Source organism: Gillisia xinjiangensis (assembly GCF_046298265.1).
In the GTDB taxonomy this organism is placed as follows: Bacteria; Bacteroidota; Bacteroidia; order Flavobacteriales; family Flavobacteriaceae; genus Gillisia; species Gillisia xinjiangensis.
Map to the genome: position 1 here is coordinate 1 of NZ_JBKAHK010000009.1, position 115,343 is coordinate 115,343.

At 37.5% G+C, this 115,343-nt stretch carries 103 protein-coding genes (1 of these 103 running past the window's edge); 70 read left to right on the top strand and 33 right to left on the bottom strand.

Annotated elements, in window-relative coordinates; genetic code table 11:
* The first annotated feature begins 398 nt into the window (after positions 1 to 398).
* From ACKGJN_RS14100 to ACKGJN_RS14165, 14 genes are all read left to right on the top strand, one after another.
* Positions 399 to 1,532 carry a PQQ-dependent sugar dehydrogenase gene (locus ACKGJN_RS14100; RefSeq protein ID WP_409540193.1) on the top strand — a complete coding sequence of 378 codons (1,134 nt, stop codon included), beginning with the start codon at positions 399 to 401 and terminating at the stop codon, positions 1,530 to 1,532.
* On the top strand, positions 1,529 to 1,984 hold the full coding sequence (locus ACKGJN_RS14105) for a c-type cytochrome (protein ID WP_409540194.1): 456 nt from the start codon (positions 1,529 to 1,531) through the stop codon (positions 1,982 to 1,984). Before ACKGJN_RS14100 ends, ACKGJN_RS14105 begins: the two co-directional genes overlap by 4 nt.
* A gap of 231 nt (positions 1,985 to 2,215) precedes the next feature.
* Positions 2,216 to 2,824: a uridine kinase gene (udk, locus tag ACKGJN_RS14110; RefSeq protein ID WP_409540195.1), complete on the top strand. Its 609-nt coding sequence runs from the start codon at positions 2,216 to 2,218 to the stop codon at positions 2,822 to 2,824.
* An 80-nt stretch (positions 2,825 to 2,904) separates the two neighbouring features.
* Positions 2,905 to 3,219 carry an FtsB family cell division protein gene (locus ACKGJN_RS14115; RefSeq protein WP_409540196.1) on the top strand — a complete coding sequence of 105 codons (315 nt, stop codon included), beginning with the start codon at positions 2,905 to 2,907 and terminating at the stop codon, positions 3,217 to 3,219.
* A gap of 52 nt (positions 3,220 to 3,271) precedes the next feature.
* Positions 3,272 to 4,648, top strand: a complete 1,377-nt coding sequence (locus tag ACKGJN_RS14120; protein WP_409540197.1) for a methylmalonyl-CoA mutase subunit beta — start codon at positions 3,272 to 3,274, stop codon at positions 4,646 to 4,648.
* An 80-nt stretch (positions 4,649 to 4,728) separates the two neighbouring features.
* A complete protein-coding gene (scpA, locus tag ACKGJN_RS14125) occupies positions 4,729 to 6,861 on the top strand; it encodes a methylmalonyl-CoA mutase (RefSeq protein WP_409540198.1) in 2,133 nt (710 codons plus the stop codon).
* Positions 6,862 to 6,973: 112 nt separating this feature from the next.
* Positions 6,974 to 7,849 carry an SDR family oxidoreductase gene (locus ACKGJN_RS14130; protein ID WP_409540199.1) on the top strand — a complete coding sequence of 292 codons (876 nt, stop codon included), beginning with the start codon at positions 6,974 to 6,976 and terminating at the stop codon, positions 7,847 to 7,849.
* A gap of 234 nt (positions 7,850 to 8,083) precedes the next feature.
* Positions 8,084 to 10,921 (top strand): M16 family metallopeptidase, encoded by a 2,838-nt coding sequence (locus tag ACKGJN_RS14135; RefSeq protein ID WP_409540200.1) that lies wholly within the window; start codon positions 8,084 to 8,086, stop codon positions 10,919 to 10,921.
* Between the two features lie 243 nt (positions 10,922 to 11,164).
* Positions 11,165 to 11,929 (top strand): ParA family protein, encoded by a 765-nt coding sequence (locus ACKGJN_RS14140; protein ID WP_409540201.1) that lies wholly within the window; start codon positions 11,165 to 11,167, stop codon positions 11,927 to 11,929.
* A gap of 3 nt (positions 11,930 to 11,932) precedes the next feature.
* Positions 11,933 to 12,835 carry a ParB/RepB/Spo0J family partition protein gene (locus tag ACKGJN_RS14145; RefSeq protein ID WP_409540202.1) on the top strand — a complete coding sequence of 301 codons (903 nt, stop codon included), beginning with the start codon at positions 11,933 to 11,935 and terminating at the stop codon, positions 12,833 to 12,835.
* Positions 12,825 to 13,427 carry a DUF5683 domain-containing protein gene (locus ACKGJN_RS14150; RefSeq protein WP_409540203.1) on the top strand — a complete coding sequence of 201 codons (603 nt, stop codon included), beginning with the start codon at positions 12,825 to 12,827 and terminating at the stop codon, positions 13,425 to 13,427. Before ACKGJN_RS14145 ends, ACKGJN_RS14150 begins: the two co-directional genes overlap by 11 nt.
* Before the next feature lie 73 nt (positions 13,428 to 13,500).
* Positions 13,501 to 14,205 (top strand): 4-hydroxy-tetrahydrodipicolinate reductase, encoded by a 705-nt coding sequence (dapB, locus tag ACKGJN_RS14155; protein WP_409540204.1) that lies wholly within the window; start codon positions 13,501 to 13,503, stop codon positions 14,203 to 14,205.
* A gap of 54 nt (positions 14,206 to 14,259) precedes the next feature.
* Positions 14,260 to 15,819 (top strand): signal peptidase I, encoded by a 1,560-nt coding sequence (gene lepB / locus ACKGJN_RS14160; protein WP_409540205.1) that lies wholly within the window; start codon positions 14,260 to 14,262, stop codon positions 15,817 to 15,819.
* Between the two features lie 18 nt (positions 15,820 to 15,837).
* On the top strand, positions 15,838 to 16,458 hold the full coding sequence (locus ACKGJN_RS14165) for a WbqC family protein (protein WP_409540206.1): 621 nt from the start codon (positions 15,838 to 15,840) through the stop codon (positions 16,456 to 16,458).
* A gap of 3 nt (positions 16,459 to 16,461) precedes the next feature.
* Here ACKGJN_RS14165 and ACKGJN_RS14170 read toward each other — a convergent pair whose 3' ends face one another.
* The 7 genes from ACKGJN_RS14170 to ACKGJN_RS14200 form a co-directional block, all read right to left on the bottom strand.
* A complete protein-coding gene (locus ACKGJN_RS14170; RefSeq protein WP_409540207.1) occupies positions 16,462 to 17,487 on the bottom strand; it encodes an endonuclease/exonuclease/phosphatase family protein in 1,026 nt (341 codons plus the stop codon).
* Positions 17,488 to 18,387 carry a rhomboid family intramembrane serine protease gene (locus ACKGJN_RS14175; RefSeq protein WP_409540208.1) on the bottom strand — a complete coding sequence of 300 codons (900 nt, stop codon included), beginning with the start codon at positions 18,385 to 18,387 and terminating at the stop codon, positions 17,488 to 17,490.
* Positions 18,387 to 19,130 (bottom strand): rhomboid family intramembrane serine protease, encoded by a 744-nt coding sequence (locus tag ACKGJN_RS14180; RefSeq protein WP_409540209.1) that lies wholly within the window; start codon positions 19,128 to 19,130, stop codon positions 18,387 to 18,389. Before ACKGJN_RS14180 ends, ACKGJN_RS14175 begins: the two co-directional genes overlap by 1 nt.
* The gene (gene mutL / locus ACKGJN_RS14185) at positions 19,131 to 20,975 is read right to left on the bottom strand and encodes a DNA mismatch repair endonuclease MutL (RefSeq protein WP_409540210.1); all 1,845 of its coding nucleotides are present in this window, start codon (positions 20,973 to 20,975) and stop codon (positions 19,131 to 19,133) included. It lies immediately after the preceding gene.
* A 7-nt stretch (positions 20,976 to 20,982) separates the two neighbouring features.
* Positions 20,983 to 21,270: a hypothetical protein gene (locus tag ACKGJN_RS14190; RefSeq protein WP_409540211.1), complete on the bottom strand. Its 288-nt coding sequence runs from the start codon at positions 21,268 to 21,270 to the stop codon at positions 20,983 to 20,985.
* A gap of 103 nt (positions 21,271 to 21,373) precedes the next feature.
* On the bottom strand, positions 21,374 to 21,871 hold the full coding sequence (gene ribH, locus ACKGJN_RS14195; protein ID WP_409540212.1) for a 6,7-dimethyl-8-ribityllumazine synthase: 498 nt from the start codon (positions 21,869 to 21,871) through the stop codon (positions 21,374 to 21,376).
* Positions 21,872 to 21,880: 9 nt separating this feature from the next.
* A complete protein-coding gene (locus ACKGJN_RS14200; RefSeq protein ID WP_409540213.1) occupies positions 21,881 to 22,651 on the bottom strand; it encodes a tetratricopeptide repeat protein in 771 nt (256 codons plus the stop codon).
* Between the two features lie 145 nt (positions 22,652 to 22,796).
* Here ACKGJN_RS14200 and recF point away from each other — a divergent pair, with 145 nt between their 5' ends.
* The 4 genes from recF (at position 22,797) to ACKGJN_RS14220 (ending at position 25,793) form a co-directional block, all read left to right on the top strand.
* On the top strand, positions 22,797 to 23,876 hold the full coding sequence (gene recF, locus ACKGJN_RS14205) for a DNA replication/repair protein RecF (protein WP_409540214.1): 1,080 nt from the start codon (positions 22,797 to 22,799) through the stop codon (positions 23,874 to 23,876).
* Between the two features lie 56 nt (positions 23,877 to 23,932).
* On the top strand, positions 23,933 to 24,370 hold the full coding sequence (locus tag ACKGJN_RS14210) for a hypothetical protein (RefSeq protein WP_409540215.1): 438 nt from the start codon (positions 23,933 to 23,935) through the stop codon (positions 24,368 to 24,370).
* Positions 24,354 to 24,650, top strand: a complete 297-nt coding sequence (locus ACKGJN_RS14215) for a DUF721 domain-containing protein (protein ID WP_409540216.1) — start codon at positions 24,354 to 24,356, stop codon at positions 24,648 to 24,650. The genes ACKGJN_RS14210 and ACKGJN_RS14215 overlap by 17 nt, the downstream gene beginning before the upstream one ends.
* Positions 24,651 to 25,163: 513 nt before the next feature.
* A complete protein-coding gene (locus ACKGJN_RS14220) occupies positions 25,164 to 25,793 on the top strand; it encodes a protein-L-isoaspartate(D-aspartate) O-methyltransferase (protein WP_409540217.1) in 630 nt (209 codons plus the stop codon).
* Between the two features lie 109 nt (positions 25,794 to 25,902).
* Here ACKGJN_RS14220 and ACKGJN_RS14225 read toward each other — a convergent pair whose 3' ends face one another.
* Both ACKGJN_RS14225 and ACKGJN_RS14230 read right to left on the bottom strand, forming a co-directional pair.
* Positions 25,903 to 26,322 carry a nucleoside-diphosphate kinase gene (locus ACKGJN_RS14225; protein ID WP_006987297.1) on the bottom strand — a complete coding sequence of 140 codons (420 nt, stop codon included), beginning with the start codon at positions 26,320 to 26,322 and terminating at the stop codon, positions 25,903 to 25,905.
* Between the two features lie 170 nt (positions 26,323 to 26,492).
* On the bottom strand, positions 26,493 to 27,554 hold the full coding sequence (locus ACKGJN_RS14230) for an alkaline phosphatase D family protein (RefSeq protein WP_409540218.1): 1,062 nt from the start codon (positions 27,552 to 27,554) through the stop codon (positions 26,493 to 26,495).
* A 79-nt stretch (positions 27,555 to 27,633) separates the two neighbouring features.
* Here ACKGJN_RS14230 and ACKGJN_RS14235 point away from each other — a divergent pair, with 79 nt between their 5' ends.
* The 3 genes from ACKGJN_RS14235 (at position 27,634) to ACKGJN_RS14245 (ending at position 30,452) form a co-directional block, all read left to right on the top strand.
* A complete protein-coding gene (locus ACKGJN_RS14235; protein ID WP_409540219.1) occupies positions 27,634 to 28,650 on the top strand; it encodes a DHH family phosphoesterase in 1,017 nt (338 codons plus the stop codon).
* Entirely contained in the window at positions 28,647 to 29,213 is a 567-nt protein-coding gene (gene gldI, locus ACKGJN_RS14240; protein ID WP_409540220.1) for a gliding motility-associated peptidyl-prolyl isomerase GldI, read from the top strand. The genes ACKGJN_RS14235 and gldI overlap by 4 nt, the downstream gene beginning before the upstream one ends.
* Positions 29,214 to 29,327: 114 nt before the next feature.
* Positions 29,328 to 30,452 carry a peptidylprolyl isomerase gene (locus tag ACKGJN_RS14245; protein WP_409540221.1) on the top strand — a complete coding sequence of 375 codons (1,125 nt, stop codon included), beginning with the start codon at positions 29,328 to 29,330 and terminating at the stop codon, positions 30,450 to 30,452.
* Positions 30,453 to 30,527: 75 nt separating this feature from the next.
* On the opposite strand, the gene ACKGJN_RS14250 is transcribed toward ACKGJN_RS14245, so the two are convergent.
* Positions 30,528 to 31,988 carry an aminoacyl-histidine dipeptidase gene (locus tag ACKGJN_RS14250; RefSeq protein WP_409540222.1) on the bottom strand — a complete coding sequence of 487 codons (1,461 nt, stop codon included), beginning with the start codon at positions 31,986 to 31,988 and terminating at the stop codon, positions 30,528 to 30,530.
* Positions 31,989 to 32,154: 166 nt separating this feature from the next.
* Here ACKGJN_RS14250 and ACKGJN_RS14255 point away from each other — a divergent pair, with 166 nt between their 5' ends.
* The 17 genes from ACKGJN_RS14255 to ACKGJN_RS14335 all read left to right on the top strand — a co-directional run bounded on the left by ACKGJN_RS14255 (position 32,155) and on the right by ACKGJN_RS14335 (position 55,744).
* Positions 32,155 to 33,228 (top strand): DUF3810 domain-containing protein, encoded by a 1,074-nt coding sequence (locus tag ACKGJN_RS14255; protein WP_409540223.1) that lies wholly within the window; start codon positions 32,155 to 32,157, stop codon positions 33,226 to 33,228.
* A gap of 83 nt (positions 33,229 to 33,311) precedes the next feature.
* On the top strand, positions 33,312 to 36,281 hold the full coding sequence (locus ACKGJN_RS14260) for an amidohydrolase family protein (RefSeq protein ID WP_409540224.1): 2,970 nt from the start codon (positions 33,312 to 33,314) through the stop codon (positions 36,279 to 36,281).
* A gap of 10 nt (positions 36,282 to 36,291) precedes the next feature.
* A complete protein-coding gene (locus ACKGJN_RS14265) occupies positions 36,292 to 37,617 on the top strand; it encodes an amidohydrolase family protein (RefSeq protein WP_409540225.1) in 1,326 nt (441 codons plus the stop codon).
* Between the two features lie 118 nt (positions 37,618 to 37,735).
* Positions 37,736 to 38,539 (top strand): TrmH family RNA methyltransferase, encoded by an 804-nt coding sequence (locus ACKGJN_RS14270; RefSeq protein WP_409540226.1) that lies wholly within the window; start codon positions 37,736 to 37,738, stop codon positions 38,537 to 38,539.
* 139 nt (positions 38,540 to 38,678) lie between these two features.
* Positions 38,679 to 39,821: a DEAD/DEAH box helicase gene (locus tag ACKGJN_RS14275; RefSeq protein WP_409540227.1), complete on the top strand. Its 1,143-nt coding sequence runs from the start codon at positions 38,679 to 38,681 to the stop codon at positions 39,819 to 39,821.
* A 31-nt stretch (positions 39,822 to 39,852) separates the two neighbouring features.
* Complete coding sequence (locus ACKGJN_RS14280) at positions 39,853 to 41,085, top strand: M48 family metallopeptidase (RefSeq protein WP_409540228.1); 1,233 nt, start codon at positions 39,853 to 39,855, stop codon at positions 41,083 to 41,085.
* 42 nt (positions 41,086 to 41,127) lie between these two features.
* The gene (locus tag ACKGJN_RS14285) at positions 41,128 to 43,335 is read left to right on the top strand and encodes a RelA/SpoT family protein (protein ID WP_409540229.1); all 2,208 of its coding nucleotides are present in this window, start codon (positions 41,128 to 41,130) and stop codon (positions 43,333 to 43,335) included.
* Positions 43,336 to 43,363: 28 nt separating this feature from the next.
* Positions 43,364 to 43,822 carry a Fur family transcriptional regulator gene (locus ACKGJN_RS14290; protein WP_409540230.1) on the top strand — a complete coding sequence of 153 codons (459 nt, stop codon included), beginning with the start codon at positions 43,364 to 43,366 and terminating at the stop codon, positions 43,820 to 43,822.
* Between the two features lie 6 nt (positions 43,823 to 43,828).
* Positions 43,829 to 45,100, top strand: a complete 1,272-nt coding sequence (locus ACKGJN_RS14295) for an adenylosuccinate synthase (RefSeq protein WP_409540231.1) — start codon at positions 43,829 to 43,831, stop codon at positions 45,098 to 45,100.
* A gap of 337 nt (positions 45,101 to 45,437) precedes the next feature.
* On the top strand, positions 45,438 to 47,216 hold the full coding sequence (locus tag ACKGJN_RS14300) for an OstA-like protein (protein WP_409540232.1): 1,779 nt from the start codon (positions 45,438 to 45,440) through the stop codon (positions 47,214 to 47,216).
* Positions 47,213 to 48,391, top strand: coding sequence for an aspartate aminotransferase family protein (locus ACKGJN_RS14305; protein WP_409540233.1), 1,179 nt, complete (start codon positions 47,213 to 47,215; stop codon positions 48,389 to 48,391). Before ACKGJN_RS14300 ends, ACKGJN_RS14305 begins: the two co-directional genes overlap by 4 nt.
* Before the next feature lie 110 nt (positions 48,392 to 48,501).
* Positions 48,502 to 49,899 carry a tetratricopeptide repeat protein gene (locus ACKGJN_RS14310; RefSeq protein WP_409540234.1) on the top strand — a complete coding sequence of 466 codons (1,398 nt, stop codon included), beginning with the start codon at positions 48,502 to 48,504 and terminating at the stop codon, positions 49,897 to 49,899.
* A gap of 37 nt (positions 49,900 to 49,936) precedes the next feature.
* Positions 49,937 to 50,884, top strand: coding sequence for a polyprenyl-phosphate transporter (locus tag ACKGJN_RS14315; RefSeq protein WP_409540333.1), 948 nt, complete (start codon positions 49,937 to 49,939; stop codon positions 50,882 to 50,884).
* Positions 50,862 to 51,878 (top strand): DUF368 domain-containing protein, encoded by a 1,017-nt coding sequence (locus ACKGJN_RS14320; RefSeq protein WP_409540235.1) that lies wholly within the window; start codon positions 50,862 to 50,864, stop codon positions 51,876 to 51,878. The genes ACKGJN_RS14315 and ACKGJN_RS14320 overlap by 23 nt, the downstream gene beginning before the upstream one ends.
* An 84-nt stretch (positions 51,879 to 51,962) precedes the next feature.
* A complete protein-coding gene (locus ACKGJN_RS14325; RefSeq protein ID WP_409540334.1) occupies positions 51,963 to 52,694 on the top strand; it encodes a shikimate dehydrogenase family protein in 732 nt (243 codons plus the stop codon).
* A gap of 115 nt (positions 52,695 to 52,809) precedes the next feature.
* Entirely contained in the window at positions 52,810 to 55,083 is a 2,274-nt protein-coding gene (locus tag ACKGJN_RS14330; RefSeq protein WP_409540236.1) for a DUF349 domain-containing protein, read from the top strand.
* A 34-nt stretch (positions 55,084 to 55,117) separates the two neighbouring features.
* A complete protein-coding gene (locus ACKGJN_RS14335) occupies positions 55,118 to 55,744 on the top strand; it encodes a class I SAM-dependent methyltransferase (protein WP_409540237.1) in 627 nt (208 codons plus the stop codon).
* A gap of 31 nt (positions 55,745 to 55,775) precedes the next feature.
* On the opposite strand, the gene mazG is transcribed toward ACKGJN_RS14335, so the two are convergent.
* The 4 genes from mazG to ruvX form a co-directional block, all read right to left on the bottom strand.
* Positions 55,776 to 56,549, bottom strand: a complete 774-nt coding sequence (gene mazG, locus ACKGJN_RS14340; RefSeq protein WP_409540238.1) for a nucleoside triphosphate pyrophosphohydrolase — start codon at positions 56,547 to 56,549, stop codon at positions 55,776 to 55,778.
* A 209-nt stretch (positions 56,550 to 56,758) separates the two neighbouring features.
* Positions 56,759 to 57,178: a DUF5606 family protein gene (locus tag ACKGJN_RS14345; protein ID WP_409540239.1), complete on the bottom strand. Its 420-nt coding sequence runs from the start codon at positions 57,176 to 57,178 to the stop codon at positions 56,759 to 56,761.
* Between the two features lie 57 nt (positions 57,179 to 57,235).
* Positions 57,236 to 57,826, bottom strand: coding sequence for a peptide deformylase (def, locus tag ACKGJN_RS14350; RefSeq protein ID WP_409540240.1), 591 nt, complete (start codon positions 57,824 to 57,826; stop codon positions 57,236 to 57,238).
* 219 nt (positions 57,827 to 58,045) lie between these two features.
* Positions 58,046 to 58,453, bottom strand: a complete 408-nt coding sequence (gene ruvX / locus ACKGJN_RS14355; RefSeq protein ID WP_409540241.1) for a Holliday junction resolvase RuvX — start codon at positions 58,451 to 58,453, stop codon at positions 58,046 to 58,048.
* Between the two features lie 87 nt (positions 58,454 to 58,540).
* Between ruvX and ACKGJN_RS14360 the strand changes: the two genes are divergently transcribed.
* The 3 genes from ACKGJN_RS14360 (at position 58,541) to ACKGJN_RS14370 (ending at position 61,571) form a co-directional block, all read left to right on the top strand.
* Positions 58,541 to 59,356, top strand: coding sequence for a 2,3,4,5-tetrahydropyridine-2,6-dicarboxylate N-succinyltransferase (locus ACKGJN_RS14360; RefSeq protein ID WP_409540242.1), 816 nt, complete (start codon positions 58,541 to 58,543; stop codon positions 59,354 to 59,356).
* A 110-nt stretch (positions 59,357 to 59,466) separates the two neighbouring features.
* A complete protein-coding gene (locus ACKGJN_RS14365) occupies positions 59,467 to 60,501 on the top strand; it encodes a glycosyltransferase family 9 protein (protein ID WP_409540243.1) in 1,035 nt (344 codons plus the stop codon).
* Positions 60,498 to 61,571 (top strand): CDP-glycerol glycerophosphotransferase family protein, encoded by a 1,074-nt coding sequence (locus tag ACKGJN_RS14370; protein ID WP_409540244.1) that lies wholly within the window; start codon positions 60,498 to 60,500, stop codon positions 61,569 to 61,571. Before ACKGJN_RS14365 ends, ACKGJN_RS14370 begins: the two co-directional genes overlap by 4 nt.
* Before the next feature lies 1 nt (position 61,572).
* Here the strand turns inward: ACKGJN_RS14370 and ACKGJN_RS14375 are convergent, their stop codons facing one another.
* Both ACKGJN_RS14375 and ACKGJN_RS14380 read right to left on the bottom strand, forming a co-directional pair.
* Complete coding sequence (locus ACKGJN_RS14375) at positions 61,573 to 62,334, bottom strand: lipopolysaccharide kinase InaA family protein (protein WP_409540245.1); 762 nt, start codon at positions 62,332 to 62,334, stop codon at positions 61,573 to 61,575.
* Positions 62,335 to 62,358: 24 nt separating this feature from the next.
* Positions 62,359 to 63,003, bottom strand: a complete 645-nt coding sequence (locus ACKGJN_RS14380) for a class I SAM-dependent methyltransferase (protein WP_409540246.1) — start codon at positions 63,001 to 63,003, stop codon at positions 62,359 to 62,361.
* Between the two features lie 169 nt (positions 63,004 to 63,172).
* Between ACKGJN_RS14380 and ACKGJN_RS14385 the strand changes: the two genes are divergently transcribed.
* From ACKGJN_RS14385 to ACKGJN_RS14420, 8 genes are all read left to right on the top strand, one after another.
* Entirely contained in the window at positions 63,173 to 63,949 is a 777-nt protein-coding gene (locus tag ACKGJN_RS14385) for a DUF5672 family protein (RefSeq protein ID WP_409540247.1), read from the top strand.
* Positions 63,950 to 64,048: 99 nt separating this feature from the next.
* Entirely contained in the window at positions 64,049 to 65,161 is a 1,113-nt protein-coding gene (locus tag ACKGJN_RS14390; RefSeq protein WP_409540248.1) for a glycosyltransferase family 4 protein, read from the top strand.
* On the top strand, positions 65,148 to 65,717 hold the full coding sequence (locus ACKGJN_RS14395; RefSeq protein ID WP_409540249.1) for an L-threonylcarbamoyladenylate synthase: 570 nt from the start codon (positions 65,148 to 65,150) through the stop codon (positions 65,715 to 65,717). The genes ACKGJN_RS14390 and ACKGJN_RS14395 overlap by 14 nt, the downstream gene beginning before the upstream one ends.
* Before the next feature lie 3 nt (positions 65,718 to 65,720).
* Positions 65,721 to 67,160 (top strand): CCA tRNA nucleotidyltransferase, encoded by a 1,440-nt coding sequence (locus ACKGJN_RS14400; RefSeq protein ID WP_409540250.1) that lies wholly within the window; start codon positions 65,721 to 65,723, stop codon positions 67,158 to 67,160.
* Between the two features lie 99 nt (positions 67,161 to 67,259).
* Complete coding sequence (locus ACKGJN_RS14405) at positions 67,260 to 68,282, top strand: COX15/CtaA family protein (protein WP_409540251.1); 1,023 nt, start codon at positions 67,260 to 67,262, stop codon at positions 68,280 to 68,282.
* Between the two features lie 100 nt (positions 68,283 to 68,382).
* Complete coding sequence (locus ACKGJN_RS14410; protein ID WP_409540252.1) at positions 68,383 to 68,895, top strand: IS1096 element passenger TnpR family protein; 513 nt, start codon at positions 68,383 to 68,385, stop codon at positions 68,893 to 68,895.
* Between the two features lie 107 nt (positions 68,896 to 69,002).
* Entirely contained in the window at positions 69,003 to 70,061 is a 1,059-nt protein-coding gene (locus ACKGJN_RS14415) for a nucleoid-associated protein (protein WP_409540253.1), read from the top strand.
* A gap of 388 nt (positions 70,062 to 70,449) precedes the next feature.
* Entirely contained in the window at positions 70,450 to 70,671 is a 222-nt protein-coding gene (locus ACKGJN_RS14420) for a type II toxin-antitoxin system HicB family antitoxin (protein ID WP_409540254.1), read from the top strand.
* An 84-nt stretch (positions 70,672 to 70,755) separates the two neighbouring features.
* On the opposite strand, the gene ACKGJN_RS14425 is transcribed toward ACKGJN_RS14420, so the two are convergent.
* Complete coding sequence (locus ACKGJN_RS14425) at positions 70,756 to 71,811, bottom strand: hypothetical protein (RefSeq protein ID WP_409540255.1); 1,056 nt, start codon at positions 71,809 to 71,811, stop codon at positions 70,756 to 70,758.
* A 93-nt stretch (positions 71,812 to 71,904) separates the two neighbouring features.
* Between ACKGJN_RS14425 and ACKGJN_RS14430 the strand changes: the two genes are divergently transcribed.
* The 5 genes from ACKGJN_RS14430 (at position 71,905) to ACKGJN_RS14450 (ending at position 78,630) form a co-directional block, all read left to right on the top strand.
* Entirely contained in the window at positions 71,905 to 72,807 is a 903-nt protein-coding gene (locus ACKGJN_RS14430) for an ABC transporter ATP-binding protein (RefSeq protein WP_409540256.1), read from the top strand.
* A complete protein-coding gene (locus tag ACKGJN_RS14435) occupies positions 72,808 to 73,644 on the top strand; it encodes an ABC transporter permease (protein ID WP_409540257.1) in 837 nt (278 codons plus the stop codon).
* A gap of 109 nt (positions 73,645 to 73,753) precedes the next feature.
* Positions 73,754 to 75,757 (top strand): excinuclease ABC subunit UvrB, encoded by a 2,004-nt coding sequence (uvrB, locus tag ACKGJN_RS14440; RefSeq protein WP_409540258.1) that lies wholly within the window; start codon positions 73,754 to 73,756, stop codon positions 75,755 to 75,757.
* Positions 75,758 to 75,893: 136 nt separating this feature from the next.
* A complete protein-coding gene (locus tag ACKGJN_RS14445; RefSeq protein ID WP_409540259.1) occupies positions 75,894 to 77,108 on the top strand; it encodes a hypothetical protein in 1,215 nt (404 codons plus the stop codon).
* 229 nt (positions 77,109 to 77,337) lie between these two features.
* Entirely contained in the window at positions 77,338 to 78,630 is a 1,293-nt protein-coding gene (locus ACKGJN_RS14450; protein ID WP_409540260.1) for a DUF2254 domain-containing protein, read from the top strand.
* A 61-nt stretch (positions 78,631 to 78,691) separates the two neighbouring features.
* Here the strand turns inward: ACKGJN_RS14450 and ACKGJN_RS14455 are convergent, their stop codons facing one another.
* From ACKGJN_RS14455 to ACKGJN_RS14480, 6 genes are all read right to left on the bottom strand, one after another.
* Positions 78,692 to 80,521, bottom strand: a complete 1,830-nt coding sequence (locus ACKGJN_RS14455; RefSeq protein WP_409540261.1) for a DUF885 domain-containing protein — start codon at positions 80,519 to 80,521, stop codon at positions 78,692 to 78,694.
* 128 nt (positions 80,522 to 80,649) lie between these two features.
* On the bottom strand, positions 80,650 to 82,503 hold the full coding sequence (locus ACKGJN_RS14460; RefSeq protein ID WP_409540262.1) for a CocE/NonD family hydrolase: 1,854 nt from the start codon (positions 82,501 to 82,503) through the stop codon (positions 80,650 to 80,652).
* A 128-nt stretch (positions 82,504 to 82,631) separates the two neighbouring features.
* Entirely contained in the window at positions 82,632 to 84,638 is a 2,007-nt protein-coding gene (locus ACKGJN_RS14465) for a protein-disulfide reductase DsbD family protein (RefSeq protein ID WP_409540263.1), read from the bottom strand.
* Positions 84,635 to 85,948: a tRNA lysidine(34) synthetase TilS gene (gene tilS / locus ACKGJN_RS14470; protein ID WP_409540264.1), complete on the bottom strand. Its 1,314-nt coding sequence runs from the start codon at positions 85,946 to 85,948 to the stop codon at positions 84,635 to 84,637. Before tilS ends, ACKGJN_RS14465 begins: the two co-directional genes overlap by 4 nt.
* Positions 85,949 to 86,010: 62 nt before the next feature.
* Positions 86,011 to 87,345, bottom strand: coding sequence for an aminodeoxychorismate synthase component I (gene pabB / locus ACKGJN_RS14475; protein ID WP_409540265.1), 1,335 nt, complete (start codon positions 87,343 to 87,345; stop codon positions 86,011 to 86,013).
* Positions 87,346 to 87,882, bottom strand: coding sequence for an NADPH-dependent FMN reductase (locus tag ACKGJN_RS14480; RefSeq protein ID WP_409540266.1), 537 nt, complete (start codon positions 87,880 to 87,882; stop codon positions 87,346 to 87,348).
* Between the two features lie 305 nt (positions 87,883 to 88,187).
* Between ACKGJN_RS14480 and ACKGJN_RS14485 the strand changes: the two genes are divergently transcribed.
* A complete protein-coding gene (locus ACKGJN_RS14485) occupies positions 88,188 to 89,537 on the top strand; it encodes a DEAD/DEAH box helicase (protein WP_409540267.1) in 1,350 nt (449 codons plus the stop codon).
* Positions 89,538 to 89,542: 5 nt separating this feature from the next.
* Positions 89,543 to 90,415: an aldose 1-epimerase family protein gene (locus ACKGJN_RS14490; RefSeq protein WP_409540268.1), complete on the top strand. Its 873-nt coding sequence runs from the start codon at positions 89,543 to 89,545 to the stop codon at positions 90,413 to 90,415.
* A gap of 331 nt (positions 90,416 to 90,746) precedes the next feature.
* On the opposite strand, the gene lpdA is transcribed toward ACKGJN_RS14490, so the two are convergent.
* The 9 genes from lpdA to ACKGJN_RS14535 form a co-directional block, all read right to left on the bottom strand.
* Positions 90,747 to 92,153 (bottom strand): dihydrolipoyl dehydrogenase, encoded by a 1,407-nt coding sequence (lpdA, locus tag ACKGJN_RS14495; protein WP_409540269.1) that lies wholly within the window; start codon positions 92,151 to 92,153, stop codon positions 90,747 to 90,749.
* A gap of 137 nt (positions 92,154 to 92,290) precedes the next feature.
* Complete coding sequence (locus ACKGJN_RS14500) at positions 92,291 to 93,649, bottom strand: NAD-dependent succinate-semialdehyde dehydrogenase (protein WP_409540270.1); 1,359 nt, start codon at positions 93,647 to 93,649, stop codon at positions 92,291 to 92,293.
* A gap of 75 nt (positions 93,650 to 93,724) precedes the next feature.
* Complete coding sequence (locus ACKGJN_RS14505; RefSeq protein WP_409540271.1) at positions 93,725 to 94,984, bottom strand: C45 family autoproteolytic acyltransferase/hydolase; 1,260 nt, start codon at positions 94,982 to 94,984, stop codon at positions 93,725 to 93,727.
* Between the two features lie 104 nt (positions 94,985 to 95,088).
* Positions 95,089 to 96,834, bottom strand: a complete 1,746-nt coding sequence (locus ACKGJN_RS14510; RefSeq protein ID WP_409540272.1) for a biotin carboxylase — start codon at positions 96,832 to 96,834, stop codon at positions 95,089 to 95,091.
* Positions 96,835 to 96,845: 11 nt separating this feature from the next.
* A complete protein-coding gene (locus ACKGJN_RS14515) occupies positions 96,846 to 99,593 on the bottom strand; it encodes an aminotransferase class I/II-fold pyridoxal phosphate-dependent enzyme (protein ID WP_409540273.1) in 2,748 nt (915 codons plus the stop codon).
* Between the two features lie 6 nt (positions 99,594 to 99,599).
* Positions 99,600 to 99,998 (bottom strand): VOC family protein, encoded by a 399-nt coding sequence (locus ACKGJN_RS14520; protein WP_409540274.1) that lies wholly within the window; start codon positions 99,996 to 99,998, stop codon positions 99,600 to 99,602.
* A gap of 15 nt (positions 99,999 to 100,013) precedes the next feature.
* On the bottom strand, positions 100,014 to 100,949 hold the full coding sequence (locus ACKGJN_RS14525) for a carbon-nitrogen hydrolase family protein (protein WP_409540275.1): 936 nt from the start codon (positions 100,947 to 100,949) through the stop codon (positions 100,014 to 100,016).
* A gap of 118 nt (positions 100,950 to 101,067) precedes the next feature.
* Entirely contained in the window at positions 101,068 to 102,375 is a 1,308-nt protein-coding gene (locus tag ACKGJN_RS14530) for an aspartate aminotransferase family protein (RefSeq protein ID WP_409540276.1), read from the bottom strand.
* Between the two features lie 274 nt (positions 102,376 to 102,649).
* Positions 102,650 to 103,108, bottom strand: coding sequence for an Lrp/AsnC family transcriptional regulator (locus tag ACKGJN_RS14535; protein ID WP_409540277.1), 459 nt, complete (start codon positions 103,106 to 103,108; stop codon positions 102,650 to 102,652).
* 249 nt (positions 103,109 to 103,357) lie between these two features.
* On the opposite strand from ACKGJN_RS14535, the gene ACKGJN_RS14540 reads away from it, so the two are divergent.
* The 10 genes from ACKGJN_RS14540 to ACKGJN_RS14585 all read left to right on the top strand — a co-directional run bounded on the left by ACKGJN_RS14540 (position 103,358) and on the right by ACKGJN_RS14585 (position 110,982).
* Positions 103,358 to 104,572, top strand: a complete 1,215-nt coding sequence (locus ACKGJN_RS14540; RefSeq protein WP_409540278.1) for an aminotransferase class I/II-fold pyridoxal phosphate-dependent enzyme — start codon at positions 103,358 to 103,360, stop codon at positions 104,570 to 104,572.
* Between the two features lie 201 nt (positions 104,573 to 104,773).
* On the top strand, positions 104,774 to 106,252 hold the full coding sequence (gene nhaC / locus ACKGJN_RS14545; protein ID WP_409540279.1) for a Na+/H+ antiporter NhaC: 1,479 nt from the start codon (positions 104,774 to 104,776) through the stop codon (positions 106,250 to 106,252).
* A 160-nt stretch (positions 106,253 to 106,412) separates the two neighbouring features.
* Entirely contained in the window at positions 106,413 to 107,051 is a 639-nt protein-coding gene (locus ACKGJN_RS14550) for a peroxiredoxin (RefSeq protein ID WP_409540280.1), read from the top strand.
* An 11-nt stretch (positions 107,052 to 107,062) separates the two neighbouring features.
* Complete coding sequence (locus ACKGJN_RS14555) at positions 107,063 to 107,377, top strand: thioredoxin family protein (protein ID WP_409540281.1); 315 nt, start codon at positions 107,063 to 107,065, stop codon at positions 107,375 to 107,377.
* The gene (locus ACKGJN_RS14560; RefSeq protein ID WP_409540282.1) at positions 107,358 to 107,606 is read left to right on the top strand and encodes a DUF6952 family protein; all 249 of its coding nucleotides are present in this window, start codon (positions 107,358 to 107,360) and stop codon (positions 107,604 to 107,606) included. The genes ACKGJN_RS14555 and ACKGJN_RS14560 overlap by 20 nt, the downstream gene beginning before the upstream one ends.
* A 136-nt stretch (positions 107,607 to 107,742) precedes the next feature.
* The gene (gene tpx / locus ACKGJN_RS14565) at positions 107,743 to 108,243 is read left to right on the top strand and encodes a thiol peroxidase (protein WP_409540283.1); all 501 of its coding nucleotides are present in this window, start codon (positions 107,743 to 107,745) and stop codon (positions 108,241 to 108,243) included.
* Positions 108,243 to 108,623 (top strand): diacylglycerol kinase family protein, encoded by a 381-nt coding sequence (locus ACKGJN_RS14570; RefSeq protein WP_409540284.1) that lies wholly within the window; start codon positions 108,243 to 108,245, stop codon positions 108,621 to 108,623. Before tpx ends, ACKGJN_RS14570 begins: the two co-directional genes overlap by 1 nt.
* A gap of 370 nt (positions 108,624 to 108,993) precedes the next feature.
* On the top strand, positions 108,994 to 109,251 hold the full coding sequence (locus ACKGJN_RS14575) for a hypothetical protein (protein WP_409540285.1): 258 nt from the start codon (positions 108,994 to 108,996) through the stop codon (positions 109,249 to 109,251).
* Positions 109,252 to 109,738: 487 nt separating this feature from the next.
* Complete coding sequence (locus ACKGJN_RS14580; RefSeq protein WP_409540286.1) at positions 109,739 to 110,236, top strand: nicotinate-nucleotide adenylyltransferase; 498 nt, start codon at positions 109,739 to 109,741, stop codon at positions 110,234 to 110,236.
* Between the two features lie 260 nt (positions 110,237 to 110,496).
* Positions 110,497 to 110,982: an Hsp20/alpha crystallin family protein gene (locus tag ACKGJN_RS14585; protein WP_409540287.1), complete on the top strand. Its 486-nt coding sequence runs from the start codon at positions 110,497 to 110,499 to the stop codon at positions 110,980 to 110,982.
* A gap of 58 nt (positions 110,983 to 111,040) precedes the next feature.
* On the opposite strand, the gene ACKGJN_RS14590 is transcribed toward ACKGJN_RS14585, so the two are convergent.
* Entirely contained in the window at positions 111,041 to 111,670 is a 630-nt protein-coding gene (locus ACKGJN_RS14590) for a WG repeat-containing protein (RefSeq protein ID WP_409540288.1), read from the bottom strand.
* A gap of 196 nt (positions 111,671 to 111,866) precedes the next feature.
* Here ACKGJN_RS14590 and ACKGJN_RS14595 point away from each other — a divergent pair, with 196 nt between their 5' ends.
* The 4 genes from ACKGJN_RS14595 to ACKGJN_RS14610 form a co-directional block, all read left to right on the top strand.
* Complete coding sequence (locus ACKGJN_RS14595) at positions 111,867 to 112,721, top strand: universal stress protein (RefSeq protein ID WP_409540289.1); 855 nt, start codon at positions 111,867 to 111,869, stop codon at positions 112,719 to 112,721.
* Between the two features lie 52 nt (positions 112,722 to 112,773).
* On the top strand, positions 112,774 to 113,625 hold the full coding sequence (locus tag ACKGJN_RS14600) for a universal stress protein (RefSeq protein ID WP_409540290.1): 852 nt from the start codon (positions 112,774 to 112,776) through the stop codon (positions 113,623 to 113,625).
* A gap of 2 nt (positions 113,626 to 113,627) precedes the next feature.
* Positions 113,628 to 114,476: a universal stress protein gene (locus ACKGJN_RS14605; RefSeq protein WP_409540291.1), complete on the top strand. Its 849-nt coding sequence runs from the start codon at positions 113,628 to 113,630 to the stop codon at positions 114,474 to 114,476.
* A gap of 84 nt (positions 114,477 to 114,560) precedes the next feature.
* Positions 114,561 to 115,343, top strand: partial view of a universal stress protein gene (locus ACKGJN_RS14610; RefSeq protein WP_409540292.1) — the 5' portion only. Its footprint extends 66 nt past the window's final position; 783 of the gene's 849 nt are visible here — the first part of the coding sequence; its start codon is at positions 114,561 to 114,563; its stop codon lies beyond the right edge, outside the window.

Here is a 115,343-nt window from a genome sequence, read left to right on the forward strand (position 1 = left end):
TTCGAACCTGCGGCCTCCTGCTCCCAAAGCAGGCGCGATAACCGGGCTACGCTACACCCCGAGGTGTATGTTTTTTAGTTTTTCAACTATTTATTCAGTAATATAAGAACTTAATCCGAGGCCTTACCGCCTCAGCAGGACGCGATAACCAGTCGGGGTTTATCCCAACTTTCAGGCGGGACTACACCCTGATGTGTATATTTTTTCTGAAAATTTTAAAATTTCCAAATTTGAGTAAGGAAAAGATCGCTTAACTTAATGCCTAAGCGGCTGCAAATATAATTGAATTCATCGAATACCAACTACGAAATAAAGAAAAAATTTGAAATTAGCTGTTAACATATATTTTAGAGCTTTTTGCTCATTTTTATTTATCTTTTCAGCAAAATAAAAATCAAATGAAATTAAATTTATTACTACTCTTTAGCACGGCTATAATGACATTTTCTGCCTGCGGTCAAAAAGACACAAGTATTGAAACTCCAGACACCTCCATAGATTATGAAATGGTTGTAGACGGCTTGGAAATTGCCTGGGGAATGACCTTTCTTCCGGATGGAAGCATGATCATTACCGAAAAAAGCGGAGAGATGATCCATTTTAAAGATGGAGAAAAACAGCTACTTACCGGAGGTCCGGAAGTATATCAGCGTGGTCAGGGTGGATTATTAGATATTATTTTGCATCCCAATTATGAGGAGAATGGATGGATCTATATGACCTATTCATCTTCTGAAGGTGATGATGAAGGTGGAAATACAGCCGTGATGCGTGCAAAACTTGAAGGAACAAAATTCACAAACCAGGAAGTATTATTTAAAGCAACCCCAAACACTACCAAAGGACAACATTTTGGTTCCCGGATGGTTTTTGACAAGGATGGATATTTATATTTTTCTATTGGAGACCGCGGAGCAAGAGATGAAAATCCACAGGATATTACCCGGGATGGCGGTAAAATTTACAGGATTAATGATGACGGCAGTATTCCACAGGATAACCCTTTTGTAGGCGAACCAAATGCAAAGGAAGCTATTTACAGTTACGGTCACAGGAATCCTCAGGGAATGATTCTTCACCCGGATACCGGAGAAGTTTGGGTTCACGAACATGGACCACAAGGAGGTGATGAGATCAATGTTATTAAAAAAGGTGCGAATTATGGTTGGCCCTTAGTTACCTATGGTGAAAATTATGGAGGAGGCGCAATTACTGATGAAACCAGCAAACCGGGAATGGAAGACCCAATCCACTATTGGGTGCCATCGATAGCCCCAAGTGGAATGGCATATGTAAGTACTAATAAATATCCTTCCCTTCAGGGAAACCTTTTGGTTGGTTCTTTAAAATTTCAATATCTGGAACACGATGTAATGAATGGCAAGGAAGTTACAAGAAGAGAAAAATTACTGGAAGGACTTGGTAGAATAAGAGATGTAAAAGAAGGCCCTGATGGAACTATTTATGTTTCGGTTGAAGGTAAAGGCATAGTAAAACTGGTAGAAAAAGAAATCGCAAAAACTCAGGAATGAAATTAGTCTATAGTTTTCTATTATTTACATTTCTTTTTGGTTGTAAATCAGAAAAATCGAATAACACTATTGCGTATGCTTCTTTGGAAGAAAACAGCATTACGCAGATTTCCGAATTTCAGGATAGCGAAAGTTATAAACGCGGGAAAGATGTTTACTCCGATTTTTGTATTACCTGTCATCTTTCCGATGGAAAGGGAATAACGGGCACTTTCCCACCCCTTGACGGATCCAACTGGCTAACCGAAAAACGCAAAGAAAGTATTCATGCAGTTAAATATGGCTTGCAGGGACCTATCGAGGTCAATGGAGAGAATTACAACATGGCTATGGCACCTCTGGGACTTACCGATCAGGAAGTTGCAGATGTACTTACTTACGTTATGAACTCCTGGAGCAATTCAAGCAAAAAACCTGTAACCCTGGAAGAGGTAAAGGCAATAGAGAAATAAAAATTTTTGATTTTTTTTCTCAGGGAAAATTCAAAATTATAAGTTCGCAAATGCTTAATAAGAGATTGAAATATTAGCTCTTATTAAGCATTTGCATTTTGAACTATTATATAGATGGGCTTGTATTTTTATGGAACCCCATTTTAATTCCTGGAAATAATCAATCAAATAAAAAATCAATCCCCCAGCATTCCAAAGGAATAATTAACTTTGCCTAAAATTTTTAAAAATATGTTGATTATTGGAATTGCAGGTGGAACCGGAAGTGGAAAAACTACCGTGGTAAGGCAAATAATGGATGAATTGAAAAATGAAGAAGTAGATGTAATATCCCAGGATTCCTATTATCAGGATACCAGTCATCTAAGTATGGAGGAACGTAAAAAGATCAATTTTGACCACCCTAAATCAATAGATTTCGACCTGCTTGCTGCACATTTAAAAGAATTAAAATCAGGGAATTCTATCGAGGAACCCGTATACTCCTTTCAAAAACATAATCGCACCAAGGAAACCAGAACTATCCATCCCAGGAAAGTCATCATCGTAGAGGGGATTTTAATTCTCACGCATACCGATATGCGCGATATGTTCGATATTAAAATATTTGTCCACGCCGATAGTGATGAGCGGATGATCCGGAGACTAAAAAGAGATATAAACGAACGGGGCCGGGATCTGGATGAGGTTTTATGGCGTTACCAAACCACGCTCAAACCCATGCATCTGCAATTTATTGAGCCTACAAAGGAATTTGCCGATATCATAATCCCTACTAACCGCCCTAACACTGTAGCGGTAGATATTGTCCAAACAATTATAAAGGACAGATTATCTTAATTTTGTATCTTTAAAAAATGTTGGGTATAGATCAATTCAGCTTTTTCAAAAATCCATAAAAGACTTTAAATTTTTTTCCAATGAAGCTAAAAGAGCTCCGACAAAAAAGATGGTTTAAAATTATTAGCAATCGCTATGTTTTACTGCTCTTAATTTTTGCATTCTGGATGTTTTTTTTAGACAGTAATTCCTGGCTAACCCATCACGAATTGGATCAGGAGATAAACGAACTGAGGGAAAATAAAGAATATTACCAAAAAGAAATTGCCAAAGACGGCGCCACTATCGATAAACTAAACGATTCATTTGAATTGGAAAGTTACGCCAGGCAACATTATTATATGAAGAGAGCAAATGAGGATATTTTTATTATTCAATATGACACCATTGATTAAGCAGTAAATATTTTGTCCCTTTTCCGTTTTTTTCAATCAAAATTATAAGAAAATGAGTCAAAGCCTATTTCAGGAATTTGAAGAAGTTACCGCCAAAGAGTGGAAACAAAAAATACAATTTGAATTAAAAGGAGCAGATTATAATGAAAAGTTGATTTATAAAAGTCGGGATGGCATTAATGTAAAACCCTTTTATAATTCTGAAGATATTTCTGAAACCCCAAAAACTATTTCCCCAAAAAACTGGGAGATCTGCGAAAAGATCTATGTGGCTTTTGAAGAAAAAAGCAATCAAAAAGCTAAGGAAGTACTTAATAAAGGTGCCGAAAGCCTTTGGTTCATTCTTCCATCAGAAAAAGTTGATCTTCAAACATTATTTCAGGATTTGGATCTTGAAAAAGTTCCGGTGTATCTTGGTCTGGAATTCCTTTCTGAAAGGTTCTTTACGAATCTCAATAAATTTCTTTCCGGAAAAAATCACCAAATAGTACCTCAGGTGGATATCATTGGAAATCTGGCCCGATCAGGAAACTGGTATTTCAATCTGCCTAAGGATCATGAGATTATGACTGAAATCCTTGCGGCTGGCGACAAATTTAGATCTATTTTAAGTATAGATGCTACATTGTATCAAAATGCAGGAGCAACTATTCCACAGGAACTGGCGTATTCTCTGGCTCATGCAAATGAATATTTGAATCATTTTTCCACCTCTGAAAAGATCGAAAAAGGTCAAGAAATTCAATTCCTGATCGCTGAAGGAAACAATTATTTCTTCGAAATTGCCAAAATCAGAGCATTAAGAATTCTATATGCAAGCCTGGCTTCAGAATATAATTTTCAGGAAAACTGCCAAATTCTGGCGCAGCCAACAAAACGCGATAAAACGTTGTACGATTACAATGTCAACCTTCTGCGAACCACAACACAAAGTATGAGTGCTATACTGGGCGGCGCAAATGCCGTTTACAATTCGCCATACGATGCCATTTTTCATAAAAACAATGAGTTTGGCGACAGGATTGCACGGAACCAACTTTTGATTTTAAAGACCGAAAGTTACCTCGATAAAGTTTCCAATGCCGCTGAAGGCTCCTATTATATTGAAAGCCTTACCATTCAGTTTGCAGAAAAAGCACTGGAAATTTTTAAGGAGATCGAAACTGGCGGAGGATTTTTAAAACAATTAAAGGAAGGGATTATTCAGAAAAAAATATTGGAAAGTGCCCAAAAGGAACAGGAACAATTCAACAATGGAGAACTGGTACTCGTTGGGACAAATAAATTTAAAAATCCTGAAGACAGGATGAAAAATGACCTGGAACTGTATCCTTTCCTGAAAATGAATCCGAGAAAAACCCTGATCCAGCCAATATTGGAAAGGCGTTTGGCGGAAGGAATGGAACAGGAACGTTTGAAAAATGAGTAAAGTTATTTTTTAAAATATTTCCTGGAAAAAATATGAGAGTAAATAATGCTGAATACGTTCAGCTGAAGAATTAAGCAGAAATGTCACGAAAGAACCTACAACATATCACCTTAAAGAAATCCGTTTCAAAAAAATCTGAAGAACAAAATTCAGGTAAAATTTTTGAAACTGCTGAAGAAATAGATCTTAAAAAGGTTTATTCCGAAGAAAATGTAAAAGATGCAGGACATTTGAATTTTGCTGCGGGAATCGCACCTTATCTGCGTGGACCTTACAGCACTATGTATGTGATCCGCCCCTGGACAATTCGCCAATATGCCGGGTTCTCCACCGCCGAAGAAAGCAATGCATTTTACAGAAGAAATCTTGCTGCAGGCCAAAAGGGATTATCGGTAGCATTTGATCTTCCAACACACCGCGGGTATGACAGCGACCACGAACGGGTTGTGGGGGATGTTGGAAAAGCGGGAGTTGCCATAGATACGGTGGAAGATATGAAGATTCTCTTTGACAAAATTCCACTGGATAAAATGTCGGTTTCTATGACCATGAACGGAGCCGTTTTGCCAATTATGGCTTTTTACATCGTCGCTGCAGAAGAACAGGGTGTAAAGCCTGAACTGCTTTCAGGAACGATTCAAAACGATATTTTAAAGGAGTTTATGGTACGCAATACCTACATCTACCCTCCTACTCCTTCTATGAAAATCATATCGGATATTTTTGAGTACAGCTCTAAGAATATGCCCAAATTCAACAGCATCAGTATTTCAGGATATCACATGCAGGAAGCAGGTGCTACGGCAGATATTGAGCTTGCCTATACCCTTGCAGACGGATTGGAATATATACGAAAAGGACTTGGAGCAGGAATGGATATAGATTCTTTCGCTCCCCGCCTATCATTTTTCTGGGGCATTGGAATGAACCATTTTATGGAAATTGCAAAAATGCGTGCTGCCAGAATGTTATGGGCGAAACTGGTAAAACAGTTCGATCCAAAAAGCGAAAAATCCCTTGCTCTAAGAACACATTCTCAAACCAGCGGCTGGAGCCTTACCGAGCAGGATCCTTTTAATAATGTTGCCAGGACCTGTATTGAAGCGGCAGCAGCTGCTTTTGGAGGGACTCAAAGTTTACATACCAATGCTTTAGATGAAGCCATTGCCCTTCCAACAGATTTTTCTGCCAGGATCGCGAGAAACACACAGATATTCCTTCAGCAGGAAACAAAAATAACCAAAACCGTAGACCCCTGGGCCGGTAGCTATTATGTAGAAAGTCTTACTCACCAAATCGCTGAAAAAGCCTGGAAACTAATAGAGGAAGTGGAAGAATTAGGTGGGATGACAAAAGCCATTGAATCCGGAGTTCCAAAAATGCGGATAGAAGAAGCCGCTGCAAAAAAGCAAGCCAGGATAGATAGTGAAACCGATATCATTGTAGGCAATAATAAGTATCGTCTTGAAAAAGAGGATCCATTGGTAACCCTGGAGGTAGACAACCAGACAGTACGCCTTCAGCAGCTGGAAAGACTGGAACGGGTAAAGAAAGAGCGCGATGCCAAAAAGGTTAAAAATGCCCTTGAAGCTTTAACGGAAGCCGCTAAAAATAAAGATGGGAATTTACTGGAATTGGCGGTAGATGCTGCAAGGGAAAGAGCTACCTTAGGAGAGATTAGCGATGCTTTGGAAGAAGTTTATGGAAGATATAAGGCGAGAATTCAATCCTTCAGCGGAGTTTATTCAAAAGAGATGAAAGACAATACTTCCTTTAAAAAAGCCAGGGAACTGGCTAATAAATTTGCGGAACAGGACGGGCGTCGTCCACGTATCATGATCGCGAAAATGGGACAAGATGGGCACGATCGCGGAGCGAAAGTGGTGGCTACCGGGTATGCCGATTTGGGATTTGATGTGGATATAGGCCCACTATTCCAGACCCCGGCAGAAGCCGCAAAACAGGCGGTGGAAAATGATGTACATATTCTAGGGGTTTCCTCCCTGGCTGCAGGACATAAAACTCTAGTTCCTCAAGTGATTGAAGAATTAAAAAAGCATGGCCGGGAGGATATTATGGTAATTGTGGGGGGAGTTATTCCATCACAGGATTATCAGTTTTTATTTGATGCCGGAGCAGTAGCCGTTTTTGGTCCCGGAACAAAAATAAGCGAAGCAGCTATTGAATTGCTGGAAATCTTGATAGACGAATAGTGTGAAGTGGAGAATTTAAAATTAAAGATTCAAAATTCAAAATTCAAAATTTCTCAATACTCAATACTCAATACTTAATACTTAATACTCAATACTAATATCTAATATCTATATGGACTACACACAAAAAATGCTTAGAGACGATGCCTTAAAAGGCAAAACAATTGTTGTTACCGGCGGGGGAAGCGGACTCGGAAAAGCGATGAGCACGTACTTTTTAGAATTGGGCGCCAATGTTGTGATCACTTCCAGAAATATGGAAAAACTGGAAAACACAGCCAGGGAACTTGAAGAAAAAACCGGAGGCCAGGTTCTACCTGTACAATGTGATGTCAGGCATTATGACCAGGTGGAAGCCATGGTGAAGGCATCGGTGGAAAAATTTGGACAAGTGGATGTATTGCTTAATAATGCTGCAGGTAATTTTATCTCTCCTACCGAAAGACTTTCAGCTAATGCATTTGATACTATTATCGATATTGTTTTAAAAGGCAGCAAGAACTGTACGCTGGCTTTCGGAAAACACTGGATCGACCAAAAAGAAAAAAACAAGACCATTCTAAATATCGTAACTACCTATGCCTGGACAGGATCTGCCTATGTGGTGCCTAGTGCCACCGCAAAAGCCGGCGTACTTGCCATGACCAGGTCATTGGCCGTGGAATGGGCTAAGTACGGAATACGATCCAATGCGATTGCTCCTGGTCCATTTCCAACAAAAGGTGCCTGGGACAGGTTGCTTCCCGGAGATTTGAAGGAAAAATTTGATCTGTCGAAAAAAGTACCTTTAAAACGAGTTGGAGAACATCAGGAACTGGCAAATTTAGCCGCCTACCTGGTATCTGATTTTTCCGCGTATGTCAATGGTGAAGTGATTACCATTGATGGCGGAGAATGGCTAAAAGGTGCCGGACAGTTTAACCTCCTGGAAGCAATTCCGGAAGAAATGTGGGATCAGCTTGAAGCCATGATAAAATCTAAGAAATAACCAGGAATTTTTCACGATATAATAGCAGAAGCAGTTTCGGAATTAATCTGAAACTGCTTTTTTATTGGAAAAATTTTATAGTTAACAATTCTCTTACATAGGTAAATAACTTAAATCCAATTCTTTATATTTAAAGCAAAAGAAATAAAAATAATGTAACTTCCTTCCCTCAATTTCTTACTTAACTACCCTACTGGTTAAATTTATATTTATAAACAAACAAGTAAAACAAGTATGAAAAAAATTGTAATGAATTCTATTGCTTCACTCCTGTTCATTTGCACAGGAAGTTTTGCACAGGTCGACCGAAAAAACGAAGTAAAAAAAAATCCTTCGGTAAACATTCCTACAGATCCTAATGTAAAAATAGGCAAGCTTGAAAATGGCCTCACTTACTACATCCGTAACAACGGCAAACCTGAGGATAAGTTAGAATTACGCCTTGCCATCAATGCAGGGTCTATTTTGGAAAATGAAGATCAGCAAGGTCTTGCTCACTTTGTTGAGCATATGAACTTCAACGGAACTAAAAACTTTGAGAAAAATGAACTTGTAGATTACCTGCAAAGTATAGGTGTGAAATTTGGTGCCGATCTAAATGCGTACACAGGTTTTGATGAAACAGTTTATATTCTACCAATTCCAAGTGATAATCCCGAGACCCTGGAAAAAGGGTTTCAGATCCTTGAAGACTGGGCGCACAATGCGTTAATGACAGACAAGGACATCGACGAGGAACGAGGCGTAGTTATGGAAGAATACCGGCTTGGCCTTGGCCCGGATAAGCGAATGATGACAGAATATTTACCTAAACTTATGTACGGGTCTCAATATGCTGAAAGACTTCCTATTGGGAAACAAGAAGTTATAGAAAATGCAGATTATGAAACCGTAAGAAATTATTATAAAGATTGGTACAGGCCAGATTTAATGGCTGTGGTAGCGGTTGGAGATCTGGATCCCGAAGTGATGGAACAAAAGATCAAAGATCATTTTTCTAAACTGAAACCGGTTGCGAACCCCAGGGATCGAAAAGTATTTGATCTTCCCAATCATGACGAAACTTTTGTAGCAATAGCTTCAGATAAAGAAGCTCCTTTCAGCCAGGTTCGAGTTTATTACAAAGACCTTGAAAATGCTAAAGATATTGTTACTACCAAGGATTACAGAGATAAGTTAGTTAAAAATCTTTTCTCTACCATGATAAATAACCGTCTGGACGAACTTCGTAATAGTGCAAATCCACCCTTTACCTATGGATTTTCAAGCTATGGGGGAACCTATGCAAGATCCAAGAATGCGTACCAGTCATTTGCGATGAGCGGGGCCGGCGAGCAGTTAAAATCTCTTCGCGCATTGCTTGAAGAAAACGAACGTGTAAAACGTTTTGGATTTAATTCCGGGGAACTGGAAAGGGCTAAAAAAGAATATCTTGCCCAGCTGGACCGTCAATACAAAGACCGCGACAAGCAGGAAAGCAGCAGGATCGTTGGTTCCTATGTGAGTCATTACCTATCTAATGACCCAATTCCGGGAATTGAATGGGTTTCGCAATTTGCCAGTGCTTCCTTACCTACAATAAAGCTTGAAGAGGTGAACAATCTTATCAATGATTTTCTTCATGACCAAAACCGGGTGATCATACTTACCGGACCGGAAAAAGATGATATCACTCAGGTAAAAGAAGAGGAAGTTCTTGGCTTGCTTAAAGAGATTGAGAACTCTGAAATTGCAGCTTATCAGGAAACAGACATTCGCGAGAATTTAATTACCAATGCGCCAAAGGCAGGAACGATTACAAAAGTTGAAAGCAATGATAAAGTTGGATTCAAGAAACTTGTGCTTAGCAATGGTGCAACCGTAGTGTATAAAAATACTGATTTTAAAAACGATGAAATTTTATTTTCTGCATACAGCCCTGGAGGAACTTCGCTGTATTCAGATGAAGATTATCTCAATACCGGATTTGCCAATAGCGGCCTAGCTGAAGCTGGTATTGCAGACCTCTCTCTAAACGATATGAGTAAAATGATGAGTGGAAAGTTGGTTTCTGTTAGCCCAAATATCGGTAGTATTTCTGAAGGTTTTAATGGATCCTCGACGCCTCAGGACTTTGAAACATTGTTCCAGATGGTACATTTATATTTTACTGATCTCAATAAGGATAAAGAAGCTTATAATTCATTTGTGACCAAGCAGAAAAATTTTCTTGGCAACCTATTATCCAATCCTAATTTCTATTTTCAAAATGAACTGGGAAAATTCAGAAATGAAGGAAATTCGCGTTACCTGGGATTTCCAACTCCTGAAGCTTTTGATAGCCAGGATTACGATCTTGCCTATGAGAAATATCAGGAACGTTTCTCCAATGCAGGGGATTTTACTTTTTATTTTGTAGGTAACATCGATGAAGCAAAACTAAAAGAATTTGCTTCAACATACCTTGCCAGCCTCCCTTCCAATGGTGAAAAAGAGGAATATAAGGTTCCGGAATTCAGGGAAGTTAATGAATATCGTAAAAAGGTGATCAATAAAGGAGCCGATCCTAAAAGCCAGGTAACCATCCTTTGGAATGGGGAAACAGGTTATGAGGAAGAAGAAGATTTTGCTCTTGGAGCATTAGGCGAGGTCCTCACAATAAAACTGGTAGAAAAACTCAGGGAAGAAGAAGGTGGAGTTTATGGTGTTGGAGCCAGAGGTTCTATGTCTAAAATTCCTTATGGATCCTATAACTTCAGCATTTCTTTTCCATGTGGGCCGGAGAATGTAGATAATTTGACTGCAGCCGCTTTAACAGAGGTAGAAAAAATTAAAAAGGAAGGCCCTTCAGAAAAAGATTTGGCCAAAGTGAAAGAATCCCTTTTATTAAACCGAAAAGAAAGTCTTAAGCAGAACCGTTTCTGGCTAAACCAACTATCTGCTGCAGAAAGGGAAGAAAAAGATATCAATGAAATGCTGCAATTTGAAGAAAAAGTTGCAGCACTTACGGTTAAAGATTTAAAAGATGTGGCCAATACTTTTTTAAATGACAAGTACCTTTTAGGTATCCTGATGCCGGAAGAAATAGAATAGAAGAATAAAACCTAATTTAAAACCTGACAGGATTATACCTTGTCAGGTTTTTTTTGTTCAAGACTGAATGTAAATCTTTTATCATAATTTAATTCTGTTGAAATCCAGGAGATGCGAAGGAAATCTGACCCAAATTCTAAAGAAAATCACTTTTCATATATATTAATGTATAAGCTGTTAACAAAATCATTTTCTAAACCTGTAATAAATTGTATTTTTACTTTTTAAAACTGAAGATAATTAATGGGTAAAATCATTGCTATTGCAAACCAAAAAGGCGGGGTAGGTAAAACTACCACCTCTATAAATCTGGCAGCTTCCCTGGGAGTTCTTGAGAAAAAAGTTCTATTGATTGATGCAGACCCGCAGGCAAATGCCACTTCAGGGTTAGGAATTGATGTTGAAGGCGTTGAGTTTGGGACGTATCAATTGTTGGAACATTCCATAAAAGCAGAAGAAGCCATCATAAAAACCAGTTCTCCAAATCTTGATATCATCCCTTCTCATATAGATTTGGTGGCTATTGAAATTGAACTTGTAGACCAGGATGAAAGGGAATACATGCTTAAAAAGGCCATTACACACCTAAAGGAAAAGTACGATTATATCCTAATTGACTGTGCCCCTTCCTTAGGACTTTTAACTTTAAATGCCTTAACTGCAGCAGATTCTGTAATAATCCCGATTCAATGTGAATATTTTGCACTTGAGGGTTTAGGAAAATTGCTGAATACCATAAAAAGTGTTCAGAAGATCCACAATAAGAACCTGGATATTGAAGGGCTGTTATTAACCATGTATGATTCCAGACTAAGACTATCAAACCAAGTGGTAGACGAAGTTCAGAAGCACTTTAACGAGATGGTTTTTACCACAATCATTCAGCGAAATGTGCGTTTAAGTGAAGCACCCAGTTACGGGGAAAGCATTATTAATTATGATGCCAGCAGCAAAGGAGCTAATAATTATTTGAGCCTGGCGCACGAAATTATAAAGAAAAATTCCTAAGAAATGGCGAAAGCTACCAAAAAACAAGCATTAGGACGTGGACTTTCGGCATTGCTGAAAGATCCCGACCACGATATAAAATCTGTTGAAGACAAAAATGCCGATAAGTTAGTTGGTCATATTGTAGAACTGGATTTAACTTCTATTGAAATGAATCCCTTTCAACCAAGAACCAGCTTTAACGAAGAATCACTTCGGGAACTTGCTTCTTCCATCAAGGAACTTGGAGTTATTCAGCCTATTACGGTTCGAAAACTTGAGTTCAACAAATACCAGTTGGTTTCAGGAGAGCGAAGGTACCGGGCCTCGGGTTTAATCGGTTTGGAAACCATTCCCGCCTATATTCGAATAGCTAATGATCAGGAATCTCTGGAGATGGCACTGGTGGAAAATATTCAGCGGCAGGATCTGGATCCTATTGAGATCGCAATTTCTTATCAGCGATTGCTGGACGAGATAAATCTTACCCAGGAACAATTGAGCGACAGGATAGGTAAAAACCGGTCTACCATTGCAAACTATTTAAGGTTGCTAAAACTGGATCCTATTATTCAAACCGGGATGCGCGATGGTTTTGTAACTATGGGCCACGGCCGGGCATTGATAAACGTTGAGAACCCTCAAATTCAACTCGATATCTATGAGAAAATTCTTGAGAAATCCCTTTCTGTAAGGGAAACCGAAAAACTGGTGAGAGAATTGAACGGTGAACCAAAAGGAAAAACCACTTCAAAAGAAAAACCCCTGCCACAAAATCTCAAAAAGGGTGTAAAAGAATTTTCAGATTATCTGGGAGCCAAAGTGGATATTAAAGTGGCACAAAAGGGCAAAGGAAAACTTATAATCCCATTTACTTCCGAAGAAGATTTTAACCGAATTAAAAAACTCATCCAGGGTGAGAATTAAATTCATTTTTTCGGGTTTATTTTTCTTATTGCTCACCAATTTCACGGTGGCTCAGGAAGAGGATACTCTTGTGGTAGCATCTGCTGCTGATGTTATTGTTAAAAAAGATCAGGATTACAAACCATACAACGCACTTGCGCCTGCAAAAGCTGCTTTTTATTCAGCTATATTGCCGGGTTTGGGTCAGGCTTACAATGGAAAATACTGGAAAATTCCAATAGCCTATGCCGGATTGGGAGTTGGCATTTATTTTGTCATTGACAATGACAAACAATTGGACAGATACCGAAGTGCTTATAAGAGAAGACTTGCGGGTTTCAATGATGATGAATTCTCAAACCCAAATCCTGGTGGTCCTCCCCGCGTTTCAACCGATGGATTGATTCGGGCTCAAAAATTTTACAGGCGCAACAAAGAACTTGCTCTTTTGGTTACAGCCGGCATTTATGCCCTTAATATTATTGATGCAAACGTAGATGCACATTTACAGCAGTTCAATGTAAGCGAGGATTTATCGCTAAGGCCTGCAGTAAATTTCGATCAATTTACCGGCAAGACAGGTTATGGACTCGGACTCAATTTTAATTTTTAAAACAGCGATTCTTATTCAGAGGATCCAAAACAAAACTTCTGATGCTTCAGGAGCATATTTAATAAACATACAGATGAAAATTGCACTCTCGGGTTACGGGAAAATGGGAAAAACCATTGAAAAAATCGCTCTGGAAAGAGGGCATGAGATCGTACTCAAAATTTCAGAAAATATTGAAGAGTATGATTTAAGCGAAGCTGAAATAGTTATTGATTTCAGCCTTCCAACCGTTGCCTTAAAAAATATTACTACCTGTTTTCAGAATGGATTACCCGTTGTTAGTGGGACTACAGGATGGCTAAAGGATTATGAAAAAGCTGTAAAAGTTTGTACCGAAGAAAATTCAGGTTTTATTTCTGCTTCAAATTTTAGTATTGGAGTTAATCTGTTTTTTGAATTAAACGAGAAACTGGCCAAAATGATGGATGGTTTTAAGGATTATTCAGTAGAAATTGAAGAGGTTCATCACACTCAAAAGCTGGATGCTCCAAGCGGAACAGCTATAAGCCTTGCCCAGCAAATCATAGATAATTCTTCTAAGGAAGGATGGGAACTTGATAAGGCAAAAGAGAATGAGATCCCGATTTACGCAAAACGAATTGAAAATGTTCCCGGAACACATACGGTTTCATATAATTCTAAAGTGGATTCCATAGAGATCAAACATACGGCACATTCCAGGGAAGGTTTTGCTTTGGGTGCTGTAATTGCCGCGGAATGGCTTTTTGGTAAAAAAGGGGTTTTTACCATGAAGGATGTACTTTCCGGTTTAAGCTAATTTTTTGTAACAGATATACCTGAATACACACTAATTCAGTAAATAATATATACTATGACGTTTACCCAATGGTTTTTGTTTATCATTCTGGTCCAGGTAGTTCATTTTTTAGGAACCTGGAAACTCTACATTAAGGCAGGCAGAAAAGGCTGGGAAGCCGCAATTCCCATTTATAATGCGGTAATCCTGATGAAAATTATAAACAGGCCATGGTGGTGGACCCTGCTTTTATTTATTCCAATTGTAAACCTGATCATGTTCCCGGTAATTTGGGTGGAGACCATTCGCAGTTTTGGAAGGCACAGCACCTGGGAAACGGTTCTGGTAGTACTCACCGGCGGACTTTATATTTTTTACCTGAATTATGTTGCAGATGTTACTTATATTCAGGAAAGAAGTCTTAAACCAAGAACGGGTGCGGGAGAATGGATAAGTTCTGTGCTTTTTGCCGTAATTGCAGCCACACTAGTTCACACCTACCTTATTCAGCCTTTTACAATACCTACATCTTCCCTTGAAAAATCACTCCTGGTAGGAGATTTTCTTTTTGTAAGCAAGTTTCATTACGGGGCAAGAACACCTTTAACCGCCGTTGCTTTTCCTATGGTTCATGATACCATCCCGGTTGCGAATGTAAAATCATACCTGGAAAAACCACAGATACCATATTTCAGACTTCCCGGTTTTCAGGATATTGAAAGAAACGACATTGTTGTTTTTAACTGGCCGGTAGATACCATGAAAAACATGTATTATACAGATAAGTATTATTACAAACCAATAGATAAGAAAACCAACTATGTGAAGCGTGCAGTTGCGGTTCCCGGGGATTCTCTTCAAATAATCGACGGAAAGATCCATATAAATTCCCAACCACTGGAACTTCCGGAAAGAGCCAGACCACAGTTTTCTTATGAGGGAACAACCAAAGGCCAGGCATTTGATTATAATTATTTATATGAACGCTACGACATAACCGATCCTTATGGTTATAATCCCAACAACAATACCTTCCGAATAAACCTTACTGAAGAAGCCTTTGCGAAATTCAAGAACCATCCCAATGTAGCTTCTATTCAAAGAGTGATCGATACTGTAGGAAGAGAAGCCGATATTTTCCCGGCAAGTCAGGATATATCCTGGAATCGTGATAATTTTGGTCCCATTTATATTCCGAAAAAAGGGGAAACAATTTCAATCACGCAGAAATCTCTTCCTTTTTACAAGAGAATCCTTGAAGTTTATGAAGGCTCTGAAATGGGAATTGAAAATAAAATTAGTCAAAATGGCACGCAAATCCTGTTAAACGGATCACCGATGGAATCCTACACCTTTAAACAGGATTATTACTGGATGATGGGTGACAACAGGCATAATAGCTTAGACAGCCGTTATTTTGGCTATGTGCCGGAAAATCATGTGGTAGGAAAACCTGTTTTTATATGGATGAGTTGGGATGCCAATGGAAAAGGCTTTTTTGATAAAATTAGATGGGAACGCATGTTCACCACCGTAAGCGGAGGAGGTACTCCAATCTCCTATTTACCCTATTTTCTTATAGTGGTGGTTATTCTAATAGGATTTAATTATTTCAAAAAAAGCAGGGATTCTTAATTTTCAAAAAGCTCCAAGATGCAGGAAATTTTGCTACACCTCCCCTACTTCGGACCGGTTTCCCATTTTGCGGAGCTGGTAAAACCTGCTGGAATTTGGTTTGAAAATGAAGATAATTATCAAAAGCAAACCTACAGGAACCGCATGTATATTTATGCTGCAAATGGAAAATTATTACTGAATATTCCTGTCAAACACCTTCCTAAATCCAATCCAAGACAACATCAAAAATATAAAGATATAAAGATAGAAAAAAATCTTAAGTGGCAGAAACAACATTGGAAGTCATTAAAATCTGCCTATCAAACATCTCCGTTCTTCGAGTTCTATGAAGATGAACTGGTTCCGCTTTATCTTAAAGAGTATGATTTTCTGATGGATTTTAATTATGATTGTTTGGAGGTGATTTGCACTTGCCTTCAGTTGAAGGTCGATTATAAAAAGACTACAGAATATTTACACGAAGCTAAAGATTTTATCGATAAGAGGTATCTTATCAATGCTAAATCAAACATCCAAATTCCGGAATATGTCCAGGTTTTTCAGGAGAAAAAAGGTTTTTTGCACAATCTTTCCATATTGGATTTACTTTTTAGTGAAGGTCCAAATACGCCCAATTATTTGAAAAATCTTAGATAACAGTTACCATTTTATATGACTCATAATTGGAAAGTGATCGGATAATTTTTGATCGTTAAACGTCTCGAAAGAATTTATTTCCAGCTCTTTATCGACTAACAGAAAATCGATGCGTAGAGGAAAATAACTAAGATCAAAGGATTTTCCAAATCCGGATCCTGCCTCGAGAAAGGCATCTTTGAAACGATCTCTTTTGATGTATTTATAGATATAGGAAAACGCGGTATTGTTGAAATCCCCTAAAATAATCGTTTTATATGGAGATTTGTTTACTTCCTCCATCATCAATTCGGCCTGTTCCTGCTGAAGTTTAAATCCGTACCCAATTCGACCTATTAACTTTTTCGAATCTCCTTCCTGAAGGTCTTTAATTTCCGGTTTTATATTCAGCGACTGAAAATGCACATTAAATATCCGTAGGGTATCCCGGTTTTTAACTATATCCACAAAAATCGCATTGTTGTTGCCATTATGTGGAAAATCTACAGAATGCTCTTTAATGATAGGATATTTTGAAAATATTGCAGAACCAAACTCTGAATTTTCATCCTTAAGTTTAATAAAGCTATAAGGATACGTTTTTGTCAATCCGGACACACCTACGTAATGTTCCTGGGTAACCAGGATATCAGGATCTTTTTCTTTTACAAAGGCAGCGATCTTTTGCGGGATTGATTTATCATTGGTCCATTCGTATGCATTGAACATCCGCACATTGTAACTCATTATGGAAAGATCTTGGGGAGTGGAGCTATTCACACTTCCAAACTGAATCCAGGAAATTACGTTGGAATAGCCAAGGATTAGAATAATAAAGGACAATAAAAACTGACGTTTAATTCTAATGGCCCAAAACAGCATGAACAGGATGTTTGTCAGTATTAAAACCGGAACACCCAAACTTAATACAGACAATAAAGGAAATGCAGCGGGTGGTACGAACGGCAATAAATAAGAAAGCAAAAGAGCAAATGCTACCAAAGAATTTAAAAAAAACAGGAATTTATCAAATAACCCGAGTTTTCTCATCTAAGTATCTTTCCCGGCATTAAACAAAAAATCCTTTTCCTGTTTAGTAAGGCTTTCATATCCGCTTTTGCTGATTTTATCTAAAATAGAATCGATTTTTTCCTGTTTTTCAGTCTTGCTTATTTTTGAGGAAGAAGCTTTTGAGGCGGTGTGTCCGGTTTTTTTATAAACAGTACGCATAATTGGTTTTGACTTTTTTGAGCCTTCGAAAAGGGCAAGAAACCAGATGACTGCTTTTTCAAATCCGCTGGCGATATCATTTCCTTTTGCCAATTGGGATGAGTAAAAATATCCAAATAACGCCCCTCCCAGGTGAGCAAAATGTCCACCCGCATTTCCGAAGGGAATTTGAACAACATCCAATATCACCAAAAAAGCAGCAATATACCAGAATTTCACACTTCCCAGGATGAGCAGGCGAATGCCCATGTGGGGAATTCTGGTAGCTATTCCAACCAATACAGCCATCACCCCGGCCGAAGCTCCTAACAAATAAGAACGACCGGTAGCCTGGAAGGCAGGAAATAAATTATAACTCAACATATACACCATCGCACCAACTATTACTCCCAGAAAATAAAAGGTGAGTAATTTTTTTGCCGAAAAATAGCTTAGAAAATAACTTCCGGCATAGAAAAGAATAAGCATGTTGGATAAAATGTGCCAAATACCGGAGTGCATAAAAGAATAGGTGATAATAGACCAGGGTTTAAAAATAAATTCCCCGGGTTCTTTCGGAAAGACGAGCCATTCTAATAAAAAATCAGAAGGCAATTGAAACAAAAAAGCGATGGTCCTAAAAACATAAAACAAAATAAAAACCAGCACGTTTATGCCTATTAGTTTTTCAACCACCGAAGCTGTTTGAAATTTATGTCTTATTTTATCTGCTGCGCTCATCAATCCCAACGGTTTTGGTTAAACTGATTCTTTTTCCAGTACCACATCATAATAAATCCGAATAACGCACCTCCCACATGGGCAAAGTGTGCTATCCCACCTCCAAATAACGAATATCCTGTGAATCCTGAAAATAAATCTATCCCAATTAATACCGGAATAAATATTTTGGCTTTAATTGGAATTGGAACAAAAAGCAAAAAGAGTTCCACATTGGGAAATAACATTCCAAAAGCTACCAGAATTCCATAAATAGCACCGGAAGCTCCCACTGCAGGAGTATTAAAAGCGGTAAACATACTTTCCAGGGTCTCCCGCGGCACCGAATCTAAAATAGCAGTAGAATATTGGCCGGTTTCCAATAATTGCTGGATAGTTGCCGGATTCATTCCTGCTTCAATTAAAGTGCTGTACGCACTTTCTACATGAAAATAATTCACCAGGGAATGTATGATAGCTGCTCCAATTCCACAGGAAAAATAAAAGAACAAAAATTTATTCTTTCCCAGCATTTGTTCTATTGGACTACCAAAGGCCCATAGTGCATACATGTTAAACAGGATATGCATAAAACTCCCGTGCATGAACATATGGGTAATTACCTGCCAAACTCCAAAATTATCATTCTGAAAAAACCATAAAGAGAAAATTTTATAGGTGAAATCCCCGATAAACATTGTTCCTGCAAAAAATATTGCATTTATAATTATAAGTACTTTTACAGTATCTGTAATTCTTCCCATTTACATGAATTTTTTTTCCAGTTCTTCAACCGGCAAGGTAATAAAAACAGGTTTGTTAAAAGGGGTAATTGAAGCCTCTTTACAGGCAAATAACCCGTTGACTATATGCTGTTGTTCTGTAGAATTCAATAAATTTCCAGATTTCACTGCCATACTCTTTGCCAGGGATTTAGCAAGAAGATCTGTTTGTGAAAAGTTATTTTCGGGAATCTCATTTTCAAAATCAGATAAAAGTTGTTCCAGTAACATTTCCACTTCACTCTCGAGAATAAGCGTGGGAATTCCTGTTATTTCTACGGAATCTGATTTTATTTCAGAAAAAATAAATCCGGTTTGCTCCAGGGAATCCTTTATTCCTTTGAGTAATTCTATTTCCGGCTGGTTAAACTGAAGGATCAACGGAAATAACAATTGCTGACTTACCGCTGCAGAAACCGTTATGCTTTTTAAAAGTTCTTCATAAAGGATCCTTGTGTGAGCCCGGTGCTGGTCTATCACCAACATCCCATTTTTAAGCGTGGTAATGATGAATTTTTTATTAAGCTGAAAGGTGGTATTCTGAACCTGCTCAGATTTATATGCTCCAAAAAGATTCCCGGTAACCTCTTCGCTTTCAAACTCTATTTGCCCCACATCCGGATCTATCCCAGAAGATTCACTTTTTAGTCCGGAATAAAGACTTTCCCAGCCAGCAGATTCCTGTTTATAATCGTTTCTGAAACTGCCCCGTTGCTCATTCTTAAAAGGATTAAAATCCCTGTCTACCTCCACATGTGGAGCCGAAGCATGCTTTTTCTCATAATCGTAGGGTGTATCGAGGGTAGGGTCTCTTTCAAAATCCAAAACCGGAGCTACATTAAATTGCCCAAGACTATGTTTAATGGCACTTCTTAAAATTGCATACAAAGCATGCTCATCATCAAATTTAATTTCAGTTTTTGTAGGATGAATGTTTATATCGATACTTTTAGGATCAACTTGTAGGTATAAAAAATAACTTGGATAGCATTTATCCTTCAGCAAACCTTCAAAAGCTGCGGTAACGGCATGATTTAAATAAGGACTTTTAATGAACCTGTCATTTACAAAAAAGAACTGTTCGCCACGGGTGCGTTTGGCATATTCAGGTTTTCCAACAAATCCTGAAATTTTCAAAATTTCGGTATTTTCATTAACGGGCACCAGTTTCTCATTGGTCTTTCCTCCAAGAATATTCGTGATCCTTTGCCTGTAATTGGTATCCGGGAGTTGAAATAACTCGCTTGAATTATGCACCAACGAAAATGCAATATGCGGATGAGCCAGGGAAACACGTTGGAATTCATCTATAATATGCCGGGTTTCCACCGTATCCGATTTCAGGAAATTTCTTCTTGCAGGGATATTATAAAAAAGGTTTTTCACACTTATGGATGTTCCCGGGGAAGTTACGCAGGCATCCTGAGAAATAATTTCACTTCCTTCAATCCTGATGCAGGTTCCTACTTCATCTTCCTCCCTCCGGGTTTTGAGTTCCACATGCGCAATCGCCGCTATGGAAGCCAGTGCCTCTCCCCTGAAGCCCTTTGTTTGAAGGCTAAAAAGATCTTCTGCCGCCTTTATTTTGGATGTCGCATGACGTTCAAAGCTTAGCCTGGCATCTGTGAGGCTCATCCCAACCCCATTATCAACAATGGTAATAAGTATTTTACCTGCTTCTTTTATATAAACCTGGATATTGCTGGCCTTCGCATCAATGGAGTTTTCGAGTAATTCCTTTATAACAGACGCAGGGCGTTGTACTACTTCTCCCGCAGCGATTTGATTGGCTACGTGGTCCGGCAGCAGATGGATAACATCTTTCATGTATAATTTAATTCGAAAAGATGGATAAATCGAAGTCGATGATCCACAGGAAAAGAAGGATCAAAATGATGATGATATAGATTACTCTTTTATTGATCTCCCGGTTTCCCCTGGTCCTGCTCGAGGTACGGGCATCGGCCCATTGGGAACCAAAATCTATGGAGTTGGTAGTGTTCTTGTATTTGTTGAATTTTGATTCAAAGGAGTAAATATTGCCCTCTTCTTTCCCTTTATAATAACGTGGAGTGTAATTATAGCGGGAATTCTTTCGGAGTTTGCCTAAATTGAGTTTCAAAATTTTCGGATTTATATAAGTTCAAATTTACTTAAAAAGCTGCAGAAAATAAAGCTTGTTTAGGTAATTTTAAGGGAACAAGAATAATGCCGAATATAGGAAATTAGAAACGGGCATCTTTCCGGAGTTGTGCCATTTTAATAGCAGCCACTCCGGCTTCAGATCCTTTATTTCCATGTTTTCCCCCAGAGCGGTCAATGGCCTGTTGCATATTTTGATCGGTTAGCACACAAAAAATCACAGGAATATCGTGAAGTACGTTAAGATCTTTGATTCCCTGGGAAACTCCCTGGCAAACAAAATCAAAATGTTTGGTCTCCCCTTCTATCACACTCCCAACAGCGATAATGGCATCCAGCATATCATAACTTTCCTGCATTTTTTTACAGGCATAAATAAGCTCAAAACTCCCGGGAACATTCCAGCGCACAATATTTTCATTGAGGACCCCGTTTTCTTTCAGGGCATTAAAAGCACCCTGGAATAAACCTTCGGTTATCTCCTCGTTCCATTCTGCTACCACAATTCCAAAACGGAATTCCTTTGCATCCGGAACCCGGCTTTTATCGTATTCTGAAAGATTTTTACCTTCGGTAGCCATAAGATTTTATTATTTCATTGCCTGAGCTCTCCCCAGGTAAGCAGGTACCTGACTGGCTTCAGGAGCATCAGAGAATTCATCTTTGATCCTGTTTAAATACTTGACAGCTTGTTCTCCTTTTCCCAATTCTATCGCAGTAAGAGCAGCCTTCAGCAAAAACCTTGGGGCTGTAAACCCATTGGAACGCATAGAAGCAGCCTCATCATAATAACTTAAGGCTTCTTCCGGTTGATCCAATTGCATAAATGCATCTCCAATTCCTCCTTTGGCCAAAGGCGCAAGGATCTCATCATCACTTTTAAAATCCTCAAGATATTCGATAGCTTCCTGATACCTGTTAGAATTTAAATATGCAAATCCCGCATAGTAATTGGCAAGATTAGCTGCATTGGTACTGCTATATTCGTCGATGATGTCAAGAAAACCATATTTCCCTTCGCCACCGTTTAATGCCATATTATATAAAGAGTCACTTTGCGCGCCAGATCCGGCTAATGCAGCATCAAAATACTGCTGTGACTGGAACATTTCATTTGCTGCTTCAAGTTCCTTTGGCTCCTGAACAAAACGTTGCCATCCCAGGTAACCCAGGATTACCACAGCCGCCAAACCAACGATAACATAAATGTATTTTTGATTTTCAGCTACAAAGGCTTCTGTTTTATTTGCGCCTTCATCCAAAGTATTAAATACCTCTGCAGTTGTAGATTCGTCCTCTACTTTTTTTGCCTGTTCTTCCTTATTGCTTGGTTTATGTCCTTTTTTCTTGTAAGTCGCCATAGAATTGGTTTAATGTGTGGCAAAAATAAAATTTTTATTCAGATAAAAAAGGGAAAAATTTTGTTATTTTTTAATAATTTTAACGCTATTCCTGTACCTTTACATCTCAAACTATTTTAATCATTAAGCTGAATTACAGCACTTTATGTTTTTAAAAACCCTTTCATTAGTCAATTATAAGAATTTTACTACCGCTGCCTTTGATTTTGATTCAAAAATAAATTGTTTGGTAGGTCATAATGGGGTTGGAAAAACCAATGTGCTGGATAGTATTTACCATCTCTCCTTCGGAAAAAGCTATTTCAACCCAATTACCAGTCAGAATATTAATCATGAGGCTGAATTTTTCGTAATCGACGGTACTTTACAGAAGAATGACCGGGAAGAGCATATTTTGGTAAGTGCGAAACGCGGACAAAAAAAAGTAATTAAACGCAATAATAAAGCCTACGAAAAATTTAGCGAGCACATTGGCTTCATTCCTGCCGTTATCATTTCCCCGGGAGACCGGGATCTTATTATAGAAGGCAGTGAAACCCGCCGGAAATTCATGGATGGTGTGATTTCCCAAAGCGATCAGGAATACCTGAATGTATTGATACAGTATGGAAAAGTGGTTGCACAAAGAAATGCCCTTTTGAAATTTTTTGCTGCAAATTCCAAATTTGACAGGGACACCCTGGATATCTACAACGCTCAAATGAGCGAGCTGGGAAATTTACTTTTTGAAAAAAGAAAGACCTTTCTGGAAGAATTCATTCCCATTTTCGATAAACGCTATGCTGAAATCACCAACCAAAAAGAAAAGGTTGCCATAACATATAAGAGCCAGTTATTTGAAAAACCGATTTCTGACTTGCTGGAGCAGAATCTACAAAGGGATATGATGCTTCAATATAGTAGTGTTGGACTTCATAAAGATGATCTCAGTTTTGAGATCGAAGGGCATCCAATTAAAAAATTTGGATCTCAGGGTCAGCAAAAATCTTTTCTCATCGCTTTAAAACTCGCTCAATTCGATTTCATAAAAAAACTGAGTAAATCCAGCCCGTTATTGCTTTTGGATGATATTTTTGATAAGTTGGACGAACAACGCGTAGCGCACATTGTTGCCCTGGTTGCCGAGAATGAGTTGGGACAAATATTTATTAGTGACACCCACCCGGAAAGGACAGAAAAAGTGGTAAAAGAAAGCAATCAGTCCTATAAAATGTTTAGATTGTGATTTGTTCCGAAGGATCTATTTTTCAAAAAAATAATTATAAAATCCAAATCTTTTAAATGAAAAACCTCCTATTAATAATCCTGTTTTCAGTTGTAATTACAAGTTGTAAAAAACAAACTCCCGAGGAAAAACTCGTCTATCTCAAAGGATACTGGGAGATCGAAAAAGTAGAATTTTCCAGGGATTCCATCAAAGAATTCCGGATGAGTGAAAATGTAGATTATTTTGAAATTGAAGATGGTATTGGTTTCCGAAAGAAAGTCCGCCCTCAATATGACGGCACCTACATCGTGACAGAAGATGAAGAAAAGATCGAAGCAAAAATCGAAAATGACAGCCTGAATTTATATTACTCTACCCCGTTCGATTCCTGGAAAGAAACTGTCTTAAAAGCGGGAGAAGATAAAATGAGTATCAGGAACAACCGGGGAATTATTTATCATTATAAAAGATTTAAATCATTATTAAGCGAGCTAGATGAAGAAGAGATATAACGAAAACATGAAACTTAGCGATGCTTTACAGGACTTTGTGGCAAGCAACAAACTTCAATCAGGCTTGGACAAAGTAAATGCAAAGGATGTGTGGAATGCACAAATGGGGCCGGCAATAGAAAAATATACCACTTCCATAAAACTTGATGGCAGTACACTTTATGTGCAATTGAGTTCATCAGTCCTGAGGGAAGAACTGAGTTATGGGAAAGAAAAGATCGTCAAACTCCTTAATGAAGAATTAGGTAAGAATCTCATCACCAAGTTGGTTTTAAGGTAAAAGTACCGAACCTTTAAAACCAGTCTTCTAAATTTTCTTTAAAAAAATTAGAACCCACCCAAGTAACCTTATTATTATTTTAAACAAACTTAAATTTAAAAAAGCACCCCTCCTTCCCAAGGAGAGGTGGCCAAAGGCCGGGGTGGTTGCAGTTATAATTTAATTCCATTACCCTTCCGTCTTAATCGCCAGATAAATTCGGGTAATTAGAAACATCCCAGTTCCGATTAATCCACACCGCCCGTACCGTTCGGGCGGGTTTCCTTTTATCCTGACGTTTCGGGAGGAAGGAGCCCTTTTGTTTATTCTATTATTTAAACGAACTTAAATTTTAAAATCAAAAACCTAGTGGAGCCCCTAAGGTATGTACCTGTAATATCGGGAGGAAAATACTTTTAAAAAAAATTCGGGTTAAACCCGCAATAAGGATTTAAAAAAAACTTAAACCTTTCATTTATTTTTTATTTCCTGTCTTAAATAATTAACTTTAAGAAGATATAAAGCCGGGGAGTTATGAAGGTGAACAGGAAAGAAATGATTGATAGTCAGTTAATTAAAAAAGGCATAAGCGACCCCTGGGTTTTACAAGCAATGCGGAAGGTAGATCGTGCACTTTTTATTCCGAATGAAATGAGGGAGTTCGCTTATGAAGACAGGCCTTTAAATATTGGAAAGGGACAAACAATAAGCCAACCTTTTATGGTTGCCTATATGGCTCAGGAATTAAAACTAAAACCAAAAGATATAATCCTTGAAATTGGAACCGGTTGTGGTTATCACGCGGCCATTTTGGCCAACATCGTAAGACACGTTTATAGTATTGAAGTGATAGAATGGCTGGAAGAATATGCCTGTGCAAACCTGGAAAAAGCAGGAATTAAAAATGTAACAACCCGTTGTGGAGATGGTTTCCAGGGTTGGCCAGATAGAGCCCCTTTTGACGCTGTTTCCCTCACTGCTGCACCACCCACCATACCTGAACCTCTTAAAAAACAAATTAAAATTGGAGGGCGTTTGCTTGCCCCGGTAGATACTTTAAGGCAGCAACTAAAACTTCTGGAAAGAACCGGAGATGATGCCTTTATTGAAAACAGGCTCCTGATGGTAAGTTTTGTTCCCATGACGGGAGAAGCACAGAAATAGAGGACGATTTCTATTGCTTTTTCGGGCGGAAAATGAAATTTATAAGAAAGAATAAGACAAAAAAACCACCCAAAAGAGGGTGGTCATTACTTATTTGCAAAAAAAATGCTTAAAACATTTCTCTTCCGGCGAAATGAAAAGCAGATTCTATAGCTGCATTTTCATCGCTATCGCTTCCGTGGATCGCATTTTCAGCGATTGAAGCAGCATATTTTTTTCTGATAGTTCCTTCAGCAGCATCCTCAGGATTGGTAGCACCAATCAAGGTTCTGAAATCTTCTACCGCGTTATCTTTTTCTAAAACAGCAGCTACAATGGGTCCCTGCGTCATATAATCCACCAATTCCCCATAAAATGGACGTTCTTTATGCACTTCATAAAATGTTTGTGCATCGCTTTTTGTCATTTGGGTCATTTTCAGTGCAACAATCCTGAAACCTGAAGCATTGATCTGTTCAAGGATCGCACCGATGTATCCTTTTTCAATTGCATCGGGCTTAAGCATTGTAAATGTTCTATTATTTGCCATCTTGTGGTTTTTAAATTTTCGGCAAAAATAAACAAATCAACCAAGTCTACAAGTCTATTTATGCTTTTAATCAAAAACCTCGGGGAAAGCCCCGAGGTATGTCCCGATAATTATCGGGAGGAAAAAACTTATAAAAATTCAGGTTAAACCCTCAATGAGGGATTAAGTGATTATTTATAGACCTGTATCAATTCCTGTTGCAACGTATTTCCCACTCCCCTCATTTGCATCGTTATTTTTTTTTTGCTGAAATCAAAAAACAGCAAACCAAAGCTCAAATCACTTATTACTTCTCCCACTCTGTATTGATTTGGTTCTCCCGAAAAACTGGTGTAAGTATGCGTTAGTCCGCTGGAAGTAAAATCGATCAACGGATATTTTAAAGATGGGATTTCTACTTTAGAAAATTCTGAAATATGTCTGTCCCCGCTTAAAAGGACAATATTTTCGGCATTAGAGGAACTAATAAGCGCTTTTAATTTTTCCATTTCCTTCGGAAAATTGCCCCAGGTTTCAAACCCATGTTCCGCTGAAAGAAGCTGTATACTGCTCACTATTAAATTAAAGTCGGCTTTGCTATTTTTCAATTCACGCTCCAGCCATTTCCATTGTTCTTCTCCCAAAACAGTACCTTCCATATTAGGATCATATCGCTTATCGGGGTCTTCGCTTTTTATCAAATTAGATCTAAAATATCGTGTATCCAGCAGGATTACCTTTATACTGCCATTTTCGAGCTTGAAAAGCTGGCTGTGATAGACACCTTCCCGCCGCCGTCGTTCATCGTTTTGAGGGACCTCCAGAAAATTCAAAAATTTCTCCTGACTTTCCTTTTTATATTTCCATTCGGTTCCGGCATCGTTCTTTCCATAGTCATGATCATCCCAGGTCGCTAAAACAGGAGTGGAAGAGATCAGTTTTTGATAACCCGGGTTGGCCTTTTGAATTGTATAATCCTGTTCCATTTTATTCATATTCCGGGTATCGGCGTAAATGTTATCGCCACCCCATATAAACACATCCGGTTTGTTTGCAATTATTGGGTCCCATAGGGGTTGCGGGAGATTCTGTTTATTACAACTTCCAAAGGCGATGGTAAAATCGGCACTTTCGATACTATTTAATTCAATAGGTTTATCCGGCTCCAAAGCCTGGTTTTCTTCAGGATTTTTTCCAGTTGCACAAGAATTCAGAAGCAATAATAGTAGGGATACCCATAAATTTTGTTTCATTTGTGGTAAATTTCAGAATTCAAAAATAAGAAATCAATTTTATTGAAAATGTTATTAAATTGTATCTTTACGCCTTATTATGATAGAACAAAGTATTTTAGAGATCACTTCCGCACTTTCTGTAGCCAAGAATATAATTATTGTACCACATAAAGGCCCCGATGGCGATGCCATGGGATCCTGCCTGGGACTGTATCATTTTTTGAAGGAAAAAAAGCACGAAGTAAAAGTAATTGCCCCAAATGATTTTCCAAAATTTCTTAAATGGCTTCCTGGTAGTGAGGACGTTATAATTTATGAAAATGAGGCAGAACACTGCAATAGGTTAATCGATGCAGCCGAAATAGTTTTCACCCTGGATTTCAATGTTTTGGCCCGTACTGGAGAGATGGAGGAGCCCCTGAGAGCATCGGAAGCGATTTTTATCATGATAGATCATCATCCGGAACCATCAGATTATGCAAACCATACCTATAGCGATGCAACGATGAGTTCCACCTGCCAGATGGTATTTAAATTCCTTCAGAAATTAAGAGCCGTAAAGCACATTAGCCCGGAAATAGCCACTTGCCTGTATACCGGAATTATGACAGATACGGGCTCCTTTAAATACAGTTCTACTTCCAGTGAAACTCACCGCGTAATAGCTGAACTAATTGATAAAGGAGCAGACAATACCCGAATTCACCAACAGATTTATGACACCTTTTCTCAAAGTCGGATGCAACTTTTAGGAGTAGCCTTGCAAAATTTGCGAGTAAACAATGAATTAAGAACAGCATATATCACACTTTCTCAGGAAGAATTAGACAAGAACAACTTCAAAAAGGGAGATACCGAAGGTTTTGTCAATTATGGATTATCTCTGGAAGGAATTATATTTGCAGCCATTTTTATAGAACATAAAAAAGATGGTATTATAAAAATCAGTTTCAGATCTAAAGGGGATTTTTCAGTAAATGCTTTTTCCAGAGCCCATTTTAGCGGGGGTGGCCATTTAAATGCCGCAGGAGGTAAGAGTGAGCTTTCTATGGAATATACGGTAACAAAATTTAATACTGTTTTACCGGAGTATAAAGAAGAATTAAGCTTATGATGTACTTAAAGTATACGATGATCCTTTTGGGATTTCTTGTTTTTGGATGTAAAACTCCGGAAGCCAGAAGGCCTGTAACCCAAAATTCGGGATCATTCATCAATGAATCCATTCAAAGAAACAAGAAACTTGTTGCTAAAGAAGAAGCACAGATTTTAGAAATTGTTGAACGCGATTCCGTAACCGAATATATCCCCTCAGAAAATGGTTTCTGGTATTACTATAATAAAAGATCTACGGATTCCCTAAACATCAATACTCCCGAATTTGGGGATGTGGTTGAATTCGATTATTCAATCAAAGCTATAGACGGTCAGGATATTTATGCTGAAGGAGAATTGCCAAGAAAAAACTATGCAATAGACAAAGAAGAACTTTTTGGCGGATTGCGGGAAGGAATAAAATTGATGAAAGAAGGGGAGGTTGTTACTTTTATATTCCCTTCACATAAAGCTTTTGGATATTATGGTGACAAAAATAAGATTGGCACCAATGTCCCCATAATAACCAAAGTAACTTTACATTCAATAACTGAACAAACCAATAAAAATAACAATGATTAGTATGAAATAAGCATAACGAAAATACGATACAAAAACCAATAAAAATATGCGAATTGCATATAACCATTAAAAAACGCTTGTATTGAGCGAAATCGAAATAATAAATATCTACATATGAAAAAATTAAGTTTTCTGTTTGTTTGTGCAATTTTAGTAGGCCTGGTAGGCTGTAAAGAAGATTATCCCGATTTAGAGGATGGTCTTTATGCAGAATTTAATACAAGCCATGGCAACTTTGTAGCCGAATTATACTTTAAAGAAACTCCTATTACCGTAGCCAATTTTGTTTCTCTTGCAGAGGGCAAACCCCATAAAATGGTGGATAGCGCTTATAAAGGAAAGAAATTTTATGACGGACTTACCTTTCATAGGGTAATAAAAGATTTTATGATTCAGGGTGGAGATCCTACCGGAACCGGATCCGGTGGACCTGGGTACAAGTTTCCAGATGAAATCGTTGATTCTTTATCCCACGATTCGAAAGGATACTTATCTATGGCCAATGCAGGCCCCGGAACCAACGGAAGTCAGTTTTTTGTAACACTTGCTCCAACCCAATGGCTGGATGGAAAACATACCATTTTTGGAAAAGTGCAGGAAGGTATGGCCGTTGTAGACAGTATAGGTAAAGTTGAGACAGTTGGCCAGGACAAACCTGTAAAGGATATTGTGATAAAAGAGGTTAAAATTATTCGAAAAGGAAAAGATGCCAAAGATTTCAATGCTGCCGAAGTTTTTGAAAATAAATTGGCAGATTTGAAAGCCGAAGAAGAAAAAATGCTGCAAAAACAGAATGCTGCAAAAACAGCGAATGCTGAGAAGTTTGCCGCGATGAAAGAAGATGCGGAAGAACTTGAAAGCGGGTTAATGATCCATTTCCTTGAAAAGGGAGAAGGCGATAAACCTGCCGACGGTACAATGGTAAAAATTGATTACGCCGGATATTTCGCAGATGGAACTTTATTTGATACCAGTATAGAAGAAACTGCCGTTCAGGGTGGAGTATTCAACCAACAAAGAAAAGACCAGGTTGGATATAACCCGATGCTTATTCCTTATGGACCGGATGCACAAGTGATTGCCGGATTTAAAGAAGGATTACAGCAAATGAAGGTTGGAGATAAAGCTATTATCTACATCCCATCACACCTTGCATATGGAGAAAGAGGAGCCGGAAATGTTATCCCTCCTAATACCGATTTGATCTTTGAATTGAATATGGTAGGAGTTCAGGAATAAACTGAAACCTTTTAAACTAACAAAGCGGCCTTCTTAGAAAAAAAGAAGGCCGCTTTATTAGTTTCAAAATCAACTTTATTTATTCGGAATATTTTTAAGGATTTCCAGAACAAATTTCCAGTATTTCTGGGCCGATTTAATGCTGGCGCGTTCATCGGGAGAATGTGCTCCCCGAATTGTGGGTCCAAAAGAGATCATATCCATATCTGGATAATGGTTTCCTATAATTCCACACTCCAAACCTGCATGGCAGGCAGCAATATCAGCTTTTTCGTGAAACATTTTCTGATACAATTCATCCAGCACGGTTAAAATAGCCGAATCCCGGTTTGGTGCCCATCCCGGATAATCCCCGCTTAATTCAACGTCAAATCCAGCCAGTTCAAAACCGGATCTTAATCCGTTTGCAAGATCATCTTTTGAAGATTCTACAGAGGAACGGGTCAAACACTTCACTATAATTTTTCCATTTTTCACCTCAACTTTGGCAACATTATTCGATGTTTCCACAAGCCCATCTATTTCGGGACTCATTCTGTAAACTCCATTATGCGCTACATATACAGCCTTTAAAATCGCTTCCTGAACTTTGGTTTCCATCACTTTTTCAGGAACTTCAACATCAGTGATACCAACTGCAAGATTTGGTTCCAGCTTGATGAATTCATCCTTTATTTTCTGTATTTCATTTTCAAGCTCACTTAACAATACTTTTTCCTGAAGATCGTCCACAACAACAATGGCTTCACTTTCTCTTGGAATCGCATTGCGAAGACCTCCTCCGTTAATTTCAGAAATTCTAATATCCAGATTTTCAGAAACACTAAATAAAAGTCGGTTCATCAATTTATTGGCATTCCCCAAACCTTTGATAATATCCATTCCGGAATGACCACCTTTCAAACCATTAAGTATAATTTTAAATGCTTTGGAACCTTCAAGGGTGTTTTCTTCCTTGTACGATCTCGTTGCGGTAAGATCCACACCACCGGCACAACCTATTCCTATCTCATCATCTTCCTCGGTATCAAGATTTAAAAGGATCTCTCCCTTTAGCAGTCCCGGCTCAAGGCCTTTTGCTCCTGTCATCCCCGTTTCTTCATCTATGGTGAACAAGGCTTCCAGCGCAGGGTGTTGGATAGAATCACTCTCAAGAATTGCCATAATAGTGGCAACACCAAGACCGTTATCCGCTCCAAGGGTTGTCCCTTTTGCTCTCACCCAATCTCCATCCACGAACATTTCAATTCCCTGGGTATCAAAATCAAACTTGGTATCATTGTTTTTTTGATGCACCATATCCAGGTGTGATTGTAAAACCACCGCTTTTTTAATTTCCATTCCGCTCGTAGCCGGTTTTTTGATAATCACGTTACCAACTTTATCCACCGTGGTTTCAAGCTTGAGTTTATTTCCGAAATTCTTAATGAATTCTATCACTCTTTCCTCCTTTTTGGACGGCCGGGGAACCTCATTTAAATCGGCGAATTTGTTCCAAAGATTTTTAGGCTCAAGGGATCTTATTACTTCATTCATTCTGTTGACATTTATAGATTAATTAATATATTTCCAAAGGCTTGTCACAATAATTACCAGCGTTGGAAAGTTTGCTTTTTTAAATAATGAGTGTGTTCACAAAGGTATCTGTAATAAACAAAGCATGAAAATTTGTCGCTGCTTAATTAGTTTGTAATTTTAGAAAGTGAAAAAGAAGACCCAGCTCATTTTAGCCATTTTATTACCCCTTCAATATATTGCGATAAAAATTATTGCGGGATATCCTGTTTTTATAGAAAACTGGTACAGCACAGGTTTGTATCCATACATTTCCACGATTATGCGCTATTCCCTTGGGTTTATTCCGTTTTCATTTGGAGATTTACTCTACACCTTTTTTATTGTTTCTATAATTCGATGGATCGTGTTAAGGGCTAAATCACGCTTTCGAAATCACAAAAAATGGATCCTGGAGATTTTCGCGATTTTTTCTATCATATATTTCTGTTTTCATATTTTCTGGGGACTCAATTATTACCGGCTTCCGCTACATAAAACCCTTAAAATCAAGAACACCTATACTACAGAAGAACTTGTTTTATTGACGGAAACCCTTATTAAAAAATCCAATGAAGTTCACGAAGAGCTTATCGATAATGATTCCTTGAAAGTCACTTATGATTTTAAAAAAGGAAAACTCCTTAAATCCACCATTGAGGGATTTGATTATTTAAGCACTGAATACCCAAAACTCAATTATGAAGGAAGATCGTTAAAACCTTCTCTGTACAGCATTCCGCTTACTTATATGGGTTTTAACGGGTATCTTAATCCATTGACAAACGAAGCCCAGGTAAACACCCAAATAGTGCAATATAAGATCCCAACAACTGCAAGTCACGAAATTGGACATCAACTGGGGTTTGCAAAGGAAAACGAAGCCAATTTTATAGCTTGTCTGGCAACGATGCATCATCCGGATCCCTATTTCAGGTATTCGGGCTTCACCTTTGCTTTACGCTATTGTTTAAATGAACTTTATATTCGGGATAAAACAAAAGCAGATGCATTGTTGAAAAAAATCCATCCGGGAGTTTTGGAAAACTACAAGGAAGTTCGCATTTTTTGGGAGGAACATAAGAATCCTTTCGAACCCATTTTCCAATTCACCTATAACGGATTTTTAAAGGCGAATAATCAGCAGGACGGCATGAAAAGCTATAGCTATGTAGTGGCCCTGCTCGTTAACTATTTTGATGATGTGGAAAATGCTTTTTAAGCGAAATTCCATTTATTAAATTTTTCTTAAATTCCCTTTTTTAAAAAATTTATTCTTAACTAAAATTTACATCACAAACGTTTATGAAATTTAAAGTATTTATCCTAACCCTGTTCCTGGCCTACAGTAGCTTACAGGCTCAGGTATATTTCCCGGATAACAAGGGCGTAAAAGCAAAGAATACAAATTATATGGTCTTTGAAAATGCAAAGATCCATGTAGATCCCAATACCATTATAGAGAATGGAATGTTCGCCGTTAGAAACGGCAAGATCACCGCCATAGGGAAATCCATCACTGTTCCAGAGAACAGTATTCGTGTAGACCTTAAAGGAAAAGAAGTGTACGCTTCCTTTATAGATATTTACAGTGAATTTGGAATTAAAAAACCAACAAAGGCAGAAAATAAAAACGGAGAACCTCAATATGATGCCAGTCGCGAAGGATATTACTGGAATGACCACATTCGCCCGGAAAACAAGGCCATTGAACATTTTAGTTTTAATAAAGAGGAAGCTGAAAAACTCCATAAAAACGGATTTGGTGTTGTAAACACGCACGTAGCAGACGGGATAATACGAGGTAGCGGCATCTTGGTTGCACTTAAACCCGAGGGCACCGAAGGTGAACGAATTATTAGTGACCGGTCTGCTCAATATTTGTCTTTTGAAAAGAGTATTCAATCCAGGCAGGCCTACCCTACTTCCATTATGGGCGCAATGGCCTTATTGCGCCAAAGCTACCTGGATGCGTCCTGGTATGCCCAGGGAAAATCGGAAAATAAAGATCTCGCTTTGGAAGCATTGAACAGAAATAAGGATCTGGTCCAGATATTTAAAACAGATAATTTACTGGATGAACTTAGAGCCGATAAAGTGGGAGACGATTCCGGAGTTCAATATGTCATTTTTGGAAGCGGAAATGAATTTGAAAAACTTGATGAAATCAAAAATACCAATGCTACTATAATAGTCCCTCTGGATTTCCCTGAAGCATATGACCTGGAAGACCCTTTTATGTCAGATTATGTGAGCTTACAGGATATGAAACGTTGGAATCAGGCTCCTGCCAATTTAAAATTGCTTGAGGAAAAAGGAATCCCGTTTGTCCTTACCACAAATAATTTAAAAGATGAAAAGAAATTCAAGCCTAATTTGCTTAAAGCGATTGCATATGGATTGGATAAAAAAGCTGCACTAGCTGCACTTACCACTACCCCGGCAAAAATATTGGGACAGGAAAATAAATTAGGGGTTTTAAAAGAGGGCGCCTGGGCAAATTTCCTCATCACTTCGGGAGATTTTTTTGATAAAGAAACTGTTCTTTATGAAAACTGGGTGCTTGGAGAAAAAGCAATGCTGGAAAATATGGATGTAGTAGATCTTAGCGGAACTTATACTTTGAAAGTGGATGCTAAGGAATATGAACTGAAGATTTCAGGAAAACCGACCGCTCCAAAAGCCGAAGTAAAGCTGGGTGATAAAAAAATTAAATCGAAGCTATCTTATGACGATACCTGGATGAATTTAATACTTTCTTCTCCAGATTCTACCAAAACTGAGTTCACCCGCCTTCAGGCTAAAGTGACTTCAAAATCTGATGAATTTTCAGGAAATGCTATTTTGAATAATGGTACGGAAACTACTTTTTTAGCCGTTAAAGCAAAACCGGAGGTGGAGGATTCTGCTAAAAAAGAGAAAGAAGCAAAAATCTTTGAAGTAGTTCCTGTAACATATCCGAATATGGCGTATGGAAACACGAGCCTTCCGAAGCAGGAAAACATGCTGTTTAAAAATGCTACCGTCTGGACCAATACAGCCCAGGGAATTCTTGAAAATACCGATGTCCTGATATCCAACGGAAAAATCTCAGCAATAGGAAAAGATTTAAAAGCGGGAAGCACTAAGGTTATAGATGCTACCGGAAAGCACCTAACCGCTGGAATTATAGACGAACATTCCCATTTAGCAGCCTCGGCGATAAATGAATCCGGACATAATTCTACTGCAGAGGTTATTATGGAAGATGTCATAGATCCTAACGATATCAACATTTACCGAAACTTGGCTGGTGGGGTAACCACGATCCAGCTCTTGCACGGATCGGCAAATCCAATTGGTGGGCGGTCTGCAATATTGAAATTGAAGTGGGGAGCATCCGCAGAAGATATGATCTTTAAAGAAGCACCCAAATTTATAAAATTCGCTTTAGGCGAAAATGTAAAACAGTCCAACAGAAGCAATGCAAACCGTTTCCCACAAACCAGAATGGGCGTGGAACAGGTTTTTATAGATTACTTTGGAAGGGCAAAACAATATGAACAGGAAAAGAAGAATGATAAAAATTTCAGAAAAGACCTTGAAATGGAAACCTTAGTTGAAATCTTAAATGGGGAACGTTATGTTTCAAGCCATTCCTACGTTCAAAGCGAGATCAATATGCTAATGAAAGTGGCAGAGTCCTTTGACTTTAGAATAAACACCTTCACACATATCCTTGAAGGTTATAAAGTTGCCGATAAAATGAAGGAACATGGGGTTGGCGCTTCCACTTTTTCCGACTGGTGGGCATATAAATACGAGGTGAAAGATGCCATCCCGTACAATGCAGCAATTATGTATGATGCGGGATTAACCGTTGCAATAAACAGCGATGACAGCGAAATGAGCCGAAGATTGAACCAGGAGGCTGCCAAAACAGTGAAATATGGTGGTGTTCCGGAAGAAGATGCATGGAAATTTGTCACTTTAAACCCAGCCAAACTTTTGCATATCGATCAATATGTTGGAAGTATTCAAACCGGAAGGGATGCCGATGTTGTTTTATGGTCCGGGCATCCACTTTCCATTTATACCAAGGCAGAAAAAACCCTGATTGAAGGAGCGGTTTATTTTGATCTCGAAAAAGACAAAGCGATGCGGGAAGAAATTGAAGTTCAAAAAAACCTGTTAACCGGACAAATGCTGAATGCTAAAAACGGAGGAGAAAACACGCGACCTGTTAGCATAAAAGAAGAGCAACATATTCACTGCAATACCCTGGAAATACACTAAAAGCACAAAAATGAAAATATATAGAATAGTTATAATAATGATGCTCGTTTCCTTTACCGGAAATATAACAGCCCAACAAACTCCTGCTCCCAAACAATCAGAAGCGGTTACAATTGTTGGTGCAAAAGCACATCTTGGCAACGGAGAAGTAATCGAGAACAGCCTTATTATATTTGAAAACGGGAAAATCACCCAGGTAATGGATGCGCTTACCACAAAAATGCAGTATCGGGGAGAGATTATCAATGCTGAAGGTAAGCACGTATATCCTGGTTTTATCGCACCAAATTCAACCTTGGGACTTGTGGAGATCGCTGCCGTAAGGGCGACAGATGATGAAGATGAAATAGGAGAAATGTTGCCTCATTTAAGGAGTTTGATCGCCTATAATGCTGAAAGTAAAATCGTGGAAAGCATGAGGCCTAACGGAGTGTTGATTGGACAAATCACTCCTCGGGGAGGGACCGTTTCCGGTACTTCGTCCATCGTTCAGTTTGATGCCTGGAACTGGGAAGATGCAGCGATAAAGAACGATGATGGATTGCATATTAACTGGCCAAATAGTTTTAAAAGAGGTCGTTGGTGGTTAGGAGAAGAACGTGGGATGAAACCGAATAAAGAATATGCCGATCAGGTTTTAAAATTAACTCAGTTTTTTAATAATTCCAGAGCATTTTTGGCAGGAGAACAAAAAGAGATTCATTTGCCTTTTAAAGCGATGGAAACTGTTTTCACCGGACAAAAGAAAGTTTATATCCACGTAAACGGTGAAAAGGAGATTCTGGATGCCATTCAATTTAAAAAAGATCAAAATTTAAAGGATTTGGTACTGGTGGGAGCTTATAATGCCCATAAAGTGATCGATAAGCTGAAGGAAAATAACATTGCTGTATTAGCGCAAAGGCCACATCTTACTCCAAATAATGATGGAGATCATTATGATGCCTCCTATAAGCTGGCGAAAACCCTTTTTAATGCCGGGATTTTAGTAGGATTAGAAAGCAGCGGACAAATGGAAACAATGAACACACGCAATTTGCCTTTTTACGCAGGAACCGTGGCAGCACATGGAATGGATAAAGAAGATGCTTTAAAACTGATCACTTCGAATACCGCAAAAATTTTAGGAATCGATGAGTTCGTAGGAACCCTGGAGCAGGGAAAAGATGCAACCTTATTTATAAGCGACGGAGATGCATTGGATATGAGGGGCAATATTATTACGAAAGCCTTTATTCAGGGACGGGAAGTGAGCCTTGAAAGTCACCAAACAGAATTATATCACCGATATTCAAATAAATATAAGACTCAGAAAGAAAATCAGATAGAAAAGTAGATTCTGTTATTTTGAGAATCTTCACCTTTAACCCCGCCAGAATTTCATTCCTGGCGAGCTTATTAAGTTTATAGGTTTTACAGTTCCTTTTCCCATCTTATCTGCTTATTTTAGCAGGATGATAAAACAGATTTCAAGCGCTCAGAATCCGGCGGTAAAAAGGCTTTTGCAGCTTCAGGAAAAGTCACGTTCCCGTAAAAAAGAAGGTGTTTTTGTCGTGGAAGGGATACGGGAAATAAACCTTGCGATTAAAGGTGGTTTTGAAATTGAAGAAATTTATTTTTGTGCTGAATTATTTGATGAAGTACAAATTTTAGCAATGCTAAAAAATACCTCTTATCAACCGGAGATCACAGAACTTTCAGCTGAAGTTTATAACAAGATCGCGTATCGCGGAAGCACCGAAGGATTGATCGCGGTTGTTAAGTCCAAAAACACAAGCCTTGAAAACCTTCAGCTGGAGTCCAAAAATCCACTTATTCTCGTGGCTGAAGCACCCGAAAAACCGGGAAATATCGGAGCGCTTTTTCGCACTGCCGATGCTGCAAATGTAGACGCAGTATTAGTTGCAAATCCTAAAACAGATCTTTTCAACCCAAATATCATAAGATCGAGCGTAGGTTGTGTTTTTAGCAATAAAATTGCCACCGGAACCACTTCAGAGATCATTAAGTTTTTAAAGAATAAAAATATCGCTATTTATGCCGCTGCATTGCAGGCCTCCAAAATTTATAGCGCTATGGATTTCACCACTCCCTGCGCAATAGTGGTTGGCACGGAAGCTATCGGCCTGAGCCAGGAATGGATTGAAAATTCCAATCAAAATATAATTATTCCCATGCAGGGAGAAATAGATTCCATGAACGTATCTGTAGCTGCAGGTATTCTGATTTTTGAAGCAAAAAGACAACGCGGGTTTTGATTTCTTCAGAACCAGCCTTAAAACAAGATCCATTTGGATCGTAGTTTCGGGATTCGTTAATTGGCACTGATGTTTAGGATTGGATTTCCCTTATCTTTACAATTTGAAATTTTTTCAACCATAACAAGAACATACACTCATGGATTTTTCTTCCTTAGGCATATCCCCTTCCTTATTACAAGCATTGGCCGATCAAAATTACACCCAGCCATATCCCATTCAAAAGGAGGTAATCCCTGCAATTTTAAATGGAAAGGATGTCCTGGGAATTGCCCAAACAGGCTCAGGAAAAACCGCGGGGTATGTATTGCCGATTTTAATGAATTTAAGAGCCAATACTGCTTCAAAAAACAGGCACGTAAATGTTTTGGTTCTTGTGCCAACCCGTGAATTGGCAATGCAGGTACGGGAAGTTTTTCGGTTGTTCGGATCGGCGCTTCCGGAACGAATAAAATCTCTGGCGGTTTTTGGGGGTGTTGCAATTAATCCGCAAATGAAAGCTTTGCAGGGTGTCAATATTTTAGTCGCTACTCCCGGAAGGTTATTGGAATTGGTTGAATCTAATGCCGTGAAATTATCCAATATCGAAACCCTTGTTCTGGATGAGGCGGATAAAATGCTGAATCTGGGGTTCAAAGAAGAAATGAACCGCATATTCGCACTTTTGCCCAAAAAGCGTCAAAATTTATTGTTCTCTGCCACCCTGAATGAAGATGTTACCAACATCAACCAGATCCTGTTGCGCGATCCTCTGGTTGTTAAAATTGAACCGGAAAGCGATCATATTGACCTGATAACCCAGCTTGCTTATTTTGTGCCGGACGAGAAGAAAGGGCAACTCCTGCGCTATCTTATAAAACACAACGACTTAAAACAGGTATTGGTTTTTACATCTTCAACGTATAAAGCAGATAATGTAGCCGATAAACTGCGAAATAACGGAATAGATGCCAAGGCAATTCACAGTAAAAAAAGCCAGAAAGCAAGGTCTGAAGCTTTGAGTAAGTTCAAATCCGGGGAACTTCGCGTTTTGGTTGCCACCGATCTTATTTCGCGTGGGATAGACATTCAGTTTTTGCCTTATGTGATCAATTATGAATTGCCCCGATCTCCCAAGGATTATATTCACCGAATAGGGAGAACCGGTCGCGCAGAATCGCCGGGAGAAGCCATCTCCTTTATTTCCCCTGAGGAAGAACATCATTTTAAGATCGTCCAAAAAAAGATGGGAAAATGGGTTACTATGATTGACAGCAAAACCATAGAACTTCACGGCTATTAAAAGCATCATTAATTTATAACAACCAATCATTTTGAATCCACAAACCTTATTTTATATAATCGTTTTCATTATCCTTATCGATTTCATAATCGACAAAGTTCTTGATGCTCTCAATGCCAAGCATTTTGATGATCCAATTCCGAAGGAATTACAGGATGTTTATGATAAAAAAGAATATGAAAAATCCCAGCGATACAAAAAAGAGCGCTATAGATTTGGCGTGATCACTTCCACATTTTCAGTGGTATTGATGCTGGCATTTTTATTTTTTGACGGGTTTGCTTATGTAGATTCCATCGCGCGAAGTATTACAGAAAATTCAATTCTTATCGTTTTGATATTCTTCGGAATAATAATGTTTGCAAGTGATCTCCTTACCCTTCCATTTTCCTGGTACAGCACCTTTGTGATCGAGGAAAAATATGGCTTTAACAAAACCTCCAAAGCAACTTTCGTTTTGGACAAACTAAAGTCCTGGGTACTCATGGTACTTGTGGGTGGTGCCATTTTGGCCCTTATTACCTGGTTTTATCAAATCACGCAAAAAGATTTCTGGTGGTATGCCTGGATACTTGTAACTGTATTCACCTTGTTTGTAACCATGTTCTATGCAAAGCTTATAGTCCCGTTGTTCAACAAACAAACTCCCTTAGCTGAAGGTTCTTTAAGATCTAAGATTGAAAACTATGCAGAAAAAGTCGGTTTCAAGCTCGATAATATTTTTGTGATAGACGGTTCAAAACGCAGCACCAAGGCAAATGCATATTTTTCAGGCTTTGGTTCAGAAAAAAGAATTACGCTTTATGACACACTTATCAATGATTTGGAGGAAGAGGAGATTGTAAGCGTGCTGGCTCATGAAGTGGGTCACTATAAGAAAAAACATGTTTTTGCAAATATCACTGCTTCCATCCTTACAACAGGATTTACACTCTGGCTGCTTTCCTTATTTGTAGGTAATCCATTATTATCACAGGCATTAGGCGTTTCGGAACCGAGTTTTCACATAGGATTAATAGCCTTCGGGATTTTATATAGTCCTATTTCGGAGGTTACAGGACTTTTCATGAATTACCTGTCCCGAAAATTTGAATATCAGGCAGATGATTATGCCAAAAACAGCTATAATGCAGATGCTTTAATATCGGGTTTAAAAAAGCTTTCAAAAACCAGCTTAAGTAACTTAACTCCGCACAAAGCTTATGTTTTCATGCACTACTCTCACCCTACTCTTTTACAACGATACAAAAACCTTCAGGATTAGTTTGTAGTTGTTTGTTTACAATCTTAATCGTAATTTTATAGCATGACAGAAGTTGAAATAGATAAGGAAAATAAAAATATTGCGCGCCAATATAAGGAGTTGCTGCGCATAAGTTACCGGTTCCTTTCTGATGACGATAAAAAACTTATAAGACTGGCTTTTGATACTGCTGTAAATGCCCATAAAGCACAACGCAGAAAATCTGGGGAAGCTTATATTTTTCACCCTATTGCGGTAGCCAAAATAGTTGCTTCAGAAATAGGTTTGGATGCCACTTCCATTGTTGCTGCGTTGTTGCACGATGTTGTAGAGGATACCCTTTACACCCTTGAGGAAATCGAGGAAATGTTCGGTAAAACGGTTGCCAAAATCGTTGATGGGCTTACCAAAATTTCGAGTTTAAAGAAAGATAAAGATGTTTCCCTTCAGGCAGAAAACTTCAGAAAAATGCTGCTTACCCTAAATGATGATGTAAGGGTAATAATCATCAAGATTGCAGACAGGTTGCATAATATGCAAACCATGGATTCCATGCAACCAGACAAACAGGTGAAAATCGCTTCAGAAACACTCTATATTTATGCCCCTCTTGCTCACAGAATTGGGCTTTACAGCATAAAGACAGAACTGGAAGATTTAGCCCTGAAATATACAGAGCCGGATGTTTATAATGACATTCTTACTAAGATAAGGGAAAGCAAGGAAGAACAGGATGCATATATCCGTGACTTTACGAAAGTTATTAAAGATTCCCTGGATCAGGAAAATCTGGAATATGAAATAAAAGGCAGGCCCAAATCCATTTTTTCCATCCGAAAAAAAATGCAGGCTCAAAATATTACATTCGATGAGGTATTTGATAAGTTTGCCGTACGTATTATTTATAAAAGTGATCTTGCCAATGAAAAATTCCTGGCCTGGAAGATCTATTCCATAGTTACCGATCATTTTCGGCCAAACCCTATCCGGTTAAGAGACTGGATCTCCTCCCCTAAATCTACCGGATATGAAGCACTTCACATCACGGTTATGGGACCTAAAGGAAGATGGGTAGAGGTTCAAATACGCAGTGAGCGAATGAATGAACTTGCCGAAAAAGGATATGCAGCCCATTACAAATATAAACATGGAGAGGAACAGGAAGAGAAAAACATGGAGGAATGGCTCAACCGGTTACAGGAAGCTTTGGAGAATTCTGAAACCAATGCCGTAGATTTTGTTGAGCAATTCAAATTAAACCTGTATGCAAAGGAAATATTTGTGTTTACTCCACAAGGAGATTTAAAATCCCTGCCCAAAGGTTCTACTCCCCTGGATTTTGCCTTCAGCATTCATACAGAAATCGGTTTGCATACCAGAGGTGCCAAAGTAAACAACAAACTTGTACCCTTAAGCCATGAGCTTAAAAACGGAGATCAAATTGAGATCATTACTTCAGAAAATGCAAAACCTAATGCCAACTGGTTAGATTATGCTACAACTGCAAGGGCCAGGGCAAAAATTAAAAACTCTTTAAAAGACGAGAAAAAGGAGATTGCCGAAGAAGGAAAAGCAATTTTAGCCAGAAAACTTAAGTCTCAAAAACTGAGTTTTAATGAAAGTATCATCAATGAACTGGTGGTATATTTTAAACTAAAAACCAGCTTAGACCTTTTCTATAGGGTGGGAACAGGAAAAATAGACAATGTTAAATTAAAGGAATTTACCTCCTCCCGAAGCAATGCTTTTGTTAGTTATATTAAGAGCAAGATAAAAAAACCATCTATTGCTGAAGATATTGATAAAGAAGAGTTCTCTTCGAAATATGATCAACTGGTTTTTGGTCCGAATGAAGAGGTCCTGGACTATAAACTCGCAAATTGTTGCAATCCAATCCCCGGGGATAATGTTTTTGGGTTCATAACGGTAAGTGAAGGTATTAAAGTACATAAAAAGGATTGTCCCAATGCAATTCAGTTTCAAAGCAATTATGCATACAGGATCATTCAGGCTAAATGGATAGATTCATCACAACAGGACTTTAAAGCGGTAATCAAACTAACCGGGATAGATAATCTTGGATTGGTAAGTGAAATTACAAGAGAAATTTCCAACAGCATGAACGTTAATATGAGAAGTATTAATTTTGAAAGTTCTGCAGGAATTTTTACCGGGAAAATAACCCTGGTTGTAAAAAACAATTCTATTTTAAACACCCTGATTACACATCTTAAAAAAATTAATGGGATAGATCAGGTCTCAAGAGAATAAACTAATACCTTTGCGGGGAAGGAATATTATGAGCAAGAAAGTAGCCAATAAAAACGACCAGGCAATCGTCAAAAATGTTTTCACCAAATTTTTGGAGGATAAGGGGCACCGTAAAACTCCTGAAAGATTTGCAATTCTTCAGGAAATTTATAACCATGAGGAACATTTTGATATAGAATCACTCTACATTAAAATGAAAAATAAGAAATACCGGGTTAGCAGGGCAACGCTTTACAACACCATAGAATTGCTTTTGGCTTGTGGACTGGTAAGAAAACATCAGTTTGGGCAAAATCAATCCCAGTATGAAAAATCCTATTTTGACAGGCAGCACGATCATATTATCCTCACAGATACAGGAGAAGTGATAGAATTTTGCGATCCAAGGATACAAAGCATAAAACAAACAATAGAAGAAGTATTTAATATTGATGTTTCTAAACATTCTTTATATTTTTACGGCACTAAAAAAGAACCAACTAATTAACTATTTATGGCAGTAGACTTACTACTTGGATTACAATGGGGAGATGAGGGAAAAGGTAAAATTGTAGATGTATTTACCAAGAATTATAATATTATAGCACGGTTTCAGGGAGGGCCCAACGCAGGTCATACTTTAGAATTTGATGGCCACAAGCATGTTCTTCATACCATTCCTTCTGGAATTTTTCACAAAGAAACCATCAATCTTGTTGGTAATGGAGTTGTAATTGACCCGGTTATTTTTAAAAAAGAGCTGGAAAATCTGGAGCCCTACAATACAAACTATAAAACCAATCTTCTTATTTCAAGAAAGGCACATTTAATTCTACCTACCCACAGGTTGTTGGATGCAGCTTCTGAAGCTTCCAAAGGAAAGGCTAAAATAGGCTCTACTCTAAAAGGAATTGGGCCAACATACATGGATAAAACCGGAAGAAACGGTTTAAGAGTTGGGGATCTCGAATTGGAAGGCTGGAAAGATAAATACCGAATCCTGGCAGACAAACATCAGGCTATGATTAGCTTCTACAATGTAGATGTGCAGTATAATTTAGCCGAATTGGAAGACGAATTTTTCAATGCTGTTGAAGTTTTAAAGGGTTTAACATTTATTGATAGTGAAGAATATTTACAGCGAGCCCAGGAGGATGGAAAAACGATTCTTGCAGAAGGTGCCCAGGGTTCTTTACTTGATATAGATTTTGGAACCTATCCATATGTTACCTCCTCTAATACAACTGCGGCCGGTGCCTGTACTGGTTTAGGAATTGCTCCAAATAAAATAGGAGATTCCTTTGGGATTTTTAAAGCTTACACCACAAGGGTAGGAAGCGGACCTTTTCCAACGGAATTATTTGATGAGGATGGAAAAACCATGAGTCGGGTTGGTAATGAAGTTGGTGCTACAACAGGGAGACCCCGAAGATGTGGCTGGTTAGATCTTGTCGCATTGAAATATACGGTACAAATCAATGGGATTACACAGTTGATCATGACCAAGGGAGATGTATTAAGCGGATTTAAAACCTTAAAAATATGTACTTCCTACAATTATAAAGGAGAAAATATTAAGCATTTACCATATAATATCGAACCTGAAAATGTTACACCTGTATTTACAGAGATGAAAGGATGGAAAGAAGATATTTCCAATATGAAGGAAGCCTCCCAATTCCCAAAAGAATTTCAAGATTATATCGAATTTTTGGAGAAAGAACTAAACGTTCCAATTTCTGTGATTTCGGTTGGTCCGGACAGGAAACAAACGATCCAGAGATAAATTATAAAAGTTTACAAAAATAATAAAAACCCGCTAAGGAAATTTCTTTAGTGGGTTTTTAAATCCCTCATTGAGGAGGGCCTGCCCCGAATTTTTAAAAGTATTCCCGCCCGCATTATCGGGTCACATCTTGTATGCTTGCCTCGAAGTTGTTTTTAACCGAAACAATAAAAAGTCCTGCAATACCTAATTGGATTTTTTAAAAATTCCAAACTAAGCTGTTTTTAGTACTTTCCATAATTTTAAAGTTCAAAAAAGTATAATCGCGATCTATAATTCCCTTTTAAAAACAGGTTCTTTAATGGCTTTTAAGTACTTTTGAAACAAATTTATTCCTGTGAAAGTTTCAGCAGCAGCTTTATTAGTATTCTTTTTTCTAGTTATAGCCGGAGTAGCTCCTTCCTATGCTCAGGAAACCAAGAAAATAGATTATACCAGTGATCGCACCCTTAAGGATGAGATCAAATATCCGGGAGCAATAATTTTGAGTAAAGTAACCAACCAGGTTTATTTTATTCACCAGGGAATTGAAATATGGTGTGACCAGGCAATTCATTATGATCAGGATAATTTTTTCAAGGCCTACGGAAATGTACGAATGCAGCAGGGAGATACCGTTACCATGCAAAGCAATTACGCCGAATATAACGGAACTACGCAATTTGCCTTTGCCAGCGGAAAAGTAAAAATGACACGCCCCCAAACCTCCTTAGAAACGGACACCTTGTTTTTTGACAGGGTAAAACAACAGGCTTATTACAGGAGCGGTGGTACTGTTCGTGATTCTGCCAGTGTTTTAACCAGCCGGGTTGGCAGGTATTTTATGGAGGATGATAAATATTCTTTTCTATCAAAGGTAAAAGTGACCAATCCGGAATATGTAATAAATTCAGAACAACTTGATTTTTACTCCGAAACCGGACATGCGTATCTCTACGGCCCAACCACAATAGAAAGCGAAACCAGCACTGTATATTGTGAACGCGGTTTCTATGATACCAGAAATGACACCGGTTATTTCGTCAAAAATTCCAGGATAGATTATGAGAACAGGATTTTGCAGGGGGACAGTCTTTATTTTAACCGAAGTAATGCATTTGCATCAGGCACAAATAATATAAAAGTTACAGACACACTTAATAAAAGCGTGATAACCGGGCACTATGCTGAAGTTTTTCGGGATAAGGATTCTGTTTTTATCACAAAAAGAGCATTGGCAGCGACCCTTCAGGATAAAGATTCTGTATTTATTCACAGTGACACCATTATGATCACGGGAAAACCCGAAAACAGAATCATCCGGGGATATTATGATGTGCGAATGTTTAAAACCGATATGAGTGGGAAAAGCGATTCCATATATCTCAACCAAAAATCTGGTCTTACAAAGCTCATAAATATCAATAAAGGTCCGGTTTCAACTATCGATAAAAGAAGAAGCCCGATAATTTGGTCTGGAAATAATCAAATGACCGGAGATACCATTCATATCTTAAGCGATCCGGAAACGGAGCAACTCGATTCTTTAAAGGTATTTAATAACGCATTTCTTGTTCAAAAGGACAGTATAGAAGGCTACAATCAAATTAAAGGTCAGAAACTTACAGGCTTATTTGTCAATAATGAGTTATACCAGGTGGATATTATAAAGAATACCGAAACAATTTATTACACGCGTAATGAAGCCACAGAATTAATTGGAATTAATAAAACCCTTTCCAGTTCAATAAAGATCCTTTTTCAGGAGCAGGAGATACAGGACATTTATTATTATAAACAGGTGGACGGAACGCTCACCCCTCCCGAAGAATTTCCTCGAAATGCAAGACAGTTAGCCGGTTTTAACTGGCGGGGGGACGAACAGTTACTATCTAAAGAGGATTTATTCACCGGCAAACCTGCACCAAAACTGATACAGATTAAAGGAATTCCTCTACCTGAAGAAGAAACCGACTTCTTTGATGACAGCAATTCTGGAGAAACCCTGCTAAATGAAAATTCACGATTAAAACCTGAAGATCTAAAAGATAAGGAAAAGGATAGCACTGAAGTTCCTGTAAAGACATTCAAGCCAGAGTTATTGAAGGAAGATAAAGAGAAAGCAAAAAGCAATTGAAAGAAGATTTTTTAAAATACCAGGCTCAAACAACACCACACCCGTTGGCCTTGGAAATTTCACATGCAAAAGGATCCTATATCTATTCAATTCAGGGAAAAAAATACCTGGATTTTGTAGCAGGAGTTTCTGCCTGCAGCTTAGGGCATTGTCATCCAAGGGTAGTGAATGCAGTGAAAGAACAGTTGGACAGCTATTTACACGTGATGGTTTATGGAGAATATGCACAAGGACCAGCGGTGGAATACACCAAATTACTTGCACATCATCTTCCGGAAAAACTAAATAAAACATACCTCACTAATTCGGGAACTGAAGCTATTGAAGGTGCTTTGAAATTAGCGAGAAGAGCAACGGGAAGAACAGAACTTATAGCGGCAAAAAATGCATATCATGGAAATACCATGGGTTCCCTCAGTTTGATGGATTATGAAGAACGGGTGAAACCTTTCCGTCCTCTTATTGGAGATATTTCCTTTATCAAATTTAATTTAGGAGAAGATTTAAAAAGAATCACCCATAAAACGGCGGCCGTGATACTGGAAACTATCCAGGGCGGCGCTGGATTTATCGTTCCGGAAAACAATTACTTAGAAAAAGTTAAAGCAAGGTGTGTGGAAGTGGGCGCATTACTTATACTGGATGAGATTCAACCCGGATTTGGGCGCACCGGTAAACTATTTGGATTTCAGTATTTTCAGGTTGTACCAGATATTCTGGTTATAGGAAAAGGAATGGGCGGCGGACTTCCAATTGGTGCTTTTACAGCTTCAGAAGAAGTTATGGACCTTTTGATGGATAACCCAAAATTAGGACATATTACTACTTTTGGAGGAAATGCAGTAATTGCGGCGGCAGCGCTCGCTACGCTTCAGGAAATCACCCAATCTGACCTTATGGCAGAGAGCCTTGAAAAAGAAAAGCTTTTTCGGGAATTGCTGGTACATCCGTTATTAAATAAAATAAGAGGAAAAGGTTTAATGCTTGCGCTAATAACCCCTTCTGAAGAAATTGCAACAGAAATTATCTTGAAATGTCAGGATAGAGGATTGATCCTTTTTTGGTTGCTATTTGAGAAAAAGGCCGTGCGAATCACACCCCCGCTTACCATTTCAATGGAAGAAATAAAAGAAGGATGTGGCATTATTATTGACGTTCTCAATGAAATAAAGTGATATTTCATAATTTGTTCATTACTTTGTTAAAAACAATATTGATTCCTACAGAGTTGAACGCTAAAACAAAGTTAACTTTAAAACTGTAGAAATCCCGTAATCCCCAGTGTATGCTATTAAGTCATAACGAAGAAAACAATTTCTCACTTACCCGGTTTGAATCAATGCTAAAAACAAATGATGTTTTGTTTTTTGATTCAGAAGAATTTGAGGATATTATTAACCATTATTTAGAAAATGGTAAAATTGCTTTGGCAAAAAAAGCGGTGAAGTTAGGATTGGCACAACACCCTACCTCTACAAACCTTAAACTTTATAAGGTTGAAATCCTGGTTTTTGAAGACAAACTTGATCTTGCCGATGGCCTGTTGAATGAGCTTTACGACCTGGAATCTTCCAATGAAGAAATTTATATTCAGAAAGCCAATATTTTCTCCAAAAGAGACGATCACGAAAAAGCGATCGAAATGCTGGAACTCGCATTGGAAATCTCCATGGATGAAGCCGATGTGTATTCATTACTTGGCATGGAATACCTTTTTATGGAAGATTTCGAGAATGCGAAATTCAGTTTCATGAAATGTCTTGAAGCAGATGAAGAAGATTATTCCTCCTTATATAATATCATGTATTGCTTTGACTTTTTAGAACAAAAAACAGAAGCTATTGAGTTCCTGAATATGTTTTTGGACAAAAACCCATATTGTGAAGTCGCCTGGCATCAAATAGGAAAACAATATTTTGACCTGAAAGACCTGGAAAAAGCATTAACGGCTTTCGATTTTGCTATAATCAGCGATGATTATTTTATTGGAGCCTACCTTGAAAAAGGAAAAGTCCTTGAGAAATTAGGCCGTTTTCATGAAGCTATAGAAAATTATAAAATCACCCTGGACCTGGATGATCCAACTTCCTTCGCATTTCTTAGAATTGGAAAATGTTTTGAAAAATTAGGGGAGGATGAACTGGCTTTGGAACATTATTCAAAAACAGTACAGGAAGATCCGCTATTGGATAAAGGCTGGATAGCAATCACCGATTTTTATTACAAAAAGAAAAATTTCCAGAAGGCTTTGTATTTTATAAATAAAGCTATTGCCATTGATGAGGAAAACGTACTTTACTGGAAGCGTTATGCCAAGATAAGCAACAGATTAGGATTTTTTGAAGAGGCCGAACGTGGCTATCAAAAAACAATCGATCTGGGAAATTATGAACTGGAAACCTGGATACGCCGTTGTGATATTCTTATCAATCTTGGCGAGTTTGAATCTGCAATACAAAATTTGATTCAAGCGGTTGGATTTTATCCTGAAACAGCTGAAATCGAATACCGGCTTGCTGGTTTATATTTTAATTTAAATGAAGGTGATAAAGGTTATTTCCATTTAAATAACGGCCTTAAAATAGATGCCGAATATTATATCATAATTGAAGAACTTTTTCCGAAGATTTTCTGCAGAAAAAGTGTTAAAGAAATGATTAACGCTTACCTGAAGACCTCCTGATAATTATTTACCTTTGCCCAAAATATTTATTCAGGTAATGCAAAGAACTTTCAGGGAATACTTCACAATCACCTTAAAAGGAATGGCCATGGGTGCAGCAGATGTTGTACCTGGTGTTTCCGGGGGAACCATAGCTTTTATAACAGGGATTTATCAGGAACTTATTGCTACTATAAGCGGAGTAAACCTTTCGTTGTTCAAAACCTGGAAAAAAGAGGGGTTTAAAGCAATGTGGAAAAAGTTAAACGGATCCTTTATCCTTGCCCTTTTTACCGGTATTTTAATTAGTATTTTTACGTTGATGCGCCTTACCAATTACTTATTGGAGGAACATCCGGTTTTGATCTGGTCATTTTTTTTCGGCCTTATTCTGGCAAGTGTCTGGTTTGTAGCCAGGCAAATCCCCAAATGGAATTTTAAAATGATCGCTGCACTTATTGCCGGAGCAGCATTTGCATATTTTATCGTATCACTTGCTCCTTCAGAATCAACAAGCAGTTACTGGTTTCTCTTTATTGCCGGAGCAATTGCCGTTTGCGCAATGATTTTGCCTGGAATTTCAGGAGCATTTATTTTAGTGCTTTTAGGTGCTTATAAAACAATTACGGAAGCTGCACAGAATTTTGATATTAAAACACTTGGAATAGTTGTCCTGGGTGCTGTTTTTGGTCTGTTATCATTTTCCCATATCCTAAAATGGTTGTTTAAACATTACAGCAATATCACCCTCGCCGTTCTTACAGGTTTTATAGCCGGTTCGCTCAATAAAATATGGCCATGGAAGAAAGTTCTGGAAACCGAGCAGTATGGAGAAAAAATTGTGATAATTAAGGAGGCTTCTGTTTTACCCTGGAATTTTGAAGGGAATGCCTACTTGTTTCCTGCAATAATATTAATGCTTTCTGGTTTTTTATTAATCCTTATATTAGAGCGCGTCGCAAATCAAAAACCTATTCAACAGAATGCAACAAACCCGGACCTTTAGTGATAAAGTATTTTTAGTACTTAAGGGCTTAGCCATGGGTGCTGCCAATAAAGTTCCCGGAGTATCCGGTGGGGTTGTTGCATTTGTAGCAGGGTTTTACGAAGAATTTATCTACTCCCTTCAAAAAATAAATTTCAAAGCTTTTAAACTTCTTATCAATGGAAGATTTAAAACGCTCTACGCCTATACCAACGGGAAATTTCTTGGATTGCTTATCCTTGGAATGGTTATAAGCTACTTTAGTGTTTCCAAATTGCTGGATTATCTAATTCTCCATTATGAATTATATGTTTGGGCATCTTTCTTTGGAATGATCATAGGTTCAATTTATTATATCTTCCGTGAATTTGACGATTGGTCAAAAAAACTGGTTCTTTATGTTGTGGCAGGAGTAATCGCCGGAATAAGCATTAGTTTCCTGGAACCTGCAAGAGAGAATGACAACCTGTGGTTTGTGTTTTTCTGCGGCATAGTGGGAGTTTCCGGAATGACCCTCCCAGGACTTTCTGGCTCTTTTATCCTCATTTTATTTGGGAATTATGTCCTTCTCCTTGTAGATTCCGTAAATGCTCTTTTTGACACTATTGCCCAAGTGGTCCTGCTGGATTTCTCTTTTTTAGACAACGATGGGCAGATGCGCTTGTTACAGGTTTTAATGGTTTTTTCCTTAGGATCATTGGTTGGTTTGGTATCGCTCTCCCATTTACTGGGATATGTGCTAAAGAAATTTAAAAAGGAAACCTATGCAGTAATAATCGGTTTTATTGCCGGTTCACTTGGTGTTGTATGGCCCTGGAAAGAAAAAATATATAAAACAAATGCCGAAGGAGAAATCCTTATCGATATAAAAGGAAATCAAATCCTTGATAATTACGACCGTTACTTTCCCGATTTCGCTGTTTCTGAAACCTGGATGGCGTTGGTTTTTATCCTCTTGGGAATATTTATAGTATTAGGCCTCGCCTGGTACGAAAATAGAAATAAAACAGTATGAAATGAGCGTAACGGAAACTCCGTTCATACACAAATTAATATATGCGAATTGCATATGACAAATAAAAAAAATGAATATCTGCATATGAATACGTATGGTCTTATAGGAAAAAATATAGCCTATTCATTTTCCCGGAATTACTTCGGAAATAAATTCGAATCGGAAAATATTTCTGCGGTTTATAAAAATTTTGACCTGGATAAAATCGTGGAATTCCCTGATTTGATTTCTGAAAATCCTGAAATTAAAGGACTAAATGTCACTATTCCCTACAAGGAAACGATCATCCCTTTTCTGGATCAGCTGGATCCCATTGCAAAGAAAATTGGAGCTGTTAACACCATTAAAATTGAAGATTCAGGAAAACTAACAGGCTATAATACCGATTATTTTGGGTTTCTGGAATCCTTAAAACCGCATTTAAAGAAACAGCATACACACGCGCTCATTTTGGGAAAAGGTGGCGCTTCAAAAGCCATAGCTTATGGTTTAAAAGAATTAAAGATTAAATTTAAATTCGTTTCACGTTCTCCCTTGGCCGAAGATCTTAGCTATACCGAATTGAACAAAAGCCATTTTGATACTTATAAATTAATAATCAATTGCACGCCTCTTGGAACGCATCCTAAAACCGGGGAATTCCCCCCTATCCCAACAGTTCATTTCACTTCAGAACATCTTTTATTCGATTTAATCTACAATCCCTCTATTACAAAATTAATGAAACTGGCACTTCATAATGCTGCTAAAGTTCTTAATGGACAGAAAATGCTGGAACTTCAGGCAGAAAAGGCTTGGGAAATCTGGAATAAATAAGCAGTGCCATTTTTTCCATATACACATTATAAATTAAAGCAAAATCTTGGCAGGTTTTGGTGGAGTTAGTATCTTTCAGAATTAATAATTTGAACGAACCTTAACATTGAAAGATATGTCTCAGCAAGAAAATGAAAACACGAAGAAAGAACTTCCCAACGACGATTTAAAAAAATCTGAAAATGTTGCCGGTGAAAACAGCAAAATAACGGAAGATTCCAATGACAGCAGGAAAGATAAATCCACAGAGGAGATAATTTCCGAAGCCGCTGAAGATTCTAATGTAATACAACCTGAAGCCGAATTTGCTTCAGAAGAGCCTTCAGCAGAAAAAACTGAAGAAAATAAAAAGGACGAACCTGATCCAGAAAAAACCTCTTCAGCTGAAAGCGATATTTCAGAAACAAATAAAAAAGAAGAATCGGAAGAAAATGACGATACTTTGGAAAAGGCGATGGTAGACGAAAAAGAAGATTCAGAAAAATTATCTGAAACTAAAGAGATAGAGGAAAATTTTACCGAAGCTCAGAAATCAGGCAGTACGAAGAATGCCATAGATAAAGAGGAAGATGAAGATAAAAAGCCTGTGGAGAAAAAAAATGTAAAGTCTGAATTTGAAGATTCTGTAGCTGAAGACAGCGAAGATGCAAGCACCTCTGAGCGACACGGGATTGTAAAAAAAGATTATCATGCGATGTCCAAGGAAGAACTTGTTGCCGAAATGCAACTATTGGTTCAAAAGGAAAAGATCCAGGCAATAAAAGAGCATATTGAAGAAATAAAGGCAGAATTCAATGCTAAATTTGATGAGGAACTTGAAGAGAAGAAGGAAGAATTTCTTGCCGATGGTGGAAATGTCATAGACTTTCATTACTCCACTCCTATCAAAAAAGAATTCAACTCGGTTTATTTTGATTATAAGGAAAAACGAAATAATTATTACCAGCAGTTAAAGCAGGATCTTAATAAAAACCTGAATATAAGACTTCAAATTATAGAAGAACTTAAAGGGCTGATAGATGTTGAAGAAAACATCAATACTACCTACAAGCACTTTAAGGAATTACAGGACAGATGGCGTACTGCAGGACCAATTCCACGGGATAAATACAATACCGTATGGAATACCTACCATCATCACGTTGAGAATTTTTACGACTTTTTGCATTTGAACCGCGATTTCCGCGATATGGATTTCAAGCACAACTTGGAGCAAAAGCTGAAGATCATAGACCGTGCAGAGGAACTTACACAGGAACAGGACACAAGCAGGGCATTTAGAGAACTTCAAATGCTTCACAAGATGTGGAAGGAAGAACTTGGACCTGTAGGAAAAGAATTTAGGGACGATATCTGGGAACGTTTTAGCGATGCTACCAAAAAAATTCACGATTTGCGTCAGGCGTACTATGACGATCTTGAAAAAGAATTTGAGAAGAACCTGGAAGTAAAACAAGAGATTATTTCTAAGATCCGGGAACTGGCAGAAGCAAAGTTTACCACCCACAACCAGTGGCAACAAAAAATCAAGGAACTGGAAGCCCTACGGGATATGTTCTTTAAAGCAGGTAAAGTACCTAGGGAAAAGAACGAAGCGACCTGGAGTGAATTCAAACAAAATGTTCGTCAGTTTAACCGCAATAAGAATGCATATTATAAAGGACTGAAAAAAGAACAATACGATAACCTTGAGAAAAAACGGGAACTCATACAACTTGCAGAAGATAATAAGGATAGTGAAGACTTTAAAGCAACCACTGCTTTAATGAAAAAAGTCCAGGCCGATTGGAAAAAGGTTGGTCACGTTCCAAGAAAGGACAGCGATAAGGTATGGAAACAATTTAAGGCTGCCTGTAACCATTATTTTGACCGTCTTCACAAATCCAACAATGAAGAAAATACGGAAGAGGCAAAGGCATTTGAACAAAAGAAAGAAATTCTGGACGGATTGAAATCCTTTGATTTTTCGGGAGAGAAGAAAAAAGATCTTCCAAAGATAAAGGCTGCGATAGAAGAGTGGAAAAACATAGGAAAAGTACCTTATAACAAACGTTTTATAGAAGGGAAATTCAACAAGTTGTTAGACCAATTATTTTCTAAACTGGATGTAGACCGCACCAAAGCGGAAATGATGAAGTATGAGAATAAAATCCAGGCTTTAAACAATGCAGATGATGATAAAAAATTAAGAAATGAACATTATTTCCTTAGCAAAAAAGTGGAGGAAACAATCGCAGATATTCGCCAGCTGGAGAACAATTTACAATTCTTCTCCAATGTAGACGATGAAAACCCACTGGTTAAGGAAGTTCATAAAAACATTGCAGATCAAAAAGAACAACTAAAGGTTTGGAAGGAAAAACTGGAAAAAATTAAATCTATATACTAAATAAGTTCAGGAGGATTTTTTCAATTTCACACAAATGAAATGTACGCTTTGTAAGGGTAAGATGACGGAATTTTTTAGAAAGGAAGACCGAAAATACATCCGTTGCCAAAACTGCAAAGCTGTACTCCTTCATCCCGGAGATTATATTACTGCAACCTCTGAAAAGGAGCGTTATTTGGAACATAATAACGATGTATGTGATCCCCGCTATCAAAATTTTGTGGGTCCGATCACTTCCCGGGTATTACGAGATTTTTCTATCAACTCACGCGGATTGGATTATGGCTGTGGCACAGGACCGGTTGCAACCACTGAGCTGCAAAAGCATTCTTATAAAATCAATTTATATGACCCTTATTTTGAGAACCATCCTAAAGTTCTTGAAGAAACCTATGATTTTATAATTTGTTGTGAAGTAATGGAACATTTCCATAGGCCTTTCGAAGAATTTAAGCGACTCTATGAACTTTTAAATCCCGGCGGGAAACTTTACTGTAAAACTTCGATTTTTTATGAGACTATAGATTTTAACAGGTGGTATTATAAGAACGACCCCACGCATGTATTTTTTTATTCTGAAGAAAGTCTGGAATGGATCAGGGGAACTTTTGGATTTAAAAATTTAGAAATCACTCCGAAACTTATCGTATTTGAAAAATAGTATATTCCGGCTTACCCCCAGGTTTCCTGAATTATAAAAGTTTAGCCTCATTCCAAAAAACATCCATTTCTGCCAGAGTCATCTCACTTAGGGATTTATTTCTCTCTTTGGCTTTTCCTTCGAGATACTGAAAGCGTTTAATGAACTTTTTGTTGGTTCGTTCCAGTGCATTTTCCGGATTGATCTTTAAAAATCTGGCATAGTTAATCATTGAAAATAAAACATCTCCAAATTCGGCTTCCATTTTATCGGTATTCATCACCTTGATTTCATCCTGTAATTCTTCCAGCTCTTCTTTCAGTTTTTCAAAAACCTGTTGGGGCTCTTCCCAGTCAAATCCCACTCCGGCAACTTTTTCCTGAATCCTGCTCGCTTTCACCAAAGCAGGCAATGAAGCAGGTACCCCTTCCAAAACACTTTTTTTACCTTCCTTAAGTTTCAGCTTCTCCCAGTTTCTTTTTACTTCATCCTCATCTGCCACTTCCACATCTCCATATATATGCGGATGCCTTGAAATCAATTTATCACAAATTGAATTCGTTACATCGGCAATATCAAAATCATTGGTTTCACTCCCGATTTTTGCGTAGAAAACCAGGTGTAATAAAACATCTCCAAGCTCTTTTTTTATCTCCTGCATATCCTTTTCAAGAATCGCATCCCCCAATTCATAAACCTCTTCAATAGTTAAATGCCGAAGCGACTCCAGGGTTTGTTTCCGGTCCCACGGACATTGTTCCCGTAGCTCATCCATAATGGTTAAAAGTCTGTCAAATGCCTGTAATTGATCCTTTCTTGAATTCATTCCTCTGATTTTTTTGTAAAAATACAACTGTGATTATTTTAAACCGAAAATTAATCAAAAAAACCTCGGGGCAAACCCACAAGTTATGTCCCGATAATTCGGGAGGAAATTACTTTTGAAAATTCGCGGCAAACCCTCAATGAGAGATCAAAACAAAAAAGCAGCTTTAATAAAATTAAAACTGCTTTATACTATTAGATAATTTAAGCCTATTCTTCTTCGTCTGAAGTTTTTTCTTCTGGTTTTGAAAAATCGGTGAAATCATTTTTCACGAGTAAATTATACCACTGAAGAATTTTTTTTATGTCGCTTTGGTAAACTCTTTCTACGTCATAATCCGGAAGTATTTCAGCAAAATAGGCCTCTTGCTCCTTTTTGGACGCTTTGTGATCTATAGCTTCTCCTCCGTTTTCTTTCTCACTTATCTTTTTAAAGATCTCTCCAAGAGGAACTTCCTCGGTGTAAGTGTAAATAGCAATTTCGCTAAGCAAACTAACATTATGACGAACGTTGACCGCTATTTTTTTTCCATCAATAATGGATTTTGCAACAAAACCACCGCGGGTTTGTGCTGTTAATTCATATAATCCCGGTTTTCCGGAAATCGATAAAATTTTTTCTAAACCCATATTTTTTATAAATTTTGGCTGGCAAATATCACTTCTCTGTGCTTAATAACAAAAGAATTAACGGCCTTTTTTCACTGCCGGAAAACGCATTCTATAATCGACATCTATCTTTCCCTTTGAAATGTTTGCAAGCTTTCCTTTGATTAAACGCTTTTTAAGACTTGATAGTTTATCGGTAAATAAAATCCCTTCAATATGATCATATTCATGTTGGATAACCCTGGCGGCCAGTCCCTCATAAACCTCACGAAAAGAATTAAAGTTTTCGTCCTGATATTCTATGGTGATTTGTTTTTTTCGGAAGACATCTTCCCGTACTTCCGGAATACTTAAGCATCCTTCATTAAATGCCCAATCTTCTCCCTCTTCGGCTACAATTGTAGGGTTTATAAAAACCTTTTTAAGATTTTTTAATTGGTTTTGTTCTGCAAGTTCCAATTCTTCATCTTCCCCAAAAGCACTTGGATCGATAATAAACAAACGTATTGGAAGTCCAATTTGTTGAGCTGCAAGTCCTACTCCGTATGCTTCATACATGGTATCCCACATATTTTCAATAAGTTTATCCAGGTTTGGGTATTCTTTAGCGATCTCCTTTCCCTTCTTTCTTAAAACCGGATCCCCGTATGCAATAATTGGTAAAATCATTTAAAATGTATAATTAATATTGAATAATGTTTATTTAAAAAAATCTACTTTTCATGTTTTTTATGGCTGTGAAATTTAATATAAAACTTGCCTGATTAATTCTGACCGCTTTAAAACATTAATCCCCCTTGTTATCTTGTTTTTTTAGCCACGAATGCACGAATATTTTTCTCTTTTTTCTTTTCTCTATATTCCATATTCTATTCCCACTTTCCTACATCATTTATAAAGATAGGATTGCAGAATGATCGTTGCACTTATTTCATCCAGCAAAGCTTTATTCTGGCGCTTTTTCTTTTTTAATCCGCTATCGATCATCGTTCTAACTGCCATTTTCGATGTAAAACGTTCATCTACCCGTTTCATTTGCATAGTCGGAAACTTTTCCTGAAACTTCTTCAAAAACTCCTGAATTGGAACTTCATTATTGGAAGCAGTATTATCCATTTGTTTTGGTTCCCCTACAAGAACGAGCTCCACATTTTCAATCTTAAAATAGTTCTCGAGATAAGGGATCAATTCTTTGGTAGGAATAGTCGCGAGGCCGGACGCAATGATTTGAAAATCATCGGTTACCGCAATTCCGGTGCGCTTAACACCATAATCTAAAGCCATAATCCGTGCCATTGCAAATTTTACGCAAATATAAGGTTTATCTTCCTATACTCCCAAAAATCGGACATAAGCTGTTATATTTGCTGAAAACTTATTGAAATGAAATCACTGGAAGATATTATTACCAAGGCTTGGGAAGACCGAAGTTTGCTAAGCGATTCTATAACTATCGATGCTATTCGACAAGTAATCAATCATCTGGATGAAGGTGAACTTCGCGTTGCCGAGCCAACAACCGATGGCTGGCAGGTAAATGAATGGGTGAAAAAAGCGGTGGTACTTTATTTCCCTATTCAAAAGATGAAAACCCTTGAAGCCGGAATTTTTGAATACCACGATAAAATTCCCCTAAAAAGTGGTTTTGCAGACAAAGGGATTCGGGTAGTTCCAAATGCGGTTGCACGATACGGAGCATATATCTCTTCAGGAGTGATTTTAATGCCGAGTTATGTAAACATTGGAGCCTATGTAGATGAAGGCACTATGGTAGATACCTGGGCAACCGTGGGAAGCTGTGCTCAAATCGGTAAAAATGTTCACTTAAGTGGTGGTGTAGGAATTGGCGGGGTTTTGGAACCTCTACAAGCTGCACCGGTAATTATTGAAGACAATGCCTTTGTAGGTTCAAGATGTATCGTTGTAGAAGGAATCAGAGTTGAAAAAGAAGCCGTTTTAGGCGCCAATGTGGTTCTTACAGGATCGACGAAAATAATTGATGTAACAGGAACAGAACCCAAAGAGATCAAGGGGTATATCCCTTCACGATCTGTGGTTATCCCGGGAAGTTATACCAAACAATTCCCCGCTGGAGAATTTCAGGTACCCTGTGCATTGATCATTGGAAAAAGAAAAGAAAGCACCGATAAGAAAACCTCTTTAAATGATGCTTTAAGGGAATATAATGTGGCGGTGTAAAGCCTCCTAACCCCCTAAGTAGGATTTTATAGAACTAAAATAATTAAAAAGCCCCTCCCGTCGGGAGGGGTTGGGGTGGGCTTATGAAAATATTAATTATACAGCAAAAAATGATTGGGGATGTTCTTACATCCTCGATCTTATTTGAAGCGCTTCGGGATAAATATCCTGAGGCTGAGCTGCATTATTTAATTTATCCCCGTACGCGACCCGTTGTTGAAAATAATCCGTTTATAGATAAGCTGATCCTTTTTGAAGATTCAGATAAAAAGCCCTTAAATTTTATTTCATTTCTTCAGAAAATGAAAAAGGAAAAATATGAGGTAGTAATTGATGTCTATTCAAAGATAGGAACTGCTTTTATTTCATGGTTTTCAGGAGCAAAATTGCGTATTTCCTTTAACAAATGGTATACCCGATTTTTTTATTCAGATGTATTTGATCGCAATATAATTTCAAAAACAAAGGGCGGCCTGGCCATTGAAAAACGCGTGCAATTGTTACAGCCTTTGCATAAAAATTTCCCTGCGGAAATAAAACCTAAAATCTATCTTACCGCTGCTGAAATTTCTTTTGCTACACAAATATTATCCGGTTCTGGAATTAATGCCGCAAAACCTTTGGTGATGATATCGGTTTTGGGAAGTTCAAAAAATAAAACCTACCCCCCGGAATTTCTTGCTGTTTTACTTAATAAAATAATTGAAGAAACCGAAGCCCAGTTATTGTTCAATTATATCCCCTCCCAAATGGATGAAGCCCGGAATATTTATGAGTTGTGCAACGAAAAAACCCAAAAGCACATTCACCTCGACATTTTCGGAAAAAGCTTAAGGGAGTTTATGGCGCTCACCTCCCAATGCGATGCATTGATAGGGAATGAAGGCGGTGCGGTGAATATGGCTAAAGCCATGAAAATACCAACCTTTGCTATCTTTTCTCCTTCTGTAAACAAGGAACACTGGAATGTATATGAAGATGAGATCACCAATGTTTCTGTCCATTTACAGGATTTTGTGCCTGAAATTTTTCTGAATAAAAGCAAAAAGGAATTACATTCGCTAAATGCAGAATTCTATACCAAATTTAAACCTGAACTTATTTCAGCTAAATTACATCAGTTCCTGCAACGTATAAAACCATGAAGTATCGATTCTTAATTTATATAAGTCATTCCTACGCACTTCCAATAGGGGAACCCTTACAAAAAGAGCTTTTAAAACGTGGGTTTGAAGTGAAATGGTTCGCCGATGAGGAGTACACCAAAGCTTTTTTTCCTGAATACGGTAAATTGTTAAATACAGTTCAAAATGCAATTGAATACAATCCCCACGTAGTTTTAACGATTAACGATAGCGTACCCGATTTTTTTCCGGGAATAAAAGTCCAAATTTTTCACGGGTTTCCAGCCAATAAACGAAAAGGAACCGACCAGTTTACAATTCGTGGATTTTTTGACCTTTATTGCACCCAGGGTCCATCTTCCACTTCAATTTTTAAAAAACTGGCAGAAAAGCATAAAACCTTTGAGGTTAAGGAAACCGGCTGGTCTAAAATGGATCCTTTATTTCCAATTACTGAAAAAAATTCTGCAAAAAAACCAGTAATTTTAATCGCCTCTACCTTTACCAAACAATATAGTCTGGCGTTAAAAGATGAAGTGGTTGCAGAACTGCAGCGGCTTTCAAAACTTGGAAAATGGGAATTTATCGCTGTTCTGCATCCAAAACTGGACGCTTCTGTATACTCGAAATTTGAAGCGATGCAACATGAAAATTTCACATTTTATAATACCACGGATCTTATTCCGCTCTTTAAAAAGGCCGATGTGATGTTTGCCGATACCACTTCGGCATTAATAGAATTTCTTATTCAAGAAAAAACTGTGGTTACTTTCAAAAATAATATGCCCGGGCCTTATTTAATCGATATTTCATCGGTTTCTGAGATCGAACCTGCGCTGGAAAACGCCTTGAATCCCCCTCAGGAATTGTTGCAGGAAATAAAAAAATTCAGTCAATTTTCACATCCATATACCGACGGAAGATCAAGCGAACGGGTTATAGATGCCTGTATTGAGTTTCTACATAAAGACAAATCCCATCTTAAAAAGAAACCCCTTAACCTGCTTAGGAAATATAAGATGAGAAAAAAACTGGGGTATTTCACCCTGTCAAGTTTTCACCGGCCAATAACACTTCCTAAGTTTGAATGATTTAGTTCTTCCAGAATTTAAGCTTTTTCTTTAATTGCTTTTTACGCCTAAATTTTTTCTGAAAATTATTGGTATACATCCACATTTCCTTAAAAACTTCAGCTTCAGGTTTATTGATTAGGGAAGCATATTCATTAGACATCACCTCTATCATTTCCTTTTTAGGAGTAAGTCTGGAGAAATTTTTCATGCGTTCCAAAAAGTTTAGTTCCTTAAAATTCATCCGGTTAAGATCTACCAGGAAAAATTTGTAGGTTCCATCTTGCACCTGGATTAAAGTGTTTCCGGGAGAATGATCTAAAAACTCAATCTTTTTTTCGTGCAGTTCATAGGTAAACCGCGTGAAAGCCCTTAAAATTTCTTCGCGCTGAGGGTAATTGGGATCATTTACCAATTCCCGGAAGGTTAGATCATACGCTAAATGTTCGCTTATATAATAGCTCTCCTGAAAAGTGAACCCCGATTTTTTCTCGGCGAAAGCTATAGGATAGGGAGTTCCAATATTTTTTGAAATAAGATATTCAGCATAGGTGAAAGAGCGCTCTGCCTTAGATTTTCTAAAAAACCGGTAGACTATTTTATTGACCGGATTGGGGAGTTTAAAAGATTTTATATTGACCTTTTTTCCGTTTAAATCAAATACTTTAATACTATTACGTTTACCGTCATTGATATGAATTCCCTTGCGATTAAAATTTTTAATTAATTTAAGAATCCTATCTCCTGGTTCCTCCTGGTAATTATTTGAAATAACAATTTTCATTTTTCAAATTATCTTTTCAAAAAATTATTTAAAACTTGCCACGGTGGCATATTGGGGATATCGAATATCCAAATGCGTGAACAAAAGAGGAATATTATAAAGATAAGGCTTTAGAGACCTACTCTTATTAATTCCTTCATGAACCTGAACTTCATAACCCAGACTTTCATACATTTTTAAAATACTTTTTCCGGTAAAAAACCGAAGGTGTGTTTTATCCATCACCCCGGACCCCTTATACTCCCATTCCTTGTTAAACAAGAGTTTAATAAGTGCATTATGATAACGTATATTGGGAATGGAACTTATAACAATTCCACCAGGTTTAAGATGGACTTTAATTTTTTCCAGAACCGTATATGGGTCAACCAGATGTTCCAGTACGTCGTTGAAATAAACAACATCAAAAAAGTGTTTTGGCAATTGATCGAGATGGTCTTCACAAGGGCCAGAATAGACTTTGTCCAGCACTTTTTCAGCCCTTAGTGCTTCATCCTTCATATATTCAATTCCCCAAACTTGCGCACCGGTTCTCTCTTTAATTACTTTCGCAAAAGAACCATCTCCACATCCTATATCAATAACCGTTTTTGCATCTAGTGGAAGATATTTTAACATTTCATAACGAATGTTATTATAATAACCTTCAGGTTTGTTTTCGTAATCCATAAGAAACAAATATAACTATAATTGAAGGAAGTAAAAGCTAAGAAATTTTTATTGCTGAAAACCGGACTTACATAAACACTAAAGCCATCGAATAAAATAGATTTTTAAATTCTGAAGTTTCAGTACTGTTACTTTAATAGTATCTTCGTTTTCTAAATTTTTTTACTGAATGAAGGCTGCCGTAGTAATACCAATTTATAAAACCGAATTAACGGAAATTGAAAAAATGTCATTAAACCAATGTAATAAGGTACTTGGAAGTCATGATATTTTTTATGCCAGCCCAAAAGGTTTAAATCCTTCAGCACGGCTACTGCCTTTTAAAAATGAAGAATTTGATCCTGAATACTTTAAAGACATTCAGGGCTATAACCGGCTTTTGGTGGAATCCCATTTTTATGAGCGCTTCCTGGAATATGACTACATTTTGATTTACCAGTTGGATGCATTTGTTTTTCGAGATGAATTGACTACCTGGTGCAACAAAAATTACGATTATATTGGGTCACCATGGATAGCTACGCAAAATATTTTATCAAAATTTCTTAAACTTTTTGCTTCAAAGAAATTTAAAAAAAGAGCACCAATTTTTTTTAAGGTTGGGAATGGCGGATTTTCCTTACGGAAAACCAAAACATTCTATGAGATTTCGAATAAACTGGCAAATAACATTCAAAACCAACTAAAAAAGAAAGATGAAATCTATGCCATTGAAGATGTGTTCTGGTCTTTAAAGGTCCCCGAATTTTTTCCAGAGTTCTCCATACCCGAATATAAAGAAGCAGTAAAATTTGCAATCGACCGTAAGCCCAAACTGGCTTTAAAGATTAATAAAAATGAACTTCCCTTTGGCTGCCACGGTATTAATAAACCCAAAGTTATTGAGTTTTGGAAACCAATATTGGATAAAGCGTATTCAAAAACTGGCCGAGATAGTACCCATTGATCTTTCTTATCATGTAAATTCCTATCGGGTTATTAATATTGTAAATTTGCACATCAATTTTCTGAAGCAAAACTATATTCAATTATTCAGCATTAAAGTATGACCATTCTACATCTTTCAGCGGTAAAAAATTGGGGTGGAGGGGAAAAGCATATTGAAAACCTTTGTGTTGAGCTGGGTTTTCTGGATCCTGAAATTGTAAATATCATATTTTGTCCCCATAACAGTCAGTTTCAAAAACATTTAAAAAAAACAGGTTTTAAGGTTATTCCTGCCCATTTGGATTTTAAAATGGATCCAAGATATTTTTTAAAACTCGTAAAAATATGCAGGAAGCAAAAAATAGACCTTATCCACATTCACGATAGCACAGCCCTTACCCTGGCTATAATGGGGGATCATTTGGGAGATTTACCTCCGTTTATTTTCAGTAAAAAAACCTCCTTCCCTATCCAGGCCCGTAAATCGAGTTTGTATAAATATAATTATCCAAAACTTAAAAAAATCCTTTGCGTTTCAGAAAAGACAAAAGCTGTTTCTGAAGAAAACATTTCAGAACATGAAAAATTACAGTGTATTTATCACGGCACATCGCTAAGGGATAAAGCTACCGAAAATGCATTTTCTATAAAAGATCATTTAAAACTTAATAAAAACACTCTAATTATTGGAAATATCGCCAATCACATCTGGCCAAAGGATCTTAAAATATTTATTCGGGTGGCCGAGGAGCTTGTTAATAATCAAAAAGTGAAAAATATTCATTTTGTTCAAATAGGCGCATTTTCAGAATTGACTTCTTCTTTTAAGAAATTGATCAAAGACTTAAAATTGGAAGATCACATCAGCCTCTTAAATAAAATTGAAGATGCTTCCAGATTTATCCCGCAATTTGATATTTCTTTAATGACTTCAGAAAGCGAAGGGATTCCACAATTTATTTACGAATCATTTTATCATAAGGTCCCTGTGGTAAGCACAGATGTAGGCGGTATTCCGGAAGTGATTCAACATGGGGAAAACGGTCTTTTGGCTCAGGCTTTCGATTTTATGCAATTGGCCGGGCATATTGTAACTTTACAAAATAATTCAGCATTGCGCGAGCAGTTTACCAGCATTTCAAAAGAAAAACTTCACCAAAGTTTTACTTCCGGAATAATGGCACAAAAAACTTTAATTGAATATAAAAACGTTTTAAATGGAAGATTTTAAGGACGAAACCGAGAGAGCCCTGGAAGTATTAAAAAAAGGAGGGATCATTTTATATCCCACAGATACGGTTTGGGGAATTGGTTGCGATGCTACAAACCCAGAAGCGGTAGAGCGGATATATAAATTAAAAAAACGAACCGACAGCAAAGCGATGATTTGTCTTGTAAACAGCGTAAAAATGCTGGAACAGTTTGTAAATAAGGTTCCGGATCCTGCTTATGATGTTATTGATCATTCAGATAAACCAACAACCATTATTTATGATAACCCTATTCGGGTGGCAAATAACCTGGTTGCCGAAGATGAAACCCTGGCCATACGTGTGGTTAAGGAGAAATTTTGCGAACAGCTTATCTACAAATTAAGAAAACCCCTGGTTTCAACTTCTGCAAATATCAGTGGGGAGCCTACTCCAAAATCTTTTGCTCAAATAGCCCCGGAAATTTTAAAAGGTGTAGACTATATAGTAAATTTGCAACATTCAAAAATATCAGATAAACCTTCGTCCATAATTAAAATTGGTAACGACAGGACTGTAAAAGTGATACGCAAATAAGACATGCCCAAAAACAAGAATTTCAGCCACGCACTCAATCCTGAAATATTTAAAATTATATCCCGCGCAAGCGATGAAACCGGTCTTGAGAGCTATGTGATAGGTGGTTTTGTAAGAGATCATCTCTTGGAGCGGGGAGATCCAAAAGATATTGATATTGTTGCTGTAGGAAGCGGAATTGCCCTGGCGGAAAAAGTTTCCCAATTACTGCCTAATAAACCCAAAGTTCAGATTTTCAAAAATTACGGAACAGCTATGTTGCGGGCTTTTGATATGGAGATCGAATTTGTGGGAGCCCGTACCGAAAGCTATAATGAAAATAGCCGAAATCCCGTTGTAGAAAATGGAACCCTGGAAGATGATCAAAACCGAAGGGATTTCACCATTAATGCGCTTGCATTAAGTTTAAATGAAAAAAATTTTGGTGAACTTATAGATCCTTTTGATGGTTTGGGGGATCTTGAAGCTCAACTTATTAAAACCCCTCTGGATGCGGATATAACCTACTCTGATGATCCCTTGCGAATGCTTCGCGCTATACGATTTGCTACTCAATTGGGTTTCAAAATTGAATCGAAGTCCCTTGAAGCGATTTCCAGGAACAAGGAGCGCATTAAAATAATTTCAGGAGAACGCATAGTAGACGAACTCCATAAAATCTTACTTTCTGAAAAACCTTCCATAGGGTTTGCACTTTTGCATAAAACAGGATTGCTTCCGCTTATTTTACCAGAATTAACTGCTCTGGAAGGAATTGAAGAAATAGAAGGTCAGCGACATAAAGACAATTTCTGGCATACGCTGGAAGTAGTGGATAACATTTCCAATCATACCGATGATCTTTGGTTACGCTGGGCGGCCCTTTTACACGATATTGGGAAGGCACCTACCAAGAAATTCCATAAAAAAATTGGCTGGACCTTCCATGGACACGAATTTATAGGCGCTAAAATGGTTTTTAAACTTTTCAAACGCCTGCGGATGCCGTTGAATGAGAAGATGAAATACGTCCAGAAACTGGTACTGATGAGCTCAAGACCTATTGTGATAGCCGATGAAAATGTAACCGATTCTGCTGTGCGAAGGCTTGTATTTGATGCGGGGGATGAGATTGAAGATCTAATGACACTTTGTGAAGCCGATATCACGACAAAAAACCCGAAAAAATTTAAAAAATACCATAATAACTTCCAAAAAGTAAGGGAGAAAATCAAGGAAGTTGAAGAACGGGATCATGTTCGGAATTTCCAACCTCCTGTTACAGGGGAAGAAATAATGGAGACTTTTCACCTGAAACCATCCAGGGAGATCGGGATTATTAAAGATGCGATCAAAGAGGCTATCCTGGAAGGGGAAATCCCCAATGAATATGAAGCAGCGAGAAATTTTATGCTTCAGAAAGGGAAAGAACTAGGTTTAAAAACTGAAAATACCCAGACCTGAAAAGATAAAGAAAGCATCAAAATGAGAGTAGCCTTTAAACGTATGTTAATCATGGCTTTTCCGGTAAGGTTTAGCAATTTGAAAGACTAAAATTCCGCTATGAAAAAAGACCAAAGACCTGTTGTTATCTGGCTTCTCACCGGATGTTTTCTCATTTTTATAATGGTGGTAGTGGGCGGAATAACCCGGCTCACTAATTCCGGACTTTCCATGACAGATTGGCACCTGGTAACCGAGGTAATTCCACCTATTACAGACACGCAATGGGAAGAGGCTTTTGAAGAATATAAAAAATATCCGGAATACCAGAAGATCAATATTCATTTTGATTTCACTCTGGAAGATTACCAGCAAATCTATTTCTGGGAATGGTTCCATAGATTACTAGGCAGACTTTTGGGGATCGTATTTATTGTTCCTTTCCTTTATTTTTTGATAAGGAAAAAATTTAGCGCAGAAATCCTGAAAAAATGCATTGTTCTATTATTCCTTGGGGGTTTCCAGGGATTCTTAGGATGGTATATGGTAAAAAGCGGATTGATAGATCAACCGGATGTGAGTCATTACAGGCTCGCTATGCATCTTACCACCGCATTCATCACCTTTGCTTTTACACTTTGGGTAGCACTGGATATTATGTACCCGGATAAAAAAACCATAAAAACCGCTTTTCGAAATTTGTTAAGGTTTAGCTTGGCAATTTTATTGATCCAGATTATCTGGGGAGCCTTTGTAGCAGGCTTAAATGCAGGCTTAATCCATAATACATGGCCGTTGATGAATGAAGGTAAACTCATACATGAAACGGTAATTATAGAACAATCGCCACTATGGAGAAATTTTGTGGAAGGAAAAAGTGGGGTACAGTTTGTGCATCGGTACCTCGCTTATATCGTGGTAGCTCTTATAGGTATAATTTGGTTTAAAAGTCGGAAATTTGATCTTACCGGCCCGCAAAGCAACGGAATTAGTGCACTTTTAATTTTAGTTCTTGTACAATTTGTTTTGGGAGTTTTTACCCTTATTTTTGCCGTGCCGTTATGGTTGGGAATTTTGCATCAGGTAGGAGCATTTTTCCTTCTTGCTGCAATGACATTTACCCTGCATAGATTTAGCCGATAACAATTATAAAGTACAGGTAGTACATATTGTCAGTCCGAATAGAAGGAGCAATTGACAACGAATGAAGCCCCTTTATGGGATTAAAAATAAAAAACACAGCATGATTTATAGATTCAGGATAATATTAGATACGCACGAGGATGTTTTCCGGGACATTGAGATTGAAGAAGAAGCTACTTTAGAAGATTTTCATAATGCAATTATCAATGCTTTCGGATTTGATGGAAATGAAATGGCTTCGTTCTATTTAAGCGATGGAGACTGGAATCAGGGAGAGGAGATCTCTCAATTTGACCTTAGCGAAGGAGCCGAATCTATCCGGTTGATGAATGAAACAACATTGGATTCGGTAGTTTCAGAATCGCAAACCAAATTGATTTATGTGTATGACTTTCTTAGCATGTGGACATTCCTTATCGAATTAGGAGAAATTGCAGAACCTGAAGCAGGACGGGATTATCCCAATTTAATGTTTGTTCACGGACAAATTCCCCTGGAAGCTCCAGACAAGGAGTTTATTGCTGAAAAAAACGAATTTGAAGAAGATGAAATGGATTCAGATTTTGATATAGAGGATTATGATGATCTTCCCTTTGAGGATAACTGGAATTAGCCACGTTTTTTTTACTGTTCAACATTTATTGTTTAGCGTTTATTTTTCTCAATACTCATATCCAACACTATTTTCTAAAATCTCTAATCTAATATCTCAAGTCTAAAATGATCAACCTATTTAACGCACAAATTGAATCGCTTTCTATTCACAGAGTTGGAAATAAAAGCCGAAATGAGAATATTTTTCTTTCAGCAGAGCCTTTTGAATTAAATGATGAGATCACGCCACTAATCAAGGAGTATTTTTTAAAACCTTTTCGGGAAAAGGAGGAAAGTTATTACCAGTTTTTTCACGAGACAGATCTGGAATTCAATGAACTTTTCAATCTAGCTAATAAAATTTTTGATCAGCCGGAAACCGTTCATGAGGTTTCCAAAAAAATAAATACGTTGTTATTTGAACAATCCTCCCATCCACATATCAAAAGCGGAGAAGTATATGTGGTATATTTTGAAAATATGTTGTTGGATAACGAGAAGATTTCAGCAATAGGAATATTCAAATCTGAATTAAAACATGATTTCCTTCAGTTTCAGGAAAAAGGAAGTACCCTTGAAATGATCATTCAGCAAGGGATCAATCTTCAAAAACTTGATAAAGGAGCACTAATATTCAACAAAAACAGAGAGGAAGGTTATAAAATCCTTTCTGTAGATTCGAATAAATATGACACCAAATACTGGCTTGAGAACTTTTTAGGTGTTGATGTCCTTGCCGATAATAATTTTTATACCAAGAAGTATTTAAAATTTTGTCAGAATTTCGCAAAAGATGTGGTTTTACCTGCTGAAGACAAAAAAGAAGAGGTCATGTTCATGAACCGAAGTGTGGATTATTTTGCAAAAAATGACGATTTTGAAGAAACCGCTTTTATGAACTCTGTGATCGATAATCCAGATTTGATTCCGGAATTCAAAAATTATAAAACAGATAAGGGACAAAAATATAAAATCGAAGATCTTACCTCCTTCCCTATTGCGAACACCGCCGTTACAGCCGCCAGGAAAACTATTAAGAATACCATCAATCTGGATACGCATATACAGATAAGGATGGATTTTATCAATCCGGAATCGGCTGAGAAATTCGTGGAAAAGGGCTGGGATGAAGAAAAACAGATGTATTACTATCTTGTTTATTTCAATAAGGAAGAAAAGAGTTAATTAAACTTTTCCAAAGAACCTACCTCCAAAAATTATAATTTTAATTTGCATTTGCAATTAAATCTAAAACACGTATTTTAGGTAGAAGTTTATCAATTTTTTTTTAATCGCAACAGTATTACTTTTGTAAGAGGTACATCTGGATGAGTAAGCATGAAAAAATGCTGATTAAAATATTACGGGGAACTTCAGACAAAAACATTGATTTCGAAGGTTTCAGACATTTATTAATTGAGATTCGATGAAAGGATTAAAGGAAGCCATCATATTTTCATGAAAGAAGGTATAGAGGATATCTTAAATATCCAATCAAAATCAGCTAAGGCAAAACCTTTTCAAGTAAAACAAGTAAGAAACTTAATAGTGAAACATCGGTTAGAATTGTAAGATGATAAAAAACATCTATAAATACGAGATCATTATTTATTGGAGCAACGAAGATGAAGCCTTAATTGCTGAAGTACCGGAATTAGCCGGATGTCAAGCTGATGGGGAGACTTATCAACAAGCCTTGGCCAATGTAGAAGTGGTGATTGATGAATGGATTGAAACTGCCAAATTGAAGGGCAGGAAGATTCCACCGCCAAAAGGCAGGTTGATGTTTGCATAGTCCGGAAGAAAAAAATTTAATTCTATTTCCAAAGTTCTAAACTTTTCCAAAGTTTGAAACTTTGGAAAAGTTGGTTTCTCAATCCTAAAACTTCGTATTTACATCTTCATAATTTCTCCTAACAAATTCAAGGGCCGTGCGCAATATTTGTCCCATAGTACGTGCCCTTTTAAATTTCATGTCCCTGGTAAGATCATACAGATCTTTCCGCAATTGCCTAACATTTGCCTGGGTTGATACATGATCGTTTATCATACATCGTATGAGTTCTTTAAAACGAGTTCTGGCATTGATCATTCTTTTGGCCAGTAGTGAGCGTTCTTCCCTGCGATATTGCTCTATAGAATCTGCCTGCAATCTATCGGCAACCAACTGGACCATTTTAAAGTTTTCTTTGAAAAACTGCGGCTTGTAAACCTTCAAATTTCCTTCATAACTTTGCTGATCGAAATCGATGGCACGAATAGTATAATCTACATGGTCAAAATCGTGAGTTGGAATTATCACATAATTATAGGAACGCATATCCCCAAGCAACCGAACCATGCAACGCTCATTGAATTTCACAAACTGTTTTGCAATTTGCGTTTTTGCCCGTTCATCACAATGGGGCAATTCATCTTCTATAAAAACATCTCCGGGAATTCCGGCAATGTGTTCTTCTATTAAGGTGTCTTTATGGACCAAAAAATTGATCCTGTGTGGAGAAAGTATATGCTCGATTTCCAGGCCATAAACCCGGGAGGCATCAGCAAGTTTTACATAGAAATAGGTAGTAACATCATTCAAAATATTCCTGACTTTAATTCTGAAGGGCTTTGAATTCCCAAAAGTGCAGTAATCAATGGCATCCACATTCAAAAATTCCAGGGAATCTACATTTCCGTCTGAATGGAGGATCGTATAAATATGCTTCAGGGATTCATCCAGCTCCAACCGTTCTGAATCTGCATAATAGCAGCGCACCCATAACGTATCCTCATCGTTGCGGTCAAAAACGGTAATACAACCTGAAAAACGCAGTAAATCATCGTAAAATACAGGGATTTTTGTATTCCTATTGTACCTTGTGAGGTAACTGTCAAATCTATCATTTATGGGAAAGGAAGGTTTTTTCCTGGACATTAACTTTTCTTCCATATAATGGTTTTTTTTTCAAAAATACGCGTTCTGATTCACTTCTCCTGTAACAAAACGTTAACTTCGGCGTCCCATGTTAAAACTAAACATCCCTTGGAGACAATACTTACACTAAATAACCTCACTAAAAAATATGGCCCGCTCACCGCGGTTAAAAACCTCTCCTTCACGATCCAGAAAGGGAACGTATACGGCATATTAGGGCCCAATGGCAGTGGGAAATCCACAACCCTGGGAATGGTCTTAAATGTGGTGAATAAAACAAGTGGAGAATATCACTGGTTTGACGGCAAGGATTCTACCCATGAGGCCCTGAAACAGGTAGGTGCAATAATAGAGCATCCTAATTTCTATCCTTATATGACAGCCAGGCAAAATCTTGCTTTGGTATGCAAAATAAAGGGGGTTCATCACAGTAAAATTGAAGAAAAACTGGAAATTGTAGGCTTGCTGGAAAGGAAAGACAGTAAATTCCGAACCTTTTCATTAGGGATGAAACAACGGCTTGCCATTGCTTCTGCCCTATTAAATGATCCGGAAATACTTATTCTGGATGAACCTACCAATGGACTTGATCCTCAGGGAATTCATCAAATTAGAGAAATCATCAGGCGTATTGCTTCCGAAGGAACAACTATTTTACTCGCATCACATTTGCTGGATGAAGTTGAAAAAGTTTGTACCCACGTTGTGATCATCAGAAAAGGCGAAAAGCTTTACAGCGGAAGGGTTGACGAAATGAATGCAAGTCATGGATTTTTTGAATTAAGATCTTCCGATTTACAGAAATTGGAGCGTATTTTATCCAGTCATCCTTCAATTGGAAAAGTGACCAATTCTGAAGGTTTAGTAACAGCAATTCTGGAAGAACCTATGGATTCTGAAACTATGAATTCCTATCTTTTTGAAAATGGGGTCGTGCTTTCTTACCTGGTCAAGCGCAAAGAAAGTCTGGAAGAACAATTCTTACAATTAACCAACCAAACAAGTCACTAGATGTTTCGTTTACTAGATATAGAATTACATAAACTAAAATATAGCAGGTCTGCAAAGATTCTTACTATCACTTATTTTATCCTGATAACTTTCATTGCCCTTATCGCTTCCATAGAATTCGATTTAGGACAAATCCATTTCCGGTTGGCAGATCAGGGAATATTTAATTTTCCTTTTATCTGGCATTTCAACAGTTATATTGCAGCACTTTTAAAATTGTTTCTCGCAATTGTAATTGTATCCATGATGTCCAATGAATACAGTAACCGGACCTTAAAACAAAACCTCATCGACGGGTTAAGCAAGAAAGAATTTGTGCTTTCAAAGTTCCTGACGGTCGTTCTGTTTTCAATTATTTCAACCTTTTTCCTGTTTTTGGTTTCCCTGATCCTGGGATATTCATTTTCTGATTACACCGAAATTTCCATCGTTTTTTCAGATATGGAATATTTACTTGGTTACTTTATCAAACTTCTTGGATTCTTTTCCTTTTGTATGTTTATAGGGATTTTGATAAAACGATCGGCTTTTGCACTGGGGTTTCTTTTTATTTGGTGGGTCCTGGAAAATATTGTATCCGGAATTCTCACCTGGAGAATTTTCCGCGACAGTGATATTGCTGAAAGTATAGTTCAGTTCTTTCCACTGGCCTCCATGAGCAATCTTGTGATTGAACCTTTTTCAAGGTTAAATTTCATTCAAACCGCTGCTACACAAATTGGATCGGAATTGGATAAAGATTATGGAGTACATTGGTACCAGCTTCTAATAGTCCTGGTATGGACATTCCTTTTTGTCTTTTTCTCGTACAAATTACTGAAAAGGAGGGATTTGTAATAACTCACCTGCAAGTCTCGGTTAACGTTAAAAAGATAGCAATAAAAAATCCCTGGTTTGAATAGGCATGATAATTGCTTAATTTTGCGGAGCTAGCAAAAAGAAATTCATGAAGTTCAATATAAAATCCAATTTTAAACCCACCGGGGATCAGCCACAGGCCATCAAAAAATTGGTTTCCGGACTCACTAAAAACGAACAGTATCAAACCTTACTGGGAGTTACCGGTTCTGGAAAAACGTTTACTGTTGCCAATGTTATTGAGGAAGTACAACGTCCAACCCTTATCCTTGCCCACAATAAAACTTTAGCTGCCCAGCTCTACTCAGAATTCAAGCAATTCTTCCCAGAAAATGCAGTGGAATATTTTGTTAGTTACTACGATTATTATCAGCCGGAAGCTTTTATCCCCTCGTCAGGTACTTATATAGAAAAGGATCTTTCCAGAAATGAAGAATTGGAAAAGCTCCGGTTGAGCACAACTTCTTCTTTGCTTAGTGGAAGAAGGGATATTCTTGTAATCGCATCGGTTTCCTGTTTGTATGGTATTGGAAATCCTGTTGAATTTCAGAAAAATGTGATCTCCATTGAAAAAGATATGCATATTTCCAGGACAAAACTTCTTCACCGACTGGTGCAGAGTTTATATTCCAGAACTGAAGCGGATTTTAACCGTGGAAATTTCAGAATTAAGGGAGATACCGTGGATATATTCCCGGGATATGCAGACCATGCTTTCAGAGTACATTTCTTTGGAGATGATATAGAAGAGATTGAGGCATTTAATCCGCTTACGAATGAAATAGTTGAAAAATACGACCGGCTGAATATTTACCCTGCCAATATGTTCGTGACTTCTCCGGATGTATTGCAGGGAGCGATCAGGGAAATTCAGGATGATTTAGTAAAACAAATTGATTATTTCAAGGATATTGGAAAACACCTGGAGGCAAAACGTTTGGAAGAACGCACCAATTTTGACCTGGAAATGATTCGTGAACTTGGATACTGTTCCGGAATTGAAAATTATTCCCGTTATCTCGACGGAAGGACCGCAGGAACGCGTCCCTTTTGCCTTTTGGATTATTTCCCGGATGATTTCCTGATGGTTATAGATGAAAGCCACGTTACGATTCCACAGGTACATGCGATGTACGGAGGTGACCGGTCCAGAAAAGAAACGCTGGTGGAATACGGCTTTCGTCTACCCGCAGCAATGGATAACCGACCGCTTAAATTTGAGGAGTTTGAAGCGCTTCAGAATCAGGTTATATATGTAAGTGCAACCCCCGCCGATTACGAATTACAAAAAACAGAAGGGGTTTATATCGAACAGGTGATTCGGCCAACAGGTTTGCTGGATCCTGTAATAGAAGTAAGACCAAGCCTGAATCAAATCGATGATTTAATTGAAGAAATTCAGGTTCGTGCTGAAAAAGATCAACGGGTTTTGGTTACGACCTTAACCAAAAGAATGGCAGAAGAACTCACCAAATATCTTACCCGGATCAATGTAAGATGCCGTTACATTCATTCTGATGTAGACACTCTGGAAAGGGTTGAGATCATGAATGATCTTAGAAGAGGTATTTTTGATGTGCTAATCGGAGTAAATTTATTACGGGAAGGCCTGGATCTTCCTGAAGTATCCCTTGTAGCGATTCTCGATGCCGACAAGGAAGGTTTTTTGCGAAGCAATCGTTCGCTTACACAAACAATTGGACGTGCCGCCAGACACCTTGAAGGCAGGGCGATATTGTATGCAGATAAAATAACCAAAAGCATGCAGTTAACTATAGATCAAACCGAATATCGCCGGGCAAAACAGATAGAGTTCAATAAAGAACATAACATTACCCCTACCGCATTGATAAAAGCTTTTAATGAAACGCTGGTTAAAAAGAAAGAAGCCTACAAAATAGAATCGGCCCCAACATTAAAAGCAGCAGAAAAAGAAACTGCTTATTTCAGCAAGGCACAACTGGAGAAGCGAATTAGGGAAAAGAGAAAAGAAATGGAAACCGCTGCCAAAGATCTTGATTTTATGACGGCAGCCCGTTTAAGAGATGAAATAAAAATGCTTCAGGAAAAAACAACCGCGCTTGCTGAATAAGTTTAAATCCGAAATAATATTTCTTAAATAATTGATAATATTCTCAAACAACTAATTTTCAGAAGTTTAATATTCATATATTCAAGTACCCTTTTACACTTTTTCTTTCTGATGTGACGGTCTAAAACCGTAACATATGAAAAATTTTATTTTTATTTTATCGATTTTATCTGGATTATATTCATTTCCGCAGGTTGGAATTGGGACATCCAATCCACAGGCGCAACTTGATATTATTTCAGATTCTCCCTCAAATCCGTCGGTGATCGATGGACTTTTAATTCCAAGAATCGATAAATTTCCATCGGTAAATCCCGGTGTAAATCAGGATGCGATGTTGATCTATTTAACCAAAACCGTGAATGAATTTCCCAAAGGCTTTTACTTCTGGAATGCTTCAGAAATAAAATGGGAAACCATCAGCGGCAATAGTTTTGGTAATTTCTTTAAACCCGGAACCAGCAGCAATCCAAATAATATATCTGAACCTATGTACAGATTAGGAAGTATTGGTATTGGTACACAGGAAATCACGGCCAAACTGCAAATTGTTCTGAATTCGGTTACAGATGCCACTGTTAAAAAAGGTCTGGAGGTAGACAATAATAATCCCACAGTTGATAAATTAACCACCTATGGAATTATAAATAATAATAGGAGCGCTACAGATGGAAATAAATACGGAATAAAAAATAATGTTGGTGGATTGGGTACTGGAATCCATTACGGGTTTTTCAATGAAACCTATCAAAATCTTGGTACCAATGATATCTATGGGATTTATAACCGCGTAGGAAATACTGTTGGTGCAAAAAGCGATAATTACGGTATTTATACTATAATTGGAAGTCCAACAAGTTTGGGAACTATCTATGGAATATATGCTAAAGCGGAAGGTAACAGCAGTGCAAAGGTTTTTGCAGGTTATTTTGCAGGAAGGCTTGGAATTGGACTTACCCCCGAAGAAGAATATATTTTACCTGCGACCAGGGGCAAGAGCGAACAAGTTTTAGCCACCAATAATACGGGCGATGTAAGCTGGAAGTATCCCAACATGATGAATTATTCATCTACCGGAGCCGCAGTTGGCCCCTATATTATTACGGAGGAAGTTTATACTTTAAGAATTACCAGCTCGGTTTCCAGTATAACAATCCCGGAAGCTTCCACGAACAAAGGAAGGATACTAATTCTAATCGCTTTTCCCGGAATGGGCAACAGGCCTTTCAACTTTTTAAGTGGCGATACCTTATTTGATATTTCTACAGGAAATGACATCACTTCAATTTCATCCGGGAACAGGTTTATGATTCAGAGTATAGGGACGAGATGGGTGGTTTTGTTTAAATAAAAAAAGTGGCAACATCGATGCATTTTCCGGATGCAGCTAATTCAACCAAAAAATTTTCTTCATTCTCCATTATGTTTATTGGCGGAAGACTGATTCCCCTATTGCTCACTTTTGGAGTTCCTCCTAACCCCTCAAACTGTCCATTGTTCTAAAATTTTGTTATTTAAATTCCTCCTTTCCCCTGTTTACTTCATAAATGTTTAATTTTAATCATTGAAATTAAACATTTATGATACAATTATTCAAACGGATACTGGCATTTTTTAACCTTATACAAAGCAAAATTGCCTTTTATCCTACCACCTTTGCTATTACAGGAGTTCTATTGGCATTTTCACTATTTTATCTTGAAGAGCGAGGGATTTCCAGATATTTGGTGGACCATGCTCCAATTTTGGTTGTAAATAATGGTCAAACGGCCCTTACCATTTTAAGTGCCTTAATCACAGGATTGATATCCATGATGGTTTTTAGCTTTTCCATGGTGATGCTACTGCTAAGTCAGGCTTCCAATAATTATTCTCCAAGACTTTTACCGGGATTGATCTCAGACAAGGTGCACCAAATAATCCTGGGGATCTTCCTGGCCACAATCCTTTATTTAATCTTCATACTCTTTTCCATTCAGCCTACAGGTGATAAATACCAAATACCAGGATTTTCGGTATTACTGGGAATTTTAGGTACCGTAATTTGTATTTATTCCTTTATCTACTTTATCCATAATATCTCACAAAGTATTCAGATAAATAATATCATGGATAAAATACATAAATTGGCCAAAAGCAGGTTAAATACCATTATAGAAAACGATTCAAAAAGCTCAAACGAATTTCCGTCTACCGAGAGCTGGTTTGAATATTGTACCGAAAAAAGTGGGTATTTTCAAAATGTTTCCGTTTCTAATTTGATGGATATTTGTGCAGATAGAAATACTCAGATACATATTTTACCCATTAAAGGCAGTTTTGTTTTAAAAGGAAACCCTCTTTTTAAATCGAAAGAAGAGTTAGATCATGAAATGATCAAAACCATTTTAGCGAATTTTAAACTCCATAAAGCAGAACTGGTTGCCGATAATCATCTCCTGGCATTTAAACAAATAACAGAAGTTATAGTAAAAGCTATGTCTCCCGGAATCAACGATCCCGGAACTGCCATAAACGGCATAGATTATCTCACAGAACTTTTTTGTTTAAGAATGTTAAAAAAAGATACTAACGTATATGGAAGAGATGAGAAAGTATTTATAAAAATTAATTCCGTGAGCTTTTCAGAACTTATTTACCAGGTAATGGCTTCTATCCGTACTTATTGCAAACAAGATATCATTCTGACACAAAAATTAGTGGTCATGTTCAAATATTTGAAAATGCAAAAAATGGAAAATCCAGCCTATTTAAAAAGTATAGATCTGGAAGCCAAAACACTTTTAAATGATGCAAGATCCAGCATTACCAATGAAAGGGATTTACAATTAGTTGAAAAAATGGCTGTTGATTTCGGACTTAAAATAATTTAATTCAAAGTCAGCGTTTTTTTCTCCAAACATCAACTTTAACCTATTTTGAAGCTAAAAATAGTTAGCTTTTTTTGGAATCTGCCCATTCCTGAACCAGCTCTTCCAGAATATTTAAAGGAACCGCGCCATTTAAAAGTACCACATCATGAAACTCCCTTAAATCAAAATCGTTTCCTAACTGGACTTTCGCTTCTTCCCTTAATTCCAAAATTTTATTCATACCAATTTTATAAGCTGTTGCCTGTCCGGGCATAACGATATGCCGTTCTACCATTTTAACGCAATCACTCTCTGCATTAGGGGTGTTTTGTTTATAATAATCAATACCCTGCTCCCTGGTCCATTTTTTTGAATGTATCCCCGTATCTACCACCAACCTGCAAGAACGCCATAATTCCATGGCCAGGCGTCCAAAATCTGAATACGGATCTTTATAGAAACCTATTTCTTTCGGAACTAATTCACTATACAACCCCCATCCTTCAGAATAAGCCGTATAACGACTGAATTTCCTGAACATAGGTACACTATCCAATTCCTGTGCGATCGCTATTTGCATATGATGCCCCGGGATCCCTTCGTGATAAGCCAATGCCTCCATTTGATAGGTTGGCATCGCATTCATGTCAAATAAATTTGCATAATAGGTTCCGGGTCGCGAACCGTCAATTGCTGGCTGCTGATAAAAAGCTTTTCCTGCACTTTTCTCCCTAAAGGGCTCTACTGCTTTTACTATGATATCGGCTTTTGGTTTTGTTAAAAACAATTCATCAAGACGCCCTTTCATGGTATTTATAAGCGCGGTTGCTTCCTTAAGATATCTTTCTTTTCCTTCCGGAGTATTGGTGTAATAGAATTGCGCATCGGTTCGCATAAATTCAAAGAAATCCTGGAGGGAACCAACAAATCCCACCTGCTTCATGATCCCTTCCATTTCCCTATGAATTCTCGCTACTTCAAGAAGGCCAATTTCATGGATTTCATTTGCAGTAAGATCGGTAGTCGTAATTCGTTTTAACCTGTTTTTATAAAATGCTTCTCCTTTTGGAAATTTCCAGGCACCATGATCTGATGTTGCCCTTTGTTGTTGATTTTCCAGAGCAGCGATCAACTTTTCATAGCCAGGTTTTACTGCTTTCACAAGGGCTTGTTCCGCCTCTAAAATTAAATCCCGTTTCTGTTTTTCAGATAAACTGAGTTTTGAGACCTTGGTTTTGAAATCATCCAAAAGAACACTTGACTCCTTAGAATTGGTAAAAGGTTTTCCTTTTATCACATTTTTAGAATCATCCAAAACTTTTTCAAAAACAAACTTTGGCGGAATAATCCCATTTTGCTCTCTCAGTTTTATACCTTCTATTACATCATCAAAAGCTTTGGGGATTCCATTTAGCCGGGAAATGTATGCCTTGGCATCGGCAACAGAATCTATACGATGCATATTGATAAGAAATGCCGGAAGCTGGGAATGATAACCAAACATTTGATTTACAGGATAATTATGGAACCTGAATTCAAAATCGGCGATTTCATTTTCCACCTCTTGTTTAAATAACCGGTAACTAAGCCTGGTTTCGTCATTTAAAACAATTTCCTCTACATTCGCCTTAAGGTATTTTTGTCGCTCCTTAGCCTGTTCAAGATCCTGAACTAGTTTTTGATTTGAAAAATCATCCCATTTCCCATAATCGGTTTTTCTGCCAAGCTGGGTTTGCATCATGGGAGATTCTGCGACTTCCTTTTCAAACTCCGCCTCAAAATAAGTATTCAGTGCTTGGGAAGCTTCTGAAATTTCCATTTCAGAATATTTCTCGTCGTCTATATCTTCCTTACAAGCGACCATTCCCATTATGCTGAGAAATAATACGACTAGTTTCAGATTTTTTTTCATTTCCAGATTCTTTTAATTAGTGAAATTCTCTTCCCTGAAAATAATCCGGAAAGAGATTTTTTTTTAACTCAAGGCTATTTTTTTCTTCGGAATATCTCGAACGCTAATCCCTTGATATTGATTATTATTTAATTTTCTAAAACTGAAAAATTTATGAATGAATCTCCATATAAGGTATGCGTTTGCTTGGTGAAATCTTTCTCTTCAGCCAAGAAAATATTCGGAACATAGGTTTGCGGATTCAAATCTATCAGCGGAAACCATGTACTTTGAACCTGAATTTGAAGTTTATGTCCTTTTTTAAACGTGTGGTTGATGTCCTGCAAATTAAAAGATACATCTGTTTTCTTGTTGGCATCAAAAGGTTCAGGGTTTTCAAAACTGTTTCTGAAACGCCCACGAAGCACCTCACTTCTTACCATCATATGATAATTGCTCATTTTTAAATGATCCTGAGTTTCTTCAAAATCTTCAGCATCCGGCGGATAAACATCAATTACTTTCACTACCCAATCTGCAGCCGTCCCTGTGGTTGCAACCTTTAAATGAGCTTCAATTGCTCCGGCCATCGTCATATCTTTTTCCAAGACAGGGGTTTCAAACACCAAAACATCCGGTCTCCTCGCTGCAAAACGTTGATCATCTGTCATATATTTTCTTGGTGTAAATACCATTTTTATATCTTCAGAATAAGGCACGGGTTTTTCGGGATCGCTAACAAATGAAATTTCCGTATTGCTGGCTTGATCGCTTAATTTCTGATCTTCTCCAAGATAATAGGTTTTCTTTACTGCATTTTTCGGAGGCCAGGAATCATAAGAATCCCATTCCCTGTTTCCTGTATCATACATATAAGCATCCGGTAAAGCCAGTTCTTTTGAAGCGCTTCCTTTTAAGAAATGATTAAAGAATTTGGTTTCCACATTCCTTTGATAATCTTCAGAAATATTATCTCCGAAATAAACATTCCCTACTGCCTGTCTTTCAGTTTGTCTGGCCCAATCGCCATGGCTCCAGGGACCAAAAACCATAATATTGTAGTTGTCACCGGTTTTTTCAATAGTTTTATAAGTCTCAAACGGACCATAAAGGTCTTCCGCATCAAACAGTCCGCCTACAGTCATTACCGCTGGCTTTACATCATTTAAATGCTGGATCACTCCTCTGGACTTCCAGAATTCATCATAGTTTGGATGCTCCTTAAGTTGTTGCCAAAAAATATTGTCCTCTCCATAATATTTGTCAAGATTGCTCAATGGTCCTATGTCCAGAAAAAACTGATACTGGTCCTGTATTCCCAATTCGGGAAGCTCATACCAGGCTTCTGTAGTGGGTCCATCTTTATCATAACCAAACAATGCGGTTGCTCTCCAATAACTTAACAAATAGGCTCCATTATGGTGGAAATCATCAAAAAAGAAATCGCCTATTCCTGCCTGTGGAGAAACGGCCTTTAAAGCAGGGTGTGCATCAATCAAAGACATAACCGCATAATGTCCGGGATAAGATATTCCCCAGGTTCCTACACGACCATTGTTGTTTTTCGCATTTTTAATAAGCCATTCAATAGTATCATAGGTATCACTTGCTTCATCCGACTGTTTTCTCTTTTTATTTGGAATATACGCCCGCATATTGTCGTAAGTACCTTCACTCATCCAACGCCCTCGAACATCCTGATAAACAATAATGTTCCCTTCTTCCATCAAATATTTATTAGGTCCTATTAACGATCGAAATTGATCTGTTCCATATGGCCGGGAACTATAGGGAGTGCGTTGCATGATAATAGGATACTCTTTTGAAGTGTCCTTTGGAGAATATATAGTGGTGTGCAGTTTTACTCCGTCACGCATAGTGATATACACTTCCTGCTTGTCGTAGTTTTCTGAAATTTCAAATTTTTGGGTGGATTGTGAAAAAAGTGGAACTGATAAGAATAAACTTATCAGGAACATTAGTGGGGTTTGCATTACTTTCATTTAATTTATTTTTCTGAAGTTAAAGAAATCTTTTTTCAAAGAATTTTGATGAATTATCCAAAAAACACCCTTAAAAATTTAATTTAAAGTCCTAAAGATAGAAATTAACTGCTCAACCTTAATGAAAACTAGTCTGTAGATGGAGTTTTAAATTTTACAAGCCCATCTTTAAGCCAATCCAGATACTCTTTTTCGTTAGGCGTATATCCTACCGGCTGATTAAGGATTTTCACGTTCGGATCCAACAGGACATAAAATGGTTGAGAATTATTCCTGAAATTCACGGTTTGAAAGGTCGCCCATTTATCACCTATCGTTCGAATCTTCTTAATTCCGCCATTCTCGCGTACATAATTGAATTTATCCTGTTCTGTTAATTCCATTTTATCATCCACATAAAGTGAAATTAGGATGTATTCATTATTGATCATATCATACACTTCAGGATTGCTCCAAACCTGTTCTTCCATTTTACGGCAATTCACACAAGCCCAACCTGTAAAATCAAGCATAATAGGTTTATTTTCGGCTTTGGCAGCTACCAATCCTTCCTCCCAGGATTTATAGGCTTTTAGTCCCAGTGGCCCTTCCGTTTCTTTTTCATAAACACTATAAAACAAAGGAGGGGGAAATCCGCTCAACAATTTTAGGTTGGCAGATGCGGTATTGGTTAACCCCGGAATTAAATAGAGTACAAATAAAAAGGTAAGGCTTCCAAATGCGAACCGTGTTTTAGAAAGTTTCTTTTTAGGTCCATCGTGCGGAAATCGGATTATTCCGAATAAATACAGTGCCAATCCTATTCCAACAAGAATCCAGATTCCAATAAAGATCTCCCGTTTTAAGAAACCCCAGTGCTCTACCAAATCTGCATTCGATAAAAATTTAAATGCCAGACCAAGCTCTATAAAACCAAGCACAACTTTAACCGTATTTAACCAACCGCCGCTCTTTGGAAGGGAATTCAACCAATTTGGAAAAAGTGCAAATAAGGCAAATGGCAATGCGAGTGCCAGTCCAAAACCTCCCATCCCAAAGGAAAGCTGCATAGCTCCGCCATCACTGCTTAAAGAACCGCCCAGTAATGATCCCAGGATAGGACCCGTACATGAAAAGGAAACCAGCGCCAGTGTAAGAGCCATAAAAAAGATCCCTACTACTCCACCAATACTGGAGGCCTTATCATCCATTTTACTGCTCCAGGAAGTAGGCAATGTGATCTCATAATACCCAAAAAATGAGAATGCGAAAAATATGAAAATGACAAAAAACACAATATTCAGGGTAACATTTGTGGATATATTATTAAGGATTTCTGGTGCAACACTATCCAATAAATGGAACGGAATACTTAGCAAAAGATAGATTAGGAATATGAAAACCCCGTACAAAATTGCATTCACAAGTCCTTTTTTACGCGTTCTTGCTCCTTTGGTAAAAAAGGAAACAGTAAGCGGGATCATTGGGAAAACACAAGGGGTTAGAAGCGCAATTAATCCTCCAATAAATCCTAAAAAGAAAATATTCCAATAAGTTTTCCCTCCTTCCTCTTCTTTCGATTGATAGTTTTCCCAACCCTGCATTTCAATATCCAGGGCTTTGGTTTTTTCTATATCAAGCGCAGTCACATCAGCATTTGCATATCCCTTGACCGCTTTTTTTTCATTTATGGAAAACTGAAATGGAGCGATATCCGGCGGAAGGCACTGTTCATCGTCACATACCATAAATTCCACTTCCGCTTCTATGATAGCATCTTTGTCAAAAACCTTTATTTCCTGGATAAAAACAGCTTCTTTTTCAAAAAACTTTATATCCATTCCAAATACCTCATCGTAAATAGCCGGAACGTCGGGTTCCGTGGTATTTCCTATAAGCTGGTAGGTATTTGCTGAGGCATTAAAAGTAAAGGTAGTAGGGATTGGACCATCTTCATCCACTTCCTGAGCATATAAATGCCAACCTTTTTCAAGCTTGGCAGTAAATATAAGGTTGTAAATACTATCGTTCACCTGATCCAGCTTAGCATCCCAGATTATAGGATCTGCGATTTGCGAATTGGGGGAACTAAAAACCTGAGCCTGAACAGAGAATAAAGAAATTATCAGAAAGGCCAGCGTCATTATATATTTCATACAGAGTAGGTGATTTTTAATATTTTATTTGAAGGTTCTTTAATGGCAAAACGTGCATCGGCTCTATGATCAACAATCCAAACGATCTTATCTCCAGAGCAAAGCAACCAACAATTTTCCTTCTCGGGCAAAGATAATTTTTTGTCTTTGAAAAAGTCGCTAATCTTCTTCTTTCCTTTCATTCCAAATGGATGAAAAATATCCCCTTCCTTCCATTTTCTTAGGGTTAGTGGATATTTAAGCGTCTCCTGCGCTACATAGATACAATGTGTTCCCGTTTCCAGAATCTCAACAACTTCTTCAAAAGCAAAAGTGCCAATTGGAAGCATCACGATCTCTTCTCCTTCTTCAATTTTATAAACTTTATTATTTTTTTCTGAAGGGAGTTCGGTGAGCAATAAAAATTCCCGGTCTTTTATCAATCGGTGTGTAGCTGAAAACACCATTTTTCCCGATTGTGCTTTTAGAAGATCATGGATATCATCCCATTCTGTAAAACCGAAGGATCTAAGCAATTGATACAAAACAGCTCTTGTATTTGGGAGCTTCTCCAAAATTTTAATAGCCAGCTTATACCCAAACTTATCTTTTGAAACGATTTCAGAATATAACAATCCTATATAATCTTCAACCAAATTTAAACTTTCATTCAAATGTGACTGAGTTTGAGCAAAGCCTTCCAGCAACTGCGGATTAATCTCCTCCATAACGGGAATTACCTCCGACCTGATCTTATTCCGAAGGTATTTTGGCGAAGCATTGCTGCTGTCCTCACGCCAGGGGATATTTTCCTCCCGGGCAAAGTTTTCAATTTCCTTTCTTGAAAATTTCATCAAAGGCCTGATAATCTTCTCATTTTCAGTTCTAATCCCTGTTAAACCATCTAATCCGGTTCCACGAATAAGATTTATTAGAAATGTTTCCAGATTATCATTTGCATGATGTGCGGTAAGTATATAATCAAAATTTAGGGCAGCGCTCAATTCATTAAACCAGGTATAACGCAAATCCCGGGCTGCCATTTGAATTGAAAGCTTTGCATCTTCGGCGTAGGCTTCTGTATCAAAATTTTCTGTAAAAACCTCCACTTCAAGCGCATCTCCAAGATCCAGAACAAAGGCTTCATCTCCATCGCTTTCCTCTCCACGCAAATTAAAATTACAATGGGCCATAGCAAACTCCATTTTCGCACTTTTACATAAATGTACCAGCACAACACTATCCAAACCACCGCTTACAGCGATCAATAATTTAGCGTTTACTAAATAGGGAAATTCTGATTTTATAATGTTTTTGAAGGCTTTTTCCATGGTCTTTCAAAGATACGAAAGACGGGGATAAAACCTAAATTCAGAATTTTGAATTTTGAATTTTAAATTAATGATTCCCGCATTGCTTCCGATTTTAAAAGGCACTCTTCATATTCCTTTTCAGGAACCGATCTTGAAGTTATAGCACCGCCAACAGAGAAGGACACATATTTTCTTTCGCTATTATAAAGTATACTGCGAATAACCACATTAAAATCGAAATCACCTTCAGGAGTAAAATAACCAACTGCGCCGCTATACAAGCCGCGTTTGGTTTCTTCCAGTTCTTCGATGATTTTCATCGCCGATATTTTTGGAGCTCCGGTCATACTTCCCATTGGAAAAGTTGAACGCAGGACCTCCACCGGCGGAATTCCCTTTTCCAGTTCTGCCGAAACTGTCGAGATCATTTGATGCACCTGTTTAAATGAATACACCCGGCACAATTCTTCAACCTCCACACTACCTCTTTTTGCGACTTTGGAAAGATCATTCCTAACTAAATCTACAATCATTACGTTTTCCGATCGTTCCTTTTGATCTTTGGAAAGGCCTAAAGCGATTTTTAAATCTTCCTCTGGATCTTTTGCTCTTTTGGCAGTTCCTTTAATAGGCTGCGAAATAATTTTATTGCCGGATTTTTTCAAATAACGTTCGGGAGAAGCGCACAGTAAATAATTGCTGTCCAGTTTTAGAAATACCGCAAAGGGAGGAATAGAAATCTTATTCAAATTTTTGAAAACCTCAAAAGGCTCGATCGTACGGTTTTCAGCAAAAAATTCCTGACAGAAATTGGCTTCATAAATATCTCCACGATGAATGTGGGAAAGCATTTTCTTTACTTTATTTAAATATTGTTCCCTGGAAATTCTGGAATTTATGGCTTCTTTTTTTTGACTGTTTTCTATTATCTCTTCTCTATTATCTCTTTCCTCTTTCTTCCCACCTCTAACATCTCCTATCTCATATCTATAAATTTCCTCAAAATCAGTTTCCATTTCATCATCCACCATTTTTAGATAATTGAAAGTAACCGTTTCACCTTTAAGCTGAATTATTTTGGCCGGCTGAAAAAAATACAAATCCGGAAAATGAAGATTATCGTAATTTCGGGAAGAAAGTTGCTCCACATCATTTTTCAGGTCATAGGATAGATATCCAAAAATCCAATCTTTTGTAACTTCCTGGTATTCCTGAAGTTTGCTAAAACCATTATCAAAATCGGTTTTTAACACCGTAAAAGCCTGAACTGCTAAAACAGCATCAAAATCACTATGGGATTGATCATATTCGTTGCTGTCCAGCCAGGCGATCTCCTCAAACTGCCTGCTCCATTCCAGCAATTCCTCTTTGAATTCCTTCGGATTTTTTAGAATATATTCCCTGGTTGTACGCACTTAGTCTTCAATTTCGTGTGAAAAGGTAGTAAGCACATCATCAATTCCCATTTCCAAAACTTCATTTTGAACGCGATCCTCCCCAAAATTCTCATGAAAAGAGGGAAAACTGAAACTTTCTATCACATTTCCTCCAAACCTTGGCAAAATTCCCTTGGTATATTCCAATGCGGATGCGGCCCCTCTGGCTCCGGGAGAAGTACTCATAAGTAGGATCTTTTTATTAGCAAGGAAATTCCGGTCTATACGCGAAAGCCAATCGATATAATTTTTAAAAAATGCGGAAACCATTCCGTTATGTTCATTTACCGATATGATCAAGGCATCATTTTCAGAAATAAGATTTTTCAACACCTGTACATTGACCGGGAAGCCTTTTTCCTTTTCGTGATCTTTGCTATATAATGGAAATTCATAATCTGTAAGCTTAATAAGCTTAATTTCATGGCCCTGAACCCTATTTACTACATGAGTCAAAAATTGGTGATTGATAGAAGTACTGCTGTGGGAACCGGCAAATGCAAGGATTTTTTTCATCTGTGATATCTATTGTTTTTTAGAGGTCATATGCAATTCGCATATCTTAATTGGTGTTGGCATCGAGTTTCTGTTATGCTCATTTCATGAATACTTTTAGAATGGCACCAAAAATACCTAAAAAATAGCTGAACTACTGAAATTCTATTTTTTTATGAATAGTTTAAACCTTAACATCATTTGATTTTAACCTCCCACAGTTTATAAAATCGTCGATTTTCACCCTCCCGGTTTATTCCTCCCGATTTTTCTTAAAATCCTGAGATTCAAAAGGTATCTTTGCAAATCATAAAAAACCTTCATCCGTGACTTTTCAGGATTTAAATTTAAATACCCCGCTATTAAACGCATTGGAAGATTTAAAGTTCCAAACGCCAACTCCTATTCAGGAACAGGCATTTTCATCAATCATGTCCGGGAAGGATGTGGTAGGGATCGCGCAAACCGGGACAGGAAAAACTTTTGCCTATATGCTTCCCATTTTAAGGATGCTGAAGTATTCTGAACAAAAGAATCCAAGGGTGCTTGTAATGGTTCCCACCAGGGAACTGGCGGTTCAGGTGGCTGAGGAAATTGAAAAATTAACCAAATATATCAACACCAGGGTTGTAGCCATTTACGGTGGCGTAAACATAAATACCCAACATCAGGATTTGTTGCAGGGCACGGATATCGTGGTTGCAACTCCGGGAAGGTTATATGATTTGGTTTTACGCCGCGCACTTCAGCTAAAATCAATCCAAAAACTGGTAATAGATGAAGTAGATGTGATGCTGGATCTTGGATTTAGATTTCAGATCATAAATATCCTGGAGCTTTTACCGAATAACAGGCAAAGCATCATGTTTTCAGCAACAATGACGGAAGCTGTGGAGGAATTGATCGACGAAAATTTTAAAAGTCCTGAAAAAATATCAGTGGCGATAAGTGGAACCCCGCTTGAAAATATCGAACAACGTGGATACCACATCCCTAATTTCCATACCAAAGTCAACTTTTTAAGAAAACTGTTGAAAGACAAGGAAACCTTTTCCCGTGTTTTGATCTTCGTAGCCTACAAAAGACTTGCCGACAGGCTTTTTGAGATGTTGGCTGAAGAATTCCCGGAAGAATGTACGGTGATACATTCAAATAAAAGCCAGAATTACCGTTTGAGAAGTATTCGCCAGTTTAGCGATGGATTTTGCAGGGTTTTAGTGGCTACAGATGTTATGGCACGTGGGCTTGATATTGAAAGTGTTTCTCACGTTATCAATTTTGATACGCCGGAATATCCTGAAAATTATATGCACAGGATTGGAAGAACCGGTCGCGCAGAAAAACCAGGGATTTCCATTGTTTTAAGCACCGAAAAAGAAACTGAAAATCTTGAAAAGATCGAAAGTTTAATGGATATGAATGTTCCGCAATTCGATCTACCGGAAGATGTTGAAGTTTCAACGGTATTAATCCCGGAGGAACAACCTAAAATTATTGAGATCAATAATCCCGGAAACCGGAAAAATGAGGATGCACCCGGACCTGCTTTTCACGAAAAATCGGAATTAAACCAAAAAGTAAACCAGGGAGGATCCTACAGGAGAGAGATCGCTAAAAAATACTCAAAACCTAAGACCAAAGGCGATAAGCATGCCAACCGAAGAAGGAAAAAATAAAACCGGTGAATCAAATTGAAAATAACTTTTTAAGTGTTGGCATTCTCTCAAAAGGAGCAGAGTTATGCAGCATCAAAAACCTTAAAACGAACAAGGAATATATCTGGCAGGCTAATCCTGAAATATGGAGCAGCCACGCTCCTAACCTTTTCCCTATTATTGGAGCTTTGAAAAATGGAGAATTCTTCTTTGAAAATAAACCCTTTCAATTACCCAAACACGGCATTATCAGGAATAATGACAATATCAAACTAAAGGAGAAAAATCCTGATTCCTTAATTTTCAATCTGAAATATTCAGAAGAAACTTTAAAAAGCTACCCCTTCAAATTCAATTTTGAAATTAAGTTTCAGCTTATAGAGAAAACCCTGACTGTTTCCAATAAGATCACCAATTTAGACGACAAGGCTATATATTTCTCTCTTGGCGGGCATCCGGCCTTTAATGCTCCCCTATATGAAGGAGAAACCTATGAGGATTATTATTTGGAATTTGACCGGAAACTGGATTTGAACACCTGGTTGTTGAATGATAAAGGATTGATCTCTTCGGAAACCAGACCTGTACTACGGGATGACAACAAAATTCAACTTAATAAGAATTTATTCGACAAAGATGCTTTGATCTTTAAAAACATCGAATCTAAAAAAGTGGCTCTAAAGAGCAGGAAATCGGGAACGGTCTTAACTGTGGAATATAATGATTTTAAGGATTTAGGTGTCTGGGCCAAACCGGGAGCGCCTTATGTTTGTATTGAGCCCTGGCTGGGATATGCAGATGTTGAGGGAACTACACAGGATATAAAAACAAAAGAAGGCATTATGGAATTAATGCCTTCTAAAACTTTTGATGCCTCTTACACTATTACAATAGCATAGTTTGAGGAAAAATATAGATTAATTTCTCGTCTTTTTCTTCGCGGCCTTTTGAGCGCGCTTTTCTTTTAAATTCAGCACCGGTTCTTTCTTAGCCGAATTTTTTGAAGGAGATTTTTCTTTTGCCATGATTTCTGTTTTTATTGCAGTTAAGTGGGATAAATATATGAAAACTTACAATACCAATTTTCAATTAATTGGATTGAAAATAAAATTTAAACCATCAAAAAGCCTGCAAGTCATTAAGTGATTCAATTAAAAACCCGAAAACAGTGTCTCCGGGTTTTTTATGATCGTTCAATTTTAAATTTTGAATCCTTGAACCTTGAATCTCCTAAATGTGCATTGCTCTGTCTCCTGTCGCTGCCATGGCTGCTTCCTTAACGGCTTCAGCGTAGGTTGGATGCGCGTGGCTCATTCTCGCGATATCTTCGGCAGAAGCTCTGAATTCCATAGCTGTAACTGCTTCGGTGATCAAATCGGCAACGCGGGCTCCTATCATGTGAACCCCTAAAACCTCATCGGTCTTGGCATTGGTAAGGATCTTTACAAATCCGTCGGTATCTCCGCTGGCTCTGGATCGTCCTAAAGCACGCATAGGAAATTTCCCTTCTTTATAGTCTACTCCTGCTTCCTTAAGTTCTTCTTCAGTTTTTCCTACCGCAGAAACTTCGGGCCAGGTGTAAACAACTCCGGGAATTAAATTATAATCGATATGTGGTTTTTGTCCTGCAATAACTTCAGCAACAAAGGTTCCCTCTTCTTCCGCTTTGTGAGCAAGCATTGCCCCGCGAACAACATCTCCAATAGCATAAATATTCTTAATATTGGTTTGCAAATGCTCATTTACTGTGATCATTCCGCGTTCTCCAATCTCAACTCCCGCAGCATCTGCATTTAAACCATCTGTAAAGGGTTTTCTACCTACAGCAACCAAACAATAATCTGCCTTAAATTCTACTTCGTTTCCTTTTTTATCATCGGCTTTAATGATTACCTCATCTCCGTTCCTTTCAACAGATTTTACTTTGTGGCTCACATTCAATTTCATTCCCTGTTTCTTCAAAACTTTGCTAAGTTCTCTTGAAAGTGCTGAATCCATTGTTGGAATAATCCTGTCCATGTATTCAACAACAGTAACCTCTGCTCCAAGTCGGCTATAAACCTGGCCTAATTCCAAACCAATAACTCCACCGCCTATCACGACCATGTGTTTTGGAATCTCTTTAAGCGTTAAGGCTTCTGTTGAAGTAATTACACGTTCCTTATCAAGTTTTATAAAGGGCAAACTTGCCGGTTTTGATCCGGTGGCAATAATGATATTTTTTGCCTCGATGGTTTCAGCTCCGCCTTCAGTTTTGTCAATATTTACGTGGGTTGCGTCTTTAAAAGAACCAACACCATGAATAACATCAATTTTATTTTTGTCCATTAAAAACTTTACACCATCACAGGTTTGACTAACCACAGTAGATTTTCTCTTCATCATTTGTTCCAGGTTAATTTTAACTTCCCCAGAAATATCTATTCCATGCTCTTCAAAGTGTTTTATGGCATCATCGTAATGATGTGAAGAATCAAGCAAAGCCTTGCTGGGAATACACCCTACATTTAAACAGGTCCCTCCTAAAGTTGAATATTTTTCAATAATTGCTGTTTTCAATCCTAATTGTGCGCAACGAATAGCTGCTACGTAACCGCCGGGACCAGATCCAATGATGGCAACATCGTATGTGTTCATAAAGTATTTTTTTAATGATTTTTTTCAAAGAATAACAAAAGTACGACTAAAATTGGCAATGGCCAATCCTGAAAAAGGACTGGCCATCTATATTTTTTTTTCTGAAGGGATGTCGGTAATCTAAAGCTTTTAGGAATCTACGCTTTTACGTAAACGACCTTTTTATTGATAAATTCCATCATTCCATCCTTAGCCAATTCCCGTCCATATCCAGAACGTTTAGTTCCTCCAAAAGGCAATCTGGGATCGGATTTCACCAGCTCGTTTACAAAATAGGCTCCATCACTTACTCTTGAAGCATATTCCACTGCTTTTGCCGTGTCCCTTGTAAAGATGCTTACTCCCAATCCATATTTTGAAAGTTCCGATAAAGAAAATGCTTCATCCACATTTTTGGCTTTAATAATTGCGGCAAGAGGCCCGAAGGTTTCTTCATCAAAAGCTGTCATACCCGGTCTAACATTTCCAAGAATGGTTGGCTCGTGAAAGCAATTATCCTGGTCTCCACCAAGAAGCAGGATTGCACCCTGGGAAATGGAATCCTTAATCTGCTGGTTGAGCTGATCTGCAAGGTCTTTTCGTGCCAGTGGCCCTATCTGTGTATTGACATCTTTAGTATCACCGGCTTTTAATTTGCTAACAGCATCTGTAAATTTTTCAACAAACTCATCATGAATGGATTCAAGAAGGATAAAACGTTTTGCTGCGATACAGCTCTGGCCACAATTAAGCATTCTTGCTGAAACTGCAGTTTTTACCGCCTGGTCGATGTCTGCATCCTCCAAAACGATGAAAGCATTATTACCTCCCAGTTCCAGCAGGCTTTTCTTGATATATTTTCCTGCGATTTGAGCAACCGCAGATCCGGCCATTTCACTTCCGGTAAGCGTTACTGCCTTAACAGTATCATGTGCTATGATCTTTTCGGTTTGGTCGTGATGAACAATCAAATTTTGAAATACACCTTCAGGAAATCCTGCTTTGGTAAACACCTCTTCAATTTTTAGTGCACATCCAAAGACATTGGGAGCATGTTTTAAAAGCCCCGTGTTTCCGGCAGTTAACGTGGGAGCAGCAAATCTCAGTACCTGCCAGAAAGGAAAATTCCACGGCATAATCGCAAGCACGGTCCCGATAGAATCATGCCTCACAAAACTTTGTGTTGCATCGGTTTTCACAAATTCAGGAGCAAGAAAGGATTCGGCATTTTCAGCATAATAATCACAAACCCAGGCACATTTATTTACCTCTGCCCTGGATTCTGAAATGGGTTTTCCCATTTCAGAAGTGATCATCTGCGCATACTCTTCAAGATTGTCCCGAAGTATCTGGCCAGCTTTTTTCATCAAACCTGTTCTATAAGAAAGTGGTTTTTGACTCCAGCTTTTAAATGCTTCTGCCGATTTGTTTAATTTTTCATCCAGTTCCACGGAAGAAAGGGCAGTATATTTCCCAACTTGTTCTCCATTATATGGATTGATACTGTAAAATTCCATGTGTTTTAATTAGTAATGAGAAAAAAATCAAAGACCTTAGCACAGAAAATTTCTGCGCTAAGATCCTGATATTTATTAATTGTTCCAGCTGGCCCCGTATCCTTTTCCGGGTTTAGACCAGAAATCGGCAAGAATTTCCCAGGAAATCTCTCCACGGTTAAATAATTTGTTTCTAAAGTTTTCCAGTTCTTCAATATCTGCGGAAGGATTTGAATGTGCCATTATATTCACAAGGGCATCAGAAAGTGTTTCCTGCCAATCCAACCCGTTTAAAGAGCTATCCTGAACCGGTTGTGCCTGGTGTAATGTTCTTTGAACCTGGGCTTTTTCCTTTTTAACAATTTTTGCCGGTGCGACAGAAGTTTGATTGTAATTGATCAATTTATATTGCTCCTGAAATCCATCAAAAGTTTGACAAATCTTAACATTGGGCCAGCGCATTTCCACTATCCCTTCTGCAGGCTTATAAACAGCTGTAAAAAGCGTTCCAAAACCTTCTTGAAACAAGGTATTATATAGCGGTTTTTGAAGGAAAGAATCTGCGATAGTGATAGCATCCATTCCCTTTTTAGACAACAATTTTTCCAAAAATGCAGAACGTTCCACTGTTTTATTGAAAGCAGCATTCTCAGGCCAATCAATAGTTCCCTGATGATTTGTAGTAAAAGCAGCATCTGTAACAACCGGTTCTTTATCTGGTGCTAAACGGACCGTTTTAAATTTTCCGGTTTTATCAACCACAGTTACGTTATAAGACATATGGGAAGGAATACGCACTAAAGCTTCAACAGCTTCTTCAACATTGCTGCAGAACTCGAGCACATATCTAAGAATTATCGGAATCCCAAAGCCTTCTCCAACCACTTTTCGTCCTCCGAAGGTAAGAGAAATTGCAAGACCGTCTTCATTCATTCCATCTACTGCTCCAATAAGGCAATCGGTGGTTGCAATCACTTTTTTCCCATTCCAGGCACTCAATAATTGTGTGCCTTCAATAAGATCTGGATGATAATCATAATTACGCACCAACTGAATCTCATCTCCTGCTAAAACAGCATTTGAACAGGCACTTATATAAGCAGGTGGCTGGAAACCGGTTAAAAATCTTGCTGCCAAATCATCAGCCTTTGCCAACTTGCATAGACGTTCGTAAGTAGGCCACATTTCAGGCATATATTTCTTTAATGCAACCTGAGAAGTTTTAAGATCTGGTGTAGAAAAATTTTCCTTAGAATTTAACCATGCTTTGTAGGCTGCCCAATGGGTATTGTATAATTTTTGCCATTTCTCACCAGGTAAACCAGGTTCAGAAACTGCATTAAAATGAAGTTGCATATGTTTTTCTTGATATTAAAGGTTATTTGTTCCATCTATTATTCAGGATAACAGATGGAGCAAAATAACCTGATTTTTTCAGGACATGCTGTTAAAAAAATTATTTATTTCGTTAAACTTCCTGTAAGTTTTGGTTTCTTTTTATCCTCTACCATTTCAGCTCTAAACTGGGACCTGATTGCTTTTATCCAGTGTTTCGCCCTGTTGTTCAGCTTAAAATCATCTGTCATCATCCTGCCTCTTGTAACCATAATTCCCATATCTGCTCCTTCATACATATAATCTCCTTTTTTGGCGATCCTAAGAAAGAAAGCTTCATTTTCGTTTTCCACGGCTCTTCTATGGGTGTCCATACGGTCAAATTGTATATGACCTGTATCATACATTCTCCAGATCCCGGATTTTGGCGACTCGGTAACATATTCAATTGTATCTTCAGTATGTTTGATAATTAACTGGCTCCATCCGTCAAGATTATCCTGTTTTGCCCAGCGTTTGTTGAGTGCATCAATATCAAGTTCATATTCAATATCCATCCATTCCAGGATATGAAAAACAAATAAAGGTGCATCTGCAAGCGCAAAAACCGCGTGGTTTGTAATAGAACTGGCTCCGGTAACTCTGGGATTCAGCTCCCCAAGATAAATTTCCCCGTTGTCCTGATCGATCAAAAAGTCCAATTCAAAATATCCTTTATAACCTTCTTCTCTCAATTGGTTTCCAAAAAGTTGGGTGTTTTCAATCGCCTTCTGCCTTAATTCAGGAGTAAAAGCATTTGGATAGATCTCATTTCCACACCAGCCACCCTCATAAGGGGTTAATTCTTTAAAACCTACCAGCTCCGTCATTAGAGGAGCAACAATGGTTCCATGACGGGTAACACAAGCTTCAACTGCAGATCCTTTGCAATTGATGCGTTTCATAATTTTTACTTCATCTTCTGCCTCGATCTCCTCTGCATATTTTTTGTACTCATTTTCATTGGATATGAAAAAAGTAGTGTGTCCGGAATCTCCGAAGGGTGTTTGAATCACAAGTGCATCCCCAAGATCTTTGGAAACTTTCCGCAGGTGTTTAAAATCGGTAACTTTTGATAAAACATAAGGTACACAAGCCACGCCTGCTCTTTCAGCAATTCTGTTGGTATTGACTTTGTTATCCAGAAATGTTCTCATCTCCGCCTTTGGAAACATTATTTCCAGCCCCAATTTCTCAGCAAGCTCTTCTGTTTTTTCATTAAACATAAGAAACATCGCTTTTCCTGCCCTTCCATCTACGGACCTTGTTTTGATGTAATCCTGAACTTCGGGATGTTGAAGCAAATAATTGTTTATATCCTCTATTCCTTCAAAATCATCGTGTGGAATTTCGTGTTTCGGAGAAAAAACATTTGGGTGCAATCCATCAAAACATTCAATATAGGTGATAAATTTGAATCCTTTTATCCACTCATCGGCTCCTAAAAGGTTAAAATTTGTTGCACTTATGAAATATAAAGGTTCTTCATTTTTGTGAAAAGACCTTCTTATATCAGATACTCCACTTAATTCATAATTCACGTCTGTGTTTTCTTTTGATTTCAGCCCTGCTGAACTATTTTTCTTTTTTGCGACAGGCTTTTTGGCTGAAGTCTTTCCTTTAACAGATTTGGCAGCAACAGAAGGTTTTTTAGCAGAAGGACTTGATTTAGTTCTTCCGGTCTTTATTTTTTCTGGAGCGTAATTCTCTCTATTTTCTGCGTTGCCCCGAATTGGCATTTTGGTTTCATCTTTCCCTGTTACAGAAGCAGATTTTACTTTTTTATTTGGTGTTCCCTTAGATTTGGGAGTCGTTGGTTTTTTAGAATCCATAATTGTTGGTTTTAATTAATTAATTTCTTTTTTGTATTACTTCCCATTGCACCCATAGATGTAACGGTTTTTTGCCTGTTTAAAACGTTTTCTTTAAAAATACGAAGTCCAAGATCTGCCCGGTACCCGTGAATTTCTGAAACGTCCAGCGCAGTCAGGAATCGAATGATTTCTTCGCTCACCACCTGCCCTGGCACAAGTACCGGGAATCCGGGTGGATATGGAATTATAAAAGAGGAGGCTACCAGGGTTCGCCCGCTTTCCATAAGAGGCAGGCATTCTTCCATTGGTATGTATTCATAATTTTCCTCATTGTAAGCCAGGAAAAAAGCTTCCCGAATATTGCCGCCTGGAACCCCCGGTACGGCCTGAAATGAATGGTGAAAATAGCTAAAATCAGGCAATGGAGGGAAATCTTTAGTCAAAGAAAAGATTCGCTCCTGGCGGATTTTGTTTTCCTCAATGCTTAAGGAAAGGAACTCCTTGTCCAATTCATCTGCAATTTTTAATAAGGCATTTGTTAGGTAAGTTACACTTCCCCTTGTAGTACCTATATTAGTCATAAACAATACGGTATTCCGTGAGGTTTTATTTATCTGGATATTAAATTTATCCATCAGATATTTATTTTTAAAAGTATCCCCGTCCACACCTGTTCGACCAATGTGCAGTGTTATTTTAGTTGGATCCAAAACGAATTCATCATTTTCCCACGCGGTTTCCATTCTGTTCCAACCATCCTTACGATTATAATATTCTGACAAACCTGATTTCCGATATTCCTTCGGAATAAAATCGCTGACGGTTAAAACATCAAAATATTTATTAAGTTTGGGATGATCATTCACTTTTGCCCGAAGAACCATTGCCATTTCTATACTTTTTTCTACCAGCTCATATCCCTCAAACTGAACCTGTCTGCGGCCCGCATCCAGGGAAGCCAGCATTTGATAATTAGGCGAAGTGGAAGTATGTGTCATGTAAGCTTCCATGAAAGTATTTTCACTTTTTCTGCGGTAGTCCTCATCCCAGATATGGATCATGGAACCTTGTCTAAAGCTGCTCAATGTTTTATGAGTGCTTTGTGTGGAATAAACCCTTATGCGAACTTTGTCCGGATCTGGAAGGCTTGAGATCTCGTCTTTCTTTAAATTTTTAATATGAGCTTCATATTCTTCCCTGTAAGCACTGCTCCTGTACTTTTCGTGCAGTTTTTGAGCTACAAACATTCCAGTTCTTTGCTTGTAATTATAAGTAAACCCTGCAAAAGCAAACCAGGCCTCATCCCATAGAAAAATCATATCCGGCTTTATAGCCAGAATTTCCTGCATTACTTTTTCTACGTTGTAAACCAATCCATCAAAGGTACAATTGGTAAGCAGCAACATTTTCACCAGGTCCATACGACCTGCATCTTTTAACCGAAGCAGTTTTTCTTTGATTTGTTTCAAAGGAACTGCTCCATACATGGAATATTGCTCAATAGGATAGGAATCCAGGTAAACCGGATAAGCTCCGGCCAAAACCAACCCGTAATGATGTGATTTATGACAATCCCTGTCAATAAGGATCACATCCCCGGGTTTTACAAGAGCCTGTACTACAATTTTATTGGCTGTTGAAGTTCCGTTGGTAACGAAAAAGGTGTTGAGGGAGCCATAGGCATCGCTCGCCATTTTTTGAGCCTTTTTTAAAGATCCTGTGGGTTGAAGCAAGGAATCCAAACCTCCTGTTGTGGAGGATGTTTCGGCAAGAAACATATTTCTACCATAGAAATTACCAAAATCATTGATCCACCTGGATTTAAAGACAGAATTACCTCTGGAAATAGGCATTGCATGAAAAATTCCGGTGGGTTTTTTACTGTATTCCTTTAGTGCTGAAAAGAATGGGGTTTCATAACGTTCACTTATTCCTCTTAAGATGGTGAGATGCAATTCCTGAAGATCTTCTGTCCTGTAAAAAATCCTTCTAAAACTTTTTAAAGTACTGTCTTTAAGATTGCCCAGGGAAGTATCTGTAACATAATAAGTATCAAGTTCAGGCCTGAATTTCTTCACAAGATTCCCCAAAATTGGACCGAGTTCGGTTTGATGTTTCGACGCCAGGTCCAGATTTAAAACATTTTGAATAAAAGGTTTTAAAAGAGGCGTTATTTTTTTGGAATGATATGGGGGAGCATAACGCACAACAACAGCTTGTATATTATAATTAAAATGCAAAGCTATCATGGCATCCTCAAAAGTTCGCTGCACCACAATTCCGTAATTGAACTGTTCATTTGCACCCCGAAGCTCTTTAAGATCATTTCTAAGTTTATTTTCCTCCTGCAGCGAAATATCCTCTACAAATAAAACTTCAAAATAATTCTTTTTGATCCCATTGGGATGTTCTCCGTTTTCTAAAGTGTCACCACCCTGTTCCTCCTCTTCAATAAAATCAGGGTTACTCCTATACCTGTCGCTTACAAGAAGTTTGGTGATTTCAGCAATTTTATGCGCCAGCGCTGTATGTTCCATACGGTCCAACATCACATTTAGCGATCGCAAACGAGCTATTCCGGGAAATGCAAAATAACTTTCTACACCTTCCAATTTCTTAAAAAGATCCCGAACGCTTTTTTTTAGATCTTTTTCTTCAGAAGAACCTCTGTTGCAATTTTGAAGTTTTGTGGATTCACTTTTTAAAGTGTTCCAGGATTCCAAACGAAGCTGAGTAACGTTATAATGTTGTGAACTAAGCGGTTTTTTATCTGGCATAAATTTTTATTTTTTTGAATGTAAGGCTAGTTTATTTCCTTCTGAATCTATGAAAATGGCAAAATGACCTGATTCTTCATTAATAAGGGTTTTTGGCATCACGACTCTTCCTCCGGCCGGCTCCACCCGATGCAGAACAGTGTTCAAATCTTCCCCTGCATTAAGATATAACAAGGGGCCGGAATCACCCGGAGTGGAACCAGGGCCTGCAACGATGGCTCCTCCAATTCCATTATCTGCCGGAAAAAAAGCCATGGCGTAATTGCCATCAAAATTCTTTTCCATCTCAATTCCGAAGATGTTGTTGTAGAAATCTACCGACTGCTGGAAATTAATCGCAGGAATTTCAAACCAGTTTATACAATTTTTTATTTTCTTTTTCTTTTTTGATGTTGTTCCACCCATAGTTTTACTTTTTTTTTATATTTCCCCAAATCCTTTGTAACCTGCAGGGGATGCAGGTGGTACATATTCATTTTCCTGCATCTTTAATTTCGCCAACGTATCGAGTTTGGTAGGTTTGATAAGCGGACCCAATGAATTAAGGTATGGCAATTGAGCTCCGTGCTGGTAGATTCCAAACTGTCCAATATGATCCCTGAAGCTTTTTAGGGGTTGTCCTAATCTAAGAACTCCCAGTTCCCTGCTCCTTTTCACTCTTTCAATATTCAATTCCAGCGGAAAAATCTCTTCATTCCCCTCAGCCTGATAAATTACCCGACCATCTGGTCCGCAAACAATAGACCTTCCACTACCTCCGGACTCTAATCCGTTAACATCGAAAAAGTAGCACTGATTCACTGCGGCCATTGCCCGGACTATAGATAATTCTATATCACGGTCAATAGTACCGGTCATCGTTGGGTGCAAAATTACTTCAGCTCCCATAACTGCCAGTGTACGTACCGTTTCCGGAAACCACATATCATAACATATGGAAAGTCCAAACCTGGCGACTCCCGGAACGTCAAAAACACAAAATTCTGATCCCGGAGTCACTCCAGCTTCATATGGATAAAATGGAAACATTTTTCTGTAACGGGTTACAACCTCACCTTGTGGATTAATAACTGTCGCAGTATTATAAATATTCCCTTCGCTTTTCTCGAAAATGGATCCCGGCAACAACCAGATTCCATGTTTTTTTGCCATTGCCTGCATCTCCTGTTCAAAAGATCCCGGAATTTCCTGGGCGTTATGAGTCAAAGGGCCATAGCCATTCAGCTCGCTAAAAACTATCATTTCTACCCAGGGATAGATGCTCATAGTTATATTTATTTTCAGTTTCATCATCTCCACGTTTGGAGCGACTGCCGAAACTTTCATTTGTATTCCTGCTATTGCAAATGGTCTCATTCTAAATTTATTTTAATACTTAATTTGTTTTGGCACCTTAATCTTTTTAAGAAAACCATTCATTATTTTAACGACTACGTCCTTCCAGGATCATCACAAATTCAAAAAATATTCTTATTTAACTATTTTTTCGAATCTGATATTCCAGAATATCCAGTCCCTTATTCAATTGTTCATCGGTTATTACAAGCGGAGATAAAATTCTTATCACATTTTTAAAGGTTCCGGCGCTTATAAGAATCAAGCCTTCCTCAGCGCAGCCTTTAACTATCTTATCACAAAGTTCTGTGTTTGGTTTTCCGGGGTCGTTATTCTTTACGAATTCAATACCTATCATAGCACCTATTCCTCGTACATCACCAATTTCAGAGAATTCCTTTTGAAGTTTTCCCATTCGCTCCGTAACTACTTTTCCAATATGAATTGCACGTTCATTCAGGTTTTGGTCTTTCATATATTGAATCGTTGCAAGTGCAGCTGCACAACAAACCGGACTACCTATATATGTCCCCCCAATAGTTCCAAAACCCGCAGCATCCATTATTTCAGCTTTTCCAAGAACGGCCGCAATGGGCAATCCAGATCCTAAAGATTTTGCATAGGTACTTATGTCTGGTTGGACGTTGTAATGTTGCCAACTTGCCCAATGACCCGTACGGCAAAAACCGCTTTGGATCTCATCCATAATAAGTAAAACCCCGTGCTCATCACAGAAAGATCTCAATCCCTCCAAATATTTTTGAGGCGTGGGATTAAATCCGCCTTCTCCTTGTATGGGCTCAATTATTATAGCCGCTACGCTGTTGATATCAACCAGGTTATGAGCACTTTCCCGCAGCCTGTTAAGCTCTGTCACTACAAATTCATCCATTTCCTGAGAGCCATGATCCTTATAGAAATTTGGAAAAGGAATCCTATATACTTCAGGAGCGAATGGCCCGCATGAAAATTTATAATTCACTTTGCTTGTAAGGCTCATTGTCATTAATGTGCGACCATGGTAGGCTTCGCTAAAACATAAAATAGCTGGCCTTTTAGTTGCCTGCCGGGCTATTTTTATCGCATTTTCAACAGCTTCCGCACCTGTACTAATAAGCATTGCTTTTGTTTTTTCGCCGTGCGGAAGGATCTCTGCGAGATCCTCACATAGTTTTATATAAGGTTCATAGGTTACTACGTTAAAGCTGGTATGCAGGTATTTTCCTGCCTGTTCGCGTATGGCCTCTACTACTGGCTCCGGGCAATGTCCTGCATTTACGACACCTATCCCTCCGGCAAAATCTATCAATTCCCGACCATCAACATCTGTTATTATTGCTCCTTTTGCATGTTTTACGGTAGCAGTGTTAAAAACACCTACACCATTAGCGACTATATTTTTTCTCCTGTCAAGGAGCGCTTGTGATTGGGTTTGCTGCTCTGTCATATAAAATTTAGGTTGTTGTAATAGAAAAGGATCAAGGAATCCTAAACTTGCTGTTTTAAATAAAAAAGCACTCGCTTTTTAGTACAGCAATCGCCTCATAAGGTACAATAAAAAACCTATCAATTGCAACTAATCTTACTATTGACAGGCATTTTAACAGAATTGAAGAAAATTATGACGCTCCTAGAATACAGATAAAAATTGTAGGATTCCTTCGGAAAGCTTTTTTAAAGCCTGATAAAAAATGAATTAAATTAAAAAAGGAATGTTGCAATTACAAAGGCAAAGCTGTTGTGCTTTTTACTGAACTGATTATGAAGGTGCTTTGGGTACTTCCAATATGTTCAAGATTTGTAAGCTTTGTCAACATAAATTCCCGGTAGGCCTCCATATCCTTTACCAAAACTTTCAGAATATAATCATATTCCCCGCTTACATGGTAACATTCAAGTACTTCCGGTAATTTCACTACTTCTGCTTCAAATTTAACAACGTTGCTTTTGGTATGTTGCACGAGCTTTATTTGTGTTAGTACCATAAAAGCTTTTTCTACCTTGTCCGGTTTTACCAGTGCCACGTAGCCGGAAATCACCCCATTCCGCTCTAAACGTTTTATGCGTTCAAAAACAGCAGTTACCGAAAGGCTTAAACCATTGGAAAGCTCCTTATTAGTGATCTTGCTATTCTGCTGTAATTTCTGCAGGATTTTTTTGTCGGTATCATCCAGGTTCATCTAAGGAAAATTTTTCGCTTTAATCATACGAAGATATGATTTATAGGAATATTAATCTAATCATCTTACTTTATTTAGATTAATATCCTGAAAAATTCAACATCTATTGACTTTTGATCTTAATTTCCCTTATTTTGAAGAACAATCTAACCTAAATATCATGAAATGAGCATAACGGAAACCTGATAAAAACACCGTTCAAAATATGCGAATTACATAAGACCAATAAGAAACAATAAATATATACTTATGAAATATAAACCAGCAAACCACATCCAGGATCTTCAATATTTTGGAGAATTTGGAGGTGTCAACCCTTCTATATCCGATTCTTCTACCTACACATTTCTTTCTGCAAAAACCATGTTCGATACTTTTGAAGGGAATGCAGATGGATGCTATCTCTATTCAAGACATTCTTCTCCTTCCAATCTATACCTTGGAGAAGCTCTTGCAGCGATGGAAGGAACTGAAACCGCCAATGTTGCAGCATCCGGAATGGGAGCGATTACAGGCACCCTTTTACAACTGTGTATGGCAGGCGATCATGTTGTTTCCAGCCGAACTATCTACGGAGGGACGTATGCATTTTTAAAGAATTTTGCTCCACGTTTAAATATTGAGACCAGTTTTGTGGATATCACAAAACTCGATTTGGTAGAAGCTGCAATTAATGAAGATACCAAAGTTTTGTTTTGCGAATCTGTAAGCAACCCATTGTTGGAAGTAGCCGATATTCAAGGCTTGTCTAAAATCGCAAAAAAACATAATATACCGCTGGTAGTAGATAATACATTTTCACCTTTATCTATCACGCCTGCCCAACTGGGGGCCGATATTGTTATTCATAGCCTCACAAAATTTATCAATGGAAGCAGTGATACCGTAGGTGGAGTAACCTGTGGAACTCAGGATTTCATCAATGCACTTAGAAGTGTTAACGATGGAGCCAATATGTTGCTGGGGCCTACTATGGATAGCTTGCGTTCTGCTTCTGTTTTAAAGAATATGAGAACATTGCATATACGAATGAAGCAACACAGTAAAAATGCAATGTACCTGGCACAAAAATTTGAAGCAGATGGATTCCGTACCGTATACCCCGGACTTCCCTCCCACCCGAGCCACGAACTTTTCAAAAAGATGATGAATCCCGATTATGGTTTTGGCGGTATGTTGACATTGGATGTTGGCACTATAGATAAAGCCAATGAATTCATGGAATTGATGCAGGAAGAAAACCTTGGGTACCTGGCGGTAAGTTTAGGTTTTTACAAAACGCTTTTTAGCGCTCCCGGAAGCTCCACCTCTTCGGAAATTCCTGAAGAGGAACAAATAGAAATGGGATTGAGCAATGGATTGATCCGGTTTTCAATTGGGTTGGATGATGATATAGAACGTACCTACCAAATGATGAAAACCTGTATGAAAAAGGTTGGCCTACTGGAAGCCCATAAAGCATAGGCAAAAGAGCGTATTTTTAGAAAGATTTCTTTTCTAGAAATACGCTCTTTTTATTTTTGAAATTTTCTGAATTGCTGAAATAATTCCTCACTATTTTGCTGTTTCAGCTAATTATTGCCAGTTTTAATTCAATAACTTCATTTTTACATTTGCTCAATTTCCTTTAAAATCGTAACATTACGACCCAAAACAACTATTTTAATGGAAGGTCAAACCAATTCCCCTGAAAATGAACCAATAACAGAAAATAAAGAATTAAATATTTGGGAAGCATTGATCCCGGTAATTGCGCTTATTGCAATGCTGGCCTTCAATGTTTTTGTTTTTGGGGATGATGCGCTTAGCGGTTCAAATCAGTTCATTTTATTATTGGGCGGTGCCGTTGCAGCTATTGTAGGTTACTTTAATAAAGTACAATACAATAAAATGATCGATGAAGTTGCCAACAACGTACAAAGCACCACTGGAGCAATTTTGATCTTATTGATGGTTGGTTCACTTGCCGGAACCTGGATGATTAGCGGGATCATTCCAACCATGATTTATTATGGGTTACAAATCTTAAATCCAACTATATTTCTTGCGGCCTGTGTTATTATTTGTTCTGTTATTTCGATAGCCACAGGAAGCAGTTGGACAACTTCTGCTACCGTAGGAATTGCACTTATAGGAATTGCGGAAGCTTTGGATATTTCTGTTGGAATGACTGCTGGCGCTATCCTCTCCGGAGCATATTTCGGGGATAAACTCTCCCCTTTAAGCGATACTACCAACCTTGCCCCTGCCATGGCCGGAACCGATCTTTTTACGCACATTCGGTATATGCTCTTTACAACGGTTCCAACGATTACAATCACTCTTATTATTTTTATTATTATTGGACTCAACCTTGACATTTCAGGAGATACCGATACTTCCGCTATCTTAAGTTCAATTGAATCTTCTTTTACCATATCTCCCTGGTTATTTATAGTTCCATTGGTTGTTATTCTTTTAATTGTCAAAAAAACATCACCTCTTATAGCCCTTCTTATTGGAACTTTACTTGGAGCTGCTGCAGCATTGATCTTTCAACCGGATCTTGTTGCTCAAATTGCCGGAGTCAAAAATTTGGATTTCATAAGTGGCTACAAAGGGATTATGCAGGCAATTACGGTAGAAACATCTGTTGTAACCGATAATGTAGACTTAAACGACCTTTTTTCCTCCGGAGGTATGGCAGGAATGCTTGGAACCATCTGGCTCATCATTTGTGCGATGGTTTTTGGCGGGATTATGGAGGCTATAGGGGCTTTGGAAACTATTAGCCGTGCTTTGTTAAATATGTTTCATACTACTTTTGGATTGTTTGCCAGTACGGTTTTTAGCTGTTTGGCGCTTAATGCAACCGCTTCAGATCAATATCTGGCAATTGTAGTTCCAGGAAAAATGTTTGCCAAAGCATATAAAGATAAAGGTCTTGCTCCTGAAAATTTAAGTCGTACCCTGGAAGATTCAGGAACGGTTACCTCGGTTTTAGTTCCCTGGAACACCTGTGGCGCATATCATAGCGGCGTACTTGGGGTGCCAACATTATCCTATGCAGGCTATGCCTTTTTCAACTATTTAAGCCCATTTATGACCCTATTGTTCGCCGCTTTCAGCATCAAAATCAAACAACTTAGCACTAAAACGGCTTAAAAACCTGAATCTTCTCGGATAAGTCAATATTATACTAAAACAATTCACGATAGACAAACCCTATTCTTAGATAAGGATTTAAAATTTTATCGGCATTTCCAAGATCATTAAATACATACTTTTGCAAGAAGAAATAAATAAACAATAAACATAATTTAATATGGCATTAGTAGGAAGAAAATTTCCAAATTTAAGTGTGAATGCAATGGATGAAATGGGTGATACCTTTAAGTTAAATGTTCTTGAAGAAGCTCAAAAAAACAATAAAAAAGTATTATTATTTTGGTATCCAAAGGATTTTACATTCGTTTGTCCAACTGAATTACACGCTTTTCAGGAAGCTTCAAAGGAATTTGAAAAAAGAAACGTAATGGTTATTGGCGCATCCTGTGATACCGCCGAAGTTCACTTCGCCTGGTTAAATACCGCAAAAGATAATGGTGGGATTGAAGGTGTTAAATACCCGATACTTGCCGATTCAAACAGAAATCTTAGCTCCCAACTTGGTATTCTTGACATTTCCAATGAGCAATATGATGAAGAAACCGGAGCAGTTACTGTAGAAGGAGACAATGTTACCTATCGTGCCACCTACCTTATTGATGAGGAAGGAACTATTTTTCACGAAGGTGTTAATCATATGCCGCTTGGAAGAAATGTGAAAGAATTTATTAGATTAATCGATGCTTACACCCACGTTCAGGAAAAAGGAGAGGTTTGTCCTGCGAACTGGGAAGAAGGCAAGGAAGGAATGAACGCAGATCGCGAAGGAGTAGCTTCTTACCTTAGTTTAAACTAAAAGGACAAAAAATGGTTAAAGAATTAGAACAAGATAATTTAAAGGAGATAGTTGCAGAAAATGGAACTGTGGTGGTTCAATATATGGCCGGATGGTGCGGTAACTGCAGAGTTATGAAGCCTAAGTTCAAAAAACTTGCAGGGGAAAATGAAGCATCCACTTTTTTGATGGTGGATGCTGAAAAATTTCCTGAATCCAGAAAAATGGCCAATGTAGATAATCTTCCAACTTTTGCAACTTTTAAAAACGGAAGTTTAGTTAATCAGGTTCAAACCAATAAATTTGAACTATTAAAAGATCTAGTAAATGAAGTTGCCAGTAATTAGACATTTGCAGCGCAACAACGATGCAGAAAAACTGCAAAATGCCATCGATGTTTTAGAGAGTTTTACAGAACACCGGTCTGTTTCTGATGAAGAAATGGATGTTGTTGGAGAATTAATCACCAATTTGTGTGGGGCTGTAGAAGTACATAAAATGATTGAAGATGGCGATTCTGAAATGGACGCTGCCAATAATTTCGTAAAAAAGGTAATGGGATCAATCGATCGCTAAAACCTAAAGCTTAAGAGCTTACAAGGGCTGTTTTTAGAAATAAAAACGGCCCTTGTTGTTTTTATGATAATTTTAGTAAATCCCTGTAACATAAGCATTAAATTTAGATTCTCAATAACAAAAAAAGCCTAATACAATGTCACAAATAACATTAAAAGATAAAAAAGTAAACACTTATGGGAGCTTACCTGAGATGGGTGAAAGAGCACCTCATTTTGAATTGGTACGTTCCGATCTTTCAACGGCAACCCTAAAAGATTTTAAGGGAAAAAGGCTTATTTTAAATATTTTTCCAAGTATTGATACTCATGTTTGCGCCACTTCTGTTAGAAATTTTAATGAAAAAACTTCCACATTGAACAATACCGAAGTCTTATGTATTTCAAGAGATCTTCCTTATGCACAAAAAAGATTTGTTGACGATGCAGGAATAAAAAATGTGACCAATCTTTCTGATTTTCGCCAAGGTGATTTTGGAAAGGATTATGGTGTTGAAATGATGGATGGACCAATGGCCGGACTTCTTTCCAGAGCTGTAATTGTTTTAGATGAAGAAGGAAAAGTAATCCATACTCAGCAAGTGCCTGATATTTCTCAGGAACCAGATTATCTTGCAGCTCTTAAGCCGTTGTTATAATGCGGGATAGTTACCTTGGTAAGAGAATTCGGGGAGGGAAATATGCATTTAAAGGAGCCTGGATTTTAATTAAAAGCGAACACAGTATTCAGGTTCAGGTTGGAATTGCTGTCTTAATAACCGCTCTTGGATTTTATCTTGATATCTCAAAATCCGATTGGATGTTTCAGTTTTTCGCAATTGGACTTGTTTTAAGCACCGAGGGCCTTAACAGCGCCGTAGAAGGAATTGCAGATTTTGTACATCCGGATTTTCACACAAAAATTGGGTATATTAAAGATGTCGCTGCTGGCGCTGTCCTTTTTGCTGCCATTACTGCCATTATCATCGCAGGATTCATTTATCTCCCATATCTTTTTCCAAATCTTTTCATACAATAGCATTTTTATAATTTCTCGTTATACCTCCGAATCTACAACTTGTTGTTTTTTAACTTCCTATATTCTTACTGCAAAAAGATAATTATAGCATAGAACAAATACTTTTTATTCTATTGATATATCATTTTAGATTTTTCAAAAATGATTTAAGTTTAGTTTAAATGTCCTTATCCCTTTATTAAAAACTTATGTCTCCCCATCTGTAAATATTTAATCCCGCGCTTTTTTATAAAGCATTAAATATCTGAAATATATTGATCGAGGGAATCATAAATATTCCTGTTAATTTAAAAAATCAACCTCGGATAAATTAAAATTAGAAATCATAAAAAAAATAATAATCAGCGAAGAGGACTATGAATATTATTTTTTGTCATTTTATATTCCAGAAGGAAAAATGCTGGTTTCTTATGACACCGAAGGTAATGTCTTACGCACCGTTGAAAAATTAAAAAATACAGAGATCTCTCCTATTATTGCAAAAGCAATCGTCCAAAAGAATCCAGGATTGATCTTTTCCGATTATGTTTATTTGGTAAATCATCATGACAATGGAGAAATAAAAAGAAAAGAATATAAATTACTAATGGAAAAGGGAAGTTTAAGAAAGAGGGTTCGTACAGATTAAAATGGTAATGTTTTTAAACAAAAAGTACCTTAAAAACAAATATTGATCTGTACATCCCATAAAAGCAGATTCCCTAAGTGCAAAAGCACATTATTTTTTAAATTATATAGCTACAAGATTCTATTTAATTGGGAATAAACTAATGATAAATATCATTTTTTTTAATTCTGAAATATCTTAAATTCATAATGTACAATAGCTAGCGGTTAAAATTTGCTCCAAATACCTCTATAAAGTCTCCCCCAGAAACCAAGTATAAATTTTCCCCAGTCCACTAAATGTTCATGATATGGAAAAAACATCGAGAATTTTTTAAAAATACTTTTGGCAGATTTATCAGGACTGCCGGAAGCGGAACGTGCACATCGGGAGAAAAATCTTCGATGGAATTAACAGGTTTGTAATAACTAAAAAAGCATGATCACTTAGTTTATAGACAATAAACAGGTTCTATTAATTTATTTAACATAATTAAAAATTTATAATCATGAAAAGAATACTAACTGGTTTATTGATTTTTGGATTAACCATCCAATCCTATGCTCAGATAACAGAGCTACCTGAGATTGAAATTGTAGGCGTAAACTACAAATACCTTGATGCTGCAGGAGAAGTAGATGTGGCTGAACCGGTAAAGATGTTACAAAGGCGGGCAGCAACCTTCGATTTGAAAAATTCAGAATATTACCAGGATGAATATGACACCTATTTTATATCTTTTTTCATTCCTGAAGGTAAAATCCTTGCCTCTTATAACAAAGATGGAAAACTATTAAGAACTGCCGAAAAATTTAAAGATATAGCACTACCCAAAGCGGTTGCTGAAGCCGTTGCAAAAAGATTTCCGGGATGGACCATTGCAGAGGATGTTTATTTGGTAAATTATCACGAAGCCAAAGGAGCCTCAAAAAAATATAAACTCCTACTGGAAAACGGAGATAAGCGGATGAGGGTGAAAACAGACGAAAAAGGAAATTTCCTTTAATACTTCGATTCCTGATAATCGTTAAAAATGCCAAACTATAAAATTTTAGTTGGCAAGAGGCTGTCTTTAAGAACAGCCTCTTTTATATAATATTCCTAAAAACTTTATTTTTTTAGATTCTCTAAAATTATAAATAAAAAACAGTCTCATTTTATCAAATAATATAAAATTAAACCGCTGATATATATCATTTTATAATATCAGAATTTATTCTAATTTCAATATGTAAAAATAAATTATTAATTTTTAAACTTAAAACCATGTCATTAGTTAAATCAAGCAAACGCCGTTCTCCCATAGCAGGAGAGTCTATTTTGTCCCAGGATCCTTTTTTTTCAGATCTGATGGATACACGCAGAGGGATCTTTAATTTGAACCGAATCTTTAATGGGGATTTTGAAAATGACCTTAATTTAGTGCCGGCGCTTAATGTAAAGGACAATAAGAAAAATTACGAGGTGGAATTAGCCGCTCCCGGACTGGCCAAGAATGATTTTAATATCACTTTAGATGATGGCATTTTGACTATTTCTGCCGAAAAAGAACAAAAATCAGAAGAAGAAAAAGAAGGATTTGTTAGGAAGGAATTCAGTTATAACTCATTTTCAAGGTCAATGATTCTTCCGGATTCTGTAGACGAAGACAAGGATATTAAAGCCCAATACCAGGATGGTGTTTTAAAATTGACCATTCATAAAAAAGAAGGAGCAAAACCGAAAAGTCCTAAAAAAGTGAATGTGTCCTAAATAAAAAAGGTTGTTTAAAAATATTTATTTTCAAACAACCTTTTTTATTTTTTGTGTTTTATATTTTATAAACCTCCCATTTTTTTTGAGGATTTTTTAAAGCAATTAAATCTTCGCTCATCCAGCGTGCCTCAATTCTAGGAGGTTCCCTTAACTTTTTTTTGGAGACAGCTACCGGAAAAGGACCGGCTAAATATTGCTTCACTTCTCCTGCCTTGTCTATTAAAACAACATCGTACTTATAGGATTTAATTTTTATGTCTAAAAGATCATTTCGACCTAAAAATTCCTCCTCTATTTTAAGAGCCAGGGCATGCCCGTTATTAAAATTTGAAACATTCAGGAATTCGGGTTCAATAACCGTCTTTCCTGAAGAATCTATATAGCCATAATACGGAATTTCATCGATAAATTTTTTAATGATAATTCTTCCATCCTTCATGCATGGGATTTGCTGAGAAGCCACTCCTACATCATTTTTAAAAGAAGTTTTTTCATTATAAACTAAATCATTTCTGAAATTAACAACAACTTCGCCCTGAGAATTTATAAAACCCCATTTATTGTTTTTTAAAACCGGAATGTGACCTTCATTTGCAGGACCTATAAATTCGAGATCCTGGATTACCTGTGAAAAAGTGAGTAAAGGAATTATAAGAAAGATCGTCACCAAGAGTCCTAATTTCATCTTTATAAATTTTACTATTAATTAAGAAAATTACAGTTCTTTCCTCGTGTAAAAAATGATAAACATCATACTTTCATACCCTTGCCGGTAAGCGCGGGGTTTTGAAGAACTAGCTCAAAGCCAGCGCTAAACTGATATTGGTCATAGTTTTAAGGGTCATTTCGCAATAACTTTATTGCAAACAAATTTTACAACGATGAGAAAGATAGTTGTTCCCACAGATTTTTCGGAAAATGCATTTAATGCCCTTAAATATGCGGTAGAGTTATTTAAATATGAAAAATGTGAAATATTCTTATTGCACGCTTTTGCCGATGAGGTTTACAATGACATGTCGATAATTAACCAGGCTTTACTTGATGATTTAAAGGATAGCGTTCAGGTGAATTCTGAAAAGGAAATTGCCCAGATCATTTTAGATATCAGGGAATATTCTCCAAATCCTCATCATCATTTTAAATCCATTTCTGAATTTGGTTCGCTTGTAGATGAGATCAATGAGGTAGTGAATAAAGAAAATGCTGATATCATTGTAATGGGAACCCGGGGTAAAACAAATTATCAGCATATAACTTTTGGGAGCAATACTCTTCAGGTTATTAAATATGTGCATTGCCCGGTTCTTTCAATCCCGGAAAATTATAAGTTTAAAACACCCAAAAACTTCCTCTTCCCTACAAATTATATGATCCCTTATCAAAAAAGGGAATTAAAATTGGTTGCAGAATTATCCCGCTCCTATCAGGCTACTATAAATCTTTTATACATTTCTGAATTTCCTGTAGAGAGTTTCAGGCAAAAGGATAACCAATTATTGCTAAAGGAACAATTCTATGAAACAGGATTTAAATTTCATAGGGAGGAAGAACCAGATAAGATAAAAGCCATCAATAAAAATATCGGTTCACTGAACATAGACCTTTTAATTATGGTCAATTCCCGTTACACTTATTTAGAAACTATTTTATCCGGATCTACCATCGACATTATTGGTTTACAACCCAAAATACCATTTTTAATACTTCAGAATTTCTATCGGGAAATAACATAATTTTCACAAAAGCGGTGAATTGATTTTAAGTTTTACTTTAAAATATTGAAAAATGAAAAAAATACTTTTACCAACCGATTTTTCCGATAATGCATTTAATGCCATACAATATGCCGTGCAACTTTTTGAGAACGAGGAATGCATTTTCTATCTTTTAAACACCTATACTCCGGTGCTTTATGATACAGAATACATTCTATATAGCCCATCTCAATTAAGTCTTGACGAAATTTACAAGAATAATTCCCAAAAAGGATTGAAGAAAGCTGAGAAAAAAATAAACCAAAAATTTCATAATCCAAAACATACTATAGAAAAAATTTCATCCTTTAATTTGCTTAATGAAGAGATTAAGGAACAGGTGAAGGAAAAAGAAATAGACCTGGTAATAATGGGCACTCAGGGTGCAACCGGCGCCGAGGAAATCCTATTTGGAACCCACACCGTACATGCCATAAAAAAAACAAAAGTTCCTCTTTTGGCTATTCCTTCTGATTTTGAGTTCGTTCCACCTAAAAACATTCTTTTCCCTACAGATTTTGATATCAACTATACCGCGAAACATTTACAACTTCTCATAGATCTGGCTGATATTTATAACTTTAAACTACATATTCTACACGTGATTTTTGGGCGACCGATTGAAGAAAAGCAGGAAAACTCCAAAAAGATCCTTGGCGAATATTTAAAAGATACACGCCACAAATTTTATAGTATAGAAAAAAATACGGTTACAGAAGGGATCTACGATTTTCAGGAAGAAAACTCCATCGATCTTTTAGCAATGATAAGCAACAAACATTCATTTTTTGAAAACCTTCTTTTCAGGCCTTTAATAAATGACATAGGATTTCACGTAAAGATTCCATTTTTGGTAATTCCTTCAGGAAAATTTAATTCTTAATCATGAAAAATATACTTCTTCCCACAGATTTTTCTGAAAATGCCTGGAATGCAACGCTCTACGCGATCAATTTGTATAAAGAAGAATCCTGTCGTTTTTTTTTAATGAATTCATACGATGTAAATGGTTATCATGAAGGTAGTGTTATGGATCCGGTTCCCGCAAAAGAAGAATTGGTAAAACATAAAGCAATTTCAGAAGAAAAGCTTCATCGACTTTGTGAAATTCTTAAAGAACGTTTTTCAAATCCCAGCCATAATTTCAAATGTGTTGCCTTAAATAAAACATTAATTGATTCTATAAACAATGAGCTCAACCAGCATAAATTTGAAGTTATTTTTGTTGGCACACAGGGGACCACCGGAGCTTATGAAGTGATTTTTGGCAGTAATACGATCCAAATATTGAATGAAATAAAAAACTGTCCCATACTTGCAGTTCCTTCCAATGTATCTTTTCAGTTCATAAATGAGATCGTACTGGCTACCAGCTATGAAATTGAACATTCCAAAGAAGATCTTAAATACCTCATTCACCTTGCAAAACAAAATAATTCTGCTATCAGGATACTTCACATAGAAGAATCCGGAGGTTTGAGTATGTCTCAAAAACATAACAAATACCATCTGGAATCTTGTTTAAAAGAGATTCCCCATAGCGCTCATTCTTTGGCTCATGTAAGTATTCCAATAGGTATTTATTGTTTTACCGAAAGCAGAGGAAGTGATATGATCGTGTTTATAAATAAAAAGCACAATTTTTTTGAAAAATTACTTTTTAAGCCGCTTTATAAAGATTTAGGGAATTATTCCAGAATTCCCTTACTCGTTTTACACCGTTCCTATGAATAAGCTTTGAAAACATTCAAAAGATTTGATTGTTGTCATATTTTTCATGAAACCAACAAATTACCTTTATACTAAACAAACAAAGCCATGAGAAAGAATATATTAATACCAACCGATTTTTCCAAAAATTCATGGAACGCTTTAAATTATGCTTTAAGCCTATTTAAAGATGATAAATGTACTTTCTACCTCTTAAATACATTTCAGTTATATTATTTCACAACAGATAGCCTTATTGTTCCTGAACCTGGAGAACCTAATTATGAAAAAGCCAAAGAACAATCTGAGGTTGGGCTTGAAAAAATAATAGATGGAATCACCTCCAGGGGTGGTAATGAAGAGCATAATTTTGAAACCATTTCTACCTATAATACTGTTTTGGAAGCCGTAAAAACCGTTATCGATAAAAACGAAATAGAATTGGTGATCATGGGTACCAAAGGAGAAAATGATCCTACAAATAAACTTTATGGCAGCAACGCAGTGGATGTTATGGAGAAAGTTAATAATTGTCCGGTTATCGTCATTCCGGAAAATGTAAACTATCCTGAGGAAAAAAGAAAGGAAGTTGTATTTGCTACAAATTTTAAGACTGCTTATAAGCGTCGTGAGCTGGAAAACCTGGTAGATATCGCAAAGAAGATGAAAGCGGCAATAAGGGTACTTCATATACAGGAAGCAGATAAATTAAGCAGGGAGCAGGAAGGAAATAAAGTGGACCTTCAGCAATATTTGGGCGACGTAGTGCACACATTTCATACACTAACCGATATTAAAGTAGCCCCAGGGATTCATTCCTTTATAGAAAGCAGGGATAGTGATCTCCTGGCACTTATCAATAAAAAACATAATTTTTTGACTAGCATATTT

What these genes read in the sequence shown, in the direction of transcription:
- ACKGJN_RS14100 (WP_409540193.1), top strand. Translation starts at nt 399, where the DNA reads ATGAAATTAAATTTATTACTACTCTTTAGCACGGCTATAATGACATTT.
- ACKGJN_RS14105 (WP_409540194.1), top strand. Translation starts at nt 1,529, where the DNA reads ATGAAATTAGTCTATAGTTTTCTATTATTTACATTTCTTTTTGGTTGT.
- udk (WP_409540195.1), top strand. Translation starts at nt 2,216, where the DNA reads ATGTTGATTATTGGAATTGCAGGTGGAACCGGAAGTGGAAAAACTACC.
- ACKGJN_RS14115 (WP_409540196.1), top strand. Translation starts at nt 2,905, where the DNA reads ATGAAGCTAAAAGAGCTCCGACAAAAAAGATGGTTTAAAATTATTAGC.
- ACKGJN_RS14120 (WP_409540197.1), top strand. Translation starts at nt 3,272, where the DNA reads ATGAGTCAAAGCCTATTTCAGGAATTTGAAGAAGTTACCGCCAAAGAG.
- scpA (WP_409540198.1), top strand. Translation starts at nt 4,729, where the DNA reads ATGTCACGAAAGAACCTACAACATATCACCTTAAAGAAATCCGTTTCA.
- ACKGJN_RS14130 (WP_409540199.1), top strand. Translation starts at nt 6,974, where the DNA reads ATGGACTACACACAAAAAATGCTTAGAGACGATGCCTTAAAAGGCAAA.
- ACKGJN_RS14135 (WP_409540200.1), top strand. Translation starts at nt 8,084, where the DNA reads ATGAAAAAAATTGTAATGAATTCTATTGCTTCACTCCTGTTCATTTGC.
- ACKGJN_RS14140 (WP_409540201.1), top strand. Translation starts at nt 11,165, where the DNA reads ATGGGTAAAATCATTGCTATTGCAAACCAAAAAGGCGGGGTAGGTAAA.
- ACKGJN_RS14145 (WP_409540202.1), top strand. Translation starts at nt 11,933, where the DNA reads ATGGCGAAAGCTACCAAAAAACAAGCATTAGGACGTGGACTTTCGGCA.
- dapB (WP_409540204.1), top strand. Translation starts at nt 13,501, where the DNA reads ATGAAAATTGCACTCTCGGGTTACGGGAAAATGGGAAAAACCATTGAA.
- lepB (WP_409540205.1), top strand. Translation starts at nt 14,260, where the DNA reads ATGACGTTTACCCAATGGTTTTTGTTTATCATTCTGGTCCAGGTAGTT.
- ACKGJN_RS14165 (WP_409540206.1), top strand. Translation starts at nt 15,838, where the DNA reads ATGCAGGAAATTTTGCTACACCTCCCCTACTTCGGACCGGTTTCCCAT.
- ACKGJN_RS14170 (WP_409540207.1), bottom strand. Translation starts at nt 17,487, where the DNA reads ATGAGAAAACTCGGGTTATTTGATAAATTCCTGTTTTTTTTAAATTCT.
- ACKGJN_RS14175 (WP_409540208.1), bottom strand. Translation starts at nt 18,387, where the DNA reads ATGAGCGCAGCAGATAAAATAAGACATAAATTTCAAACAGCTTCGGTG.
- ACKGJN_RS14180 (WP_409540209.1), bottom strand. Translation starts at nt 19,130, where the DNA reads ATGGGAAGAATTACAGATACTGTAAAAGTACTTATAATTATAAATGCA.
- mutL (WP_409540210.1), bottom strand. Translation starts at nt 20,975, where the DNA reads ATGAAAGATGTTATCCATCTGCTGCCGGACCACGTAGCCAATCAAATC.
- ribH (WP_409540212.1), bottom strand. Translation starts at nt 21,871, where the DNA reads ATGGCTACCGAAGGTAAAAATCTTTCAGAATACGATAAAAGCCGGGTT.
- ACKGJN_RS14200 (WP_409540213.1), bottom strand. Translation starts at nt 22,651, where the DNA reads ATGGCGACTTACAAGAAAAAAGGACATAAACCAAGCAATAAGGAAGAA.
- recF (WP_409540214.1), top strand. Translation starts at nt 22,797, where the DNA reads ATGTTTTTAAAAACCCTTTCATTAGTCAATTATAAGAATTTTACTACC.
- ACKGJN_RS14210 (WP_409540215.1), top strand. Translation starts at nt 23,933, where the DNA reads ATGAAAAACCTCCTATTAATAATCCTGTTTTCAGTTGTAATTACAAGT.
- ACKGJN_RS14215 (WP_409540216.1), top strand. Translation starts at nt 24,354, where the DNA reads ATGAAGAAGAGATATAACGAAAACATGAAACTTAGCGATGCTTTACAG.
- ACKGJN_RS14220 (WP_409540217.1), top strand. Translation starts at nt 25,164, where the DNA reads ATGAAGGTGAACAGGAAAGAAATGATTGATAGTCAGTTAATTAAAAAA.
- ACKGJN_RS14225 (WP_006987297.1), bottom strand. Translation starts at nt 26,322, where the DNA reads ATGGCAAATAATAGAACATTTACAATGCTTAAGCCCGATGCAATTGAA.
- ACKGJN_RS14230 (WP_409540218.1), bottom strand. Translation starts at nt 27,554, where the DNA reads ATGAAACAAAATTTATGGGTATCCCTACTATTATTGCTTCTGAATTCT.
- ACKGJN_RS14235 (WP_409540219.1), top strand. Translation starts at nt 27,634, where the DNA reads ATGATAGAACAAAGTATTTTAGAGATCACTTCCGCACTTTCTGTAGCC.
- gldI (WP_409540220.1), top strand. Translation starts at nt 28,647, where the DNA reads ATGATGTACTTAAAGTATACGATGATCCTTTTGGGATTTCTTGTTTTT.
- ACKGJN_RS14245 (WP_409540221.1), top strand. Translation starts at nt 29,328, where the DNA reads ATGAAAAAATTAAGTTTTCTGTTTGTTTGTGCAATTTTAGTAGGCCTG.
- ACKGJN_RS14250 (WP_409540222.1), bottom strand. Translation starts at nt 31,988, where the DNA reads ATGAATGAAGTAATAAGATCCCTTGAGCCTAAAAATCTTTGGAACAAA.
- ACKGJN_RS14260 (WP_409540224.1), top strand. Translation starts at nt 33,312, where the DNA reads ATGAAATTTAAAGTATTTATCCTAACCCTGTTCCTGGCCTACAGTAGC.
- ACKGJN_RS14265 (WP_409540225.1), top strand. Translation starts at nt 36,292, where the DNA reads ATGAAAATATATAGAATAGTTATAATAATGATGCTCGTTTCCTTTACC.
- ACKGJN_RS14270 (WP_409540226.1), top strand. Translation starts at nt 37,736, where the DNA reads ATGATAAAACAGATTTCAAGCGCTCAGAATCCGGCGGTAAAAAGGCTT.
- ACKGJN_RS14275 (WP_409540227.1), top strand. Translation starts at nt 38,679, where the DNA reads ATGGATTTTTCTTCCTTAGGCATATCCCCTTCCTTATTACAAGCATTG.
- ACKGJN_RS14285 (WP_409540229.1), top strand. Translation starts at nt 41,128, where the DNA reads ATGACAGAAGTTGAAATAGATAAGGAAAATAAAAATATTGCGCGCCAA.
- ACKGJN_RS14290 (WP_409540230.1), top strand. Translation starts at nt 43,364, where the DNA reads ATGAGCAAGAAAGTAGCCAATAAAAACGACCAGGCAATCGTCAAAAAT.
- ACKGJN_RS14295 (WP_409540231.1), top strand. Translation starts at nt 43,829, where the DNA reads ATGGCAGTAGACTTACTACTTGGATTACAATGGGGAGATGAGGGAAAA.
- ACKGJN_RS14310 (WP_409540234.1), top strand. Translation starts at nt 48,502, where the DNA reads ATGCTATTAAGTCATAACGAAGAAAACAATTTCTCACTTACCCGGTTT.
- ACKGJN_RS14315 (WP_409540333.1), top strand. Translation starts at nt 49,937, where the DNA reads ATGCAAAGAACTTTCAGGGAATACTTCACAATCACCTTAAAAGGAATG.
- ACKGJN_RS14320 (WP_409540235.1), top strand. Translation starts at nt 50,862, where the DNA reads ATGCAACAAACCCGGACCTTTAGTGATAAAGTATTTTTAGTACTTAAG.
- ACKGJN_RS14325 (WP_409540334.1), top strand. Translation starts at nt 51,963, where the DNA reads ATGAATACGTATGGTCTTATAGGAAAAAATATAGCCTATTCATTTTCC.
- ACKGJN_RS14330 (WP_409540236.1), top strand. Translation starts at nt 52,810, where the DNA reads ATGTCTCAGCAAGAAAATGAAAACACGAAGAAAGAACTTCCCAACGAC.
- ACKGJN_RS14335 (WP_409540237.1), top strand. Translation starts at nt 55,118, where the DNA reads ATGAAATGTACGCTTTGTAAGGGTAAGATGACGGAATTTTTTAGAAAG.
- mazG (WP_409540238.1), bottom strand. Translation starts at nt 56,549, where the DNA reads ATGAATTCAAGAAAGGATCAATTACAGGCATTTGACAGACTTTTAACC.
- ACKGJN_RS14345 (WP_409540239.1), bottom strand. Translation starts at nt 57,178, where the DNA reads ATGGGTTTAGAAAAAATTTTATCGATTTCCGGAAAACCGGGATTATAT.
- def (WP_409540240.1), bottom strand. Translation starts at nt 57,826, where the DNA reads ATGATTTTACCAATTATTGCATACGGGGATCCGGTTTTAAGAAAGAAG.
- ruvX (WP_409540241.1), bottom strand. Translation starts at nt 58,453, where the DNA reads ATGGCACGGATTATGGCTTTAGATTATGGTGTTAAGCGCACCGGAATT.
- ACKGJN_RS14360 (WP_409540242.1), top strand. Translation starts at nt 58,541, where the DNA reads ATGAAATCACTGGAAGATATTATTACCAAGGCTTGGGAAGACCGAAGT.
- ACKGJN_RS14365 (WP_409540243.1), top strand. Translation starts at nt 59,467, where the DNA reads ATGATTGGGGATGTTCTTACATCCTCGATCTTATTTGAAGCGCTTCGG.
- ACKGJN_RS14370 (WP_409540244.1), top strand. Translation starts at nt 60,498, where the DNA reads ATGAAGTATCGATTCTTAATTTATATAAGTCATTCCTACGCACTTCCA.
- ACKGJN_RS14375 (WP_409540245.1), bottom strand. Translation starts at nt 62,334, where the DNA reads ATGAAAATTGTTATTTCAAATAATTACCAGGAGGAACCAGGAGATAGG.
- ACKGJN_RS14380 (WP_409540246.1), bottom strand. Translation starts at nt 63,003, where the DNA reads ATGGATTACGAAAACAAACCTGAAGGTTATTATAATAACATTCGTTAT.
- ACKGJN_RS14385 (WP_409540247.1), top strand. Translation starts at nt 63,173, where the DNA reads ATGAAGGCTGCCGTAGTAATACCAATTTATAAAACCGAATTAACGGAA.
- ACKGJN_RS14390 (WP_409540248.1), top strand. Translation starts at nt 64,049, where the DNA reads ATGACCATTCTACATCTTTCAGCGGTAAAAAATTGGGGTGGAGGGGAA.
- ACKGJN_RS14395 (WP_409540249.1), top strand. Translation starts at nt 65,148, where the DNA reads ATGGAAGATTTTAAGGACGAAACCGAGAGAGCCCTGGAAGTATTAAAA.
- ACKGJN_RS14400 (WP_409540250.1), top strand. Translation starts at nt 65,721, where the DNA reads ATGCCCAAAAACAAGAATTTCAGCCACGCACTCAATCCTGAAATATTT.
- ACKGJN_RS14405 (WP_409540251.1), top strand. Translation starts at nt 67,260, where the DNA reads ATGAAAAAAGACCAAAGACCTGTTGTTATCTGGCTTCTCACCGGATGT.
- ACKGJN_RS14410 (WP_409540252.1), top strand. Translation starts at nt 68,383, where the DNA reads ATGATTTATAGATTCAGGATAATATTAGATACGCACGAGGATGTTTTC.
- ACKGJN_RS14415 (WP_409540253.1), top strand. Translation starts at nt 69,003, where the DNA reads ATGATCAACCTATTTAACGCACAAATTGAATCGCTTTCTATTCACAGA.
- ACKGJN_RS14420 (WP_409540254.1), top strand. Translation starts at nt 70,450, where the DNA reads ATGATAAAAAACATCTATAAATACGAGATCATTATTTATTGGAGCAAC.
- ACKGJN_RS14425 (WP_409540255.1), bottom strand. Translation starts at nt 71,811, where the DNA reads ATGGAAGAAAAGTTAATGTCCAGGAAAAAACCTTCCTTTCCCATAAAT.
- ACKGJN_RS14435 (WP_409540257.1), top strand. Translation starts at nt 72,808, where the DNA reads ATGTTTCGTTTACTAGATATAGAATTACATAAACTAAAATATAGCAGG.
- uvrB (WP_409540258.1), top strand. Translation starts at nt 73,754, where the DNA reads ATGAAGTTCAATATAAAATCCAATTTTAAACCCACCGGGGATCAGCCA.
- ACKGJN_RS14445 (WP_409540259.1), top strand. Translation starts at nt 75,894, where the DNA reads ATGAAAAATTTTATTTTTATTTTATCGATTTTATCTGGATTATATTCA.
- ACKGJN_RS14450 (WP_409540260.1), top strand. Translation starts at nt 77,338, where the DNA reads ATGATACAATTATTCAAACGGATACTGGCATTTTTTAACCTTATACAA.
- ACKGJN_RS14455 (WP_409540261.1), bottom strand. Translation starts at nt 80,521, where the DNA reads ATGAAAAAAAATCTGAAACTAGTCGTATTATTTCTCAGCATAATGGGA.
- ACKGJN_RS14460 (WP_409540262.1), bottom strand. Translation starts at nt 82,503, where the DNA reads ATGAAAGTAATGCAAACCCCACTAATGTTCCTGATAAGTTTATTCTTA.
- ACKGJN_RS14465 (WP_409540263.1), bottom strand. Translation starts at nt 84,638, where the DNA reads ATGAAATATATAATGACGCTGGCCTTTCTGATAATTTCTTTATTCTCT.
- tilS (WP_409540264.1), bottom strand. Translation starts at nt 85,948, where the DNA reads ATGGAAAAAGCCTTCAAAAACATTATAAAATCAGAATTTCCCTATTTA.
- ACKGJN_RS14480 (WP_409540266.1), bottom strand. Translation starts at nt 87,882, where the DNA reads ATGAAAAAAATCCTTGCATTTGCCGGTTCCCACAGCAGTACTTCTATC.
- lpdA (WP_409540269.1), bottom strand. Translation starts at nt 92,153, where the DNA reads ATGAACACATACGATGTTGCCATCATTGGATCTGGTCCCGGCGGTTAC.
- ACKGJN_RS14500 (WP_409540270.1), bottom strand. Translation starts at nt 93,649, where the DNA reads ATGGAATTTTACAGTATCAATCCATATAATGGAGAACAAGTTGGGAAA.
- ACKGJN_RS14505 (WP_409540271.1), bottom strand. Translation starts at nt 94,984, where the DNA reads ATGCAACTTCATTTTAATGCAGTTTCTGAACCTGGTTTACCTGGTGAG.
- ACKGJN_RS14510 (WP_409540272.1), bottom strand. Translation starts at nt 96,834, where the DNA reads ATGGATTCTAAAAAACCAACGACTCCCAAATCTAAGGGAACACCAAAT.
- ACKGJN_RS14515 (WP_409540273.1), bottom strand. Translation starts at nt 99,593, where the DNA reads ATGCCAGATAAAAAACCGCTTAGTTCACAACATTATAACGTTACTCAG.
- ACKGJN_RS14520 (WP_409540274.1), bottom strand. Translation starts at nt 99,998, where the DNA reads ATGGGTGGAACAACATCAAAAAAGAAAAAGAAAATAAAAAATTGTATA.
- ACKGJN_RS14525 (WP_409540275.1), bottom strand. Translation starts at nt 100,949, where the DNA reads ATGAGACCATTTGCAATAGCAGGAATACAAATGAAAGTTTCGGCAGTC.
- ACKGJN_RS14530 (WP_409540276.1), bottom strand. Translation starts at nt 102,375, where the DNA reads ATGACAGAGCAGCAAACCCAATCACAAGCGCTCCTTGACAGGAGAAAA.
- ACKGJN_RS14535 (WP_409540277.1), bottom strand. Translation starts at nt 103,108, where the DNA reads ATGAACCTGGATGATACCGACAAAAAAATCCTGCAGAAATTACAGCAG.
- ACKGJN_RS14540 (WP_409540278.1), top strand. Translation starts at nt 103,358, where the DNA reads ATGAAATATAAACCAGCAAACCACATCCAGGATCTTCAATATTTTGGA.
- nhaC (WP_409540279.1), top strand. Translation starts at nt 104,774, where the DNA reads ATGGAAGGTCAAACCAATTCCCCTGAAAATGAACCAATAACAGAAAAT.
- ACKGJN_RS14550 (WP_409540280.1), top strand. Translation starts at nt 106,413, where the DNA reads ATGGCATTAGTAGGAAGAAAATTTCCAAATTTAAGTGTGAATGCAATG.
- ACKGJN_RS14555 (WP_409540281.1), top strand. Translation starts at nt 107,063, where the DNA reads ATGGTTAAAGAATTAGAACAAGATAATTTAAAGGAGATAGTTGCAGAA.
- ACKGJN_RS14560 (WP_409540282.1), top strand. Translation starts at nt 107,358, where the DNA reads ATGAAGTTGCCAGTAATTAGACATTTGCAGCGCAACAACGATGCAGAA.
- tpx (WP_409540283.1), top strand. Translation starts at nt 107,743, where the DNA reads ATGTCACAAATAACATTAAAAGATAAAAAAGTAAACACTTATGGGAGC.
- ACKGJN_RS14570 (WP_409540284.1), top strand. Translation starts at nt 108,243, where the DNA reads ATGCGGGATAGTTACCTTGGTAAGAGAATTCGGGGAGGGAAATATGCA.
- ACKGJN_RS14580 (WP_409540286.1), top strand. Translation starts at nt 109,739, where the DNA reads ATGAAAAGAATACTAACTGGTTTATTGATTTTTGGATTAACCATCCAA.
- ACKGJN_RS14585 (WP_409540287.1), top strand. Translation starts at nt 110,497, where the DNA reads ATGTCATTAGTTAAATCAAGCAAACGCCGTTCTCCCATAGCAGGAGAG.
- ACKGJN_RS14590 (WP_409540288.1), bottom strand. Translation starts at nt 111,670, where the DNA reads ATGAAATTAGGACTCTTGGTGACGATCTTTCTTATAATTCCTTTACTC.
- ACKGJN_RS14595 (WP_409540289.1), top strand. Translation starts at nt 111,867, where the DNA reads ATGAGAAAGATAGTTGTTCCCACAGATTTTTCGGAAAATGCATTTAAT.
- ACKGJN_RS14600 (WP_409540290.1), top strand. Translation starts at nt 112,774, where the DNA reads ATGAAAAAAATACTTTTACCAACCGATTTTTCCGATAATGCATTTAAT.
- ACKGJN_RS14605 (WP_409540291.1), top strand. Translation starts at nt 113,628, where the DNA reads ATGAAAAATATACTTCTTCCCACAGATTTTTCTGAAAATGCCTGGAAT.